The 114476-nt window shown below is 63.5% G+C and carries 97 protein-coding genes, 2 tRNA genes, 3 pseudogenes and 1 riboswitch (2 of these 103 cut by a window edge); of the genes and pseudogenes, 63 read left to right on the top strand and 39 right to left on the bottom strand.

Features of this window, described 5'->3' with window-relative positions; translation table 11 throughout:
• From NGM28_RS01260 to NGM28_RS01235, 6 genes are all read left to right on the top strand, one after another.
• Window positions 1–983 carry the 3' portion of a glycosyltransferase gene (locus NGM28_RS01260; RefSeq protein WP_252088451.1) on the top strand. The gene continues 148 nt to the left of window position 1, outside the view, so the window shows 983 of its 1131 coding nt (coding positions 149–1131); its start codon lies off the left edge, out of view; it ends in the stop codon at window positions 981–983.
• A complete protein-coding gene (locus tag NGM28_RS01255; protein WP_240066940.1) occupies window positions 983–1879 on the top strand; it encodes an antimicrobial resistance protein Mig-14 in 897 nt (298 codons plus the stop codon). Before NGM28_RS01260 ends, NGM28_RS01255 begins: the two co-directional genes overlap by 1 nt.
• Window positions 1876–3279 (top strand): PIG-L deacetylase family protein, encoded by a 1404-nt coding sequence (locus tag NGM28_RS01250; RefSeq protein WP_252088450.1) that lies wholly within the window; start codon window positions 1876–1878, stop codon window positions 3277–3279. Before NGM28_RS01255 ends, NGM28_RS01250 begins: the two co-directional genes overlap by 4 nt.
• A 16-nt stretch (window positions 3280–3295) precedes the next feature.
• Window positions 3296–4252: a glycosyltransferase family protein gene (locus NGM28_RS01245; RefSeq protein WP_011535991.1), complete on the top strand. Its 957-nt coding sequence runs from the start codon at window positions 3296–3298 to the stop codon at window positions 4250–4252.
• Window positions 4253–4315: 63 nt separating this feature from the next.
• A complete protein-coding gene (locus tag NGM28_RS01240; protein WP_240066943.1) occupies window positions 4316–5089 on the top strand; it encodes a glycosyltransferase family 2 protein in 774 nt (257 codons plus the stop codon).
• Between the two features lie 47 nt (window positions 5090–5136).
• Complete coding sequence (locus NGM28_RS01235; protein ID WP_240066969.1) at window positions 5137–6225, top strand: glycosyltransferase; 1089 nt, start codon at window positions 5137–5139, stop codon at window positions 6223–6225.
• 3 nt (window positions 6226–6228) lie between these two features.
• On the opposite strand, the gene NGM28_RS01230 is transcribed toward NGM28_RS01235, so the two are convergent.
• Window positions 6229–6834: a BUD32 family EKC/KEOPS complex subunit gene (locus tag NGM28_RS01230; RefSeq protein WP_240066944.1), complete on the bottom strand. Its 606-nt coding sequence runs from the start codon at window positions 6832–6834 to the stop codon at window positions 6229–6231.
• 104 nt (window positions 6835–6938) lie between these two features.
• On the opposite strand from NGM28_RS01230, the pseudogene NGM28_RS01225 reads away from it, so the two are divergent.
• The 3 genes and pseudogenes from NGM28_RS01225 to hldE form a co-directional block, all read left to right on the top strand.
• A pseudogene (locus tag NGM28_RS01225) lies at window positions 6939–8110 on the top strand (O-antigen ligase family protein); the annotation flags it as partial.
• A gap of 18 nt (window positions 8111–8128) precedes the next feature.
• The gene (gene msbA, locus NGM28_RS01220; protein WP_252088448.1) at window positions 8129–9937 is read left to right on the top strand and encodes a lipid A export permease/ATP-binding protein MsbA; all 1809 of its coding nucleotides are present in this window, start codon (window positions 8129–8131) and stop codon (window positions 9935–9937) included.
• A gap of 129 nt (window positions 9938–10066) precedes the next feature.
• Window positions 10067–11488: a bifunctional D-glycero-beta-D-manno-heptose-7-phosphate kinase/D-glycero-beta-D-manno-heptose 1-phosphate adenylyltransferase HldE gene (gene hldE / locus NGM28_RS01215; protein ID WP_240066947.1), complete on the top strand. Its 1422-nt coding sequence runs from the start codon at window positions 10067–10069 to the stop codon at window positions 11486–11488.
• A gap of 90 nt (window positions 11489–11578) precedes the next feature.
• On the opposite strand, the gene NGM28_RS01210 is transcribed toward hldE, so the two are convergent.
• From NGM28_RS01210 to NGM28_RS01195, 4 genes are all read right to left on the bottom strand, one after another.
• Window positions 11579–12547, bottom strand: coding sequence for a metal ABC transporter ATPase (locus tag NGM28_RS01210; RefSeq protein ID WP_240066948.1), 969 nt, complete (start codon window positions 12545–12547; stop codon window positions 11579–11581).
• A 37-nt stretch (window positions 12548–12584) separates the two neighbouring features.
• Entirely contained in the window at window positions 12585–13397 is an 813-nt protein-coding gene (locus NGM28_RS01205) for an aldo/keto reductase (RefSeq protein WP_240066949.1), read from the bottom strand.
• The gene (locus NGM28_RS01200) at window positions 13394–14569 is read right to left on the bottom strand and encodes an NAD(P)/FAD-dependent oxidoreductase (RefSeq protein ID WP_252088447.1); all 1176 of its coding nucleotides are present in this window, start codon (window positions 14567–14569) and stop codon (window positions 13394–13396) included. The genes NGM28_RS01205 and NGM28_RS01200 overlap by 4 nt, the downstream gene beginning before the upstream one ends.
• Window positions 14570–14722: 153 nt before the next feature.
• On the bottom strand, window positions 14723–15055 hold the full coding sequence (locus tag NGM28_RS01195; RefSeq protein WP_011535981.1) for a DMT family transporter: 333 nt from the start codon (window positions 15053–15055) through the stop codon (window positions 14723–14725).
• Between the two features lie 90 nt (window positions 15056–15145).
• On the opposite strand from NGM28_RS01195, the gene NGM28_RS01190 reads away from it, so the two are divergent.
• Both NGM28_RS01190 and waaA read left to right on the top strand, forming a co-directional pair.
• A complete protein-coding gene (locus tag NGM28_RS01190) occupies window positions 15146–16036 on the top strand; it encodes a LysR family transcriptional regulator (RefSeq protein ID WP_252088446.1) in 891 nt (296 codons plus the stop codon).
• Window positions 16037–16074: 38 nt separating this feature from the next.
• Complete coding sequence (waaA, locus tag NGM28_RS01185; protein ID WP_252088445.1) at window positions 16075–17343, top strand: lipid IV(A) 3-deoxy-D-manno-octulosonic acid transferase; 1269 nt, start codon at window positions 16075–16077, stop codon at window positions 17341–17343.
• A gap of 109 nt (window positions 17344–17452) precedes the next feature.
• Here the strand turns inward: waaA and NGM28_RS01180 are convergent, their stop codons facing one another.
• Window positions 17453–18889 (bottom strand): TolC family outer membrane protein, encoded by a 1437-nt coding sequence (locus tag NGM28_RS01180; RefSeq protein WP_011535978.1) that lies wholly within the window; start codon window positions 18887–18889, stop codon window positions 17453–17455.
• A 160-nt stretch (window positions 18890–19049) separates the two neighbouring features.
• Window positions 19050–19156: riboswitch (TPP riboswitch) on the top strand.
• A 158-nt stretch (window positions 19157–19314) separates the two neighbouring features.
• Between NGM28_RS01180 and thiC the strand changes: the two genes are divergently transcribed.
• Together thiC and cytX are read left to right on the top strand one after the other, a co-directional pair.
• Entirely contained in the window at window positions 19315–21195 is a 1881-nt protein-coding gene (gene thiC, locus NGM28_RS01175; protein ID WP_252088444.1) for a phosphomethylpyrimidine synthase ThiC, read from the top strand.
• A gap of 148 nt (window positions 21196–21343) precedes the next feature.
• Window positions 21344–22627 carry a putative hydroxymethylpyrimidine transporter CytX gene (cytX, locus tag NGM28_RS01170; protein ID WP_252088443.1) on the top strand — a complete coding sequence of 428 codons (1284 nt, stop codon included), beginning with the start codon at window positions 21344–21346 and terminating at the stop codon, window positions 22625–22627.
• Here the strand turns inward: cytX and NGM28_RS01165 are convergent.
• A complete protein-coding gene (locus NGM28_RS01165; RefSeq protein WP_213658555.1) occupies window positions 22596–23342 on the bottom strand; it encodes an RsiV family protein in 747 nt (248 codons plus the stop codon). The two genes, cytX and NGM28_RS01165, sit on opposite strands and share 32 nt — an antisense overlap.
• A 185-nt stretch (window positions 23343–23527) precedes the next feature.
• On the opposite strand from NGM28_RS01165, the gene NGM28_RS01160 reads away from it, so the two are divergent.
• The 9 genes from NGM28_RS01160 (at window position 23528) to NGM28_RS01120 (ending at window position 32873) form a co-directional block, all read left to right on the top strand.
• Window positions 23528–24145: an NUDIX domain-containing protein gene (locus NGM28_RS01160; protein ID WP_240066954.1), complete on the top strand. Its 618-nt coding sequence runs from the start codon at window positions 23528–23530 to the stop codon at window positions 24143–24145.
• A complete protein-coding gene (locus NGM28_RS01155; protein ID WP_011535973.1) occupies window positions 24136–24588 on the top strand; it encodes a DUF1249 domain-containing protein in 453 nt (150 codons plus the stop codon). Before NGM28_RS01160 ends, NGM28_RS01155 begins: the two co-directional genes overlap by 10 nt.
• 85 nt (window positions 24589–24673) lie before the next feature.
• A complete protein-coding gene (gene cpdA, locus NGM28_RS01150) occupies window positions 24674–25477 on the top strand; it encodes a 3',5'-cyclic-AMP phosphodiesterase (RefSeq protein ID WP_252088442.1) in 804 nt (267 codons plus the stop codon).
• A 197-nt stretch (window positions 25478–25674) separates the two neighbouring features.
• Window positions 25675–26283 carry a YqiA/YcfP family alpha/beta fold hydrolase gene (locus tag NGM28_RS01145; protein WP_252088441.1) on the top strand — a complete coding sequence of 203 codons (609 nt, stop codon included), beginning with the start codon at window positions 25675–25677 and terminating at the stop codon, window positions 26281–26283.
• Window positions 26284–26318: 35 nt separating this feature from the next.
• Window positions 26319–28223, top strand: coding sequence for a DNA topoisomerase IV subunit B (gene parE / locus NGM28_RS01140; RefSeq protein WP_240066957.1), 1905 nt, complete (start codon window positions 26319–26321; stop codon window positions 28221–28223).
• Window positions 28220–29206 (top strand): esterase-like activity of phytase family protein, encoded by a 987-nt coding sequence (locus NGM28_RS01135; RefSeq protein ID WP_252088440.1) that lies wholly within the window; start codon window positions 28220–28222, stop codon window positions 29204–29206. Before parE ends, NGM28_RS01135 begins: the two co-directional genes overlap by 4 nt.
• Window positions 29203–29721 (top strand): retropepsin-like aspartic protease family protein, encoded by a 519-nt coding sequence (locus NGM28_RS01130; protein WP_213658548.1) that lies wholly within the window; start codon window positions 29203–29205, stop codon window positions 29719–29721. The genes NGM28_RS01135 and NGM28_RS01130 overlap by 4 nt, the downstream gene beginning before the upstream one ends.
• Before the next feature lie 10 nt (window positions 29722–29731).
• Window positions 29732–31987: a DNA topoisomerase IV subunit A gene (gene parC, locus NGM28_RS01125; protein WP_252088439.1), complete on the top strand. Its 2256-nt coding sequence runs from the start codon at window positions 29732–29734 to the stop codon at window positions 31985–31987.
• A gap of 175 nt (window positions 31988–32162) precedes the next feature.
• Window positions 32163–32873: a PqiC family protein gene (locus NGM28_RS01120; protein WP_213658546.1), complete on the top strand. Its 711-nt coding sequence runs from the start codon at window positions 32163–32165 to the stop codon at window positions 32871–32873.
• Between the two features lie 162 nt (window positions 32874–33035).
• On the opposite strand, the gene NGM28_RS01115 is transcribed toward NGM28_RS01120, so the two are convergent.
• Entirely contained in the window at window positions 33036–34487 is a 1452-nt protein-coding gene (locus NGM28_RS01115) for a histidine kinase (RefSeq protein WP_252088438.1), read from the bottom strand.
• Window positions 34488–34623: 136 nt separating this feature from the next.
• Here NGM28_RS01115 and serB point away from each other — a divergent pair, with 136 nt between their 5' ends.
• On the top strand, window positions 34624–35838 hold the full coding sequence (gene serB, locus NGM28_RS01110) for a phosphoserine phosphatase SerB (RefSeq protein WP_240066962.1): 1215 nt from the start codon (window positions 34624–34626) through the stop codon (window positions 35836–35838).
• 133 nt (window positions 35839–35971) lie between these two features.
• Here serB and asd read toward each other — a convergent pair whose 3' ends face one another.
• The 3 genes from asd to NGM28_RS01095 are packed head-to-tail and all read right to left on the bottom strand — an operon-like array spanning window position 35972 to window position 39235.
• A complete protein-coding gene (gene asd / locus NGM28_RS01105) occupies window positions 35972–36835 on the bottom strand; it encodes an archaetidylserine decarboxylase (protein WP_240066963.1) in 864 nt (287 codons plus the stop codon).
• A 9-nt stretch (window positions 36836–36844) separates the two neighbouring features.
• Window positions 36845–37654, bottom strand: coding sequence for a rhodanese-like domain-containing protein (locus NGM28_RS01100; RefSeq protein WP_252088437.1), 810 nt, complete (start codon window positions 37652–37654; stop codon window positions 36845–36847).
• 45 nt (window positions 37655–37699) lie between these two features.
• Entirely contained in the window at window positions 37700–39235 is a 1536-nt protein-coding gene (locus NGM28_RS01095; protein ID WP_240066965.1) for an HDOD domain-containing protein, read from the bottom strand.
• Between the two features lie 130 nt (window positions 39236–39365).
• Between NGM28_RS01095 and motA the strand changes: the two genes are divergently transcribed.
• On the top strand, window positions 39366–40217 hold the full coding sequence (motA, locus tag NGM28_RS01090; protein ID WP_011535960.1) for a flagellar motor stator protein MotA: 852 nt from the start codon (window positions 39366–39368) through the stop codon (window positions 40215–40217).
• A gap of 3 nt (window positions 40218–40220) precedes the next feature.
• Window positions 40221–41255, top strand: coding sequence for a flagellar motor protein MotB (motB, locus tag NGM28_RS01085; protein ID WP_240066966.1), 1035 nt, complete (start codon window positions 40221–40223; stop codon window positions 41253–41255).
• A gap of 125 nt (window positions 41256–41380) precedes the next feature.
• Here motB and NGM28_RS01080 read toward each other — a convergent pair whose 3' ends face one another.
• Window positions 41381–41860, bottom strand: coding sequence for a molecular chaperone Tir (locus tag NGM28_RS01080; RefSeq protein ID WP_252088436.1), 480 nt, complete (start codon window positions 41858–41860; stop codon window positions 41381–41383).
• A 210-nt stretch (window positions 41861–42070) separates the two neighbouring features.
• Window positions 42071–43102, bottom strand: coding sequence for a small ribosomal subunit biogenesis GTPase RsgA (rsgA, locus tag NGM28_RS01075; protein WP_240066968.1), 1032 nt, complete (start codon window positions 43100–43102; stop codon window positions 42071–42073).
• Window positions 43103–43373: 271 nt separating this feature from the next.
• Between rsgA and orn the strand changes: the two genes are divergently transcribed.
• Window positions 43374–43916, top strand: coding sequence for an oligoribonuclease (gene orn / locus NGM28_RS01070; protein ID WP_213658537.1), 543 nt, complete (start codon window positions 43374–43376; stop codon window positions 43914–43916).
• A 92-nt stretch (window positions 43917–44008) separates the two neighbouring features.
• The gene (locus NGM28_RS01065; protein ID WP_011535955.1) at window positions 44009–44620 is read left to right on the top strand and encodes a trimeric intracellular cation channel family protein; all 612 of its coding nucleotides are present in this window, start codon (window positions 44009–44011) and stop codon (window positions 44618–44620) included.
• A gap of 880 nt (window positions 44621–45500) precedes the next feature.
• Here the strand turns inward: NGM28_RS01065 and queG are convergent.
• The gene (queG, locus tag NGM28_RS01060; RefSeq protein ID WP_252088556.1) at window positions 45501–46565 is read right to left on the bottom strand and encodes a tRNA epoxyqueuosine(34) reductase QueG; all 1065 of its coding nucleotides are present in this window, start codon (window positions 46563–46565) and stop codon (window positions 45501–45503) included.
• A 65-nt stretch (window positions 46566–46630) separates the two neighbouring features.
• Between queG and NGM28_RS01055 the strand changes: the two genes are divergently transcribed.
• The 8 genes and pseudogenes from NGM28_RS01055 to hflK form a co-directional block, all read left to right on the top strand.
• Window positions 46631–47482 (top strand): NAD(P)H-hydrate dehydratase, encoded by an 852-nt coding sequence (locus NGM28_RS01055; protein ID WP_252088435.1) that lies wholly within the window; start codon window positions 46631–46633, stop codon window positions 47480–47482.
• Window positions 47470–47943, top strand: a complete 474-nt coding sequence (tsaE, locus tag NGM28_RS01050) for a tRNA (adenosine(37)-N6)-threonylcarbamoyltransferase complex ATPase subunit type 1 TsaE (RefSeq protein ID WP_240066378.1) — start codon at window positions 47470–47472, stop codon at window positions 47941–47943. The genes NGM28_RS01055 and tsaE overlap by 13 nt, the downstream gene beginning before the upstream one ends.
• Before the next feature lie 12 nt (window positions 47944–47955).
• Entirely contained in the window at window positions 47956–49386 is a 1431-nt protein-coding gene (locus NGM28_RS01045; protein ID WP_240066377.1) for an N-acetylmuramoyl-L-alanine amidase, read from the top strand.
• Entirely contained in the window at window positions 49383–51281 is a 1899-nt protein-coding gene (gene mutL, locus NGM28_RS01040; RefSeq protein WP_240066376.1) for a DNA mismatch repair endonuclease MutL, read from the top strand. The genes NGM28_RS01045 and mutL overlap by 4 nt, the downstream gene beginning before the upstream one ends.
• A gap of 1 nt (window position 51282) precedes the next feature.
• Window positions 51283–52254, top strand: coding sequence for a tRNA (adenosine(37)-N6)-dimethylallyltransferase MiaA (gene miaA / locus NGM28_RS01035; protein WP_240066375.1), 972 nt, complete (start codon window positions 51283–51285; stop codon window positions 52252–52254).
• 93 nt (window positions 52255–52347) lie between these two features.
• A complete protein-coding gene (gene hfq / locus NGM28_RS01030) occupies window positions 52348–52608 on the top strand; it encodes an RNA chaperone Hfq (protein WP_011535948.1) in 261 nt (86 codons plus the stop codon).
• An 18-nt stretch (window positions 52609–52626) separates the two neighbouring features.
• A complete protein-coding gene (gene hflX, locus NGM28_RS01025) occupies window positions 52627–53928 on the top strand; it encodes a ribosome rescue GTPase HflX (protein WP_011535947.1) in 1302 nt (433 codons plus the stop codon).
• Window positions 53929–54024: 96 nt separating this feature from the next.
• Window positions 54025–55086: pseudogene (hflK, locus tag NGM28_RS01020) on the top strand (FtsH protease activity modulator HflK); the annotation flags it as partial.
• 43 nt (window positions 55087–55129) lie between these two features.
• Here the strand turns inward: hflK and NGM28_RS28770 are convergent.
• Complete coding sequence (locus NGM28_RS28770) at window positions 55130–55210, bottom strand: variant GlyGly-CTERM sorting domain-containing protein (protein WP_353620507.1); 81 nt, start codon at window positions 55208–55210, stop codon at window positions 55130–55132.
• On the opposite strand from NGM28_RS28770, the gene hflC reads away from it, so the two are divergent.
• The 5 genes and pseudogenes from hflC (at window position 55203) to NGM28_RS28860 (ending at window position 61111) form a co-directional block, all read left to right on the top strand.
• Window positions 55203–56072, top strand: a complete 870-nt coding sequence (gene hflC / locus NGM28_RS01015) for a protease modulator HflC (RefSeq protein WP_011535945.1) — start codon at window positions 55203–55205, stop codon at window positions 56070–56072. The two genes, NGM28_RS28770 and hflC, sit on opposite strands and share 8 nt — an antisense overlap.
• 270 nt (window positions 56073–56342) lie before the next feature.
• Window positions 56343–57530: an ATP phosphoribosyltransferase regulatory subunit gene (locus NGM28_RS01010; RefSeq protein WP_213658529.1), complete on the top strand. Its 1188-nt coding sequence runs from the start codon at window positions 56343–56345 to the stop codon at window positions 57528–57530.
• 56 nt (window positions 57531–57586) lie between these two features.
• Window positions 57587–58879 carry an adenylosuccinate synthase gene (locus NGM28_RS01005; RefSeq protein WP_011535943.1) on the top strand — a complete coding sequence of 431 codons (1293 nt, stop codon included), beginning with the start codon at window positions 57587–57589 and terminating at the stop codon, window positions 58877–58879.
• Between the two features lie 255 nt (window positions 58880–59134).
• Window positions 59135–60205: pseudogene (locus NGM28_RS28865) on the top strand (methyl-accepting chemotaxis protein); the annotation flags it as partial.
• Between the two features lie 21 nt (window positions 60206–60226).
• Window positions 60227–61111 (top strand): methyl-accepting chemotaxis protein, encoded by an 885-nt coding sequence (locus NGM28_RS28860; protein WP_502943816.1) that lies wholly within the window; start codon window positions 60227–60229, stop codon window positions 61109–61111.
• 64 nt (window positions 61112–61175) lie between these two features.
• Here the strand turns inward: NGM28_RS28860 and NGM28_RS00995 are convergent, their stop codons facing one another.
• From NGM28_RS00995 to NGM28_RS00980, 4 genes are all read right to left on the bottom strand, one after another.
• Window positions 61176–62741 carry an ABC transporter permease gene (locus NGM28_RS00995; RefSeq protein ID WP_252088433.1) on the bottom strand — a complete coding sequence of 522 codons (1566 nt, stop codon included), beginning with the start codon at window positions 62739–62741 and terminating at the stop codon, window positions 61176–61178.
• Window positions 62741–63754, bottom strand: a complete 1014-nt coding sequence (locus NGM28_RS00990; RefSeq protein ID WP_252088432.1) for an extracellular solute-binding protein — start codon at window positions 63752–63754, stop codon at window positions 62741–62743. Before NGM28_RS00990 ends, NGM28_RS00995 begins: the two co-directional genes overlap by 1 nt.
• Before the next feature lie 270 nt (window positions 63755–64024).
• A tRNA-Leu gene (locus tag NGM28_RS00985) sits at window positions 64025–64111 on the bottom strand.
• An 87-nt stretch (window positions 64112–64198) separates the two neighbouring features.
• Window positions 64199–64285: transfer RNA gene (locus NGM28_RS00980), tRNA-Leu, on the bottom strand.
• A gap of 271 nt (window positions 64286–64556) precedes the next feature.
• On the opposite strand from NGM28_RS00980, the gene rnr reads away from it, so the two are divergent.
• The 8 genes from rnr to NGM28_RS00940 all read left to right on the top strand — a co-directional run bounded on the left by rnr (window position 64557) and on the right by NGM28_RS00940 (window position 74308).
• The gene (rnr, locus tag NGM28_RS00975; RefSeq protein WP_240066371.1) at window positions 64557–67130 is read left to right on the top strand and encodes a ribonuclease R; all 2574 of its coding nucleotides are present in this window, start codon (window positions 64557–64559) and stop codon (window positions 67128–67130) included.
• Window positions 67127–67870: a 23S rRNA (guanosine(2251)-2'-O)-methyltransferase RlmB gene (rlmB, locus tag NGM28_RS00970; RefSeq protein WP_213658523.1), complete on the top strand. Its 744-nt coding sequence runs from the start codon at window positions 67127–67129 to the stop codon at window positions 67868–67870. The genes rnr and rlmB overlap by 4 nt, the downstream gene beginning before the upstream one ends.
• Window positions 67871–68163: 293 nt before the next feature.
• Window positions 68164–68589, top strand: coding sequence for a 30S ribosomal protein S6 (gene rpsF, locus NGM28_RS00965; RefSeq protein ID WP_011535936.1), 426 nt, complete (start codon window positions 68164–68166; stop codon window positions 68587–68589).
• A 28-nt stretch (window positions 68590–68617) separates the two neighbouring features.
• Window positions 68618–68848 carry a 30S ribosomal protein S18 gene (rpsR, locus tag NGM28_RS00960; RefSeq protein WP_003249563.1) on the top strand — a complete coding sequence of 77 codons (231 nt, stop codon included), beginning with the start codon at window positions 68618–68620 and terminating at the stop codon, window positions 68846–68848.
• A 35-nt stretch (window positions 68849–68883) separates the two neighbouring features.
• Window positions 68884–69750, top strand: coding sequence for a hypothetical protein (locus tag NGM28_RS00955; RefSeq protein ID WP_240066370.1), 867 nt, complete (start codon window positions 68884–68886; stop codon window positions 69748–69750).
• Between the two features lie 20 nt (window positions 69751–69770).
• Window positions 69771–70217, top strand: coding sequence for a 50S ribosomal protein L9 (gene rplI, locus NGM28_RS00950; RefSeq protein WP_011535934.1), 447 nt, complete (start codon window positions 69771–69773; stop codon window positions 70215–70217).
• A gap of 113 nt (window positions 70218–70330) precedes the next feature.
• Complete coding sequence (dnaB, locus tag NGM28_RS00945; protein WP_240066369.1) at window positions 70331–71728, top strand: replicative DNA helicase; 1398 nt, start codon at window positions 70331–70333, stop codon at window positions 71726–71728.
• 282 nt (window positions 71729–72010) lie between these two features.
• Window positions 72011–74308 carry a YgiQ family radical SAM protein gene (locus NGM28_RS00940; RefSeq protein WP_248917642.1) on the top strand — a complete coding sequence of 766 codons (2298 nt, stop codon included), beginning with the start codon at window positions 72011–72013 and terminating at the stop codon, window positions 74306–74308.
• A 129-nt stretch (window positions 74309–74437) separates the two neighbouring features.
• Here NGM28_RS00940 and NGM28_RS00935 read toward each other — a convergent pair whose 3' ends face one another.
• Window positions 74438–75025: a cytokinin riboside 5'-monophosphate phosphoribohydrolase gene (locus NGM28_RS00935; RefSeq protein WP_240066367.1), complete on the bottom strand. Its 588-nt coding sequence runs from the start codon at window positions 75023–75025 to the stop codon at window positions 74438–74440.
• A gap of 349 nt (window positions 75026–75374) precedes the next feature.
• Between NGM28_RS00935 and azu the strand changes: the two genes are divergently transcribed.
• On the top strand, window positions 75375–75824 hold the full coding sequence (gene azu, locus NGM28_RS00930; RefSeq protein ID WP_252088431.1) for an azurin: 450 nt from the start codon (window positions 75375–75377) through the stop codon (window positions 75822–75824).
• Between the two features lie 127 nt (window positions 75825–75951).
• Here the strand turns inward: azu and nadE are convergent, their stop codons facing one another.
• Both nadE and pncB read right to left on the bottom strand, forming a co-directional pair.
• Window positions 75952–76779 (bottom strand): NAD(+) synthase, encoded by an 828-nt coding sequence (gene nadE / locus NGM28_RS00925; RefSeq protein WP_252088430.1) that lies wholly within the window; start codon window positions 76777–76779, stop codon window positions 75952–75954.
• Window positions 76780–76782: 3 nt separating this feature from the next.
• Window positions 76783–77988 (bottom strand): nicotinate phosphoribosyltransferase, encoded by a 1206-nt coding sequence (gene pncB, locus NGM28_RS00920; RefSeq protein ID WP_252088429.1) that lies wholly within the window; start codon window positions 77986–77988, stop codon window positions 76783–76785.
• Between the two features lie 473 nt (window positions 77989–78461).
• On the opposite strand from pncB, the gene NGM28_RS00915 reads away from it, so the two are divergent.
• The 6 genes from NGM28_RS00915 (at window position 78462) to NGM28_RS00890 (ending at window position 84958) form a co-directional block, all read left to right on the top strand.
• Window positions 78462–79598, top strand: coding sequence for a branched-chain amino acid ABC transporter substrate-binding protein (locus NGM28_RS00915; RefSeq protein WP_240066364.1), 1137 nt, complete (start codon window positions 78462–78464; stop codon window positions 79596–79598).
• Between the two features lie 157 nt (window positions 79599–79755).
• The gene (locus tag NGM28_RS00910; protein ID WP_044488501.1) at window positions 79756–80670 is read left to right on the top strand and encodes an ABC transporter permease subunit; all 915 of its coding nucleotides are present in this window, start codon (window positions 79756–79758) and stop codon (window positions 80668–80670) included.
• A 2-nt stretch (window positions 80671–80672) separates the two neighbouring features.
• Window positions 80673–81974, top strand: coding sequence for a high-affinity branched-chain amino acid ABC transporter permease LivM (gene livM, locus NGM28_RS00905; protein ID WP_240066363.1), 1302 nt, complete (start codon window positions 80673–80675; stop codon window positions 81972–81974).
• Window positions 81971–82846 carry an ABC transporter ATP-binding protein gene (locus NGM28_RS00900; protein ID WP_213658512.1) on the top strand — a complete coding sequence of 292 codons (876 nt, stop codon included), beginning with the start codon at window positions 81971–81973 and terminating at the stop codon, window positions 82844–82846. The genes livM and NGM28_RS00900 overlap by 4 nt, the downstream gene beginning before the upstream one ends.
• A complete protein-coding gene (locus NGM28_RS00895) occupies window positions 82843–83559 on the top strand; it encodes an ABC transporter ATP-binding protein (RefSeq protein ID WP_011535923.1) in 717 nt (238 codons plus the stop codon). The genes NGM28_RS00900 and NGM28_RS00895 overlap by 4 nt, the downstream gene beginning before the upstream one ends.
• Window positions 83560–84190: 631 nt before the next feature.
• The gene (locus NGM28_RS00890; protein ID WP_240066361.1) at window positions 84191–84958 is read left to right on the top strand and encodes an SDR family oxidoreductase; all 768 of its coding nucleotides are present in this window, start codon (window positions 84191–84193) and stop codon (window positions 84956–84958) included.
• Window positions 84959–85075: 117 nt separating this feature from the next.
• Here NGM28_RS00890 and NGM28_RS00885 read toward each other — a convergent pair whose 3' ends face one another.
• The 3 genes from NGM28_RS00885 to NGM28_RS00875 all read right to left on the bottom strand — a co-directional run bounded on the left by NGM28_RS00885 (window position 85076) and on the right by NGM28_RS00875 (window position 87437).
• Window positions 85076–86164 carry an AGE family epimerase/isomerase gene (locus NGM28_RS00885; protein WP_252088428.1) on the bottom strand — a complete coding sequence of 363 codons (1089 nt, stop codon included), beginning with the start codon at window positions 86162–86164 and terminating at the stop codon, window positions 85076–85078.
• 107 nt (window positions 86165–86271) lie between these two features.
• Complete coding sequence (locus NGM28_RS00880) at window positions 86272–86904, bottom strand: TetR family transcriptional regulator (protein ID WP_213658507.1); 633 nt, start codon at window positions 86902–86904, stop codon at window positions 86272–86274.
• A gap of 122 nt (window positions 86905–87026) precedes the next feature.
• On the bottom strand, window positions 87027–87437 hold the full coding sequence (locus NGM28_RS00875; RefSeq protein WP_252088427.1) for a phage infection protein: 411 nt from the start codon (window positions 87435–87437) through the stop codon (window positions 87027–87029).
• 341 nt (window positions 87438–87778) lie between these two features.
• Here NGM28_RS00875 and NGM28_RS00870 point away from each other — a divergent pair, with 341 nt between their 5' ends.
• Window positions 87779–89839: an AsmA family protein gene (locus NGM28_RS00870; RefSeq protein WP_252088426.1), complete on the top strand. Its 2061-nt coding sequence runs from the start codon at window positions 87779–87781 to the stop codon at window positions 89837–89839.
• Window positions 89840–89950: 111 nt separating this feature from the next.
• Here NGM28_RS00870 and NGM28_RS00865 read toward each other — a convergent pair whose 3' ends face one another.
• Entirely contained in the window at window positions 89951–90478 is a 528-nt protein-coding gene (locus NGM28_RS00865) for a ferritin-like domain-containing protein (RefSeq protein WP_213658504.1), read from the bottom strand.
• Window positions 90479–90505: 27 nt separating this feature from the next.
• Window positions 90506–90847, bottom strand: coding sequence for an osmotically-inducible lipoprotein OsmE (osmE, locus tag NGM28_RS00860; protein WP_240066357.1), 342 nt, complete (start codon window positions 90845–90847; stop codon window positions 90506–90508).
• A 124-nt stretch (window positions 90848–90971) separates the two neighbouring features.
• Here osmE and NGM28_RS00855 point away from each other — a divergent pair, with 124 nt between their 5' ends.
• Window positions 90972–91862, top strand: coding sequence for a lipase family alpha/beta hydrolase (locus tag NGM28_RS00855; RefSeq protein WP_252088425.1), 891 nt, complete (start codon window positions 90972–90974; stop codon window positions 91860–91862).
• 114 nt (window positions 91863–91976) lie between these two features.
• On the opposite strand, the gene NGM28_RS00850 is transcribed toward NGM28_RS00855, so the two are convergent.
• Window positions 91977–92849, bottom strand: a complete 873-nt coding sequence (locus NGM28_RS00850) for a DMT family transporter (protein WP_252088424.1) — start codon at window positions 92847–92849, stop codon at window positions 91977–91979.
• A 204-nt stretch (window positions 92850–93053) separates the two neighbouring features.
• Here NGM28_RS00850 and NGM28_RS00845 point away from each other — a divergent pair, with 204 nt between their 5' ends.
• The 3 genes from NGM28_RS00845 to NGM28_RS00835 all read left to right on the top strand — a co-directional run bounded on the left by NGM28_RS00845 (window position 93054) and on the right by NGM28_RS00835 (window position 95277).
• Window positions 93054–93842 (top strand): AraC family transcriptional regulator, encoded by a 789-nt coding sequence (locus tag NGM28_RS00845; RefSeq protein WP_240066354.1) that lies wholly within the window; start codon window positions 93054–93056, stop codon window positions 93840–93842.
• Between the two features lie 63 nt (window positions 93843–93905).
• Window positions 93906–94199, top strand: a complete 294-nt coding sequence (locus NGM28_RS00840) for a PsiF family protein (protein ID WP_252088423.1) — start codon at window positions 93906–93908, stop codon at window positions 94197–94199.
• Window positions 94200–94269: 70 nt separating this feature from the next.
• Window positions 94270–95277, top strand: coding sequence for an AI-2E family transporter (locus NGM28_RS00835; protein ID WP_011535910.1), 1008 nt, complete (start codon window positions 94270–94272; stop codon window positions 95275–95277).
• A gap of 133 nt (window positions 95278–95410) precedes the next feature.
• Here the strand turns inward: NGM28_RS00835 and NGM28_RS00830 are convergent, their stop codons facing one another.
• Window positions 95411–96682 carry an Hsp70 family protein gene (locus NGM28_RS00830; protein ID WP_252088422.1) on the bottom strand — a complete coding sequence of 424 codons (1272 nt, stop codon included), beginning with the start codon at window positions 96680–96682 and terminating at the stop codon, window positions 95411–95413.
• Window positions 96683–96845: 163 nt separating this feature from the next.
• Between NGM28_RS00830 and cbpA the strand changes: the two genes are divergently transcribed.
• Both cbpA and NGM28_RS00820 read left to right on the top strand, forming a co-directional pair.
• The gene (gene cbpA / locus NGM28_RS00825; protein WP_252088421.1) at window positions 96846–97811 is read left to right on the top strand and encodes a curved DNA-binding protein; all 966 of its coding nucleotides are present in this window, start codon (window positions 96846–96848) and stop codon (window positions 97809–97811) included.
• Between the two features lie 2 nt (window positions 97812–97813).
• Window positions 97814–98119, top strand: coding sequence for a chaperone modulator CbpM (locus NGM28_RS00820; RefSeq protein ID WP_252088420.1), 306 nt, complete (start codon window positions 97814–97816; stop codon window positions 98117–98119).
• A gap of 92 nt (window positions 98120–98211) precedes the next feature.
• Here NGM28_RS00820 and NGM28_RS00815 read toward each other — a convergent pair whose 3' ends face one another.
• The 9 genes from NGM28_RS00815 to NGM28_RS00775 all read right to left on the bottom strand — a co-directional run bounded on the left by NGM28_RS00815 (window position 98212) and on the right by NGM28_RS00775 (window position 113479).
• Window positions 98212–98742, bottom strand: coding sequence for a GNAT family N-acetyltransferase (locus tag NGM28_RS00815; RefSeq protein ID WP_252088419.1), 531 nt, complete (start codon window positions 98740–98742; stop codon window positions 98212–98214).
• A gap of 5 nt (window positions 98743–98747) precedes the next feature.
• Window positions 98748–99272 carry a GNAT family N-acetyltransferase gene (locus NGM28_RS00810; RefSeq protein ID WP_252088418.1) on the bottom strand — a complete coding sequence of 175 codons (525 nt, stop codon included), beginning with the start codon at window positions 99270–99272 and terminating at the stop codon, window positions 98748–98750.
• Between the two features lie 31 nt (window positions 99273–99303).
• Window positions 99304–100002, bottom strand: a complete 699-nt coding sequence (urtE, locus tag NGM28_RS00805) for an urea ABC transporter ATP-binding subunit UrtE (protein ID WP_252088417.1) — start codon at window positions 100000–100002, stop codon at window positions 99304–99306.
• 143 nt (window positions 100003–100145) lie between these two features.
• On the bottom strand, window positions 100146–101003 hold the full coding sequence (urtD, locus tag NGM28_RS00800) for an urea ABC transporter ATP-binding protein UrtD (RefSeq protein WP_252088416.1): 858 nt from the start codon (window positions 101001–101003) through the stop codon (window positions 100146–100148).
• Window positions 101000–102079: an urea ABC transporter permease subunit UrtC gene (gene urtC / locus NGM28_RS00795; RefSeq protein WP_252088415.1), complete on the bottom strand. Its 1080-nt coding sequence runs from the start codon at window positions 102077–102079 to the stop codon at window positions 101000–101002. The genes urtD and urtC overlap by 4 nt, the downstream gene beginning before the upstream one ends.
• Window positions 102079–103566 (bottom strand): urea ABC transporter permease subunit UrtB, encoded by a 1488-nt coding sequence (gene urtB / locus NGM28_RS00790; RefSeq protein WP_252088414.1) that lies wholly within the window; start codon window positions 103564–103566, stop codon window positions 102079–102081. The genes urtC and urtB overlap by 1 nt, the downstream gene beginning before the upstream one ends.
• 115 nt (window positions 103567–103681) lie before the next feature.
• Window positions 103682–104947: an urea ABC transporter substrate-binding protein gene (urtA, locus tag NGM28_RS00785; RefSeq protein ID WP_240066343.1), complete on the bottom strand. Its 1266-nt coding sequence runs from the start codon at window positions 104945–104947 to the stop codon at window positions 103682–103684.
• A 374-nt stretch (window positions 104948–105321) separates the two neighbouring features.
• Window positions 105322–112236, bottom strand: a complete 6915-nt coding sequence (locus NGM28_RS00780; RefSeq protein WP_252088413.1) for a Tc toxin subunit A-related protein — start codon at window positions 112234–112236, stop codon at window positions 105322–105324.
• 922 nt (window positions 112237–113158) lie between these two features.
• Window positions 113159–113479, bottom strand: a complete 321-nt coding sequence (locus tag NGM28_RS00775; protein ID WP_252088412.1) for a Tc toxin subunit A — start codon at window positions 113477–113479, stop codon at window positions 113159–113161.
• A gap of 505 nt (window positions 113480–113984) precedes the next feature.
• Between NGM28_RS00775 and NGM28_RS00770 the strand changes: the two genes are divergently transcribed.
• Window positions 113985–114284, top strand: a complete 300-nt coding sequence (locus NGM28_RS00770; RefSeq protein ID WP_252088411.1) for a hypothetical protein — start codon at window positions 113985–113987, stop codon at window positions 114282–114284.
• Between the two features lie 123 nt (window positions 114285–114407).
• On the opposite strand, the gene cycA is transcribed toward NGM28_RS00770, so the two are convergent.
• Window positions 114408–114476, bottom strand: partial view of a D-serine/D-alanine/glycine transporter gene (gene cycA, locus NGM28_RS00765; RefSeq protein WP_252088410.1) — the 3' end only. Its footprint extends 1347 nt past the window's final position; only the last 69 of its 1416 coding nucleotides appear in the window; its start codon lies beyond the right edge, outside the window — the gene reads right to left on this strand; its stop codon occupies window positions 114408–114410.

The following is a 114476-nucleotide window of genomic DNA, read 5'->3' as shown; positions in this document are numbered from 1 at the left end:
AGGTCGCGGCAGGTTGTGCCTCGGACGAGGTGCTGTTTCTCGAGTTCAGCTCAAAGGCCGTGCGCGGCCTGAAGCTGGGCGCGATTCGTGCGCTGCGCAAGATCGCCGCGCAGCGCAATTTCAGTTTCTGCATCGCCCACCGTTTCAAGCCGATCTACGTGGCGCTGCTGGGCACAGGCTTGCCGGTGATCGGCGTGCATCACGCCTTCGGCGACTACCAGCGCAAGGGGCGGCGCCTGTTCGCCAACCTGTTCCGCAAGCGCCTGAGCCTGCTGGGGGTGTCGGATGCGGTGCGCGACGACATGCGCCGTTGCCTGGCGCAGTGGCCGGCCGAGCGTATCCAGACCCTGTACAACCGTATCGATGTCGCGGCGTTGCAGGCCACCCTCGTGCCGCGCGATGAGGCGCGGCGGGCCCTGGGGTTGGATGAGCAGGCCTGGGTCGTGGGCAATGTCGGGCGCTTGCACCCGGACAAGGATCAGGCCACCTTGCTGCGCGGCTTTGCCGAAGCGCTGCCGGGGCTGCCTGCCGGTGCGCGCCTGGCGATCCTGGGTAAAGGGCGCCTGGAGGCGAAGCTCAAGGCGCAGGCCGTCGAGCTGGGGATCGCCGACCAGGTCGATTTTCTCGGCCAGGTGCCGGATGCCCGCCGCTATTTCCAGGCGTTCGATGTATTTGCTCTCAGCTCGGACCACGAACCGTTCGGGATGGTCCTGCTCGAGGCGATGGTTGCTGGCGTGCCGGTGCTGGCCACTGCTTGCGGCGGCGCCCGCGAAGTTGTCGAAGGTGTGGGTGTGTTGTTCCCGTTGGGCGACGCCGCGCAGTTGGCCCAGGCCCTGAAGCATATGGCCGGGCTTGATGCGCAGCAGCGTGCGCTGTGCGCCCAGCATATGCTCCAGCGCCTGCACGAACGCTTCAGTGACCAGGCGGTACGCGATGCCTTCTGGCAGTTGCCGCACGTGCGCACGCTGGTGGCGGAGGCCTGATGCTCAAGCACATCCAAGCCTGGCGCGAACGCGGCTGGCAGGTCATCGACGCGGCCGCCTACAACGACGCCTGGCAGCGCTTCGGTGGCAGCGTGGCCACGCATCCACTGGTGATCGAACAGCTGGCCGACCTTGCGCAGATCCCGGTGCGTTACCTTGGCTGGGTGCAAGGAGGAGAACTGAAGGCCGCATTGCCCGCCTGGGGACGTCACCTGGCGCTGTCGAAAGACGTGCTCAAGCGTCACGGCAAGAAAGGCCTGTTCGACCTGGGCAACGCCGAGATCATCCTGCCGGCCGCCAGCGATGCGGCGGCGCCGCTGCGACAGACCGGGCGTTACCTGTCGGAACTGAACCAGGGGCGCTTCAGTGGCCTCAAGGCGCAATCCGAGCAGTTGGCCATGGCCCGCCCGCACGAAGACCTGTCGAAGAAGTTCCGCTACAACCAGCGGCGCGAGCTGCGCCTTCTGGAAGAGGCGGGCGGGCAGGTACGTCCGATCAGCGACTTCAGCGCCATCGAAATTGCCGCCATGTACTGCGACCTGTTCCAGCGCCGCTGGGGCTTCCCGGCCACTGGCGCGTCGCGCATGGCCGAAGTGGTCGAGCGCCTGCGCGGGCTGTTGATCGGCTCGGTGCTGTTTCTCGACGGCGCGCCTATCGCCATCCAGCTGGTGTATCGGGTCGAGGCACCGGAGTGGATCAGCGTGGAGTACGTCAATGGTGGTGTCGACCCTGAAACCAAGGCCTTCAGCCCGGGCAGCGTGCTGAGCTTCCTCAACACCCAGGCTGCCTGGGAGGATGCCAACGCTCGCGGCAAGGCGCTGCGGTTCTCCTTCGGTCGTGCTGATCGCGAGTACAAGGACCGTTGGTGCAACCCCGTGCCGGTGTTCCAGTCGTGAGTCGCAAGCAGCAGTTGCTAAAGCGCCATCGGCGTAACAAGCGCCTGGGGTTGCTGACGGGCCTGCTGATGCTGGTCGTCCTGGGTGTGCTCGTGGTCTGGTGGTTGCCGCTGTTGCTGCTGCCGTTGCTGTGGGTGGGGCACGAGGCGTGGTTCGCTGATCACCTGTTCTACTCGCCGGGTGAAGACTACGCCTACCGTTTCGGTAACGAGACGCGCGAAGCCGCAGCAAGCTTGCAGGGCGATCTGCTGCAAACCGATGTCGCACTGCAAGGTGACGAAACACTGATCCTTGAAGTCGCTATCCGTAGCCACTGGCTCGGACGCTTCCTTGATCCTCGCGTCGAGCTGCTGGCGGGGCCCGCCAGCGACGTGCAAACGTTCGAGCGTGGCGCCAGAGGGGCGCGATTCCTCAATCTGACCGGGTTGGCCGGACCGTTGGCAGCCGGCACGCTGCGCCTGCGTGGTCGGCATTGCCGATTGCAGGGGGGGCCGCGTCTGTGGATAACTCCGGCGGTCGAACTTCGTAAACGCCGAGTGATGGTCATTGCCCCCCACGCCGACGACGCCGAGCTGGCGGCCTATGGTCTCTACAGTCAGGCCGACGAAACCTGGGTGGTCACCTTGACTGCCGGTGAGATCGAAGCCGAACACTATCAGGCCATGGGCTTGGCCAAGGCCGAGGCCGCCAGGCTGAAGGGCCGCTTGCGTGCCTGGGACAGCATCGCCGTACCGCGTTGGGCCGGTGTGCCGGAGTCGCGCTGCGTGCAGTTGGGCTACTTCTGCCTGCAACTGCCGGCCATGCAGGCCGCGCCGGATCAGCCGATGGGCTCGCGCGAAGCCGACCTTGCCGACATTCGTCCCTTCCGCCGTTTCAATCCCTTCCTGCTGCCGGCCGATACCGATGGCGCGCCGACCTGGCACAACCTGCTGACTGATCTGCGTGCCCTGCTCGAGATGGCTCGGCCCCAGGTGCTGGTGATGCCGCATCCGGTGCTGGACCCGCACCCGGACCACATCTGTGCCCAGGCCGCTGTGCTCGAAGCGCTGCAAGGCTTGGCGTGGCAGCCTGAAACCTTGCTGTGCTACGCCAACCACCTGCATGACAACGACCGCTGGCCGATGGGCGACAGTGGCGATGGCGTGGCCCTGCCGCCGCAACTGGAAGCCGTCGAAGCCTGGGCGCCCTGCAGCCTGGTGCTGGACATCGATACCCAGCGCGACAAGGCCATGGCCCTGGGCATGATGCACGACCTGCAACCCGCGCCCCCTTTCAAGCGCCGCCTGCGCCGAGCGTTGCAACGCTGGCTGGCGGGGCGCCGCCCATCGCCGTATGGGGAGAACGAGTTCTTCCGCAAGGCGGTGCGCCGACATGAACTGTTCTGGCGTCGCGACCTGTGAGCGCCCAAGGAAAGCAATGAAAGTCCTATTTCTGGTGCAGAAGGAACAACGGGCGATTCTCGACCGCCTGTATGACGGCGTCGCGGCCAACTGCGACTGCGACCTGCGCTGGTTGTCCAGCGAGGACCAGCGCAACCTGCGCCGCTATTTCAAGCGCGAGGTGGATGTCACACGCTACGACCGCATCGTGTTTTTCCTGCGCTTCAAGCAGGAAATCCGCCAGGTGGCGTTCATTCGCAGCATCCCCAACCTGGTGATCCTCGAGCACGACGCCTACCAGAACTACATCCCTTGCAAGTACACCGGCAAGTTCAGCGCGCACTACCGCAAGCTGCCGTGGGCGCGGGTCATCAGTTCCGGCTACATGGTCAGCGAGCGCCTGCGCCAGGAAGGATTCGACGCGGTGTTCGTGCCCAAGGGCTATGACGAGCAATTGCTCACCGATCAGGGCCGCGAGCGCGACATCGAGTTGGCGTTCGTGGGCAGCACCAACAGCGTCGCCTACAGCGGTCGCAAGGCGCTGCTGGACGAGCTGGGGCGGGTGGAGAACCTCGTGGTTACCCGGACCAAGTCGGGCGAGGATTACTGCAACACACTCAATCGCATCCGCTTCTTCGTCAGTGCCGATGTGGGCATGGGCGAGTACATGATCAAGAACTTCGAGGCCATGGCCTGTGGTTGCGTGCTGCTGGCCTACGACCAGGGTGAGCAGGAAAACCGCGCCTTGGGCCTCGAAGACATGCACAACGTCGTGCTCTACGACAGCATCCCGGTATTGCAGGCCAAGTTGCGCCGGCTGCGCGATGAACCGGAACTGGCGGCGCGCATAGCTGTAAAAGGTTGTGAACTGGCGACTTCCCGCTTCAGTTTTGCCCAGGTCGGCCGTAGCATTGTCGAACATATGAGCCCCGCGCTGCGGCCCCATCCACCGCTGACCCCATGGCAGCGTCTGCGCCTGCAGCTCGGAATCTGAATTTTTGATTCGCCCATCGTCGATGGGCATGAAGTGTACCTGCCGCGAGGCGGAGGGAACCCCGTGCGTTTTTCCGATGTAAGTGATGTCACCCTGGTGGTGACGAGTTGCGGGCGTTTCGACCTGCTCAAGGAAACCCTGGAAAGCTTTGACCGGTACAACACCGCGACGGTCCGCGAGGTCTTCATCACCGAAGACTCGGGCAACGATGCGGTGCATGACGCTGTGCCGGAACACTGGAAAGGGCATTGCACGGTGTTCGTGAACCGTCCCAAGCTGGGCCAGCTGGCGTCGATCGACCTGGCCTATAGCCGTGTGCGGACACCCTATATCTTCCATTGCGAGGATGACTGGCGTTTCTATCGCCCTGGATTCGTCGAGGATTCCCGCGCGATACTCGAGGTCAGCCCGCACCTGCTTCAGGTCTGGCTGCGCAGTCACGCCCACGACCTGGCCATCCATAGCCCTTACATCCATCTGGGTGATCGCCTGGTGATTGCAGGCGTCCCTTGCTACCCGCTGATTTCGGAGAAAGCCGAGTGGCAGGCCTTCTCGCTCAACCCGGGGCTGCGGCGTTTGAGCGATTATCAAAGCTGCGCGCCGTACGCTGCCTATTCTGGTGAGAAGGCGCTGTCGCGTCGCTATGCCGAGTTGAACCTGACGGCCGTGACGCTCGAGGGCGATGCGGTGCTGCATACCGGCTTTGGCATGCATGTGACCGTGCCGGAAGAGGTTCAACGCAAGGTCCGCCGGCGGCAACGGGATCGGGTGAAGTTTGCGCTATCGTCGTTGCTCGGGCTGGTGGTTGGGCTGGGGATCGGTTTCCTGGCCCATTGATACGGCTCATACGAAGCCCACGGACTTCTGGAAGGGGCGCAATGCCGTTGAATATCGTCAATGTGATGTGGTCGGGCGGGTCGCCCTACATGTCCATACACAAGGTCCATCGGGATCTTCTGGTTCATGCGCAGTCGGACGCGCGGGTTTGCAACTGGTTGTTGCTCGGTGACGGTCTGTGCAGCAGTTTCGGGCAGGTGCGCAGCTGGCATTTGCCACAGCGTTTGCTCAAGCGGCGAATTCCGTATGTGCTGGCGATGCCATGGCTGCGCTGGCGCCTGCGCAAGGCGTTGGCCGAGGCCTCGGTAGACGTGCTGGTGCTCGATGGCCTGGGCGTGGCCCGGCTGTTCTTGCCGCTCGTCCGGCAAATGCCGGGGGTGCGGATGACCGTGCTGTTCCACGGCAAGACGCGTCTGAGCACGAACGACGTCAGGTTATTCCGTAGCCTGCCACCCGAGCGGCTGAGTATTGCCGCCGTTTCCGCGACATTGGCCCGTTCGCTCGAGCAGGGGCTTGGTTGCCCGGTGAGTACCTTGCGAATGGCCCTCGATCCGCAGGCGTTCGCCCAGCAATTGCTCGGTCGGGAAGACGCGCGCCAGGCGCTGGCTCTGCCGGTGCAGGGGCCGCTGCTGGGCGCTGTGGGGCGCCTGGTCGAGGGTAAGGGTTTCGAGATGCTGATCGAGGCGTTCGCCCAGGTACGGGAGCACCAGCCTGCGTTGCGTCTGGCCATTCTGGGCGATGGTCCGCTGCGCGGCCGGTTGGAGGCACAGGCCAAGGCCCTCGGTGTAGAGGGTAGCGTGCACTTCGGTGGGCATCGTGACGATCTGGTCCGGCTGTATCCGGCATTCGACTGGTTGTTGGTGCCTTCCCGCTCGGAAGGGCTTGGCTTGGTGGTGCAGGAGGCCGTGCTGTCAGGTGTGCCCGTGTTCTGCAGCGACTTGCCGGTGTTTCGTGAGCAGTTGGGTGAGGCAGGGTGCTACCTGCCCGTTGGCGACCTGGCCGCCTGGGCCGACGCGATCGGTCACTGTGGCCTGCGTGATGCCGCTGCCCAGGCCCGCGAGCAATGGCAGGCCATGGCGCCGGAAGAGCGCTGGGTTGCCTTCAAGGAGGGCTCGATCGGGCTGCTGGATCGCTGAGATTCAGCGTTGCGACAGCGCCGCCTCGAACCGCTCCAGGGGGAACTGGTTGGCGAGCCGCTCACGCTCGATGTAACGCACCATATGGTGAACGTTGCGCCGAACCATCCGCGAGGAAAGCGGGGCGCGCAGGAAGCGCATGTCAGCGACGTCGATCAGCCCCAGCACCCCTTCGGGGGTCTCCACCACGTTACCCAGGTGCAGCGAGCGGAAGTAGATGCCCGAGCGGTGCATTCGGCGAACCAGGTCCACCAGCCGCGGCAAGTGCTGTTCCCAATCGAAATCGTCCCCGCGCGAAAGCTGCAGCAGGGTCTGTCCCGGTAGTGGGCGGTACAGCACGGCCGTGCGACCCGGCAGCGCCAGCTTGTGATGGCTGATCACCTCCAGGGTTGGAAAGCCCAGTTGCGCGAGGTGCAGGGCGTTGTCGACGAAGCGTTGCGAATACGGCCGCAACAAGGCGGATGAAATCAGGCGTTTGCGACGAAAAACCTTGAGGATGTTTCCATCGCCAAGCAGGTAGACTTTGGCGCCGTGGCTGTCTGCTTCAAGAATCTTGGCGCCTTGTGTCAGCTGATCGAAGTCGACTTGGGTTAGCCGGGAGCATTGCATTGGGGTGGCCTTGTCTTCTGGGCAAGCAAAATGACCGGCAATAATGCCGAAAATTACCCGGAAGCACCATGCGGGTGTGAGTTCGAATCATCGGGGGGAGACTGATGTTCTACGAAAAGCGCTGGGTGCAAGCCTGGTTAGGGTTGGGGTTTGCCTGGTTCCTGGCGGCGATTGCGCTGGCTCCGAGCAACAAGCTTTACCAGCAGGGGCTGGTGCTGTTCCTGTGGTTGCCGACCTTGCTGCTGGCCTGGCCGGCCCGGCAGGTGTTCATCCAGGCGTGGCGCGGTCAGCGTGCGTTGTGGGCCAGTATTGCCTTGTTGCTGGCCTGGAGTGCCGTGACGCTGGCCTGGTCCTCCACCGAGGAAGACTCGCGCGAAATCAAGCGCCTGCTCTACATCCTGGTGTTCCTGATGGCCTTCCCGTTACTGGCGCAACTGGGGGTGGAGCGTTGCCGCGGCATTTTGCGCGTAGGCGGCGTGCTGCTGGCCATCGCGGCGCTGGTTGCAATCATCCGCTTCTACAGTGTGATTGGCTATCCGTTCTATGTCCGGCTTGAGGGCATAGGGGAAATTTCCCACCCCATTCTCGGTGCCTACGTGATCGGTACGGCGATCATCTGGTTGTTGTACGACTGCCCTCGGAATCGGGGGGCGCAACTGGGCTGGTTGGCGGCACTCGCATGCCTGGGGGCGTTCGTTGCCCTCAGTCAAAGCCGTGGCACGCTCGTATCCTTGGCGATGACCATCCTGCTCACGCCTCTCTGGTTCCGTAGTCGTTTCAGCAACCTGCTGGCCCTTGGGGTGCTGGTCGCAGGGAGTGCCGCGATCTATTTCGCCTATGACCTGCTCATGCAGCGTGGGGCATCCTACCGACCTGAGATCTTCCAGGCATCCCTGCAGATGATCGGTGAGCATCCCTGGACCGGGCTTGGCCTGGGAGCGATTTACCGGATCGAGGCGGCAGGCCTGCAGTTCGACCACACCCACAACATGTTCACCCATATTGCCGTCGAGCTTGGCTTGCCGGGCATGCTGCTGTGGATCGCGGTATGGCTGTTCACCCTGGGCGAGATCATACGAGCGCGCTCGACGCCGTTCGGCAAGGTGCTGTTGAGCCTGTGGGTGTTCGCCACCCTGGCGATGCAGTTCGACGCCGCAAGCCTGACAGGCACGCCGCGCGCCGAATGGTTCATCAGTTGGTTGCCGGTGGGGTTGGCGATGTTGCTGGCCGGAGCGCGGCCCGCTGACAAGCCTGTGGTAAAATCACCGGTTCAACCTGTACAGCGAGCTTGACGATGGCCGAAACACCGCGCCCTGCGGAAAACTCCTCCAGCCTGAAGATCTACTTCCGGCTGTTGAGCTATGTGAAACCCTACATCGGCATCTTCCTGCTGAGCATCGTGGGCTTCGTGATCTTCGCCTCCACCCAGCCCATGCTGGCCGGGATCCTCAAGTACTTCGTCGACGGCCTGAGCAACCCGGAGGCCGTGCTGTTCCCCAATGTGCCTTATCTACGTGACCTGCAACTGCTGCAGGCGGTACCGCTGCTGATCATCCTGATCGCAGCCTGGCAAGGCCTGGGCTCGTTCCTGGGCAACTTCTTCCTGGCCAAGGTATCGCTCTGCCTGGTGCATGACCTGCGCGTCGAGCTGTTCAACAAGCTGCTGGTGCTGCCCAACCGCTATTTCGACAACCACAACTCCGGTCACCTGATCTCGCGTATCACCTTCAACGTGACGATGGTCACCGGCGCGGCGACCGACGCGATCAAGGTCGTGATCCGCGAAGGCCTGACGGTGGTGTTCCTGTTCCTCTACCTGCTGTGGATGAACTGGCAGCTCACGTTGGTGATGCTCGCCATCCTGCCGGTCATCGCCGTGATGGTCAGCACGGCCAGCAAGAAATTCCGCAAGCAGAGCAAGAAGATCCAGGTGGCCATGGGCGACGTGACCCATGTCGCCTCCGAGACCATCCAGGGTTACCGGGTGGTGCGCAGCTTCGGTGGTGAGCGCTACGAGGAAAGCCGTTTCAACAAGGCCAGCCAGAGCAATACCGACAAACAGCTGCGCATGACCAAGACCGGCGCCCTGTACACGCCACTGCTGCAACTGGTGATCTACACCGCCATGGCCGTGTTGATGTTCCTGGTGCTGTTCCTGCGTGGCGAAGCCTCGGCCGGGGACCTGGTCGCCTACATCACCGCCGCCGGCCTGCTGCCCAAACCGATCCGCCAGCTCACCGAGGTCAGCTCGACCATCCAGAAGGGTCTGGCGGGTGCCGAGAGCATCTTCGAGCAGTTGGACGAGCAGCCCGAGGTCGACAGCGGTACCGTCGAGAAGGCGCGGGTCGAGGGTCGTCTGGAGGTGCGCAACCTCAGCTTCACCTACCCTGGTACCGAGCGTCAGGTACTCAGTGATATCAGCTTCACCGCCGAGCCGGGCCAGATGATCGCCCTGGTGGGGCGCTCCGGCAGCGGCAAGTCGACGCTCGCGGCGTTGATCCCGCGCTTCTACCACCACAGCGAAGGGCAGATCCTGCTCGATGGCGTGGAGATCGAGCAGTATCGCCTGCGCAACTTGCGCCAGCATGTGTCGCAGGTGACCCAGCATGTGACGCTGTTCAACGACACGGTAGCCAACAACATCGCCTACGGTGACCTCGCCGGTGCGCCACGTGAGGACATCGAGGCCGCGGCGGCGGATGCCTATGCCAAGGAGTTCGTCGACCAGTTGCCCAAAGGCTTCGACACCGAAGTGGGCGAGAACGGCGTGCTGCTGTCCGGTGGCCAGCGACAGCGCCTGGCGATTGCCCGGGCACTGTTGAAGAACGCGCCATTGCTGATTCTCGACGAGGCGACCTCGGCCCTCGACACCGAGTCCGAGCGCCATATCCAGGCAGCCTTGGACCATGTCATGCAGGGGCGCACCACGCTGGTGATCGCCCACCGCCTGTCGACCATCGAGAAGGCGGACATGATCCTGGTGATGGACCAGGGCCGCCTGGTAGAGCGTGGCACCCACCCTGAACTGCTTGCGGCCAATGGCTATTATGCCCGCCTGCACGCCATGGGGCTGGATGCGCCGGAAAACGCCGATATCACCTGACCCCTCGTGAATCGGGGCCTGCAGGGCCCCGATTGTCACCGCGATGTTCACAGATGCAGGTGGCCGTAAAGCCATCCTCGCCCCTGTGCTAATATCCTGCCCCTGTTCACTTTTTCATATGGGTTGCCCATGAAGTTGTCCATGCCGCGTTTCGATCAAGCCCCGGTATTGGTGGTCGGCGATGTCATGCTCGACCGCTACTGGCATGGCGGTACTTCACGTATTTCGCCCGAGGCGCCAGTGCCGGTGGTCAAGGTCGACCAGATCGAGGATCGCCCCGGTGGCGCGGCCAACGTGGCCTTGAACATCGCCGCCCTCGGCGCGCCTGCCTCGCTGGTCGGCGTCACCGGCCAGGACGAGGCTGCCGACAGCCTCGCCAACAGCCTGCAGGCCGCTGGCGTGCGTTCGATCTTCCAGCGCATCGCCCATCAGCCGACCATCGTCAAGCTGCGGGTCATGAGCCGGCATCAGCAGTTGCTGCGCATCGACTTCGAAGAGCCTTTCGCCACCGATCCCTTGTCGCTGGGGGAGGAGGTTGAAGCGCTGCTCGAAGGCGTCAAGGTCCTGGTCCTCTCTGACTATGGCAAGGGCGCGCTGCGCAATCACCAGGCGCTGATCCAGGCCGCTCGCCAGAAGCAGATCCCGGTCCTGGCCGACCCCAAGGGCAAGGATTTCTCGATCTACCGTGGCGCCAGCCTGATCACCCCGAACCTGAGCGAGTTCGAGACCATCGTCGGGCGCTGCGCCGACGAGGCCGAACTGGTCGCCAAAGGCCTGAAGCTGCTGGAAGAGCTGGACCTTGGCGCCTTGCTGGTGACCCGTGGCGAGCATGGCATGACCCTGCTGCGCGTGGGCCATCCGGCCCTGCACCTGCCGGCCCGTGCCCGTGAAGTATTCGATGTGACCGGTGCCGGTGATACCGTGATTTCGACCCTGGCCGCCGCCATTGCCGCCGGCGAGGACCTGCCCCATGCCGTCGCCCTGGCCAACCTGGCGGCCGGCATCGTGGTCGGCAAGCTCGGTACCGCCGCCATCAGCGCCCCTGAACTGCGCCGGGCCATCCAGCGCGAGGAGGGTTCGGAGCGTGGGGTGCTTAGCCTGGAACAGCTGTTGCTGGCCATCGACGATGCCCGTGCGCACAACGAAACGATCGTCTTCACCAACGGCTGCTTCGATATTCTTCATGCGGGCCACGTCACCTACCTGGAGCAGGCTCGCGCCCAAGGCGACCGGCTGATCGTTGCGATCAACGACGATGCCTCGGTCAGCCGCCTGAAAGGGCCTGGCCGGCCGATCAACAGTGTCGACCGGCGCATGGCCGTGCTGGCCGGCCTGGGTGCGGTGGACTGGGTGATCAGCTTCCCCGAGGCCACGCCGGAAAACCTGCTGCGCCAGGTCAAGCCGGACGTGCTGGTCAAGGGCGGTGACTATGGCATCGACCAGGTGGTTGGCGCCGATATCGTCAAGGCCTATGGCGGCACGGTGAAGGTGCTGGGGTTGGTGGAGAACAGCTCGACCACGGCTATCGTCGAGAAGATCCGCAAGCACTGACATCGACCTTCCTGTAGGAGCCAGCCTTGCTGGCGAAGCGGCTGCTGCGCAGCTTTCGCCAGCAAGGCTGGCTTCCTACAGAGGGTTGTCCTACTTGTGCAGCGAGGTACGTGCCCGCTCCAGCAGTGCCCGCGCCTTGTCACTGAAGCGCTCCAGGTGCGACGCCGGCGCCGTCCTGCTTTCGACCAGCCCTTGGTCTTTCAACCATTGCTTCCAGCGCACCCGCTCATCCCGAACGACCCAGCCTTCCTGGCGAGCGAAGCTCTCCGCCAGCCATAGCCCGCGCGTGCTGGCTGGCAACAGTTGGTCCTTTTTCAGGGTGTAGAGCTCTGCCAGTGGCCTGCCGTCCTGCAAGGGCATCAGGTACAGGTCGGGGCGCTTGCGGTCGAGGCGTGCCACCAACTGGTCGCCTTCGAGGCGTTCGTCGACATGGAACAGGCTCAGTGACTTGGCCTCTCTGGGGACCTCGAGGCGCAGGTCGTAGATCAATTGCAGCGAAGCGGTGGGCAGGTGCACATAGGCTTGTGGCCGCTCCAGCAACATCAGGTTGCCACAGTGCACGGGGCGCGCTGCTCCCGAGGCCGGTGTCAGGACGAAAGGCAGGGCCTCTCGATAATGCAGGGCGTCGGCGTAGGGCGCTGGCAACCAGGTGTCATTGAAGCGGCCGCCAAGCCAGCCTTCGGGGGTTTCCAGCAGGCACTCCTCGGCCACTTCCTGAATTGCCGTATGCAGGGGCAGGTTCAGCTCGTGGGCGGGCACATAGCCCGATATCAGTTTCAGCACCACATCGCCGCGATCCTGACGGCGTTGACGCACCAGCACCCAATAGTCGCGACCATGCCAATGCAGGGTCAGGCGTACCGACACGCCCAGGTTGGCCAGCTCGGCCACAAAATGGTCGCTGTTCTGCAACTGGATCGCTTTGCGCCGCTGCAGCGTCTGGGCGAAGTTCAGCGGCATGCCGATGCTCTGGTAGGTGAGGCCGTCGTGCGTGGCCTCGACATGCAGGGGCAGGGTCTTGAAGTTGCTCGGGTTCTTGCGGATCAGCGTACGCGGCACGAGGCTCCTCCTTGCGATGGGCCCCCGCCCGGGTGGCTCAGGGGCGACCCAGGATGCGGGCGACGGTGGCCACGTTGTGGGCCAGGTGAACCGGGTTGATGGTGCCGACAATGGCACTGTTGACGCCTGGGTGGGCAAACAGCAGTTCGAAGCTGGCCTGTACCGGGTCGACGCCAGGCGCCAGGCAGATGTGCCCGCTGGCCAGAGCCTTCTTCACCAGGATCGCCTTGCCGTGCTCGGCAGCGTAGTCCAGCACCGGTCGTTCCGCCTGCTCGTTGAGGTTGTAGGTAACCATGGCGCAGTCGCCCTGCTCCAAGGCTTTCAAGCCGCCGGCAACGGTCTTGCCGGAGAAACCATAGCCGAGGATCTTGCCCTCCTGCTTGAGGGTGGCGAGGGTTTCATACACCGCCTCGTGTTCGAGGATCGCCAGGTCGTTGCCGTCGGAGTGCACCAGCACCAGCTCGATGCGGTCGGTTTCCAGGCGTTTGAGGCTGCGCTCGACAGAGCGGCGTGTGTGGGCGGCGCTGAAGTCGAAATGCGACTGGCCGTCGTCGAATTCTTCACCGACCTTGCTGACGATCACCCATTCGTCACGCTGGCCGCGCAGCAACGGGCCCAGGCGCTCCTCGCTGCGGCCGTAGGCCGGGGCGGTGTCGAGCAGGTTGATCCCCAGTTCGCGTGCCTGCCCGAGCAGCAGACGGGCGGTTTCGTCATCGGGGATGGTGAAACCGTTGGGGTACTTCACCCCCTGGTCGCGGCCCAGCTTGACCGTGCCCAGGCCCAGGGGTGAAACGCGCAGGCCGGTGCTGCCCAAGGGGCGAAGATAGTCGTGCAGGGTTGGCAGGCTCATGGCAGCAGTTGCTCCCAGGCCGCTACACCCAGCGGTGGGCGCGGCAGGCCGGTCAAGTCCGGATGTGCCGAGGGGCGGATGCCATCGCGTTCGAAGCTGGCCAGCACGCGGTCGGCGAAGTCCGGCGCCAGGGCCAGTTTGGTCGGCCAGCCCACCAGCAGGCGCTGCTGTTCGGCAAGGAAGGCGTTGTCCGGGCGCACCAGGCCCGATTGCGCGGGCTCGGCGCGGTCGACCCGCAGGGTGGCCCAGCGTACCTGGCTCTGGTCGACCCAGGGCAACAGGCCGGCGACTTCCTTCTGTGCAGCGGCGATCTGCGCGGCAGGCTCGCGGGCCACGCCGTCGGCCTCGGCAATGTCGCCACCGAGGTACCAGACCCATTGGCCGTCGGCGGCCGGGTGGGTGGTCACGGTGATGCGTGGCTTGGGACCACCGCCCAGGCAGTGGGCGTACAGGGGTTTGAGGTTGGGCCCCTTGGCCAGGACCATGTGCAGTGGGCGGCGTTGCATGGCCGGCTGGTCGAGGCCAAGGGCGTGCAGCAGGTCCGCCGTGCCGCCTCCGGCGCTGAGGACAAGACGCTGGGCGCGGATCTCGCGGCCATCGACGATAAGGCCGCTCAGTTCGCCGTCTTCGCGCAGGGGCTCGATTTGTTCGCCCGCCAGCAGGCTGTCGCCGGCCAGTTGTGCGAGGTTGGCCAGCAGGCTGGGCACGTCGATGACCAGCTCGGCCAGGCGGTAGACCTTGCCTTTGAATGCCCGGTCCTGCAGCGCCGGGGGCAGTTGTTCGCCCTTGACCTGGTCGACCCGGCCGCGCACGGCCTTGCTGGCGAAGAAGCTGGTGAGGTTGCCGGCCAGGGTGCCGGGGGACCAGAGGTAGTGGGCGTCGGACAGCAGGCGGGTGCTTGTCAGGTCCAGCTCGCCGTTGCCGGCCAGCGCTTCGCGCCAGCGCCGCGGCATGTCGGCAATGGCCTCGGAGGCGCCGGTCAGGGCGCCGTGCAGGGCGTACTTGGTGCCACCGTGGATGATGCCCTGCGACTTGATGGTCTGCTCGCCGCCCAGGCTGGCGCGCTCCACCAGCACTGTCGAATAGCCCAGGCGACGCAGGCGGGCGTTGAGCCAGAGGCCTGCGACCCCGGCGCCGACGATCAGCACGTCAGTGGAAATGGCGGATGGCATGCGGGCACCTCGAAAGCTGGGACAGGTGCGCAGTATACAGGCTAAGCCCTCGACCAGCGTGTAGGAGCCTGCTTGCTGGCGATGCAAGGCGCAGCCTTGCCAGTCGGTTGCGAGAGTGTTCGCCAGCAAGCTGGCTCCTGCGGGGGCGGCACGTCAGTGCCCGGCGGTGTTGGAGAACACCTGGATCACCACCACGCCGCCGACGATCATGGCCATGCCCAGCATCGCCGGGACATCCAGCTTCTGCCCGTAGATCACCAGGGCCGCGACGCTGATCAGCACGATGCCCAACCCCGACCAGATCGCATAGGCGATACCCACCGGAATACTGCGCACCACCAGGGTCAGCATCCAGAACGCCACCCCATAGCCACAGATCATCAACAGCAGCGGCAACGGCGTGCTCAGCCCCTTGACCGCCTTCATGGAGGCGGTGGCGATGACTTCGGCGCAGATGGCGATGGCGAGATAGGTATAGGCGTTCATGGGGCGGGTCCTCCGTTGCTGGCTGTGCATTCTAGAGGATGCCCAGATGCGGTAAAGTCATTACCTATCTGGTTTGGAGATGGGTTGGTCATGGCCGAGCATTGGAACCTGGAACAACTGCGGCTTTTCGTGCGCACGGCGGAGCTGCGTTCGTTTTCCGCCGTGGCGCGTGAGCAACGCCGGGCACAGTCGGCGGTAAGCAACGCCATTGCCTTGTTGGAGGCGGACCTGGGCGTGGCGCTGTTCGAGCGCAGCAGCGGGCGTCAGCCCCGGCTGACTGAAAGCGGCGCGGCGCTGCTGGAGGATGCTCGCGAACTGCTGCGCCAGTGCGAACGCCTCGACGGTCGGGCCCTGGCGTTGATGCGTGGCCAGGAAGCCTTGCTGCGGGGGGCGCAGGACGAGGCCATGCCGTACCAGCCAGTAATCGACAGCCTCGACGAACTGGCAGCGCGCTACCCCTACCTGGAGGTCCAACTGGCCAGCGGTGCCCAGGGTGATGTGGCACGCAAGTTGGTGGAGCGGCGCGCCGACCTGGGGCTGTTCTTCCACCACGAAAGCATTCCGGCTTCGCTCGAGCGCCGCGCGCTGGGCAGCGTCGAGATGGTCACGGTATGTGCCGTCGACCACCCACTGGCGAGCCTGGCCAAGGTCAGCCGCCAGCAACTGGCCCGCCATCGTCAATTGCTCATCACTCCCCAGCAAAGCGGCTACCCCGGTGGCGAGGCAATCAGCCCGCAGGTCTGGCGCGCCGACAGTTTCTACGCCATGGCCGAGCTGCTGATGCGCGGCCTGGGGTGGGCCTGGCTGCCCCGACATGTGGTGCAGTACCCCACCTACCAGGCGCAGATGGTCGAACTGGACAGCGAGTGGCGCCCACCGGCCCTGGTCGCGGAGCTGGCCTGGCGCCGTGACGAACCTCTGGGCCCGGCCGCCCAATGGCTGGCCGAGCGCTTCGCCGTGCACTTGCGAGCGATTGGCTGACAGGCCTTTTCGTACGGTTCCTAGTAAACTCCGCCGCCATGAACAGAACTCTCTATACCCTGCTGTTTCACCTGGGCCTGCCGCTGGTCGCGCTGCGCCTGTTCCTGCGCGGGCGCAAGGCGCCGGCCTATCGTGCGCGCATCGCCGAGCGCTTCGCCTGGCAGTTGCCGCCGCTGCGCCAAGGGGGTATCTGGGTACATGCGGTCTCGGTGGGCGAGAGCATCGCCGCCGCGCCGATGGTGCGCGCCCTGCTCGCGCAGTACCCGGACCTGCCCATCACGCTCACCTGCATGACCCCGACCGGCTCGGAGCGGATCCACGCGATGTTCGCCAGCGAGCCGCGGGTGCAGCACTGCTACCTGCCCTATGACCTGCCGTGGGCGGCGGGGCGCTTCCTCGACCAGGTGCGGCCGAAGCTGGGCGTCATCATGGAAACCGAACTGTGGCCCAACCATATCCACCAGTGCGCGAAGCGCGGCATTCCGGTGGCGCTGGCCAATGCGCGGCTGTCCGAGCGTTCGGCGCGGGGCTATGCGCGTTTCGCCGGCCTGACCCGACCGATGCTCGAGGAGATGAGCCTGATCGCGGTGCAGACCGAGACCGAGGCCGAGCGTTTTCGCAGCCTTGGTGCCCGCGCCGAGTGCGTGCAAGTGACCGGTTCGATCAAGTTCGACCTGAAGGTCGACGAGCAGTTGTTGCCGCGTGCCCGTGAGCTGCGTGGGCAGTGGGGCGCGGCCCAGCGCCCGGTGTGGATCGCCGCCAGTACCCATGACGGCGAGGATGCGCTGATCCTCGCTGCCCACCAGCAATTGTTGCAGGTGCACAGTGATGCGCTGCTGATCCTGGTGCCGCGCCATCCCGAGCGATTCAACGCGGTGCATGCCCTGTGCGCCGAGCAGTTCGCCACGGTGCGCCGCTCGTTGGGCGAGCCGGTGGCGGCGCAGACCCAGGTGTTGCTGGGTGACACCATGGGCGAGTTGCTGTTCCTTTATGCCCTGGCCGACATCGCCTTCGTCGGCGGCAGCCTGGTGCCTACGGGCGGGCACAACCCGCTGGAGCCAGCGGCGTTGGCGTTGCCGGTGCTCATGGGGCCGCACGTGTTCAACTTCCTCGAGATCAGCGCGATGCTGCGCGAGGCGGGAGCGTTGCAGCAGGTGGATGACGCCGAAGGGCTGGCGGGGGCGGTGCGCCGAATGGTGGAGCTGCCCCAGGATGCCCGGCGTATGGGCGAGGCGGGCAGGGCGGTGATGCAGGCCAACCAGGGCGCGTTGCAGCGCCTGCTGGATGGGTTGGCAAGATTGCTGTAGGAGCCAGCCTTGCTGGCGATGCAAGGCGTAGCCTTGCCAATGAAAACGGCGTGGCGCCGTTCGCCAGCAACGCTGGCTCCTACAGGTATGACGTCGCCTGGGGCGGCATTCAGGGGCGGCGTTCGAAGTTCTTCGCCGCCGCCGCTGCCAGGTCCGGTGGCAGGAAGTCCTTGTCCGGGTTGTAGTCGGCTTTCAGGTAGCGCCCCAGATCCTGCAGGTCCTGCGGGCTCAACGTGCCCGCGGCCTGCTTCAGGCGCAGGTTGTCGAGAATGTAGTCATAGCGGCTGTTGTTGTAGTCGCGCACCGAGGTGTACAGCTGGCGCTGGGCGTCGAGCACGTCGACGATGTTGCGGGTACCCACCTGGTAGCCGATCTCGGTGGCTTCCAGCGCGCTCTGGTTGGAGATGATCGACTGCTTGCGCGCCTGCACCTGCTCGACGTCGGTGTTCACCGCGCGGTGCAGGTTGCGGGTGTTCTCCACCACCTGGCGGCGCAGGCTCTCGCGCTGCTGTTCGGTCTGCGTGAGGCGCGCATAGGCTTCGCGAACCTGCGAGCTGGTCAGGCCGCCACTGTAGATCGGAATGTTCAGTTGCAGGCCGATGCTGGTCTGCTCCACGTCACGACCGTAATGCACGTTCGGTTGCAGTTGCGAGTTGGTGAAACCGAGATTGTCGTTGTCGCCCTTCTGGTATTTCGCCACGGCATCGAGGGTCGGCGCGTGGCCGGCCTTGCGCTGGCGCACGGTCTCTTCAGCGGCCGTCACGGCGTGGTTGGTCGCCAGCAGGTTGAGGTTCTGCCGCCCGGCGGTCTCGACCCAGGCCTTGGCGTCGTTGGGGGTCGGCACCTGCACCGGCAGGGTGTGGACCACGCCCTGGATCGCGCTGTACTGGCGGTTGGTCAGGGTGATCAAGGCTTCGAAGGCATCCTGCACCTGGCGCTCGGCGATGATCCGGTTGGCCCGGGCGGTGTCGTAGCTGGCCTGCGATTGCAGCACGTCGGTCTTGTCCGAAAGGCCGACGTCGAAGCGTTCGTTGGATTGGTCCAGCTGGCGCTTGAAGGCGGCCTCTTCAGCTTTGGTCGAGGCCAGGTTGTCCTGGGCGCGGAGCACGGCGAAGTAGTTCTCGGCGGTCTGCAGGATCAGGTTCTGCTCGGTGGCCGACAGTTCCAGCGCGGCCTGCTCGTTGACGGACTCGGCGGCCTGCAGCTGGAACCAGCGGTCGGCGCGGAAGATCGGTTGCGCCAGGGTGGCGCTCCAGGCGTTGCCACTGCGGTTGGAGGTGATCGACGGTTCGTCGAGCTTGGTCCGGGTGTTCATCATCTCGGCGCCGGCCGAGAGGTTGGGCAGCAGGCCGGCGCGGGCCTGGGGCACCACCTCACGGCGGGCGCCATAGTCGGCGCGGGCGGCGGCCAGGTCGGCGTTGTTGTCGACCGCTTCCTGGTAGACGCTGACCAGGTCGGTCTTCACCGTCGTGGGCGTATCCACTGCCCAGGCCACTCCGTGGGACGCACAAGACACGGCAATTGCCAGTGAGAGTTTGCGCAGCATAGGGCAATCCTTGATCAAATTTTATTTACTGTACTGTCGGGTATCGAGCGATGCGCCAGTGTAGTGCCGCACGCCGTCCTCAACAATCCGCCGCTTGTGCCATTTATCACCCCCGGATTTACCCGCTTGGCTTTGCCGGCCACTCCAGTCTAGACTGCGCATGTTCTTGTCGGGGTGCCTTGAAGCAAAGGCTGAGATCGCAAAGTTGCGGATCCCGTTGAACCTGATCAGGTTAGCGCCTGCGTAGGGAACAAGATTGCTCTCATTATCCCGGGAGCCTCTTGTGCCAGGTCCGGGATCGTTACAGCTGCATGCAGCTCACGGCACCCCATATCCGGCACTGCACTCGTCGATACGGGTGCGTCCGCGCCTTTCAGGTTCACCCCGACATTCCGCCCGCAAGGGAGCTGTCTGGAGAGCCTGTGATGAGCAAACAAGAAAAAGCGATCAGTCTGAGCGAGTCGGTCCAAGTCGACCAACAGTCCGTGCAACCCCTGCCCAATTCGCGCAAGGTCTATGTCGAAGGTTCGCGCCCCGACATCCGCGTGCCCATGCGCGAGATCAGCCTGCACGACACCCCCACCGACTTCGGCGGCGAGAAGAACGCCCCGGTGCTGGTGTATGACACCTCCGGCCCGTACACCGACCCCAACGTCGTCATCGACGTGCGCAAGGGCCTGGGCGATGTACGCTCGGCCTGGATCGACGCCCGTGGCGACACCGAACGCCTGGAGGAGCTGAGCTCGAACTTCGGCCAGCAGCGCCTGAACGACGCCGAGCTTGCCAAGCTGCGCTTCGCCCACGTGCGCAACCCCCGTCGCGCCAAGGCCGGCGCCAACGTCTCGCAGATGCACTACGCGCGCCAGGGCATCATCACCGCCGAGATGGAATACGTCGCCATCCGCGAGAACATGAAGCTGCAGGAAGCCCGCGCCGCCGGCCTGCTGGACCAGCAGCACGCCGGCCACAGCTTCGGCGCCAGCATCCCGAAAGAGATCACCCCCGAGTTCGTTCGCCAGGAGATCGCCCGTGGCCGCGCGATCATCCCGGCCAACATCAACCACACGGAACTGGAGCCGATGATCATCGGCCGCAACTTCCTGGTGAAGATCAACGGCAACATCGGCAACAGCGCCCTGGGCTCCTCGATCGAGGAAGAAGTGGCCAAGCTGACCTGGGGCATCCGCTGGGGTTCGGACACGGTCATGGACCTGTCCACCGGCAAGCACATCCACGAAACCCGCGAATGGATCATCCGCAACTCGCCGGTACCGATCGGCACCGTGCCGATCTACCAGGCCCTGGAGAAGGTCAATGGCGTCGCCGAGGACCTGACCTGGGAGCTGTTCCGCGACACCCTGATCGAACAGGCCGAACAGGGCGTGGACTACTTCACCATCCACGCCGGCGTGCTGCTGCGCTATGTGCCGCTGACGGCCAAACGCGTCACCGGCATCGTCAGCCGCGGCGGTTCGATCATGGCCAAGTGGTGCCTGGCGCACCATAAAGAGAACTTCCTGTACACGCACTTCGACGAGATCTGCGAAATCATGAAGGCCTACGACGTCAGCTTCTCGCTGGGTGATGGCCTGCGCCCAGGCTCGATCGCCGACGCCAACGATGCCGCCCAGTTCGGTGAGCTGGAAACCCTTGGCGAGCTGACCAAGATCGCCTGGAAGCACGATGTGCAGTGCATGATCGAAGGCCCTGGCCATGTGCCGATGCAGCTGATCAAGGAGAACATGGACAAGCAGCTCGAGTGCTGCGACGAGGCGCCGTTCTACACCCTGGGTCCGCTGACTACCGACATCGCTCCGGGTTACGACCACATCACCTCGGGCATCGGCGCGGCGATGATCGGCTGGTTCGGTTGCGCCATGCTCTGCTACGTCACGCCCAAGGAGCACCTGGGCCTGCCGAACAAGGATGACGTGAAGACCGGCATCATTACCTACAAGATCGCCGCCCATGCCGCCGACCTTGCCAAGGGCCATCCGGGCGCGCAGATTCGTGACAACGCGTTGTCCAAGGCGCGCTTCGAATTCCGTTGGGAAGACCAGTTCAACCTGGGCCTGGACCCAGACACCGCGCGCGCGTTCCATGACGAAACCTTGCCCAAGGAGTCGGCCAAGGTCGCGCACTTCTGCTCGATGTGCGGGCCGAAGTTCTGTTCGATGAAGATCACCCAGGAAGTGCGCGAGTACGCCGCCAAGATCGAAACCGTTGACGTGACGGTCGAGCAGGGCATGCGCGAGCAGTCCGAGCGGTTCCGCCAGGAAGGCAGCCAGCTGTACCAAAAGGTGTAAGTAGACCTTGGGGGCCGCATCGCGGCCCTTTCGCGGCACAAGGCCGCTCCTACAGGGACGGTGCAGGTCTCTGTAGGAGCGGCCTTGTGCCGCGAATCGAGGACAAAGTCCTCGCCAGCAACAATTCCAATATTCCGGCGAGCCTTCCATGACAACACCCAGCCATTTCTCCCCCGACCACCCGGTCCCCTCCCACCACCGCCAATTCGGCGCCCGTGACCTGTTCTCGCTGTGGTTCTCCCTCGGCATCGGCCTGATGGTCCTGCAGGTCGGCGGCCTGCTGGCGCCAGGCCTGGGCCTGGCCGGCTCGATCCTGGCGATCACGCTTGGCACGGCGGTGGGTGTGCTGCTGCTCGCGGCGGCCGGTGTGATCGGCAGTGACACTGGCCTCTCGGCGATGGGCAGCCTGCGCCTGACCCTGGGTCGCCACGGCGCGCGCCTGCCGGCCTTGCTCAACCTGCTGCAACTGATCGGCTGGGGTTCGTTCGAAATCATCGTCATGCGCGACGCCGCCAGTTTGCTGGGCACGCGCGGGTTCGGAGAAGGCAGCCCCTGGAGTAGCCCGCTGTTGTGGACCTTGTGCTTCGGCGCCCTGGCCACGCTCCTGGCGGTCAGTGGGCCATTGGCGTTCGTGCGCAAGGTGCTGCGCAAATGGGGCATCTGGTTGCTCTTGGGCGCCTGCTTGTGGCTGACCTGGAACCTGTTCGCCAAGGCCGACCTGGCCGAGCTGTGGCAGCGCCCGGGGGATGGTTCGCTGTCCCAGGCCGTGGGCTTCGACATCGTCATCGCCATGCCGCTGTCGTGGTTGCCGCTGATCGCCGACTATTCGCGCTTCGGCCAGCGCGCCAGCCGGGTGTTCGGCGGCACGGCGCTGGGCTTTTTCATCGGCAATGCCTGGCTGATGAGCCTGGGCGTGGCCTACACCCTGGCGTTCGCGCCGAGCGGTGAGGTGAATGCACTGCTGCTGGCGCTGGCAGGCGCCGGGCTGGGTATTCCGCTGCTGCTGATTCTGCTGGACGAGTCGGAGAATGCTTTCGCCGACATTCATTCCGCAGCGGTTTCCACCGGGCTGTTGATCAAGCTGAAGGTCGAGCACCTGGCCTTGGCCATCGGCGTGCTGTGCACGCTGATCGCCCTGCTGGCGCCGCTGGCCCAGTATCAGAACTTCCTGCTGCTGATAGGCTCGGTGTTCGCGCCATTGTTCGGCGTGGTGCTGGTGGACCACTTCGTGGTCCGTCGCCGCCGCCTGCCGGCGGTGGTGGAGGGCTTACACTGGCAGGCGCTGCTGGCCTGGGCGGTGGGGGTGGCGGCCTATCACCTGATGGCGAACGCGGCGCCGGAGCTGGGGGCGACCCTGCCGGCACTGCTGCTGGCAGGGGGGCTGCACCTGGTGCTATCGCTCAGCCGCGGCCGGGAAACAGCTCGGGCTTGATCACGCCGTTGAGGCGCGGGTAGGGGATCTTCAGCTCGACGTGGCCCATGGAATATGGGGCGATGGCGTAGACCTCGTACTTGATCACCACCGCGCCGTAGGTCAGGGCGATGTGCGGCGACTGCTTGAACGGCCAGGTCTTGACGAACTCCGGGTCCTTGTCCATGCCGGTGCTGATCAGCCAGGCGCGGTGGGATTCCTCGGCAGTCTTCCAGAACGTCGCTTCCTGACCGGGCACCAGCATGTCCTGAAGCGTCAGCACCTTGTCCAGCTTGCGCGAGTAGTTGATGAAGCCGCGCCCGGGCATGCCGTGGGCGCCGCCGCTGTCGAGGTAGCTGGACAGCTCGATGATCACCAGGCCGTCATGCTGTTCGCGTACCTTGGCTTGCAGGTAGCTGCTGTTGCGCTTGTCGGCCTGGGCCAGGTACTGCTGTTCATACATCTGCAGCGAGGTCGGCGGGGTGCCGCGCTGGTTGTCCTCGGTCAACTGCAACAGACGTTTTTCGACGATGGCGTCGAGCTTGGGCAGGGCCGGGAAGTGCACCACGTCGATGTTGACCAGCGGGCAGTCGCTTTCGCTGCAGCCGGGCTTGAGGTGTTCCCAGGCTTCGCGCTTGACCTCCAGCGGCGCCCGGTAGTTGGGCGTGAAAAGGCTCTGGCAGGCGCCGAGCGCCAGGGCCAGGGCGGCCACGCAAGTCAGTTTGACTAGCCTCATGTTGATCCTTGCACAACGGTGATGATCGGCCTTGGACCGCCTGCGCGGCCTTCAGTTCGCCACTAAGCTAACAGAGAGTGGCGCGCCTGTCCCGGCTGCCCGAACGGTCGGCGGAAAGGGATGAAACCGGGCGGCGCGCAGAGTAGGATTGCGCGATGCGGTAAACGAGGTAATGAGGAGTTTGCATGACGGACACGTTGAATTCAGTGCCCACACAGGTTGAGATCGCCCGGCGCGAGCAGTTGTTCAAGGGCTTCTACAAGCTGGACAAGCTGCACCTGCGCCATGAACTGTTCGCAGGTGGCATGAGCCGTGAATTCACCCGCGAGCTGTTCGTGAGGCACGACGCCGTCTGCGTGCTGCCCTACGATCCGCAGCGCGACGAGGTGGTGCTGATCGAGCAGTTCCGTGTCGGTGCCCTGGGCAAGGTCGACAACCCTTGGCTGATCGAGATGGTGGCCGGGCTGATCGACAAGGACGAGCAACCCGAAGAGGTCGCCCACCGCGAGGCAGAGGAGGAGGCGGGCCTGGTCTTCAGCGCGCTGTGGCCGATGACCCGTTACTTCCCGTCCCCGGGTGGCAGCGATGAGTTCGTCCATCTGTTCCTCGGGCGTTGCAGCAGCGAGGGCGCGGGTGGCCTGCATGGGCTGGAAGAAGAAAGCGAAGATATCCGTGTTCGCGTCTGGTCTTTCGAGGACGCGCTGCAAGCCGTGCGCGATGGCAAGATCTGCAACGCCGCCGCGATCATCGGGTTGCAATGGCTGGCGCTGAACCGCGACGAAGTCCGAGGTATGTGGAAGTGAACCTGCTGCGTGAGCGCTACCGGGTCGACCTGGTCGGGCTGCAGACCGCCTGCGAGGCCAACTATGCCCGCCTGATGCGCCTGCTGCCGGACATGCGCACCACGCAGAGCTCGCGGCGCATCGGCATGACCCAGGGCGACCAGATGCTCGGTGTGCTGGTGCTCGATGTGGTGCTGGCCTGCCCCTACACCACCACGCTGCGTGTGCGTCAGGAACACAGCCTGCCGTGGCTGCCGGTGCCGGCACTGGAGGTGCAGGTGTATCACGACGCGCGCATGGCCGAGGTCGTCAGCGCCGAGCATACCCGCCGCCTGCGCAGCATCTACCCGTACCCCAACACGGCGATGCACCAGCCGGACGAAAAGGCCCAGCTCAACCTGTTCCTCGGTGAATGGCTGAGCCACTGCCTGGCCTGCGGCCATGAACTGGAAGCCGTGCGCTGAAATGTGATGCAGGTCGGTTCCGAGTATTTGCTCGCAACCGATCCCCCGCCATAATCCGTGCTGAATCCGTTCGAGGAGACGGCCGTTGCCGCAATCACTTTCGCCTCCGTCACCCGTTCACGTGGTGCAACTGACCGACGCCCACCTGTTCGCCGACCCGGCAGGCAGCCTGCTGGGCCTCAATACCCGCAACAGCCTGGGGCATGTGGTCAGCCAGGTCTTGCGCGAGCAGCCACGCATCGACTTGCTGCTGTGCACGGGCGACCTCTCCCAGGACGCCAGTGAAGCTTCCTACGCTGCTTTCCGTCAGATGACGGCGGTGTTCGGCGCCCCTTCGCGCTGGTTGCCAGGCAACCATGACGAAGCCCAGGTGATGCAGGCCGTGGCGCCAGAGTTGGTGCAGGCCGTGACCGACATAGGCCAATGGCGCATCGTCATGCTCGATTCGGCGGTGGTCGGCGCCACGTTCGGGTTGTTGGCGGACGATCAACTGGCCTTGCTGGACCAGGCGCTGGCCGATGCCGGCGAGCGCCATTGCCTGGTGTGCTGCCACCACCAGCCGGTGGATATCGGTTGCGCCTGGATCGCGCCGATCGGTTTGCGCAATGCCGACGAACTGCTGCAGCGGCTCAAGCGTTATCCACAGGTCAAGGCCGTGCTCTGGGGGCATATCCATCAGGAATGGGATGAGCTGCGTGACGGTGTTCGTTACCTCGCCACACCGTCGACCTGCATCCAGTTCGCGCCCGGCAGCGAGGATTTCAAGGTGAGCGAGGAGCAGCCCGGGTATCGCTGGCTGCGGCTGCATGACGACGGACGGTTGGAGACCGGGGTGGAGCGGGCGCTCGATTTCGAGGTGAAGCTGGATTTCGACAGCCCAGGGTATTGAACGGCTGCTTGTAGGAGCGGGTTTACCCGCGAAGAAGGCACCGCGGTGCTTGGCACCGGCTCCGCCGGTGTTCGCGGGTAAACCCGCTCCTACAGAAGCGTGATGCACCATTTGCGGTCTTTGTCGCGAAAATCCCCCCGCTGCGCCAATGCCCTTCGAACGCGCTACACTGCGCATCTTTGCGTCCGGGGGGCAGCATGTCGGGTTCCATCCTCTATATCCATGGCTTCAACAGCTCACCGCTGTCGAAGAAAGCCCGTCAGCTCGAGGCGGTGATGCAGCAGCTCGGCCTGTCCGACCAACTGCGCGTCCCGGCGCTGCACCATCACCCGCGCCAGGCGATCGCCCAGCTGGAGGCAGCTATCGGTGAGCTGGGTGCGCCGCTGCTGGTCGGCAGCTCCCTCGGCGGCTACTATGCCACCCATCTGGCCGAGCGCCACGGGCTCAAGGCCTTGCTGGTCAACCCGGCGGTCGCGCCGCATCGCCTGTTCGACGGCTACCTCGGCACCCAGCGCAACCTCTATACCGACGAGGCCTGGGAGCTGACCCACGATCACGTGGAGGCATTGGCCGAACTGGAAGTGCCGCCGCCACAGGACGCCAGCCGCTATCAAGTGTGGTTGCAGACCGCCGATGAAACACTGGACTATCGCCAGGCCGAGCGTTATTACCGCGCCTGCGCCCTGCGCATCCAGGCCGGCGGCGACCACAGCTACCAGGGCTTCGCCGAACAGCTGCCGGCCCTGCTGTCGTTCGCCGGGATTGCCCGCGGGCAGTATGCGGCGCTGGATTTTTCTGTATTTTGATTTTTTCGCATTCACCAGACTGACGACGAGACCCCATGGCCAATCCCAGCGCTAGCGCCTATAACGCAGACGCCATCGAAGTCCTCTCGGGCCTTGACCCGGTCCGCAAGCGGCCGGGCATGTACACCGACACCAGCCGGCCCAACCACCTGGCCCAGGAAGTCATCGACAACAGTGTCGACGAAGCCCTGGCCGGTCATGCCCGTTCGGTGCAGGTCATCCTCCACGCCGACCACTCGCTGGAAGTCAGCGACGATGGCCGCGGCATGCCGGTGGACATCCACCCCGAGGAGGGCGTTTCCGGTGTCGAACTGATCCTCACCAAGCTGCACGCCGGCGGCAAGTTCTCCAACAAGAACTACCAATTCTCCGGTGGTTTGCACGGTGTCGGCATCTCGGTGGTCAACGCCCTGTCGAGCCAGGTACGCGTGCGTGTGAAGCGCGACGGCAATGAATACCAGATGACCTTCGCCGATGGCTTCAAGGCCAGCGAACTTGAAGTGGTCGGCAGCGTCGGCAAGCGCAACACCGGCACCAGCGTGTACTTCAGCCCCGATCCGAAGTACTTCGATTCGCCGAAGTTCTCCATCAGCCGCCTCAAGCATGTGCTCAAGGCCAAGGCCGTGCTGTGCCCGGGGCTGTCCATCAGCTTCGAGGACAAGGGCACTGGCGAGAAGGTCGAGTGGCACTACGAGGACGGCCTGCGTTCGTATCTCGTCGACTCGGTCAGCGAGTTCCTGCGCCTGCCCGACGAGCCGTTCTGCGGCAGCCTGGCCGGTAACAAGGAGGCCGTCGACTGGGCCCTGCTGTGGCTGCCCGAAGGTGGCGACAGCATCCAGGAAAGCTACGTCAACCTGATCCCCACCGCGCAAGGTGGCACCCACGTCAATGGCTTGCGCCAGGGCCTGCTGGACGCCATGCGTGAGTTCTGCGAGTTCCGCAACCTGCTGCCGCGCGGGGTCAAGCTGGCGCCCGAGGACGTCTGGGAGCGCATCAGCTTCGTGTTGTCGATGAAGATGCAGGAGCCGCAGTTCTCCGGGCAGACCAAGGAACGCCTGTCGTCCCGCGAGGCGGCGGCATTCGTCTCCGGCGTGGTCAAGGACGCCTTCAGCCTGTGGCTCAACGCCCACCCCGAACTGGGCATGCAACTGGCGGAGCTGGCCATCAGCAACGCCGGCCGTCGCCTGAAGGCGAGCAAGAAGGTCGAACGCAAGCGCATCACCCAGGGCCCGGCGCTGCCCGGCAAGCTGGCAGACTGCGCCGGGCAGGACCCGATGCGCGCCGAACTGTTCCTGGTCGAGGGCGACTCGGCCGGTGGCTCCGCCAAGCAGGCGCGGGACAAGGAATTCCAGGCGATCCTGCCGCTGCGCGGCAAGATCCTCAACACCTGGGAAGTCGATGGCGGCGAAGTCCTGGCCAGCCAGGAAGTGCACAACATCGCCGTGGCCATCGGCGTCGACCCAGGTGCAACCGATCTCTCGCAACTGCGCTACGGCAAGGTCTGCATCCTCGCCGACGCCGACTCCGACGGCCTGCACATCGCCACGCTGCTGTGCGCGCTGTTCGTCCAGCATTTCCGCCCGCTGGTCGAGGCCGGCCATGTCTACGTGGCCATGCCGCCGCTGTACCGCATCGACCTGGGCAAGGAGATCTACTATGCCCTGGACGAAGCCGAGCGCGACGGCATCCTCGACCGTCTGGTTGCCGAGAAAAAGCGCGGCAAGCCCCAGGTCACCCGATTCAAGGGCCTGGGTGAGATGAACCCGCCGCAGCTGCGCGAGACCACCATGGACCCGAACACCCGACGCCTGGTCCAGCTCACGCTGGACGACGTGCAGGCCACCTGTGAGCTGATGGACAAGCTCCTGGCCAAGAAACGCGCAGGTGACCGCAAGAGCTGGCTGGAAACCAAGGGCAACCTGGCCGAGGTCATGGTTTGATTCGTCTGCTCCTGGCAACCTGCCTGGCGTTGTTCGCCCTGCAGGCCCAGGCGGGCAACTGGCCGGAGCTCAAGCTCACCAGCGAGCACGCCGTCGATGGCATGCGTGGCGGCAACCTCTCGGGGCTTGCCGGGTGCCGGGGTGCGTTGTGGGCGGTCTCCGACCGGGATGACGACCGCATCTATCGGCTGGACCAGGACAATGCGACCTGGAGTGCCCAGCCCCTGGTCTTCACCCCGCCGGACGTGCCGGACACCGGCCTGCCATGGGGGCTGAAGTCGCGCAACTGGGCGGCGTCGTATATCCGCGGTGGCTCTCTGGACCTTGAGGGCATCACCTGTGACCAGGTCGGCAACCTTTATGTGGTCAGCGAGGCCCATGCCGCCGTGCTGCAATTGCCGGTCGACGGCGAGCCGAACTGGCTCAGGATCGACCAGGCCATGGTCCGCCAGGCGCGAGGCAGCGGCATGCTGCTGCACTTCAACGCACTGTTCGAAGGGCTGGCGATCAACCCGGCGGGTGATCGCCTGTGGCTGGCCGCCGAGCGCGAGCGTCGCGGCCTGCTCGCCGTACAGCGCCAGCAATCGGTATGGACCTGCGGGCGCAGTTGCGTGCTGCTCAGTGAAGCCGGCGTCGAGATGCAACCGCCGCAATTTCCGGAAGCCCGTCCGGTATCGCGAGATTTTGCCGACCTGGCCTGGTTCGAGGGCAAGCTGTTCACCCTCGAACGCAATGCCTACCGGATTTGCCGCCGCGATACTGAAACGGGCGAGGTCGAACGCTGCTGGTCATTCGCCGCCGATGCCCTGGTCGAGTCGCGGCGCTACACGCAGCCCTACGGCCTGGCCGAGGCGCTGGTGATCGACAAGCGCGGTGCCTGGATCGGTGTCGACAACAATGACCGTCCGCGTGTGGATGGCGAAGCGCGGCCGATTGTCTGGCGCTTCGACGCGCCGGCCGGCGGCTGGAGCGCCAACCCATGAGCCAGCCACCAGGCAAGCGCGCGGGCAGGGTGCTGATGATCGTCGCCTGGGCGGCCGCGATGTTCCTCGCCACGCGCTTTTTCGGCCAATGGGAGGAGCGCCAGCAGAACCCCAACGCCGTGGTGCAAAGCGAGCAGGGCGACGGCTTCATCGAAGTGCGCCTGTTGAGCAATGGCCAGGGCCATTTCGTCGCCGACGGGGCGATCAACGGCCGGGTGGTGCATTTCATGCTCGACACTGGCGCCACCGACGTGGCAATCCCCGAGGCGTTGGCCCGCGACCTGGACCTGGACCGTGGCCCGCCGGTGCAGTTGAGCACGGCCAACGGTCGCACCGAAGGCTACCGCACCCGGCTCAACAGCTTGCAGCTGGGCGACATCCACCTGCGCGACGTGCGCGCGCTGGTGGTGCCCGGCCTGGACGGCCAGGCCGTGCTGCTGGGCATGAGTGCCCTGAAACAACTTGAATTCACCCAGCGCGGCGGCACCATGCTGCTGCGCCAGAACCTGAAATGACGAGGCTCGCATGAGCGACTTACTGGACAGTCTCGAAGGCGTCGAACGCCGTTCCCTGGCGGACTTCACCGAACAGGCCTACCTCAACTACTCCATGTACGTGATCATGGACCGCGCCCTGCCGCATATCGGCGACGGCCTCAAGCCGGTCCAGCGCCGCATCGTCTATGCCATGAGCGAGTTGGGCCTCGACGCCGATTCCAAGCACAAGAAGTCGGCGCGTACCGTCGGCGATGTGCTCGGCAAATTCCACCCCCACGGCGACTCGGCGTGCTACGAGGCCATGGTGCTGATGGCCCAGCCGTTCAGCTACCGCTATACCCTGGTCGACGGCCAGGGCAACTGGGGTGCGCCGGACGATCCCAAGTCGTTCGCCGCCATGCGTTACACCGAGGCGCGCCTGTCGCGCTATTCCGAAGTGCTGCTCAGTGAGGTAGGCCAGGGCACGGTCGACTGGGTACCCAACTTCGACGGCACCCTGCAGGAGCCTGCGGTACTACCGGCGCGGCTCCCCAACATCCTGCTCAACGGCACCACCGGTATCGCCGTGGGCATGGCCACCGACGTACCACCGCACAACTTGCGCGAAGTGGCCAGCGCCTGCGTGCGCCTGCTCGACGAGCCCAAGGCCACCATCGAGCAGCTGTGCGAGCACATCCAGGGCCCGGACTACCCGACTGAGGCCGAGATCGTCACCCCGCGCGCCGACATCCTCAAGCTCTACGAGACCGGCAAGGGCTCGATCCGCATGCGCGCCGTGTACCGCGTCGAGGATGGCGATATCATCGTCACCGCGCTGCCGCATCAGGTTTCCGGGGCCAAGGTGCTGGAGCAGATCGCCGCGCAGATGCAGGCCAAGAAGCTGCCGATGGTGGCTGACCTGCGCGACGAGTCGGACCACGAGAACCCTTGCCGCATCGTGATCATCCCGCGCTCCAACCGCGTGGATGCCGCCGAACTGATGCAGCACCTGTTCGCCACCACCGACCTGGAGAGCACCTACCGGGTCAACGTCAACATCATCGGCCTCGATGGCCGTCCGCAGTTGAAGAACCTGCGCGCGCTGCTGCTGGAGTGGCTGGAGTTCCGGATCGGCACTGTCCGCCGTCGCCTGCAGCACCGCCTGGACAAGGTCGAGAAGCGCCTGCACCTGTTGGACGGTTTGCTCACCGCGTTCCTCAACCTGGATGAAGTGATCCACATCATCCGCACCGAGGAACACCCCAAGCAGGCGCTGATCGCCCGCTTCGACCTCACCGAGATCCAGGCCGACTACATTCTCGAGACTCGCCTGCGTCAATTGGCGCGCCTGGAAGAGATGAAGATCCGTGGCGAGCAGGACGAATTGCTCAAGGAGCAGAAGCGCCTGACCACCCTGCTGGGCAGCGATGCCAAGCTGCGCAAGCTGGTGCGCAGCGAACTGCTCGAAGACGCCGAAACCTATGGCGATGACCGTCGCTCGCCAATCGTCGAGCGCGCCGAGGCCAAGGCCCTGTCGGAAAACGAGCTGATGCCGACCGAGCCGGTCACCGTGGTGCTTTCGGAGAAGGGCTGGGTGCGTTGCGCCAAGGGCCACGACATCGACGCCACCGGGCTTTCGTATAAAGCGGGCGACGGCTTCAAGGCCGCGGCTGCTGGCCGTTCGAACCAATTCGCCGTACTCATCGACTCCACCGGCCGCAGCTACTCGCTGGCTGCCCACAGCCTGCCGTCGGCCCGTGGCCAGGGCGAGCCGCTGACCGGTCGCCTGACCCCGCCGCCGGGCGCCACCTTCGAGTGCGTGCTGTTGCCCGAGGACGAGGCCCTGTATGTGGTGGCCTCCGACGCCGGGTACGGCTTCGTGGTCAAGGGCGAGGACCTGCAGGCCAAGAACAAGGCCGGCAAGGGCCTGCTCAGCCTGCCCAACGGCGCCAAGGTCATGAATCCGCGCCCGGTGGCCAGCCGCGAGCAGGATTGGCTGGCAGCCGTCACCACCGAAGGTCGCCTGCTGGTGTTCAAGGTTGCCGACCTGCCGCAGCTGGGCAAGGGCAAGGGCAACAAGATCATCGGCGTGCCGGGCGACCGAGTAGCCAGCCGTGAAGAATTCGTCACCGACCTGGCAGTGATCAGCGAGGGGTCGACCCTTGTATTGCAAGCTGGCAAGCGTACCCTTTCTCTGAAACCGGATGATCTGGAACACTACAAGGGGGAGCGTGGTCGTCGTGGTAGCAAATTGCCACGTGGTTTCCAGCGCGTGGATAGCTTGATGGTGGAGACACCCGCCTGAGTGCATGGGCTGTCTGCTGCGGCGCTTTCGGCGCCGCTTCAGGCGGAAATGCTGGAGTCTGGCGGCCATTTCGCGGATGATAGTGCGCTTGTGGCGCCGGCGTGGCCGAGTGCCCGTATGAATCTACATGAGTATCACTGCGGTCCGTCTGGTGACGACCGCCTGGATGGGATGAATGAAATTTCTGCGCCTTCCATTTGCGCTGCTGATGACTGGCCTGCTGGGCCTGAGCGGGTGCAGCATGCACCAGCCGGTCGCCCTGTACCAGCTCGACAGCGGTGATCCCGCCCAGCCTTCACAGGCGGCGGGCATGGCGGTGGTGCTTGGCCCCGTTTCGGTGGCCGACTACCTGCAACGCGAAACCTTCCTGCAGCGCCAGACCGATGGCAGCCTGACCGCAGCGACCGATGGCCGTTGGGCGGGCAGCCTTTCGTCGGATATCGATCAACTGTTGGTTCGCCAGTTGGCCTGGCGCCTGGACAGCCAGCGCGTGGTGCTGGCACCGGCGAGTACCGGTTTCACGCCGGACGTGCAGGTGCTGCTGTCGATCACCCGCCTGGATTCGGGGAAAAACCAGCCGGCCATTCTCGACGCCCAGTGGCGTTTGCTGGACCGTCGTGGCCAGGTGCGTGACAACCGCATCGTGCACCTCGAGCAGCCCCACGCGGGCAGCGAGTCGGCCCAGGTGCAGGCACAAGGGCAATTGCTGCAGAAACTGGCCGAACAGCTCAGTGTCGCGGTCAAGCCGTTGGCCAACCAGCCGGCTATCGTCGAGGAGGCACCGCGTAAGCAGGCAGCTCCGGTACAGGTGAAGAAGGAGCCGGAGAAGCCCAAGATTCCGATGGCTTCGCCGATCCGTACCGATATGGAAGTGTTCCGGTTCTGATGTAGCCGGCATGAAAAAGCCCGCAGCGATGCGGGCTTTTTTGTGAGCGTTGCACATGCCCTGTAGGAGCGGCTTCAGCCGCGAAGCAGGCGACGCGGTGCATGGGCACCGGCTGTGCCGGTGATCGCGGCTGAAGCCGCTCCTACAGGTCCCGACAAGGTGTCAGGCGCGGCGTTCGTGCATCCGCGCCAGCTGGCGCTCCAGCATCGATGGGTATGGCTCCATCAGCCGCTCCACGCAGCAGGCGCCCTCGGGGCTGGCGATCGGACGGATGCGCGCGCGCTGGCGGATCAGCGTGTCATCGCTGATCCGGCGCTCGACCAGCAGCAGGTTGCGGCTGTGCTGCGACAGGGCCAGGGCGTCCTGGGCCTGCTCGGTCATCAGCAGGTCGACCTGATCCATGCCTTGCAGGTCGTCGGCCAGCACCAGGCCCAGCTGCAGTTGCAAGGTGATGCCGCTGTCGGCCACCTCGATCTGCAGGGCGTGGCCCAGGGCGCGCAGCAGCTCGCCGCAGCAGATGGCGTTGGTCAGGTAGTCCTCGCCGCTGTCGCGGCTGTGGAACAGCAGCAGGGTGCTGCCGTCGTTCAAGGTGTGGACTTCCCCTTCGTACAGCGAGGCGGCCTGGTCCAGGCAGTCGCGGTAACGCTCCAGCAGCTCGGTCAGGCGCGTGCGTGGCAGGCGGCGCAGTTGCTCCTGGGAACCCAGTTGCACGGCCAGCACGGCGCTGTATTGCGGCTCGTCGGGCTCGACGGCAACAGGCTTGGCCGGTGCACTCTCTTCATCCATCAGGCCGGCGAAGGCGTCGTCGTCATCATCGTGCTCGGCCACCTGCGCAACTGCTTTCGCCCGTGGGGCAGGCTTGGGGGCGGGCACGTCGTCGAAGTCGTCTTCCTCGTCTTCCACCTCCGGCTCTGGAGGCGGCGGCGGGGCGAGGCGGGCGTGCAGCTGGCGGGCCAGGTCGCCGATCTCGTCGTGGCGGTCGGTACCCGGCGTGTAGGGGTGCGGGTCACGCAGCCAGACGCGCAGTTGCAACAGCGGGGTGGAAATGAAGCGGCCCAGGCGCAGGCTGAGGGTAAGCGCCAGCGCCAGCAGGATGGCGGCGAGGATGCCCATGCTCTGCAGGCTGATCAGCATGGGCTGTTGGAACTGGTTCATGTCCAGGCTGATGCGCAGCTGGCCGGCGGTCACGTCCTGGAAGGTGATCTTGGTTTGGTACAGGCCCTCGGCCTCGCCCAGCAAGCTGTTTTTCGGGCGCTGGCCGGCCTCGGCGAGGATGCGGTTGTCCACGCTGTAGATGGCCGCGTGCGCCACCAGCGGGTTCTTCACCAGGTTACCCAGCAGCACGTTGAGGCTGAGGATGTCGTTGGACACCAGCAGCTCGGTCGCCGACGTGGCGGTCTGGGTGGTCAGGCTCTGCCCCACGGCGTCGGCCTGCTCATGCATGGCCTGCTTGAACTGCAGGCCCATGACGCAGGCATAGATCACCAGGGCCAGGGCCACCAGGAAGATGTTGTGGCTGGCAATGCGCAGGGCCAGGGGAATTCGGCGCTGGCTCAGGGCTCGGTAGATCATCAGGAAGAAATTGTCGGGTTTGACGGGCGTGGGCCGGTTCACAGAGCGCGGCTCTTTATGGCGAGAAAGTTGCTGCGCAGTATAGCGATACGCGTTTTGTCGGCAAAGTATCGTTGGTGCCCGATGGTCATGGAAAATCGGTAGAATGCGCATTTTTCATCGAAGTCGGAGCCCGGTCTTGCGCGAAATCGTCCTGATCAACATCACTGGTGAAGACCGTCCGGGTCTTACCGCGGCCATCACCGGCGTCCTGCTCCAGGGCGGTGTGAACATCCTCGACATCGGCCTGGCGGTGATGCACGGCACCCTGTCGTTCGGCATCCTGGTCGACATTCCCGACAACGAAGTGGCCACCGCGCTGCTGCAGAGCGTGCAGTCCAAGGCCCATGAGCTGGACTTGCAGGCCCGCTACACGCCGATCTCCGAGGCCGACTACCAGCACTGGGCCGACAGCCAGGGCGAAGCGCGCCATATCGTCACCTTGCTCAGCCGTCGGGTCACTCCGCAGCAGTTGCAACGGGTCAGCGCGATCATCAGCCAGTACGGCCTGACCATCGAGCGTATCGAGCGGCTGTCCGCGCGAGTGGCGCTGGATGCCCAGACCGAGAAAGGCAAGTCCGCGCTGGAGATTTCCGTGCGGGGCGAGGCCAGTGATGCCCAGGCCCTGCGCGCCGACTTCTTCGCCCTGTCCGAGGAATTGAACATCGACATCGCCTTCCAGCGCGATGACCTGTTCCGCCGCAACCGCCGCCTGGCGGTGTTCGACATGGACTCCACGCTGATCGAAGCTGAAGTGATCGACGAACTGGCCAAGGCTGCGGGCGTTGGTGAGCAGGTGGCGGCGATCACCGAGCGCGCCATGCGTGGCGAGCTGGATTTCCGTGCCAGCTTCAAGGAGCGCATGGCGCTGCTCAAGGGCCTGGACGTGCGCGTGCTCGACCAGATCGGCGCCTCCCTGCGCCTGACCGAGGGTGCCGAGCACCTGTTCGCCGAGCTCAAGCGCCTGGGCTACAAGACCGCGATCCTCTCGGGCGGCTTCACCTACTTCGCCAAGCAGGTGCAGGCGCGCCTGGGCATCGACTATGTGTTCGCCAACGAGCTCGAAGTGGTCGACGGCAAGGTGACCGGCGTGGCCGTCGAGCCGATCGTCGACGCCCAGCGCAAGGCCGACCTGCTGCAGCAGTTGGCCCGCGAGGAGGGCCTGCAACTCGAGCAGACCATCGCCGTCGGTGATGGCGCCAATGACCTGCCGATGCTCTCCCAGGCCGGCTTGGGCGTGGCCTTCCGCGCCAAACCGCTGGTACGCCAGTCGGCCAAGCAGGCGATTTCCACCCTGGGGCTGGACGGCGTGCTGTACCTGCTCGGCGTGCGTGATCGCGAAGCGCGCGGTTGAAGACCGCATCGCCTGGTTCGCCGGCAAGCCGGCTCCTACGGGTTTCGTGAAACACCCGTAGGAGCCGGCTTGCCGGCGAACAGTACAAGCGAAAAGGCCCTGCATGTGCAGGGCCTTTTGCATGGTGCCAGGTTCAGGCCTGGGCAGGCACTGCCAGCAGCTCACCCATGCGTACCGGGGAACCGGCACCCAGGCTTTCGGCCCACTTCACCTGCTCGGGCCCGAACAGCACGATAGCGGTGGAGCCCAGCTTGAAGCGACCCAGTTCGGCGCCTTTCTCCAAGTGAATCGGCGCGCGGCTGGCTTCGTCGTAGCGGAAGGTCTTCAGTTCGCGCTTCGGTGGGGTGACCAGGCCAGCCCAGACGGTTTCGATCGAGGCGACGATCATCGCGCCCACCAGCACCACGGCCATCGGGCCGCGCTCGGTGTCGAACAGGCAGACCACGCGTTCGTTGCGGGCAAACAGCTCCGGGACGTTTTCCGCGGTGGTCTGGTTGACCGAGAACAGCCGGCCAGGCACGTACACCATCTCGCGCAGGGTGCCGGCCAGCGGCATGTGCACGCGGTGGTAATCCTTGGGCGACAGGTAGATGGTGGCGAACTCACCACCCATGAACGGCGCGGCCAGGGCCGGATCGCCGCCCAGCAGCTCCAGGGCGCTGTAGCCGTGGCCCTTGGCCTGGAAGATGCGGCCGTGTTCGATCGGGCCGAGCTGGCTGACGGCGCCATCGGCCGGGCAGAGGATCGCGCCAGGGGTTTCGTCGAGCGGGCGGGCCCCCGGCTTGAGGGCGCGGGTGAAGAATGCGTTGAAGTGCTCGTAGGCGCTGAGGTCTTCGACCAGCGCCTCGGACATGTTCACCTGGTAGCGTTTGGCGAACCAGGCGGTGAAGGCATTCTTGAACCAGCGTGCACGGCACTCGGCGACGCAGCCGGCCAGGCGCGACAGCAGGTGGTGCGGCAGCAGGTACTGGCTGATGATGAACAAGCGGGATTTCATTGAGCGTCCTTAAACTTCGACGGGCGTGTCGGGGTGGTTGCCCCATTCGCCCCAGGAACCGGCATAACCCTTGACCCGTGGATAGCCGAGGGCCTTGGCCACGAGGTAGGTGAAACCGGAGCGATGGTGGGTCTGGCAGTGGGTGATCACTTCCTTGTCCGGGGTGATGCCCAGGTTTTGCAGAACATCGGCGATGTCCTTGCGGATACGCAGGTGGTCGTTGAGGTCCATGCCGGCGGTCCATTCGAAGTTGATCGCGCCGGGGATGTGCCCGCCTTTGGCTGCCAGGACTTTCTCGCCGCTGTATTCCAGCGGCCCGCGGGCGTCCCAGATGACCAGGTCGGCGGCGCCCAGGCGGCTCTGCAGGTATTCGCGGGTGGCGGTGGGTTCGCCATGCAGCTGCAGTTTCACCGGACCGCCAGCGACTTCAGGCGTTTCGGTGGACAGCTTGTCCGCCGGCCAGGTCTGGATGCCGCCATTGAGGTAGTGGTAGCCCTTGTGGCCGATCACGTCGAGCAGCCAGATGAAGCGCCCGGCCCAGCCACCACCCTCGTCGTCGTAGACCACATAGACTGCGTCGTCGCGGTGGCCGAGTTCACCGAACAGTTTTTCCAGGTCGGCACGGGCTGGCAGCAGCCCAGGCGCTGGCGGTTGGCCCAGCTGGGTGCGTTTCGGGTCGACGAAGCGGGCCCCGGGGATATGCCCGCTGCCATAGCGGTTGACGCTGGTCAGGTCGACCAGGATCAGCTGTGGCGAATCCAGGCGCGGCAGCAGGTCCGCGGGCTCGATCACCAGGGGCAAGCCGGAAAAATCAGTCATCCACGATCTCCAGGGTGGAAAGAGGGCGATTGTAGCGCAAGGCGGCTATGAATGGCGGGCGCCAAAGGTGGCCAGGGCACGTTCCACGCACTGTGCGGTCTTGCCGAAGGCCTGTACGCCGACGTCGGCCAAGGGCTTGCCGCCCTGATCGGCGACCATCAGCATCAAGGGTTGGCCATTGACTGCCAGCGAGCGCAGCAGCAGGTGTTCGCCCTTGAAGAAGGCGCGCAGTGGCGCGGGCATCAGTGCTGCGAACTGCGCGTGGTTCTCGGGGGTCAGGCGCAGTTGCGTGGCTTGGCTCAGCAGGCGCTGAAGCAGTTTGCTCCCGGCCAGCGGAAGCACTTGGGCGCCAGCCTCCTTCGGCAGGCCGGCCAATTGCTGCACACGCAGGCATTCATTGGGCTTGTCCAGCATCAACAGCATCACCCGCTGCATGCCGCAGGCCAGCAGGGCTTCGCAGGCCTGGGTGGCGAGGTGCACGGCGTTGCTGAACGGGCTCGGTTGGGCCAGCAGTTCGGCGCACAGCTTGCGCCAGCGTTCGAGATCCTGGTGCGCGGGCGGCGGCGGGGTGAGCATGTCCGGGTGCGGGCGACGCTGGTGCCAGGGCCATATCAGTGCCTCGGCAGGATGGAACAGGGCATGCTGCGCGTGATGACGGGCACTGGCCGCGGCCTGCTGGTGGACCTGCTGCTGGACGTCGTCCAGCGTGGTTTGCAGATAGAGCGCAGTGAGCAACTGCCAGCGCAGCAAGTGCGGGTTGTCCCAACCCACCTGTGCGGCCAGGGCCAGGCCGTTGGCCAGCAGCACGGTGTTCGGTGGCTGGTTGAACCAGCGGCGCAAGGCCGGTTCCTCGTCCAGGCGTTGCTGCTGGACCAGCGGATCCTGTTCGCGGGCAATGCTCAGCACCTGCGCCAGTTGTTCGCGTTCGTCCATCAGCAGGCGGTACCCCTGGGTCACCCACTCGGGCAACCGCCAGTGCTGGGCCATGGCCTGGCACAGCTGCATGATGCGCACGCCGAACAGTTCCTGCTCGACCTCGCCAGCGTTCTCCCCCTTGTGGATAACACGCAGCTCCCAGGTATCGAGCAGCTTGGGGTAGGCCAGGGCCAACGGCCAAAGCGGCGAGAGGAACAGCAGGCTGCCCCAGTGGATTTCTTGCCACAGGCGTGCCAGGCGGCTGGCGAACAGGCCGTTGGCCTGCTGGGTGGCGTGCTGGCTGATCAGCAGGAACTGGCGCAGCACCGGCGGGATCTCGTCGTCGGGCACGGCGGGCAGGCGGGCCAGCAACTGGCTGGTGCGCGCCAGGCCCAGGCGGTTGAGGGCGATTTCCAGGCTTTCGGCGGGTTCCGCCTGGCTGGCGTTGGCCGGGTGGTTGGCTTCGCGCATCACGCAGAGCACCAGCGCGGGGCTGTCCTGCATCAGTTCGGCGATGTCGCGCAGGGAGCGGCGGTTGTCGTTGATGGCCTGCAGCACACGGTCGTGGCTGTCCTTCGGGATCGGCACGCGAATCCCGTCGAGCAGCTTTACCCAGGCCTCTAGACTCGACGGGACCCGACTTGGCACCTTGGTTTCAATTGGCATATTGACATCAGTCCGAACTGGCTTTTCGCATTGAGTGGCTATAGTCTGGCGCAGTTCTGCCGATAAGTAGAAGAAGAGTTTTCAAGCTCCCGCTCCCTACCCTGACCACGACAGCAAGTGCTTTCAACTTATGGCTAAAATTATCGGCATCATCGTCGTATTCGCGAGTGTGCTCGGCGGCTACGTGCTTTCCCACGGCAAGATCGCGGCACTGATCCAACCGTTCGAGGTGCTGATCATCGGCGGCGCGGCCTTCGGTGCGTTCCTCCAGGCCAACCCTGGTCACATGACCATGCATGTGATCAAGAAGTCGCTGAAGATGTTCGGCACCCGCTTCACCCATACCTTCTACCTCGAAGTGCTGGGCCTGGTGTACGAGATCCTCAACAAGAGCCGTCGTGAAGGCATGATGGCTATCGAGGGTGACATCGAGGACCCGGCGGCCAGCCCGATCTTCGCCAAATACCCCGCAGTCATGGGCGATGAGCGCATGACCGCGTTCATCTGCGACTACCTGCGCATCATGTCCACCGGCAACATGGCGCCCCATGAGCTCGAAGGCCTGTTCGACATGGAGCTGCTGAGCATGAAGGAAGAGCTGGAGCACCCGTCCCACGCGGTGACCGGTATCGCCGACGGCATGCCAGGCTTCGGTATCGTCGCGGCGGTACTGGGTATCGTGGTGACCATGGCCTCCCTGGGTGACGGCGACCAGAAGTCCATCGGCCTGCACGTGGGTGCGGCGCTGGTCGGTACCTTCTTCGGTATCCTCGCCGCCTATGGCTTCTTCGGCCCTCTGGCCAATGCCCTGCGTCACGACGCCAAGGAAGAATTGAACGTCTACGAGGCGATCAAGGCTTCGCTGGTGGCCTCCGCCTCTGGCATGCCGCCGTCGCTGGCGGTCGAGTTCGGTCGCAAGGTGCTGTACCCGGGCCACCGCCCGAGCTTCGCCGAGCTGGAACAAGCAGTACGCGGTCGCTAAGCCATGGAGAACAATCAGCCCATCATCGTCAAGCGCGTCAAGCGCTTTGGCGACGGCCACCATGGCGGTGCCTGGAAGATTGCCTTCGCCGACTTCGCCACGGCGATGATGGCGTTCTTCCTCGTGCTGTGGCTGCTGTCCACCGCCACGCCCGAGCAGAAGATCGCCATCGCCGGCTACTTCAAGGACCCGATCGGTTTCTCCGAGAGCGGCACGCCGTACATCATCGACCTGGGTGGTTCGCCGCAACTGGCGCCGGAAAAGACCATCAACCCGGAAACCAAGTCGGAACCGACGCCTGACACCAGCATCCAGCTGGACAAGGACCAGGTCGAGACCATGGCCGAGCAGGTTGAGCGCGAGCGCCTGGAGCTGCTGCTGCAGGAGTTGCAGAACAAGGTCGAGGAAAACCCGCAGCTGCAGAAGTTCAAGGACCAGATCCTGTTCGAGATCACCCAGGACGGCCTGCGCATCCAGATCATGGACGCCGAGAACCGGCCGATGTTCGACCTGGGCAGCGCGCGCCTGCAGCCGTACTTCGAGGACATCCTGCTGGCCATGGCCGACACCATCAAGGCGGTGCCGAACAAGATCAGCATCAGCGGCCACACCGACGCCAAGCCGTATGCCGGCACCGGTGACTTCGGCAACTGGGAGCTGTCGGCCAACCGCGCCAACGCCGCGCGCCGCGCGCTGGTTGCCGGTGGCTATCCGGACGGCCAGGTGGCCCGGGTGGTCGGCTATGCGTCGTCGTCGCTGTTCGACCGGGAGAATCCGTTCAACCCGGTCAACCGGCGGATCGACATCATCGTGTTGACCAAGAAGGCCCAGCGCAACATCGAGGGCGAGCAAGGTGCGCCGGACGCGCCGCCTGCGGCGACACCTCCCGCCAATGCTGCCCCCGGCGCCGCAGCCCCCGCTGCGCCAGGTGCGGCGGGTGAAGCGGCGCAGGAGCCGATGCAGCCGCGTGAGCTGCGCCAGAAGCTGAACATCTTCGAGGATGGTGTATTGAAGATGGACGAGGCCAAGGGCCAGTAACCGATAAAGGTCGCAATGCGGCCTCTGTAGGAGCGTCTTCAGCCGCGATCACCCGCGAAGCGGGTGCAGGCCCGCGTTGGCTGCATCGCGGCTGAAGCCGCTCCTATAGGATTCCCCCCTGCCGCTCAGAACCCCCGCCGGATCTTGGCCTTGAGATCGGCATGGAAGAAGTCGGCGTTGTCCCGATCGCTGAAGCCCCTTCGTCCCGTGGATGATGACATCCCCCGTCCGAACGTCTGTTCATCGTGATACGCCAATACAAACAGATCGATATGGCTGCGTTCGCGCATCACCGGCCATTTGCCCAAACGTTCCGGCGGGCTTCCCTCGCCCGTGTGGTAGAAGCTTATTCGCCGGTTGGTAATGGCCGCGGCCCCGAGCAGCCAGGCGGTCCACCAATCTTCAGCATTGCTGTCGGACACCAGCCCGATCCAGTGGGTGGCATCGCTCATCTGCTGGCAAAAATTGCCATGCAGGTCGTCGAAGGTCTGCCCGTTGCAATCGAACAGTACCAATTGGGTGGGAATGCCTTCGAGCAACATGCGCTCGTTGAGGATGAAGGCGTCCAGGCGGTCGCCGTGGGGGTAGCTGATGAAGACCGGCATCAGTCCTGTTCTCCTTGTGGGAGGTAGGCGCAGTGCAGGTTGCGTGCTGATTTTGTCATTGTGTGACCTTCCTTGAGCCGTGCAGGGGCGTCGCGGGTTGGCGACGGATCCTGGGCGGAACAATCGGTGAAAGGTCGAGCAATCAACAAGGGATGACGAAAAAACGAGAGCCGTCCTACGGCTCCCGGTAAAACTTCCTACAGAAAAGCCTTAATAGCTATCTTCTGGCAGACTGGCGATGATCGAACGATAGCTGTTCATGCGCTGCTCTGATACCTGGCCGCCTTCCAGTGCCTTGAGCAATGCACAGCCCGGTTCTCGGTCGTGCTTGCAGTCGCGGAAGCGGCAGTTGCCGATCAGCTCGCGGAACTCGATGAAGCCATCTTCCACATCGTCACGGCTGACGTGGCCCAGGCCGAATTCGCGGATACCCGGCGAGTCGATCAGGTCGCCGCCGTTGGGGAAGTGGTACAGCCGCGCGGTGGTGGTGGTGTGGGTGCCTTGGCCCGACCATTCCGACAGGTCGCCGACACGGGTGCCGGCGTCGGGCAGCAGGCTGTTGACCAGCGACGACTTGCCCACACCCGATTGGCCGACGAACACGCTGATATGGCCATCCAGCGTCTGTTGCAGGCGCTGCATGCCGTCGCCTTGGTGAGCGGAAACTTCCAGCAACGGATAGCCGAGGTTGCGGTACACCTCCAGCATGGCGTTGAGGGTCGGCGCATTCTCTTCGTTGATCAGGTCGGCCTTGTTCAGCAGCAGCAATGGGCGAATGCCGGCGTGCTCGGCGGCCACCAGGTAGCGGTCGATCAGGTTGGGGTGCGGCTCGGGGGCCGGGGCGAAGACGATGACGATCAAGTCGACGTTGGCCGCCACCGGCTTGAGCTGGCCATGGTTGTTCGGCCGGCACAGTTCGGTGGTGCGTGGCATCTGCGCGACGATCACGCCGATGCCCTGGTTGCCGGCGCGCCACACCACGCGGTCGCCGGTGACCAGCGCCGGCAGGTTGGCGCGCAGGTGGCAGCGGAAGACCTGGCCGGCCGCTTCGCCGTCCTGGGCCTCGACCTCGACCTGCACACCGAAGTGGGCGATCACCAGGCCCAGTTGCTCCGGCCCCAGGTCACCACCCTCCAGCTCTTGCAGCACATGCTGCTCGCGTTTGGCGGCGCGGGCGGCGCGCTCGCCCTGGATCTTTTCGATGCGCCAGTTCTGGCGGCGGTTGAGCTGGCGTTTGGCCATGAAGGTTCCGTGTCGGCGAGGCAGAAAGAAAACGGCAGGCAGTTTAGCACGGCCTGCCCACGACCAACTTCGCGAGTGTCCTGTCTCGGAAACAAGCTGTTCACTTTTGACGGCGTCTTGGGCGCGCGGCCGGCGTTGCCACTCCTTGCCATGGCCCTGCTATGAATCGTCGTGGCGCCTTGGCCGAACACCCAAGCCACTTGCCAAAAGAGAACGTATTTCCGAGACAGGACACTAGGCTAATATGACGGCCTATCAGAGGAGCCTTTTCATGCAGAACCCACAGAACCTGATCTGGATCGATCTGGAAATGACCGGCCTGGATCCGGACAGCGACGTCATCATCGAGATGGCCACCATCGTCACCGACAGCGACCTGAACACCCTGGCCGAAGGCCCGGTGATCGCCATTCACCATAGCGACGAAGTGCTGGCGCGCATGGACGAATGGAACACCCGCACCCATGGCAACTCGGGCCTCACCCAACGGGTGCGCGAGAGCAAGGTGAGCATGGCCGAGGCCGAGGCGCAGACCATCGCCTTCCTCGAGCAGTGGGTACCGAAGGGCAAGTCGCCGATCTGCGGCAACAGCATTTGCCAGGACCGCCGCTTCCTCTACCGTCACATGCGCGGGCTGGAAAACTACTTCCACTACCGCAATCTCGACGTCTCCACCCTCAAGGAGCTTGCGGCCCGCTGGGCGCCGGATGTACGTGACAGCTTCAAGAAAGGCAGCACTCACCTTGCGCTGGACGATATCCGTGAGTCCATTGCCGAGTTGCGCCACTACCGCGAGCACTTCATCAAGTTCTGAGCTTGCCGTGCGCCGATGATCGTCGGCGCGCCCCCTTTTGGTGCCCCGCCTGACTGGTTAGACTGCGCGCCTTTCCCGCACGGACCTGCACCATGTTGCTGATGCTCTACCTCATCGCCATCACCGCCGAAGCCATGACCGGCGCCCTGTCCGCCGGCCGTCGAGGCATGGACTGGTTCGGCGTGGTGCTGATCGCCTGTGTCACCGCGCTGGGTGGCGGCTCGGTGCGTGACGTGCTGCTTGGGCACTATCCGCTGACTTGGGTGAAACACCCGGAATATCTGGTGCTGACCAGTTTCGCGGCGTTGCTGACCATCTTCATCGCGCCGTTGATGCGCCACTTGCGCTCGCTGTTCCTGGTGCTCGATGCGCTGGGGTTGGTGGCTTTCACCTTGATCGGCTGCATGACTGCGCTGGAGATGGGGCAGGGGTTCCTGGTCGCGTCGATCAGTGGGGTGATCACCGGTGTGTTCGGCGGGATCCTGCGGGATATCTTCTGCAACGACATTCCGCTGGTGTTCCGGCGTGAGCTGTATGCCAGCGTGTCGTTCGCCGCGGCGTGGTTCTACCTGGGGTGCGTGTACTTCAAGGTGCCTGCGGAGCAGGCGATGCTGCTGACCTTGTTCGGTGGGTTCCTGGTGCGGCTACTGGCGATCAGGTTCCACTGGGAAATGCCCAAGTTCCACTACAACGATCAGCATTGATTCACGTTGGAGTCGTATGCTCTCGGCCTATTGCTCAATCTGTAGGAGCCGGCTTGCCGGCGAAGCTGTCACTACATAATTAGTTCATATCTCTTGATCTTGATCTTGATCTTGATCTTGATCTTGATCTTGCTTCTAAGTGCGCAATAGTTCAGGCACCGCCAAATGCGACTTCAGGAGGCCGAACGTAGGACTTGCGTAGCGGGGCGACGGGCATGGATGCCCGTCGAGCACTGATGGGCCATGGATGGCCCTTCAGTGCGTCCACGCGGGAGCAAGGCCGGCGTGAGGGAACCCCGGAGCGAAGCGTAGGGGCCGGATGAACGGAGCCAGCGGTTTTTGCCTTCTTTTGCCCGCGAGCAAAAGAAGGTCGCCGTAAGGGCGAAAAGGTGAGTCAGCGTCTCTATCGTCAATGGATATGCTCGCAGACTTCAGGCCAATACTCTGGAAGTCAAAGTCAAAGTCAAAGTCAAAGTCAAAGTCAAAGTCAAAGCTAAGTAGGTCTCTACAGCTATATGTATATCCATTTGCTACAGCGACTCGAAGTCACCTTTCCGCCCTTACGGCGGGTCACTTTTTGTCAAACGCCCGGGGCGCCGGCCGGACAAAAGTAACCAAAAAACGCTGCGCTCCATTCATACGGCCCTCCGCTACGCTCCGGGTCCCTTCGCTCCGGCGCCTTCCGGGCCCGCGCGGCCTACGACTTGCTGCGCAAGTCTACATCTCGCGCCTTCGGCTACGCCGAAGGGTGCTGCGCACCTGGCCCTCCAGACGCCTGCGCTCAGCCTCCTGAAGTCGCGAAGTTACGGGCAGCGCCTGGACAGGCGCAGCTGTCGCTAGCGGGTTTGGTGGTTAATCATTCGATCGCAGAAGCAGAAGGTCAAAGCGCGCCGTGTCGCGCCAGTGCCCACTCCACATGCTCACGCACCAGATCAGAAGGATCATGCCGCCGCGCATTCAGCGCCTCCAGCACCGGAATGGTTGATGGCGCATTGCCCAACCCCACCGCCAGGTTGCGCAGGAACCGCTCATACCCCGCCCGCCGCAACGGCGAACCTTCGGTGCGGGCGAGGAAGCGCGGCTCGTCCCACAGGAACAGCTCGGCCAGCTCGATGTTGTCCAGGCCACGCCGCGGCATGAAGTCGTCCTCGGTCGTGGTCTTGGCAAAGCGGTTCCACGGGCAGACGATCTGGCAGTCGTCGCAGCCGAACACCCGGTTGCCGATCAGCGGCCGCAGTTCGACCGGGATGGCATGGCGCAATTCGATGGTCAGGTACGAGATGCAGCGCCGCGCGTCGAGCTGGTAGGGCCCGACGAAGGCCTGGGTCGGGCAGATGTCCAGGCACGCCTGGCAGCGGCCGCAATGATCGCTCCCCTGTATGCCATCGATCGGCAACGGCAGGTCGACGAACAGTTCGGCAAGGAAGAAGTAGCTGCCGGCCTTGCGGTTGAGCAACAGGGTGTTCTTGCCAATCCAGCCCAGGCCGGCCTCTTGCGCCAGGGCCTTTTCCAGCACTGGTGCACTGTCGACGAAAGCGCGGTAGCCGAACGGGCCGATAGCCTCCTGGATACGGTCGGCGAAGTGCTGCACGCGCTTGCGCACCAGCTTGTGATAGTCGCGGCCCAGGGCATAGCGCGAGATATAGGCCTTTTCCGGCTCCGCCAGGCGCTTGGCCATCTGCGTGTCGCCGGGCAGGTAGTCCATGCGCAGCGAGATCACCCGCAAGGTGCCGGGGATCAGCTCGGCCGGGCGCGAGCGCTTGTGGCCATGGTCGCCCATGTACTCCATTTCACCGTTGTAGCCCGCGGCAAGCCAACGCTGCAGGTGCTGTTCGTGCTCGCCAAGGTCTACCCCGGCGATGCCGACATGGGCAAAACCGAGCTCGAGGCCCCAATCCTTGATCGATTGGGCCAGTGTGGCGATGTCTGGAGTAGTGGCGGGCATGGATGGATAAGGCATTACAGGCACAGGTGCGTATAATTCTGCCAGACATCGGAGCCTTTGACCCCATGCCTCAGACCAAACACCCCACAATGCCGCTCAGCAGCCTGACTCTGGCCAGGCTGCCGCCCCGCGCCGCCGACGCCCACAAGGGCGATTTCGGCCATGTGCTGGTGGTGGGCGGCGACCTGGGCACCGGTGGCGCGGTCATGCTCAGCAGTGAGGCGGCGCTGCGTTGTGGCGCAGGCCTGGTCAGCGTGGCTACCCGCCCCGAGCACCTCGGTGCCGGGCTGGCCCGCTTGCCGGAGGTCATGTGGCTGGGCGTGACCTCGGCCAACCAGCTGATGAACCCGCTTGCACGGGCTTCGGTGCTTGTGGTCGGCCCCGGCCTGGGGCAGGCGGCCTGGGGGCGCAGCCTGTTGTCGGCGGTGAGCCACGCCCATTTGCCGCAAGTCTGGGACGCCGATGCCCTCAACCTGCTGGCGGGTGCGCCACTGGCCTTGCCCAGCGGCAGCATCCTGACCCCGCATCCGGGCGAGGCGGCACGCTTGCTGGGCATTTCCACCGAGGCGGTGCAGGCCGACCGGGCGGGTGCGGCACGCAAGTTGGCGCGCCGCTATGCCAGCGTCTGCGTGCTCAAGGGCGCGGGCACACTGGTGGCCGACCCTGCCGGGCAGTTGGCGCTGTGTGGGCGGGGCCACCCGGCCATGGCCGGTGCTGGCTTGGGCGATGTGCTGACCGGTGTGCTGGCCGCGCTGCTGGCCCAAGGGTTGGAGGCGTGGCAGGCCGCATGCCTGGGGGTATGGCTGCACGCCTGTGCCGGCGAGCGCCTGGGTATCAAAGGTAGAGGGCTGGCGGCCAGCGATCTGGTCCCGGTCATTAGAGCGTTATTGGAGGAGCATTCAGCGTGTCAGGCTTAACCCTGTTTCTGGCCGACGAGCCGGCCACCGTCGCCTTTGGCGCGAAGCTGGCCGAAGTGACCGGCGGTCGTGGCGTGATCTTTCTCGAGGGCAACCTGGGCGCGGGCAAGACCACGCTTTCCCGTGGTCTGATTCGTGGCCTTGGTCACACCGGGCCGGTGAAAAGTCCGACCTTTACTGTCGTCGAACCCTATGAAATCGGCGACATTCGCGCCTTCCACTTCGACCTGTACCGCCTGGTCGACCCGGAAGAGCTCGAGTTCATGGGGATTCGTGACTATTTCGAGGGTGATCCGCTGTGCCTGTTCGAGTGGCCCGATAAAGGTGCGGGCGTTTTGCCAAAGCCCGACCTGACCATTACCATAAGCCCGCAGGCGGGCGGACGTTCGCTGAACCTGTCGCCGCAGGGGGCTCGCGGCGAATCCTGGTGTGCCGTTCTGGCCGAAGCATTCAAACAGTAAGTGGGGAAAGGTATGCGCATACGCGCACTGGTCGCCGTCGTTGGGCTGCTGCTGACCGCGGTGACCGTCGACGCTCTGGCCGTCACTCAAGTCAAGAGCATGCGCCTGTGGCGCGCTCCGGACAACACGCGGCTGGTCTTCGACCTGTCCGGGCCTGTGCAGCACAGCGTCTTCACCCTGACCGCACCCGATCGCCTGGTGATCGACATCAATGGCGCCACATTGGGTGCGCCGCTGAACGTTTCCACTTCGAATACGCCGATCACCAGCGTGCGTTCGGCCCAGCGCACGCCTACCGACCTGCGTGTGGTGGTCGACCTGAAGAAGGCCGTTTCACCGAAAAGCTTCGTCCTGGCACCCAACGCCCAGTACGGCAACCGCCTGGTGGTCGACCTGTACGACCAGGAAGCCGACGCCATTGCCGCCAGCAACCCGACGCCGCCGCCCACGCCGCAGCCGCCGGCTACCACGCCTGCGGTGCCGGTAACGCCGGCGCAGCCAGCCATCAAGCTGCCGCCAGCACCCGCTGGCAAGCGTGACATCGTCGTCGCCATCGACGCCGGCCATGGTGGTGAAGACCCAGGTGCTTCGGGTTCGCGCGGCCAGCACGAGAAAGACATCGTGCTGGAAATCGCCCGGGAGCTGCAGCGCCAGATCAATACCGAGAAGGGCTACCGCGCCGAGCTGACCCGCACCGGCGACTACTTCATCCCGTTGCGCAAGCGCACCGAGATCGCCCGCAAGAAGGGCGCCGATCTGTTCGTCTCCATTCACGCCGACGCCGCGCCGTCCACAGCGGCCTTCGGTGCCTCGGTGTTCGCCCTGTCGGACCGGGGTGCGACGTCCGAGACGGCACGTTGGCTGGCCGACACGGAAAACCGCTCCGACCTGATCGGTGGCGCCGGCAACGTCAGCCTCGACGACAAGGACCGCATGCTCGCCGGTGTGCTGCTCGACCTGTCGATGACCGCCACGCTCAGCTCCAGCCTCAATGTCGGGCAGAAGGTGCTGGGCAACATGGGCCGGGTGACGCCATTGCACAAGCAGCGGGTGGAGCAGGCTGGATTCATGGTGCTGAAGTCGCCTGACATTCCGTCGATCCTCGTTGAAACCGGGTTCATCTCCAACGCCAACGAAGCCTCCAAGCTGGCAACCAAGAGCCACCAGCAGGCGTTGGCGCGTTCGATTCACACCGGTGTGCGCCAGTTCTTCCAGCAGAACCCGCCACCAGGCACCTACATTGCCTGGCTGCGCGACAGCGGCAAGATTGCCCAGGGGCCGCGTGACCACACCGTGCGCCCAGGCGAGACACTGGCGATGATCGCCGTGCGCTACCAGGTCAGCGTCACGGCCCTGCGCAGCAGCAACAACCTGAAGACTGACGAGTTGAAGGTCGGCCAGCACCTCGATATCCCAGCCACCACCCTGGCGTCCCAGCAATGAGTGGCGGTTCGCGTATCCAGCTGCTCAGCCCGCGGCTGGCCAACCAGATTGCCGCCGGCGAGGTGGTCGAGCGCCCGGCTTCGGTGGCCAAGGAGCTGCTGGAAAACAGCTTGGACTCCGGCGCCCGGCGCATCGAGGTCGAAGTCGAGCAGGGCGGCGTGAAGTTGCTGCGCGTGCGCGACAATGGCGGCGGTATCGCGCCGGATGACCTGCCGCTGGCACTGGCGCGCCACGCCACCAGCAAGATCCGCGAGCTGGAAGACCTCGAAGGCGTGCTCAGCCTGGGCTTTCGCGGTGAGGCCCTGGCTTCGATCAGCTCGGTGGCGCGGCTCACCCTGACGTCACGCACCGCCGACGCCGGCGAAGCCTGGCAGGTGGAAACCGAAGGCCGTGACATGACCCCGCGCGTGCAGCCTGCCGCGCACCCGGTCGGCACGTCCGTCGAAGTGCGCGACCTGTTCTTCAACACGCCGGCCCGGCGCAAGTTCCTCAAGGCCGAGAAGACCGAATTCGACCACCTGCAGGAAGTGATCCGGCGCCTGGCGCTGGCGCGCTTCGATGTGGGCTTCCACTTGCGCCACAACGGCAAGACCATCTTCAGCCTGCACGAAGCCGCTGACGAGACGGCCCGGGCGCGGCGCGTCGGCACGATCTGTGGCCCGGGCTTCCTCGAGCAGGCGCTGCCGATCGATGTCGAACGCAATGGCTTGCGGCTGTGGGGCTGGGTTGGCCTGCCGACCTTCTCGCGCAGCCAGGCCGACCTGCAGTACTTCTTTGTCAACGGCCGCGCGGTACGCGACAAACTGGTGGCCCACGCGGTGCGCCAGGCTTACCGCGACGTGCTGTTCAATGGCCGGCACCCGACCTTCGTGCTGTTCCTCGAGTGCGACCCGACCGGTGTCGACGTCAACGTGCACCCGACCAAGCACGAAGTGCGCTTCCGCGAAGGGCGGATGGTCCATGACTTCCTCTATGGCACCTTGCACCGCGCCTTGGCCGATGTGCGCCCGGAAGACCAGCTGGCGGCGCCGGCCGCTGCCAGCGAAATCGTCCGCCCCAGCGGGCAGCAGGTTGGCGAGTTCGGCCCGCAAGGTGAAATGCGTCTGGCCTCGCCTGTGCTGGAGCAGCCTCAGGGCGAGTCGCGTCAGTCGTTTACCCCGGGCAGTGGTGCTGGTTCGGGCTACCAATATCAGTACACACCTCGCCCATCCCAGCCGCTGCCGGTCGCCGAGTCGCAGGCGGTGTACCGCGAGTTCTACGCGCCGCTGGAAGGCACCGCACCTGCTTCCTTGCCAGAAAGCCAAGGCGATATTCCGCCGCTGGGCTACGCCCTGGCCCAGCTCAAGGGCATCTACATCCTTGCCGAGAACGCCGTCGGCCTGGTGCTGGTGGACATGCACGCCGCCCACGAGCGGATCATGTACGAGCGCCTCAAGGTGGCCATGGCCAGCGAGGGCCTGAGCGGCCAACCGCTGCTGGTGCCCGAGTCGCTGGCGCTCAGCCAGCGCGAAGCGGACTGCGCCGAGGAGCACGCCCAGTGGTTCCAGCGCCTGGGCTTCGAGCTGCAACGCCTGGGCCCGGAAACCGTGGCGATCCGCCAGATTCCAGCACTGCTCAAGCAGGCCGAGGCCAACCGCCTGGTGCAGGACGTGCTGGCCGACCTCATGGAGTACGGCACCAGCGACCGCATCCAGGCGCACCTGAACGAACTGCTCGGGACCATGGCCTGCCACGGCGCCGTGCGCGCCAACCGGCGCTTGGCCATCCCGGAAATGAACGCGCTGCTGCGCGACATGGAAAACACCGAGCGTAGCGGGCAATGCAACCACGGCCGGCCGACCTGGACCCAGATGGGCCTGGACGACCTGGACAAGCTGTTCCTGCGGGGGCGATGAAATGAGTGGCAAACCCCCGGCGATATTCCTCATGGGGCCGACCGCGGCCGGCAAGACCGACCTGGCCATCGAATTGACCAAGGTGTTGCCGTGCGAACTGATCAGCGTCGATTCGGCGCTGGTCTATCGCGGCATGGACATCGGCACCGCCAAGCCCTCGAAAGAGATCCTGGCCGCCCACCCGCACCGGTTGATCGACATCCTCGATCCGGTCGAGAGCTATTCGGCCAAGCAGTTCTGCACCGACGCTCTCGAAGCCATGGCCGAGATCACCGCTCGCGGCAAGATCCCGCTGCTGGTGGGTGGCACCATGCTTTATTACAAGGCATTGGTCGATGGCCTGGCTGACATGCCGCCGGCCGACGCCGCAGTGCGCGCCGAGCTCGAGGCGCAGGCAAGCGCACTGGGCTTGGCCGAACTGCATCGGCAGTTGGCCGAGGTCGACCCTGAGTCGGCTGCGCGTATCCATCCGAATGACCCGCAGCGCCTGATTCGCGCGCTTGAGGTATTCCGGGTCAGTGGCGAGAGCATGACCGCCCACCGCCAGCGTCAATTCGCGGAAAGTCGCGGCGCAGACGCAGGCGCGAGCGGGCATTTGCCCTATACTGTCGCGAGTTTGGCGATTGCTCCTACAGATCGTCACATTTTGCATCAGCGAATTGCGCTACGATTTTCGCAGATGCTGGAACAGGGCTTCGTCGACGAGGTCCGATCGCTGCGAGCCAGAAGTGACTTGCACGCGGGGCTGCCGTCTATACGAGCAGTGGGTTACCGACAGGTCTGGGACTATCTCGATGGTCATCTGACTGAGAATGAGATGCAAGAACGCGGTATCATTGCCACTCGCCAGCTGGCCAAGCGGCAGTTCACCTGGTTGCGCGGCTGGGATGGCGTGCACTGGCTGGATAGCCTGGCCTGCGACAATCTGTCCCGCACCTTGAAATACCTTGGGGCCGTCTCCATATTGAGCTGAGTCCCTGCTTATAGCCGTCTATTCTTACGAAAGGCGGCATGAATCATCGAATTTCTTGTTTTTCTACTATTGATCCTTACAGGAGTGCGGCATATGTCAAAAGGGCATTCGCTACAAGACCCTTACTTGAACACCTTGAGAAAAGAAAAAGTCCCGGTTTCGATCTATCTGGTCAACGGGATCAAGCTGCAGGGTCAGATTGAATCCTTCGACCAGTTCGTCGTGCTGCTGAAGAACACCGTCAGCCAGATGGTCTACAAGCACGCCATTTCGACCGTCGTACCTGCCCGCCCGGTTCGTCTGCCAAGCCCGTCCGATGCCGAGCACGGCGACAGCGAGCCAGGCAACGCTTGAAAAAAGTAGGAGCCTGCATTGTTCTTTGAGCGCCACGGTGGTGGTGAGCGAGCGCTGCTCGTTCACTTGGAAGGTCAGAACCCTGAGGCGCGCGAAGACCCGCAGGAGTTTCAGGAGCTGGCGCTGTCGGCCGGCGCCGATATCGTTTCGCTGGTAACAGTGGCGCGGCATCAGCCCACCGCCAAGTTTCTGATCGGCAGCGGCAAGGTCGAGGAGTTGCGCGACCTGGTCAAATCCGCCGAAGCCGACCTGGTGATTTTCAATCACACCCTCACGCCCAGCCAGGAACGCAACCTCGAGCGCGTCTTCGAGTGTCGCGTGCTGGACCGTACCGGGCTGATCCTCGACATCTTCGCCCAGCGGGCGCGTACTCACGAAGGCAAGCTGCAGGTCGAACTGGCCCAGCTCGAGCACATGAGCACGCGGCTGGTGCGCGGCTGGACCCACCTTGAGCGCCAGAAGGGTGGTATCGGCCTGCGCGGCCCGGGTGAAACCCAGCTCGAAACCGACCGCCGCCTGCTGCGGGTACGCCTGCGCCAGATCAAGGCACGCCTTGAGAAGGTGCGCAGCCAGCGCGAACAGGCCCGTCGCGGGCGCAAGCGCGCGGACATCCCGTCGGTGTCGCTGGTGGGCTACACCAACGCCGGCAAATCGACCCTGTTCAATGCCCTGACCCAGTCCGAGGTCTATGCCGCGGACCAGTTGTTCGCCACCCTCGACCCCACGCTGCGCCGGCTCGAGCTGGCCGACCTGGGGCCGATCGTGCTGGCCGACACCGTGGGCTTCATCCGCCACCTGCCGCACAAGCTGGTCGAGGCATTTCGGGCTACGCTCGAAGAGTCGAGCAACTCCGACCTGTTGCTGCATGTGATCGATGCTCACGAACCTGATCGCATGGAGCAGATCGAGCAGGTGCTCGCGGTGCTCGGCGAGATCGGGGCCGAGAGCTTGCCGATCCTCGAGGTCTATAACAAACTCGACCTGCTTGAAGATGTCGAGCCGCAGATCCAGCGCGATGCCGATGGCAAGCCGCAGCGGGTCTGGGTATCGGCACGTGATGGACGTGGCCTGGAGTTGGTTGGCCAGGCGATTGCCGAGTTGCTGGGGGACGACCTGTATGTCGGAACCCTGTGCCTGGAGCAACGGTTTGCCCGCCTGCGCGCGCAATTCTTTGCCTTGGGCGCGGTGCAGAGTGAAGAGCATGATGAAGAAGGGCGCAGCCTGCTGAGCGTGCGACTGCCCAGGGTCGAGTTGAATCGCCTGGTCAGCCGCGAGGGCATGGAGCCGCAAGTGTTTGTCGAGCAACACACTTTGCAATAAATGCCCGTCGAGGTCGTCGGGCAGCGGTGACAGGCATTCTGTAGCATTGGACGGCGCGCCGTGGGCGCGTCTTTGCTTTATCAGATGGAGAGCGCTATGGCTTGGAACGAGCCGGGTGGCAACTCGAACAATCAGGATCCCTGGGGCGGTCGCCGTAACGGCGGCGGCGGTGGTGGCGACAAGAAAGGTCCACCGGATCTCGACGAGGCCTTCCGCAAGCTGCAGGACAGCCTGAACGGCATGTTCGGCAGTGGCAAGAAACGCAGCGGCGGTGACCGCAATATCGGCAAGGGTGGCGGCTTCGGCCTGCTGGGCGTAGGCCTGGCGGTGCTGGCGGCGATCTGGCTGTACAGCGCCGTGTACGTGGTGGACGAGCAGGAGCAGGCCGTGGTGCTGCGCTTCGGCAAGTACTACGAGACCGTCGGTCCTGGCCTGAATATCTATTTCCCGCCGATCGACCGCAAGTACATGGAAAACGTGACCCGCGAGCGGGCCTACACCAAGCAGGGGCAGATGCTCACCGAGGACGAGAACATCGTCGAGGTGCCGCTGACCGTGCAATACCGCATCAGCAACTTGCAGGACTTCGTGCTCAACGTCGACCAGCCGGAAGTCAGCCTGCAGCATGCCACCGACAGCGCCCTGCGCCACGTGGTGGGCTCCACGTCGATGGACCAGGTGCTGACCGAAGGCCGCGAGCAGATGGCCGTGGATATCCGCGAGCGTCTGCAGCGTTTCCTCGACACGTACCGCACCGGTATCACCGTCACCCAGGTCAACGTACAGAGCGCGGCAGCCCCGCGTGAAGTGCAGGAAGCCTTCGACGATGTGATTCGCGCCCGCGAAGACGAGCAGCGTGCCCGCAACCAGGCCGAATCCTACGCCAATGGCGTGGTGCCCGAGGCCCGTGGTCAGGCGCAACGCATCATCGAGGACGCCAACGGCTACCGCGACGAAGTGATTGCCCGCGCCAAGGGTGAGGCCGACCGCTTCACCAAGCTGGTCGCCGAATATCGCAAGGCACCGGAGGTCACTCGCCAGCGTCTTTACCTGGAAACCATGCAGGAGGTCTACAGCAACTCCAGCAAGGTCCTGGTAACCGCCAAGGACGGGCAGAACAACCTGCTCTACTTGCCACTGGACAAGATGGTCGAAGGCAGCCGCAGCAGTGCAGCGCCGGTCAGCAGCGTATCGCCGTCGGTCAACGACGCCGCCGCGCGTAGCGCGCAAGACCTGCAACAACAACCGCCGCTGCGTTCCAGGGAGAGCCGCTGATGAGCAATAAATCGCTGTTCGCCCTGATCGGCGCCGTGGTACTGGGGGTTGTCGCCTGGAACTGCTTCTACATCGTTTCGCAAACCGAGCGCGCGGTATTGCTGCAGTTCGGTCGCGTGGTCAAGGCCGATGTTCAGCCTGGCCTGCACGTGAAGGTTCCGTACGTGAACCAGGTGCGCAAGTTCGACGCCCGCCTGATGACCCTCGATGCCCCGACCCAGCGTTTCCTGACGCTGGAGAAGAAGGCCGTGATGGTCGACGCCTACGCCAAGTGGCGGGTCAAGGACGCCGAGCGCTTCTATACCGCCACCTCGGGCATGAAGCAGATCGCCGACGAGCGTCTGTCGCGCCGTCTTGAAAGCGGCCTGCGTGACCAGTTCGGTAAACGCACCTTGCACGAAGTGGTTTCCGGTGAGCGTGACGCCCTGATGAGCGACATCACCGCTTCGCTGAACCGCATGGCCAGCAAGGAGCTGGGTATCGAAGTGGTCGACGTTCGCGTCAAGGCCATCGACCTGCCCAAGGAAGTCAACCGCAGCGTGTTCGACCGCATGAGCACCGAGCGTGAGCGTGAAGCACGCGAGCACCGCGCCAAGGGTAACGAGCTGGCCGAAGGTATTCGCGCCGACGCTGACCGTCAGCGCCGCGTGCTGCTGGCCGAGGCATATCGTGAAGCGGAAGAGACCCGCGGTGACGGTGATGCCCAGTCGGCTGCCATCTACGCCAAAGCTTATACGCAGGACGCTGATTTCTACGCGTTCTACCGTAGCCTGCAGGCGTACCGCGAAAGCTTCTCCAGCAAGAGCGACGTGCTGGTCCTGGATGCGAAGAACGAGTTCTTCCGCTACCTGGACAAGAGCAAGCCCTGACGCGAGGAGCGCCCCGCCTGGCTGCTAAAATGCCAGGCGGGGTGCATCCCGAGCAAAAAGGGGTGTATGATGAGTCAGCCGGGAAATTCCCGGCTTTTTTGCGTCTGTAAGGTTCATTGGCCCAAGCGTGGCCCCCGGCGCAAGGTATTCGAGGATGTTGGTAACGGTGGCTGCGCTGGGCTCGGTCCTGCCCGCTGCTGTCCGCCAGGATCCGTTTCACTCAAGGCTCGCCGCCAGGCAGGCCGCCCGGACCAAAGGGGAAATGGCGTAATGGCAACGGTAGACCGCTGGCTTTTGCCAGATGGCATCGAGGAAGTACTGCCACCTGAGGCTGCGCGCATCGAGATCGCGCGTCGGCAGGTGTTGGACCTGTTCCAGAGCTGGGGATACGAGCTGGTTGTCACACCCCATATCGAGTACCTGGAGTCGCTGCTCACCGGCGCCGGCCAGGACCTGGACCAGCGCACCTTCAAGGTCGTCGACCCACAATCCGGGCGCCTGATGGGCTTCCGTGCCGACTTCACCCCGCAGGTGGCGCGCATCGACGCCCACACCCTGCGTCGTGAAGGCCCGAGCCGCCTGTGCTATGCCGGCAGCGTGCTGCATGCGCAACCGCGTGCCCTGTCCACCTCGCGCAGCCCGATCCAGTTGGGCGCCGAGCTGTACGGCGATGCCAGCCCCACCAGCGATGTCGAAGTCATCAGCCTGATGCTCGCCACGTTGCAGCTGACCGATGTGCCGGATGTGCACATGGACCTCGGCCATGTCGGTATCTACCGCGGCCTGGCCCGTGCCGCTGGCCTGTCCGGCGCGGTCGAGCAACAGTTGTTCGACGCCCTGCAGCGCAAGGCAGTCGACGAAGTACAGGCACTGACCGCCGACCTGCCGAAAGACCTGGGCAACATGCTGCGCGCGCTGTGCGAGCTGTGCGGTGGCCGTGAAGTGCTGGCCGAGGCCCGCGTGCGCCTGGGCCGTGCCCCGGCCAGCGTGCTGGCGGCGCTGGACGACCTGCTGGCGATCGCCGATCGCCTGGCGTCGCGCTACCCGGACCTACCGCTGTACTTCGACCTCGGCGAGTTGCGCGGCTACCACTATCACACCGGCGTGGTGTTCGCCGTGTTCGTGCCGGGCGAAGGTCAATCGATCGCCCAGGGCGGCCGCTACGACGACATCGGCGCTGATTTTGGCCGGGCACGCCCGGCCACTGGTTTCTCCACGGATTTGAAGACCCTGGTCACACTGGGGCGAGCGGAGGTCGTATTGCCTGCTGGCGGCATCTGGATGCCCGACAGCAGCGATGCGGCCCTCTGGCAGCAGGTCTGCCAGTTGCGCAACGAGGGCCAGCGTGTGGTCCAGGCCCTGCCTGGCCAACCGCTGAGTGCTGCTCTCGAGGCGGATTGTGATCGGCAATTGATTCAGCAAGACGGGCGCTGGCAGGTTCTGCCGCTGACCCATTGAGATTCTTCGCCGGCAGTGGGCCGGCAACCAAGTTTGCGTGAATGAGGACAAGTGTTATGGGTAAGAATGTCGTCGTCCTGGGCACCCAGTGGGGTGATGAGGGCAAAGGCAAGATCGTCGATCTGCTGACCGAACATGCTGCCGCCGTAGTGCGCTACCAGGGTGGCCACAACGCGGGCCACACCCTGGTGATCAACGGTGAGAAGACCGTTCTGCACCTGATTCCCTCGGGCATCCTGCGTGAAGGCGTGCAGTGCCTGATCGGCAACGGCGTGGTCGTTGCGCCGGACGCCTTGATGCGTGAAATCACCAAGCTGGAAGAGAAGGGCGTGCCGGTGCGCGAGCGCCTGCGCATCAGCCCGGCTGCCCCGCTGATCCTGTCGTACCACGTGGCCCTCGACCAGGCCCGTGAGAAAGCCCGTGGCGAAGCCAAGATCGGCACCACCGGCCGCGGCATCGGCCCAGCCTACGAAGACAAGGTCGCACGTCGCGGCCTGCGCGTCGGCGACCTGTTCCACCGCGAGCGTTTCGCCGCCAAGCTCGGTGAGCTGCTGGACTACCACAACTTCCAGCTGGTGAACTACTACAAAGAACCGGCCATCGACTTCCAGCAAACCCTGGACGAGTGCATGGCCTACGCCGAGCAGCTCAAGCCGATGATGCTTGACGTCACCGCCGAACTGCACAACCTGCGCCGCGCCGGCAAGGACATCATGTTCGAAGGTGCCCAGGGCTCGCTGCTGGACATCGACCACGGTACCTACCCGTACGTCACCAGCTCGAACACCACCGCTGGCGGCATCTCCACCGGTTCCGGCGTTGGCCCGATGTACCTGGACTACATCCTGGGCATCACCAAGGCCTACACCACTCGCGTCGGTTCCGGTCCGTTCCCGACCGAACTGTTCGATGAGACTGGCGCCACCCTGGCCAAGCGTGGCCACGAGTTCGGCTCGACCACCGGCCGTGCCCGTCGTTGCGGCTGGTTCGACGCCGTGATCCTGCGTCGCGCCATCGACGTCAACAGCATTTCGGGCATCTGCCTGACCAAGCTGGACGTGCTGGACGGCCTGGAAACCATCAACATCTGCGTGGGCTACAAGAACGAGAACGGTGCCGTCATCGACGCGCCTTCCGATGCCGACAGCTACATCGGCCTGGAGCCGGTATACGAGCAGATGCCAGGCTGGAGCGAGTCGACCCTGGGCGTGAAAACCCTGGAAGAGCTGCCTGAAGCCGCGCGCGCTTACATCAAGCGCATCGAGGAGCTGGTCGGCGCGCCGATCGACATCATCTCGACTGGCCCGGACCGCAACGAGACCATCGTGCTGCGTCATCCGTTCGCCTGATCGGCCACTTCGGTAGCTGATTGAACGCCGCGCTCCCGCAAGGGTGCGCGGCGTTTTCATTTGTATCCTGCCCAGGTAGGAGCCGGCCTTGCCGGCGAACACCGGCGTAGCCGGTGCCATCCACCGCGTCGCCTGGTTCGCCAGCAAGGCTGGCTCCTACAGGGGCGAAGTGCATAAATACCTCACCTTGTTAGCGGGATTGGCGTTTATACCTGCTGCCTCAGGCACAACCCTTGCTGTAAGAAGTTTCTGAAGATGCCATCAAAGCAATGGCGCCAGAAACACGAGGGTTACAACGTGTCTGCCATCCTTTCACTGTTACGAAGCCGCCTCTTGCGGCCTGTGTTTGTTGCGCTTGGTATCGCTCTTCTGGTGCAGGTGCTGGTTGCCGTTGCACTGACGCGGAGCACGGTCACGGCCCTGGAGGCCGATCTGGGCGAGCGGCTGGGTAATGACAGTCGCAAACTGGCCACCGAGCTTGAACAGGCCGGACAAGATGTACGCGCCGGGCTCGACAGCCTGTCGGCCAGCACCCGCCAGCGCATGAGCGCCGGTCTTTCCGAGCGGCTGCAGAGCGAGCAGCAGCAACTGCGCGCGACGTTGGAGAAGAACCTGAAGGATTCGGCCAACGACATGGCCGAACTGCTCGCCTCCGTGGCGCCGCGTGCCATCTGGGACAACGATGTGCCGACGCTCTCGGACTTCGCCCGGCGAGCCCAGCGCAACCCCAACGTGCTGTTCGTGATCTACGACGACGCCCAGGGCCAGCACCTGACCCGTTACCTGAACCGGCAGAACCCGATCAACCAGGCGCTGATGGACAAGGGTCAGGGTGAGCGGGCGCTGGACAAGGTGCTGGACGCGGCGCGCAAGGACACTTCGGTGTACTTCGTCGAAGCCTCGATCAGCCCTAACGGTGCCGAGATCGGCAAGGTGCTGATGGGCGTTTCCACGGCGGGTGTCGACCAGGAACTGAAGGCCCTCGACCAGCGTTTCGCGGCGCTGATCGCCAGTGGTGAGCAATTGGTCGGCGACAGCCTGGTGGCCGCTGCCGCCGACAGCGGCAAGGCGCTGCGGGCACGCCTGGAAACCGCGCAGAACAGCGCCACGGCAATGCAGGCCAATACCGCTGAGACTGTGCGTGACGCAGCCGGCGAGCTGCGCTGGCGCATCGGCCTGGGCCTGGTGCTGGTCGGGCTGGGTGTGCTGCTGGTGGTGGCTGTGGTGCTGGGCCACCGGGTGGTGAACAAGTTGCGCCTGCTGATCGCCGCGCTGAATGACCTGGCCGCCGGGGAGGGCGACCTGACCAAGCGCGTGAAGCTGGACAGCCGTGACGAGATTGGTGACATGGCGTCGGCGGTGAACCGCTTCGTCGACAAGCTGCAGCCTATTGTGCGTGAGGCCGGTGAAGTGGCGCAGCGCACCGGCGTGGAGATTGGCAGCATGGCCCAGCGCAATGCAGGCGCCGATGCTGCTGCGGCCTTGCAGCGTGATGAGGTGGCCGCCAGCTTGCGCGACCTGTCGAGCATGGCGGACGAAGCGCAGGCCGAGAGCCATGCGATGCAGGCCGCGCTGCAGCAGGTGGTGGATATCCGTCAGGCCACTGACGAGAACAGCCGCGCTTCTACTCAGCTGGCGCGCTTGATCGAGAACCTGGCGGGTGAGGTGGAAACCGGCTCGCAGGTGATCGAGCGGCTGGCCAAGCAGAGCGAGCAAATCGAAGTCGTGCTGACGGTGATCCACGGTATTGCCGAGCAGACCAACCTGTTGGCGCTCAACGCCGCCATCGAGGCGGCGCGGGCGGGTGAGACCGGGCGTGGGTTTGCCGTGGTGGCCGACGAGGTGCGGGCGCTGGCGAGCAAGACCCAGAGTTCGACCGGGGATATCCAGTCGCATATCGTCGCGTTGCAGCAGGGCGCCAAGGAGGCCGTGGCCACCATCAGCCAGGCCGGGCGTCAGGCCAGTGAAGGCTTGCTGGTGCTGCGCGACAACGAGCGGCGCCAGCAATCGGTGCAGGCGGCGGTGGAGCAGGTGCATGCGGCGATCGGCCTGGCCACTCGTGCGGCCGAACAGCAGGCCAGTGGCGCGCAGGCGGTGCGTGGACGGGTGGAAACCATCCATGCCCAGGCCGAGCGTTCAGCCGAAGTGGTGATGCAGACCACGGCCAGCAGCAAGGTGCTGGATGACCTGGCGGCGCAGTTGCGGGCCAGCCTGGGGCAGTTCAGGGCCTGAGGTTCGCCGGCAAGCCGGCTCCTACACGAACCCGTAGGAGCCGGCTTGCCGGCGAACAGGGATCTCACGCCTTGTTCAGGTACATCCGCGTGGTCAGCAGATAAACCGGCAACCCCGACACCACGATCAGCAGTGCCGCATAAGGCGCTGCCGCCGCGAACTCGACGTTCGCCGTGTGCGCCCACACCTCGGTGGCCAGGGTGGTCATGCCGGTCGGGCTGAGCAGCAGGGTGGCGGTCAGTTCCTTCATCGCATCCAGGAACACCAGGGCAAAGGCCGCCGCCATCGCCGGGAAGATGATGGGCAAGGTGACCCTGCAGAACGCTGCGAAGCTGCTGGCGCCCAGGGTGCGTGCAGCCTCCTCCAAGGTCGGCGAGGCCTTGTTCAGTGCGGTGCGTACCGGTGATTGCGCCAACGGCAGGAACAGCAGGGCATAGGCCAGGATCAGCAGCGCGGTGGTCTGGTACAGTGCCGGCACATAGTGCAATGCGAAGAACACCAGCGTCAGCGCGATCACCAGGCCGGGCAGGGCATGCAGCAGGTATGGCAGGCGTTCGGCCCAGATCGCCAGGCGACCTTTGTAGCGCACCACCAGGAAGCTGATCGGCAAGGCCAGCAGCACACAGAAGCCGGCGCCGCCCAGGGACACCGACAGCGAGGTCAGCAACGCTTTGCTGATCGCTGCCACCGGGAAGGCCGCCGACGAACCCACGCTCAGCCAGTAGCCCAGCATAGCCAGGGGGATGCCGCTGCCCAGCACTGCCAGTGCCAGGCAGAAGAGCTGCCCGAGTGGCATCCAGGCACGCAGGCGTACTGGCTGCGCGCGACGCGCCACGCCCTGGCCGATACGCACATGCCGCGCCTTGCCGCGAACTCGCAATTCCAGCCACAGCATCACTAGGCACAGCGCCAGCAGCACCGCCGAGAGCATGGCTGCGTTGGCGTTGCTGAACTCCAGCTCGAACTGCTGGTAGATCGCCGTGGTGAACGTCTGCAGCCCAAGGATCGACAAGGCGCCGAACTCCACCAGCATGTGCAGGGCGATCAACAGTGCACCGCCGAGCATCGACGGCCACAGCAGCGGCAGGGTGATCTTGTGGAACACGCCCCAGCGGCTGCAGCCCAAGGTGCGCGCCGACTCTTCGAGCGAAGTGTCGAGGTTGCGCAAAGTGGCGGCCACTGGCAGGAACACCAGCGGGTACTTCGACAGCGCCATGACCAGGATTGCCCCGCCCAGCCCTTCGAAGTCCGAGCTCAGCGACACCCAGGTGAAGCTGCTGATGAACGATGGCACGGCGAACGGCAGGCACAGCACCACGCCCCACAGCCGGCGCCCTGGCAGGTCGCTGCGCTCCAGCAGCCAGGCCAATGCCACGCCTGCCAGCAGGCACAGCACGGTGACGCCGACCATCAGCAGCAGGGTGTTGCGCAGCAGCCCCCAGACGAAGGGGCGCCAGAGTAGACGCAGGGCTTCGTGCCAGCCCGCTTCCCAGGCCTTGAGCCCGACGTACAGCAGCGGCAACAGGCTCATCGCCACCAGGAACAACACGGGCAGCACCACCCAGATGGACGGGCGCCTGCGTTTCGGGACGAAGTGCGACAAGGTGGGCGAGGGCAGGGCGGCGGTCATCAGAGCAGGCCAACCTCACGCTCGAGCTCGATGGCTTCCTCGGCATTGCCCAGGTCGGCCGGCGAGATCTTCGGCGGGCGCAAGTCCTCGAATGGCTTCAGGCCGCGCTCCGAGACCATGCCCTTGTGCAGCGGATACTCGGCGGTGGTCTGGGTGATCACGCGCTGGCCTTCTTCACTGGCCATCCAGTTGAGCAGTGCCTGGGCCTCTTTCGGGTGCTTGCTGGCCTTGACCACGGCGACGCCGGAGATGGTCACCAGGTTGCCGGCATCGCCGTCGGCCAGGTAGTACAGCTTGGAATCGAGCTTGCCGCGCTCGCGTTCCAGGGCATACCAGTAGTAGTTGTTGACCAGCACGGCGGCCACTTCGCCCTTTTCCACGGCCTTCAGCGCGACCATGTTGTTGGTGTAGGCCTTGCCGAACGCCTTGAGGCCCGTCAGCCATTCTTCGGTGGCTTCGCGGCCATGCATCTTCAGGATGGCCACAGCCTGTTCCTGGAAGGCGCCGCTGGTGGGGACATAGCCGACAAGCCCCTCCCATTCAGGATTGGCGAAGTCCATTACTGTTGTCGGCAGGTCTTTCTCTTCGACCTTCTTCGGGTTGAACACCACGATGCGGGTGCGGGCGGTGATGCCCATCCAGGTGCCGTTAGCGCCCACATACTCCTTGGGCATCATGTTCGCGGTGGCATCGTCGATCTTCGCCAGCAGGCCCAGCTCGCCCAGGTTGTTCAGGGGCGGGGATTCCTCGGTGTAAATGAGGTCGGCCGGCGAGCGCTCGCCTTCCTCGATGATCTGGCTGGCCAGCTGGTTGCTGCTGCCCTTGCGGATATTGAGATGGATACCGGTCTTGGCCTCGTAGGCCTTGGCGATGGCGTCGCCAATTTCCTTGTGCTGGCCGTTGTACATCGTCAACGTGACCGGTTCGTCTGCCAGGGCGGCCGGTGCGCCGATCACCAGGCTCAGAAGTGCAGCGGCCAGGGTGCGCATCAGCGGTTGCGGGCGGATCGTCATGCGGGTACTTCCTCGCTTACGGCTACATATTTGGAAACAATGGTAAACGAAATTGTTTCTCAAATGGGCGTGTGACGGGAAATTCATGGGCGGGGGCGCGCGCAGCGCAATTCGTAGGAGCCAGCCTTGCTGGCGAACCAGGCGCCGCGGAGCATGGCACCGGCTGTACCGGTGTTCGCCGGCAAGGCCGGCTCCTACAGGGATTGCGTCGGGTGGCTGCAAAAAACGCAGGCAAGAAAAAACCCACTAGCAAGCTAGTGGGTTTTTGTATGGTGCCCAGGAGAAGACTCGAACTTCCACGACCGTTAAGTCACTGATACCTGAAACCAGCGCGTCTACCAATTCCGCCACCTGGGCAAAGCTTTGAATCATCTGCTGAAGGCGATCAACGTTCGCTTTCACACAGTAGTAACAGATCCTTGGTCATCTATTACTTGAAAATCTTGGTGCCCAGGAGAAGACTCGAACTTCCACGACCGTTAAGTCACTGATACCTGAAACCAGCGCGTCTACCAATTCCGCCACCTGGGCACACATTCGAGATTACAAGATGCTTTACAGCGCCGTTCATCTCTACTACAACTTCGGGGTTGTCCGTCGTTGTGGTGCGCACTATACGGACGCTCCTGATGGCTGTAAAGCCCCCGAACGAAAAAAATTTCAAAAAATTCAACTTGTTGATTCCGTGGGCCTATTGCCGCGCGATGGACGTGCTGCCGGGGCTGTCCAAGGCTGACATTTCCGGTTTCAATACGCCTATGCCAGAATTCATATCTATATATCCCAAGGTGAACCCCTTCTGATGGCCGATTGGCAATCCCTCGATCCCGAGGCCGCTCGCGAAGCGGAAAAATACGACAACCCTATCCCCAGCCGTGAGCTGATCCTGCAGCGCCTCGCCGACCGTGGCGAACCGGCCGCGCGCGAACAGCTGGCTGAGGAGTTCGGTCTTTACGAAGAAGACCAGATCGAAGCCCTGCGCCGCCGCCTGCGTGCCATGGAGCGCGATGGCCAGCTTATCTATACCCGGCGCGGCACCTATGCCCCGGTAGACAAGCTCGACCTGATCTGCGGCCGTGTGTCCGGCCACCGCGACGGCTTCGGCTTCCTGATTCCCGACGACGGCAGCGAAGACCTGTTCCTCAGCCCGGCGCAGATGCGCCTGGTGTTCGACGGCGACCGCGGCCTGGCCCGGGTGTCCGGCGTCGACCGCCGTGGCCGCCGCGAAGGCGTGCTGGTCGAAGTCATCTCCCGTGCCCACGAAAGCGTGGTCGGCCGCTACTTCGAAGAGGGCGGCATCGGCTATGTGACCCCGGACAACCCGAAGATCCAGCAGGAAGTGCTGGTGACCGCCGGTCGTAATGGTGGTGCCAAGATCGGCCAGTTCGTATCGATCAAGATCACCCACTGGCCGACCCCACGCTTCCAGCCCCAGGGCGACGTGGTCGAGGTCATCGGCAACTACATGGCGCCGGGCATGGAAATCGACATCGCCCTGCGCAGCTATGACATCCCGCATGTCTGGCCGCAGGAGGTGATCAAGGAGGCGCGCAAGTTCCGCTCCGAAGTCGAGGAGAAGGATAAAGAGAAGCGCATCGACCTGCGCCACCTGCCCTTCGTCACCATCGACGGCGAGGACGCCCGCGACTTCGACGACGCGGTCTACTGCGAACCCCTGGGCAAGCTGCGCCTGTTCTCCGGCGGCTGGCGCCTGTACGTGGCGATCGCCGATGTGTCCAGCTACGTGCGCCTGGGCTCGGCCCTGGATGTCGAGGCCCAGCAGCGCGGCAACTCGGTGTACTTCCCCGAGCGCGTGGTACCCATGCTGCCCGAGGAGCTGTCCAACGGCCTGTGCTCGCTGAACCCGCACGTCGATCGCCTGGCCATGGTCTGCGAAATGACCATGAACAAGGCCGGCCAGATGGTCGACTACCAGTTCTACGAAGGGGTCATCCACTCCCATGCCCGCCTGACCTACAACAAGGTCAGCAGCATGCTCGAGCACGCCCGCACCCGTGAGGGCAAGGCGCTGCGCGAGGAGTACAAGGAAGTCCTGCCGGACCTGAAGAACCTGTACAACCTGTACAAGGTGCTGGTCGATGCCCGTCACACCCGTGGCGCCATCGATTTCGAGACTCAGGAAACCCGCATCATTTTCGGCGAAGACCGCAAGATCGACGAAATTCGCCCGACTGTGCGCAACGACGCCCACAAGCTGATCGAGGAATGCATGCTGGCGGCCAACGTCGCCACCGCCGAGTTCCTGCAGAAGCACAACGTGCCTTCGCTGTACCGCGTGCACGACGGCCCGCCGCCTGAGCGCCTGGAAAAGCTGCGCGCCTTCCTCGGCGAGCTCGGCCTGACCCTGCACAAGGGCAAGGATCCATCGCCCAAGGACTACCAGCAACTGCTGGCGAGCATCGCCGGGCGCCCGGACTTCCACCTGATCCAGACTGTCATGCTGCGCTCGCTGAGCCAGGCGGTGTACAGCGTCGAGAACAATGGCCACTTTGGTCTGAACTACGAAGCCTACACCCACTTCACCTCGCCGATCCGTCGTTACCCGGACCTGCTGGTGCACCGCGCCATCCGCAGCGTGATCCGCTCGAAGGTCGATACCCCGCACGTCAAGCGTGCCGGCGCCATGAGCATCCCCAAGGCGCGCATCTACCCGTACGACGAGAACACCCTCGAGCAGATGGGCGAGCAGTGCTCGATGACCGAGCGCCGCGCCGACGAGGCCACCCGCGACGTGGTCAACTGGCTCAAGTGCGAATACATGCGCGATCGCGTGGGCGAGACCTTCCCGGGTGTGATCACCGCGGTGACCGGTTTCGGCCTGTTCATCGAGCTGACCGACATCTATGTCGAAGGCCTTGTGCACGTCAGCGCCCTGCCGGGCGACTACTACCACTTCGACCCTGTGCACCACCGCCTGTCCGGCGAGCGCAGCGGGCGCAGCTTCCGCCTGGGGGATACGGTCGAGGTCAAGGTCATGCGCGTCGACCTCGAGCAGCGCAAGATCGATTTCGAGATGTCCGAAGCCGCCGTCAATGCGCCGGTCGGCCGCAAGCCGCGCGCGGCGTCCGCCGAGCCGGCGGCACAGGCCGCGCCCGCGACCGAAGCGAAGATCTCGCCCAAGCCGCGCAGCCGCAAGGGCGAAACCGCCGAGGCGTACTTCCCGAAAGACGCCGTTCAGCGTAACGCCGAGGTGCGCAAGAGCCGCGAGATGAAAAAGGCCTTGATGAGTGATGCCAAGCACAGTGCCCACGCTGGCGGCAAAGCGGAGAAGGGCGCCAAGGCTTCGGGCAAGACCAAGCATCGCAAGGGGCCGTCGAAGTCCGGCGCGCCACGTAAGGGCAAGAGCAAGTCATGAGTCAGCTGGAAAAGATCTACGGTGTGCATGCCGTGCAGGCACTGCTGCAGCACCACCCCAAGCGCGTGAAGCAGATCTGGCTGTCCGAAGGGCGCAGCGAGCCTCGCATCCAGGCGTTGCTGGCCTTGGCCGCGGAAAACCGCGTCCAGGTCGGCCAGGCCGAGCGCCGTGAGCTCGACGCCTGGGTCGAGGGCGTGCACCAGGGCGTGGTCGCCGAGGTGAGCCCGAGCCAGGTGTGGGGTGAATTGATGCTCGAGGAATTGCTTGAGCGCACCGAAACACCGCCACTGATCCTGGTGCTCGATGGTGTCACCGATCCGCACAATCTCGGCGCTTGCCTGCGCACTGCCGATGCTGCCGGTGCCACCGCCGTGGTGATCCCCAAGGACAAGTCCGCGAGCCTGACCGCCGTGGTGCGCAAGGTGGCCTGCGGCGCCGCGGAAGTGATTCCGCTGGTGGCCGTGACCAACCTGTCCCGCACCCTGGAAAAACTCCAGCAGCGTGGCCTTTGGGTGGTCGGCACCGCCGGCGAGGCCGAGCAGGAGATCTACCAGCAGGACCTGACCGGCCCGCTGGTGATGATCATGGGGGCCGAAGGCAAGGGCATGCGTCGCCTGACCCGCGAGCACTGCGACTTCCTGGTGAAGCTGCCGATGGCTGGCAGCGTCAGCAGCCTCAACGTCTCGGTGGCAACCGGGGTGTGCCTGTTCGAGGCCGTGCGCCAGCGCCAGAAAATCTGAGAGCTGTCGGAACCCTGTAGGAGCCAGCTTTGCTGGCGAACACCGGCGTAGCCGGTGCCATGCACTGCGGCGTCTGTTTCGCCAGCAAGGCTGGCTCCTACATGAGCGCCCGACGCCGGGCTGTTCAAATATTCGCCAATCTCCTTGCTTGTCCCTCCGGCCTTCTCTACAATTGCGCCCCTTGCCGAGCTGGCAGGCGCGCATGTGCCTTCTCGCTTGGGCAAGACAGACAGTGTCATTCACTCCTTGTCTGACCAGGTTACTGGCAGACTACTAACCCGTAAGGAGCATTCATGCGTCATTACGAAATCATCTTCCTGGTTCACCCGGACCAGAGCGAGCAAGTCGGCGGCATGGTTGAGCGTTACACCAAGCTGATCGAAGAAGACGGTGGCAAGATCCACCGCCTGGAAGACTGGGGCCGTCGTCAACTGGCCTACGCAATCAATAATGTTCACAAGGCTCACTACGTGATGCTGAACGTTGAGTGCACCGGCAAGGCCCTGGCCGAGCTGGAAGACAACTTCCGCTACAACGATGCCGTGATCCGTAACCTGGTCATCCGTCGCGACGAAGCCGTTACCGGCCCGTCCGAGATGCTCAAGGCCGAAGAGAACCGCAGCGAGCGCCGTGAGCGTCGCGAACGTCCTGAGCATGCTGATGGCGCCGAAGGCGACGACAGCAATGACAGCGACAACAGCGATAACGCTGACGAGTAATCCACGGACCTTTTGAGGAGCCAATCACATGGCACGTTTCTTCCGTCGTCGTAAATTCTGCCGCTTCACTGCTGAAGACGTGAAAGAGATCGACTTCAAAGATCTCAACACCCTGAAAGCTTACGTATCCGAAACCGGCAAGATCGTTCCAAGCCGCATCACCGGTACCAAAGCTCGTTATCAGCGTCAGCTGGCCACCGCTATCAAGCGCGCCCGCTTCCTGGCCCTGCTGCCCTACACCGACAGCCACGGCCGCTGAGACCGGGTCGTCGACTTAAGTAGCAAGGGATAAGCATGCGAGCGTTAGCGGGCTTCATCATGCGCGGTCGTGTGCAGGCCACCCTCGTGGTGGTCATCAGCGCGGTACTGCCGCTGCTGTTCTGGTTGAGTGCCGCCGCCGGGAGCCTGGTGTTCCTGCGGCGTGGGTTCAAGGACGCGTCATCGGTCATCGCCTGGGGCCTTTTGCCGGCGGTGGCCATGTGGTTCTTCGGCGAACCGAGCACCTTGCTGGTGCTGTTGGGGACGCTGGGGCTGGCCGCTTTGTTGCGTGCCGGGCATTCCTGGAACCGGGTGCTGCTGTCCAGCATCGTATTAGGCCTGGTCTATGGCCTGATCCTGGACGTGGCGCTGCGCGAGACTTTCGAGGTGCTGGCCAAGGCGCTTGAAAAAGCCCTGCCGCAGTTCGAAGGCAAGCCAGTGTTGCCTGGTGAGCTGATCGGCCCTTTGCTGGTCGCTTCCAGTGCGGTGATGCTGCAGTTGTTCAGCGTGGTGGCTTTGATGCTGGCGCGCTACTGGCAAGCCGAGTTGTACAACCCCGGCGGTTTCGGTCGCGAGTTCCGCGACGTGAGGCTGCCGCCAGTATCGATGCTGGCGCTGGTGTCGCTGATGGTGCTGGGCCCGTTCCTCGGGTCGCAGTTCATCGTGCTGGCATCGGCATCAAGCCTGGTACTGCTGCTCGCTGCCCTCGCCCTGGTTCATGGGCTGGTGGCACAAGGGCGACTGGCCGGTTTCTGGCTGGTGGGGCTGTACGTGACGCTGCCGCTGCTCATGCAGCTGATTTATCCGTTGCTCGTGGTTTTGGCCATTGTCGACAGCCTGTTTGATTTTCGCGGTCGCAAGTCCCCTTCACAGGGTGACGACTCCGCGAACGGTGAAGGTTAAAAGTTAAGAGGTTTTACCAAATGGAACTGATCCTGCTGGAAAAAGTCGCCAACCTGGGTAACCTGGGCGACAAAGTAAATGTTAAGGCCGGTTACGGCCGTAACTTCCTGCTGCCTTTCGGCAAGGCCACCGTTGCCAACGCCGCCAACCTGGCTGCGTTCGAAGAGCGCCGTGCCGAGCTGGAAAAAGCCGCAGCAGACAAGAAAGCTTCGGCTGAAAGCCGTGCTGCCCAACTGGCCGAGCTGGAAGTGACCATCACTGCCACCGCTGGCGACGAAGGCAAGCTGTTCGGTTCGATCGGCACCCACGACATCGCTGACGCCCTGACCGCCTCCGGCGTTGAAGTGGCCAAGGCTGAAGTTCGTCTGCCGAACGGCACCATCCGTCAGGTTGGCGAATACGACGTAGCCGTGCACCTGCACAGCGACGTTGAAGCCACCGTACGCGTGGTTGTCGTAGCTGCCTAAGCTGCGCTGATCGGCTGGCCCCTTGCGGGCCGGGCGGTTAACATCGGGCACGGTCCTGTTCTGAACAGGCCGTGCCCTTTGTCTTTTTCATCTTCCAGAATTCTTTCGTGGCCATGAACGAGATCACCCATCCCGAACAGCTCGACCTGCAAACCGCTGCCCTGAAGGTGCCGCCGCATTCCATCGAGGCCGAACAGGCCGTGCTCGGTGGCCTGATGCTGGACAACAACGCCTGGGAGCGGGTGCTGGACCAGGTGTCGGATGGCGATTTCTACCGGCATGACCACCGCCTGATCTTCCGCGCCATCCACAAGCTGGTGGATGCCAACCAGCCGTTCGACGTGGTGACCCTGCACGAGCAGTTGGACAAGGAAGGCGTGTCCACGCAAGTGGGCGGCCTGGCCTACCTCGCCGAGCTGGCCAAGAACACCCCGTCGGTGGCCAACATCAAGGCCTACGCTGCGATCATCCGCGAGCGGGCCACGCTGCGTCAGCTGATCAGCATCAGCACCGACATCGCCGACAACGCCTTCAACCCGCAAGGGCGTAATGCCGAGGAAATCCTCGACGACGCCGAGCGGCAGATCTTCCAGATCGCCGAGGCGCGGCCGAAGACCGGCGGCCCGGTGGGGGTCAACGAGCTGTTGACCATGGCCATCGACCGGATCGACACGCTGTTCAACTCCGACAGCGATATCACCGGGGTTTCCACCGGGTATACCGACCTGGATGAGAAGACCAGTGGCCTGCAGGCCGCCGACCTGATCATCGTCGCGGGCCGCCCCTCGATGGGCAAGACCACCTTCGCCATGAACCTGGTGGAAAATGCCGTGTTGCGCAGTGACAAGGTGGTGTTGGTGTTCTCCCTCGAGATGCCCGGTGAGTCGCTGATCATGCGTATGCTCTCGTCCCTCGGCCGCATCGACCAGACCAAGGTGCGTTCCGGCCAACTGGACGACGACGACTGGCCGCGGCTCACGTCGGCGGTCAACCTGCTCAACGACCGCAAGCTGTTCATCGACGATACCGCTGGCATCAGCCCTTCAGAGATGCGTGCGCGGACCCGCCGCCTGGCGCGTGAGCATGGCGAGATCGGCATGATCATGGTCGACTACTTGCAGCTGATGCAGATTCCGGGGTCCGCCGGCGACAACCGGACCAACGAGATTTCCGAGATCTCCCGCTCGCTCAAGGCGCTGGCCAAGGAGTTCAACTGCCCGGTGATCGCCCTGTCGCAGCTCAACCGCTCCCTGGAACAGCGCCCGAACAAGCGCCCGGTCAACTCCGACCTGCGTGAATCGGGTGCGATCGAGCAGGACGCCGACGTGATCATGTTCGTGTATCGCGACGAGGTGTATCACCCCGAGACCGAGCACAAGGGCGTGGCCGAGATCATCATTGGTAAGCAGCGTAACGGCCCCATCGGCTTCGTGCGCCTGGCGTTCATCGGCAAGTACACCCGCTTCGAGAACCTCGCGCCGGGCATGTACAACTTCGACGACGACGAATAAAGGCTTTCCGGGAACCTGTAGGAGCGGCCTTGCCGAGGCGTCGGACCGGCCGGAAAGGGCCGCATAGCGGCCCCTGCATTTTTCGCTACCATTGAATTGCTGGGGCCGCTGCGCAGCCCTTTCCGGCCGGTCCGACGCCTCGGCAAGGCCGCTCCTACAGAGACCGTGGCCACCACGTTATTCGTCTGCCCCATGAATCCGACCACTATCGTCGGATTTGGTCAAAATTTGTGCTATATTCCGCGCCCGCGATTTTCCTGCACATTAGAACCGGTCACTGACATGCAAGCAGCCAAACCACTCTACGACTATCCCAAGTACTGGGCCGAATGCTTCGGGCCAGCGCCGTTCCTGCCCATGAGCAGGGAGGAGATGGATCAGCTCGGCTGGGATTCCTGCGACATCATCATCGTGACCGGCGACGCTTACGTCGACCATGCCTCGTTCGGCATGGCGATCATCGGCCGTCTGCTGGAAGCCCAGGGCTTCCGCGTGGGCATCATCGCCCAGCCGAACTGGCAGTCGAAAGACGACTTCATGAAGCTCGGCGAGCCGAACCTGTTCTTCGGTGTCGCGGCCGGCAACATGGACTCGATGATCAACCGCTACACCGCGGACAAGAAAATCCGCTCCGACGACGCCTATACGCCCGGCGGCATGGCCGGCAAGCGCCCGGACCGCGCCAGCCTGGTGTACAGCCAGCGCTGCAAGGAAGCCTACAAGCACGTACCGATCGTGCTCGGCGGCATCGAGGCCTCGCTGCGCCGCATTGCCCACTACGACTACTGGCAGGACAAGGTCCGCCACTCGATCCTGGTCGATGCCAGTGCCGACATCCTGCTGTACGGCAACGCCGAGCGAGCGATCGTCGAGGTCGCCCAGCGCCTGTCCCAGGGCGAAAGCATCGAGCACATCACCGACGTGCGCGGCACCGCGTTCATTCGCCGCGACACGCCACAGGGCTGGTTCGAGATCGACTCCACCCGCATCGACCGCCCGGGGCGGGTCGACAAGATCATCAACCCGTACGTGAACACCCAGGACACCCAGGCCTGTGCCATCGAGCAGGCCAAGGGCGACCAGGAAGACCCGAACGAAGCCAAGGTCGTGCAGATTCTCGACAGCCCGAGCGTCACCCGCGAGAAGTCGGTGATTCGCCTGCCATCGTTCGAGAAGGTACGCAACGACCCGGTGCTCTACGCCCACGCCAACCGCGTGTTGCACCTGGAAACCAACCCGGGCAACGCCCGCGCCCTGGTGCAGAAACATGGCGAAGTGGATGTGTGGTTCAACCCGCCACCCATCCCCATGACCACCGAAGAGATGGACTACGTGTTCGGCATGCCCTACGCGCGCGTCCCGCACCCGGCCTACGGCAAGGAGCGCATCCCGGCCTACGAGATGATCCGCTTCTCGGTGAACATCATGCGTGGCTGCTTCGGTGGCTGCACCTTCTGTTCGATCACCGAGCACGAAGGCCGGATCATCCAGAACCGCTCCCACGACTCGATCATCCGCGAGATCGAGGAGATGCGCGACAAGGTGCCGGGCTTCACCGGCGTGGTCTCCGACCTCGGCGGCCCGACCGCCAACATGTACCGCATCGCCTGCAAGAGCCACGACATCGAGAAGCACTGCCGCAAGCCGTCATGCGTGTTCCCGGGGATCTGCGAGAACCTCAACACCGACCACAGCTCGCTGATCGAACTGTACCGTAAGGCCCGCGCCCTGCCGGGGGTGAAGAAGATCCTGATCGCCTCGGGCCTGCGTTACGACCTGGCGGTGGAATCGCCGGAGTATGTACGCGAACTGGTGACCCACCACGTTGGCGGTTACTTGAAGATCGCCCCGGAGCACACCGAGCGTGGCCCGCTGGACAAGATGATGAAGCCGGGCATCGGCACCTACGACCGCTTCAAGCGCATGTTCGAGAAGTTCTCGAAGGAAGCGGGCAAGGAGCAGTACCTGATCCCGTACTTCATCGCCGCCCACCCGGGCACCACCGACGAAGACATGATGAACCTGGCGCTGTGGCTCAAGGGTAACGGTTTCCGTGCCGACCAGGTGCAGGCGTTCTACCCCTCGCCGATGGCCTCGGCCACCGCGATGTACCACTCCGGCAAGAACCCGCTGCGCAAGGTTACCTACAAGAGCGAAGGGGTGGAGATCGTCAAGAGCGAGGAGCAGCGCCGGTTGCACAAGGCGTTCCTGCGCTACCACGACCCGAAGGGCTGGCCGATGCTGCGTGAAGCGCTGCAGCGCATGGGCCGCGCCGACCTGATCGGGCCGGGCAAGCACCAGCTGATCCCGCTGCACCAGCCGCAGACCGACAGCTACCAGAGTGCGCGGCGCAAGAACTCGACCCCGGCCGGCAGCCACAAGGTGGGCAAGGACCAGAAGATCCTCACCCAGCACACCGGCCTGCCGCCGCGTGCCAGCGACGGCAGCAAACCGTGGGACAAGCGCGAGAAGGCCAAGGCCGAGGCGTTCGCCCGCAACCAGCAGGCGGCCAAGGAGCGCAAGGAAGCGGCCAAGGGTGGCAAGGGCAAGAAGCCGCGCCAGCCAGTCATTCCGCGTTGATTGATCGTTCTTGGGGCTGCTTTGCAGCCCTTTCGCGGCACAAGGCCGCTCCTACAGGCGATTGCGGTCTTCTGTAGGAGCGGCCTTGTGCCGCGAAAGGACCGCAAAGCGGTCCCGGGATTTCAGCTTTCAATCCGGCCGCTTGTCGACCCACTTCGGCAACACCGGCGACTCGAACCGATCCATCCCCTCCAGCAGCGCCTCCGGCTGCTGGCCGAGCAACAGCATCGCCCGGTGCTGCGGCCGCACGAAACCTTCCTCGACGATATGGTCGAGGAAGCCGCCCAATTTTTCATAGAACCCGTTCACATCCAGCAGCCCCAGCGGCTTGGCGTGATAGCCCAGTTGGCCCCAGGTCCACACTTCGAACAGCTCTTCAAGCGTGCCCAGGCCGCCCGGCAGGGCGATAAAGGCATCGCTGAGCTCGGCCATGCGCGCTTTGCGCGCGTGCATGCCATCCACCACTTCAAGGCGGGTCAGGCCCTTGTGGCCGATCTCGGCGTTCATCAGGCTTTCGGGAATGATGCCGATGACCTCGCCACCGGCGGCCAGGGCGGCGTCGGCGACAGTGCCCATCAGCCCCACCGCGCCACCGCCGTACACCAGCGTCAGGCCACGGCGGGCGATGGCCTGGCCCAGGGCGATGGCGGCTTCGCGGTAGGCGGGGTTGGCGCCGATGCTGGCGCCACAGAAGACACAAACGGAACGTACAGGCATTGCTTATCTCCCTTTACATGCGCGCACAGGGTAAGGCGCATGCCTGTCGCTTCCAAGGGGGGGTTACTCGGGGCGGGCGAACTCGCAGACCGCCGCGCCACTGGCACCACTGGCATAGGCAGCCAGCAGGCTGCGCATCAGGCTGTTCAAGGTCATGGCAATTACTCCTAAATGAGAGGTTGTCCCATCGTCTAGTAAGAGGGCATGATGTGCACTTTGATTGGTTGTATACAATCCATTGAACAAATCTACTGCCTGGCCACTTGACACCCCTTGACCCACATCAGGGACGGGCGTTCCGGTTTCAGGCAGACTCGCAATTGATAAACCCCTGCCAAGGAGATTCATGATGTTTGCGAAAGCTGTAGCGGTATCCCTGCTGACCCTCGCCAGCGCTTCTGTCTTCGCAGCCGAGTGTTCGGTGACTGTCGACTCGACCGACCAGATGTCGTTCAACACCAAGGAAATCACGGTCGACAAGAGCTGCAAGGAGTTCACCGTCAAACTGACCCACTCCGGCAACCTGCCGAAGAACGTCATGGGTCACAACCTGGTGATCAGCAAGACCGCCGATATGCAGGGCATCGCCACCGAAGGCATGTCCCAGGGTCTGGAGAAGGACTACATCAAGGCCGACAACGCCGCGATCATCGCCCACACCAAGATGATCGGCGCGCCTGAGAAAGAAACCGAAGTGAAATTCGATGCGACCAAGCTGGAAGCCGGTGGCGACTACAGCTTCTTCTGCACCTTCCCGGGCCACATCTCGATGATGAAGGGCAAGGTCATCGTCAAGTAAAGATTGGCTGAGCAAGGGAGGGCATTGCCCTCCGTTCGCGGCACAAGGCCGCTCCTACAGGGGATTGCATACCTTCTGTAGGAGCGGCCTTGTGCCGCGATGGGCCGCAAAGCGGCCCCTTCAGGCCTCAAGGCGCGAACGGCAACTCGCGCTTGTGCTGGGTCTTGCGGTAGGTGGCGACGATGATGTCGAACGCTTCCTGGCTCACCGGCTGCCCATGCAGGAACGCATCGATCTGCTGGTAGGTCACCCCGTGTGACGCCTCGTCAGGCTTGCCTGGCTCCAAGTCTTCCAGGTCCGCGGTCGGCACCTTCTCCACCAGCGACTCCGGCGCGCCAAAGCTGCGCGCGATCGCCCGTACCTGGTTCTTCACCAGCCCGCTCAACGGTGCCAGGTCGCAGGCCCCATCACCGAACTTGGTAAAGAAGCCCATCACCGCCTCGGCGGCATGGTCGGTGCCGATCACCAGGCCCGCGCGGGCGCCGGCGACCGTGTATTGGGCGACCATGCGGGTGCGCGCCTTGATGTTGCCGACGACGAAGTCCACCAGGGTCGGCGAGCCGTTCTTCAGTTCCTTGACTTCCGCAGCCAGGGCCTTCACGGCCGGGGCGATGTCGATGGTGTGCACTTCATCGGCCTTGATCACCTCCAGGCAGGCCTGGGCGTCGTGCTCGTCGTGCTGTACATGGTACGGCAGGCGCACGGCGATGAAGCTGTAGGCCTTGTCGCCGGTCTCGCTACGCAGCTCGTTGATGGCACGCTGGGCGAGCAGGGCGGCAGTCAGCGAGTCAACGCCGCCGCTGATGCCCAGCACCAGGGTCTTGAGCCGGGCGTTATTCAGGCAGTCCTTGATGAAGGCCACGCGCCGGGCGACTTCCTGCTCGAGCGCGGCGGCGCCTTCGAACGGTGGCTGCACCTTGAGCGCCTGGGCAATCTCTTGCTGAACGGCTTGCATGGGTTACTCCTTGCTGGGGACTTTGAAGACATGACGCAGGTAGGTGACGAAATTCTCGTCGCGGCACTGGGTCTTGGCGGCTTCGTCGGAGATCTTCGCCACCGGCGAGCCGTTGCAGTCGGTCATTTTAAGCACGATGTTCATGGGCGCCACACCGGGGATGTCGCAGGTCAGGTTGGTACCGATACCGAAACTGACGTTGATGCGCCCGCGCAGGGCACGGAAGATTTCCAGTGAACGGGTGAGGTTCAGGCCATCGGAGAACACCAGGGTCTTGGTCATCGGGTCGATGCCCAGCTTCTGGTAGTGGGCGATGGCCTTCTCGGCCCAGGCCACCGGCTCGCCCGAGTCGTGGCGCAAACCATCGAAGAGCTTGGCGAAGTACAGGTCGAAATCCTTCAGGAACGCATCCATGGTGATGCAGTCGGTCAGGGCGATGCCCAGCAGGCCGCGGTATTCACGCACCCAGCAGTCGAGCGCGGCGATCTGGCTGTCGATCAGCCGCGGGCCGAGCTGCTGGTGGGCCATGATCCACTCATGGGCCATGGTGCCCAGGGGCTTGATATCCAGTTTCCATGCCAGGTCGACGTTGCTGGTACCAACGAAACGGGCCGGGAAGTCGTCGCGCAGCACGCGCACCACTTCCTCCTGGACGCGGCTGGAGAAGCGCCGCCGGGTGCCGAAGTCGGCCACCTGCAGGTGGGCCAGCTCGTCGTCGCTGGCATGGGCGCTCAACCAGTCGAACTTGCGATGCAGCTGGTCGCGCGCTTCAGAAAGGCGCATGCGTGGGTGCAGGTGGCGGTTGCGCACTTCGCTGATGATCGCCAGCAGCGGCACCTCGAACAGGATCACGTGCAGCCAGGGGCCGCGGATACGCAAGTACAGCTGGTCGTGCTCGATGCCGACGCGCACGTAGCGCAGGTTGAAGCGGAACAGGCGCAGGAAACGCAGGAAGTCGGGCTTGAGGAAGCTGATGCGTTCGAGGAAGGCCAGTTGCTCGTCTTCCAGGGTCAGTTCGCTGAGCAGCTCGAGCTGGTGGCGGATCTCGCCCAGGTAGGGGCGCAGGTCCTCGCCGTTGCGGCAGCGGAATTCCCATTCGACGTCGGCGTCCGGGTAGTTGTGCAGCACCGCCTGCATCATCGTCAGCTTGTAGAAGTCGGTGTCGAGCAGGTTGTGCACGATGCGCTCGGCGAATGCGCTCTCGCTCATCAGGTGGGGCTCCAGGGCGTCGAATGGTGGCTATTGTGCCAGCCTTTGCGGGGTTGATGTGCCTGGTTCGCCGGCAAGCCGGCTCCTACAGGTTTGGCGACTTGCCGGCGAACCCGCCAAAACAGGTGTTTTTCCGTGCACCGACTAGCCTTTAAACGGTGCCCCCTGTAGCAGTCACGCACCAGCGGTGTGCACTTCGGTGACGTCCGCTGTTACAGGTCGGTTGCACGTTAACACTCGCAAGGGTTGCAATGATGGCGCTCGCAGGTTGCTCCTTGTCTAGGCGTGTCGGTAGCGCTCGCTCCGAGGTAGACGGTTGCACGCTCAATAAAGAAAAGGCCGTCGGTCGCCTGTCACAACACCCCGTCGTGTGTTTTCCCGGAAGACAAAACCACTGGCACGGCCCTTGCTCGGAGCACAGGGCTGAGAAGTTGTAGTGCCAACCAAAAAAAATACTCTAGGAGCACCACCTCATGTCGCAGACGTTTTACAAGAAAGGTTTCCTGGCACTGGCCGTGGCCACGGCACTGGGTGTTTCTTCGTATGTTCAGGCCGACGTCAAGTTTGGCGTCGCAGGCCCCATGACCGGGGCCAACGCAGCGTTTGGCGAGCAGTACATGAAAGGTGCCCAGGCGGCAGCCGACAAGATCAACGCCGCTGGCGGGGTGAACGGCGAGAAGATCATTCTCGTCAAGGGCGATGACGCCTGCGAACCCAAGCAGGCCGTGGCCGTTGCCAACCGGCTGGTTGACCAGGACAAAGTCATCGGCGTGGTCGGTCACTTCTGTTCCTCCAACACCATTCCCGCCTCCGAGGTGTACGACGAAGCCGGCGTGATCGCCATCACCCCGGGCTCGACCAACCCGCAGGTCACCGAGCGCGGTCTGTCGGCCATGTTCCGCATGTGCGGTCGTGACGACCAGCAGGGCATCGTCGCCGGCGACTACATCGTCGACGTGCTCAAGGGCAAGAAAGTGGCGGTGCTGCACGACAAGGATACCTACGGCCAGGGCCTGGCCGATGCGACCAAGGCACAGCTGACCAAGCGTGGCGTCACGCCGGTGCTGTACGAAGGCCTGACCCGTGGCGAGAAGGACTTCAGCGCCGTGGTCACCAAGATCCGCGCCGCCGGTGCCGACGTCGTCTACTTCGGCGGCCTGCACCCGGAAGCCGGCCCGCTGGTGCGCCAACTGCGCGAGCAGGGCCTGAAGGACGTCAAGTTCATGTCCGACGACGGCATTGTCACCGACGAACTGGTGGCCACCGCGGGCGGCGCCCAGTACGTCGACGGCGTGTACATGACCTTCGGCGCCGACCCACGCCTGCTGCCCGACAGCAAGGCGGTGGTGGAAGAGTTCCGCAAGGCCGGCACCGAACCCGAAGGCTACACCCTGTACGCGTACGCCTCGGTCCAGGCCCTGGCCGCCGCGTTCAACGGCGCCAAGTCGAACAAGGGCGAGGACGCCGCCAAGTGGCTCAAGGCCAACCCGGTCAAGACCGTCATGGGTGAGAAGAAGTGGGACAGCAAGGGTGACCTGACTGTATCGGACTACGTGGTCTACCAGTGGGACAAGGACGGCAAGTACCACCAGCTGGAAAAACAAAAATAACAACGGCATCCGGCCTGGGCGCCTGTGCGCCCGGGCCGCTGCCCCGCGGTACCCGTCTTTATCCGTAGATCTGCACAGTTCTGCGCTGCGAGGGCCGCTTCATCCGTGGCCTGCCGTGGTCGGCGCTCGTGCAATCTCAATCAGGTGAGATTGCGTTATGGATGGTATTTTCCTGCAGCAACTGGTCAACGGCCTGACCCTCGGGTCGGTCTATGGCCTGATCGCCATCGGCTACACAATGGTCTATGGCATCATCGGCATGATCAACTTCGCGCACGGCGAGGTGTACATGATCTCCGCGTACCTCGCGGCGATCAGCCTGGCATTGCTGGCCTACTTCGGCGTCGAGTCCTTCCCCCTGCTGATGCTGGGCACGCTGTTGTTCACCGTCGTCGTTACCGGCGTCTATGGCTTCACCATCGAGCGCATCGCCTACAAACCCCTGCGCAACTCCACCCGCCTGGCACCGCTGATCAGCGCCATTGGTATCTCGCTGATCCTGCAGAACTACGCGCAGATCAGCCAGGGCGCGCGCCAGCAAGGCGTACCCACCCTGCTCGAAGGCGCCTGGCGCGTCGAGGTGGGCAGCGGTTTCGTGCAACTGACCTACACCAAGATCTTCATCCTGGTGGCCGCGTTCGTCGGCATGGGCCTGCTCACCTACGTGATCAAGTACACCAAGCTCGGCCGCATGTGCCGGGCCACGCAACAGGACCGCAAGATGGCTTCGATCCTGGGGATCAACACCGACCGGGTGATCTCCTACGTGTTCGTCATCGGCGCGGTGATGGCGGCGCTGGCCGGCGTGCTGATCACCATGAACTACGGCACCTTCGACTTCTACGCCGGCTTCATCATCGGCATCAAGGCGTTCACCGCCGCGGTGCTCGGGGGGATCGGCTCGCTGCCGGGCGCGATGCTCGGCGGGATCATCCTGGGTATCTCCGAATCGCTGTTCTCCGGTTTGATCAACTCCGACTACAAGGATGTGTTCAGCTTCTCGCTGCTGGTGATGATCCTTATCTTCCGTCCGCAAGGCCTGCTGGGTCGCCCGCTCGTGGCTAAGGTGTGAACATGTCCTCTGCCAAAACTGCCTCTGTATCCGAAACCAAGGGTTTCGACCTCAAACGCAGCCTGCTGGAGACCATCGTCGCCGGCCTGCTGGCCCTCATCGTGTTTGGTCCGGTCGTCGGCGTGGTGCTCGACGGCTACAGCTTCAACGCCGAGCCCACCCGCGTCGCCTGGCTGGTCGGCGGGGTGATGGTCGGGCGCTTCCTGCTCAGCCTGTTCCTGCAAACCGGTACCGGCCTGCGCATGTTGCAGGGCTTCGACAGCGGTGGCTCGGGCGTGCATGTGCTGGCGCCGGACTACAAATCACGGCTGCGCTACATCATCCCGGCGCTGATCGTGATCGCCATTGTGTTCCCGGTGTTTGCCAACAAGTACCTGCTGACGGTGGTCATCCTCGGGTTGATCTACGTGTTGCTGGGCCTTGGCCTGAACATCGTGGTGGGTCTGGCCGGCCTGCTCGACCTGGGCTATGTGGCCTTCTACGCCATCGGCGCCTACGGCCTGGCGCTGGGCTACCAGTATCTCGGCCTGGGCTTCTGGAGCGTGCTGCCGCTGGCGGCGATCGCCGCTGCGTTGGCGGGGTGCATCCTCGGCTTCCCGGTATTGCGAATGCACGGTGACTACCTGGCTATCGTCACCCTCGGTTTCGGCGAGATCATTCGCCTGGTGCTGAACAACTGGTTGTCGTTCACCGGTGGCCCGAACGGCATGCCGGTGCCGTCGCCGACTTTCATGGGCCTGGAGTTCGGGCGCCGGGCGAAAGACGGTGGCGTGCCAATCCACGAGTTCTTCGGCTTCGAGTACAACGCCAACCTCAAGTTCGTGTTCATCTATGCCGTGCTGTTCCTGGTGGTGCTGGCGGTGCTGTACATCAAGCACCGGCTGACCCGCATGCCAGTGGGCCGCGCCTGGGAAGCACTGCGTGAAGACGAGATCGCCTGCCGATCCATGGGCCTGAACCATGTGCTGGTCAAGCTCTCGGCGTTCACCCTCGGTGCATCCACCGCAGGCCTGGCGGGTGTGTTCTTCGCGTCTTACCAGGGCTTCGTCAACCCGTCTTCGTTCACCTTCTTCGAGTCGGCGCTGATCCTGGCCATCGTCGTGCTCGGTGGCATGGGTTCGACCGTGGGCGTGGTGATCGCGGCCTTCGTGCTGACCGTGGCGCCGGAGCTGCTGCGCAGCTTCTCCGAGTACCGGGTGCTGCTGTTCGGCGTGCTGATGGTGCTGATGATGATCTGGCGACCGCGGGGGCTGATCCGCATCAGCCGTACCGGTGTGGTTCCGCGTAAAGGAGTGGCGCCATGAGCGACGATATCATTCTGTCGGTCGACAACCTGATGATGCAGTTCGGTGGGATCAAGGCGCTCAGCGATGTCAGCCTGAAAGTGAAGCGCAACCAGATCTTCGCCCTGATCGGCCCCAACGGCGCAGGCAAGACCACCGTATTCAACTGCCTGACCGGCTTCTACAAGGCCAGCGGCGGGCGTATCGAACTGAATGTGCGCGGCAGCAGCACCAACGTCATCCAACTGCTGGGCGAGCGCTTCCAGCCGGCGGATTTCGTCTCGCCCGCGCGCTTTGCCAACCGCATGTACTACAAGATGTTCGGCGGCACCCACCTGGTCAACCGCGCCGGGCTGGCGCGGACCTTCCAGAACATTCGCCTGTTCAGGGAAATGTCTGTGGTGGAGAACCTGCTGGTAGCCCAGCACATGTGGGTCAATCGCAACCTGCTGGCCGGGGTGCTCAACACCAAGGCCTATCGCCAGGCCGAGAGCGACGCGCTGGACCATGCTTTCTACTGGCTGGAGGTGGTCGACCTGGTCGACTGCGCCAACCGCCTGGCCGGCGAGCTCTCGTACGGCCAGCAGCGTCGCCTGGAGATTGCCCGGGCCATGTGCACGCGGCCGAAGATCATTTGCCTGGACGAGCCGGCCGCCGGCCTCAACCCGCAGGAAACCGAGGCCCTGAGCCGCATGATTCGCGTGCTGCGCGACGAGCATGACATCACCGTGGTGCTGATCGAGCACGACATGGGCATGGTCATGAGCATTTCCGACCATATCGTCGTGCTCGACCACGGCAACGTGATCGCCGAAGGCGCGCCGCAGGACATCCGCCACAACCCGACGGTGATCGCCGCCTACCTGGGTGCCGACGAAGAGGAGCTGGTATGAGTGCACCCATTCTCGAACTGAAGGACCTGGACGTGTTCTACGGGCCGATCCAGGCCCTGAAGAAAGTCTCGATGCACATCAACGAAGGCGAGACGGTGAGCCTGATTGGCGCCAACGGCGCGGGCAAGTCCACGCTGCTGATGTCGATCTTCGGCCAGCCGCGGGCGGCGTCGGGGCATATCGTCTATCGTGGCACCGACATCACCCGCAAGTCGTCGCACTACATTGCCTCCAACGGCATCGCCCAGTCGCCGGAAGGGCGCCGGGTGTTCCCCGACATGACCGTCGAGGAGAACCTGATGATGGGCACTATCCCCATTGGCGACCAGCATGCCGCCGAAGACATGCAGCGCATGTACGAGCTGTTCCCGCGCCTGAAGGAGCGGCGCAACCAGCGCGCCATGACCATGTCCGGGGGAGAGCAGCAGATGCTCGCCATCGCCCGGGCGCTGATGAGCCGGCCCAAGCTGTTGCTGCTTGATGAGCCATCGCTGGGGCTGGCGCCGATCGTGGTCAAGCAGATCTTCGCCACGCTGCGCGAGCTGGCGCAGACGGGGATGACCATCTTCCTGGTGGAGCAGAACGCCAACCATGCGCTGAAGCTGTCGGACCGGGCCTATGTAATGGTCAACGGGCAGATTCGCATGACCGGGACGGGGCAGGAGTTGTTGGTGAACGAGGAGGTGCGTAACGCCTACCTGGGCGGGCACTGATCGAGCGGTTGTTCGCCGGCAAGCCGGCTCCTACGAAACCAGGTAGGAGCCGGCTTGCCGGCGAACGCAGGCGACGCATGTGGACAACTTGTCGCATATCTTTCTTGAAACACTCCACAATCCCATCGCAAACCCTTGTTTCCACAGGCTGAAAACTTTCCACGGATTGTGTGGAACCGCCTGTGGAAAACATGGTGGCACCTCGCTCAAACCCTTTGTTTTCAAGGCCTGCAAAGGGTTGTATATTTTTCGATCAAACCAGGGTTGTGTATGATTTCACTGCACTTTTCTGCTCGCCTGAAGCGGAAGGAAAGCAGTATGCATTTCTGTGGATAACTCTGTGAAGAAACTTTGGACAGACCGCTGCAAGCGGCATGATTGAAAGCGTTGCGCCATCATTGGGAGATGTCCACAGGACCTTTTCCATCCAATTGGTTCCCTTCGTCCGACGAGTTGCCCCCAATCCGTGGGGAAAGGCTTGTGGATAAGATGCGTATAGCCTCGCGAGAGCCCGCTATTACGGGGCTTTCCCGGTGTTGCTTGTTTTTTGATCAACTGCTGAAACGGTTGTCGACAACGCTTGCGCCGGGCATGCTGCAAAACCTGCCGATCACACCCCAAGGAGAAGAGCATGACGTCCACCGTATTCATCACTGGCGCGACTTCCGGTTTCGGCGAGGCCACCGCCCGCCGTTTCGCCGATGCCGGCTGGAAGCTGGTGCTGACCGGCCGTCGCAAGGAGCGCCTGGACGCGCTGTGCGCCGAGTTGTCGGCCAAGACCGAGGTGCATGGCCTGGTAGTCGATGTGCGTGATCGCCAGGCGATGGAGGCGGCCATCGCCAGCCTGCCGCCGAGCTTCGACAAGCTCCAGGGCCTGGTCAACAACGCCGGCCTGGCGCTGGGTGTGGATGCCGCGCAGAACTGCAGCCTGGACGACTGGGAAACCATGGTCGACACCAACATCAAGGGGCTGATGTACACCACCCGCCTGCTGCTGCCACGGCTGATCGCCCACGGGCGTGGGGCGTCGATTCTCAACGTCGGTTCGGTGGCGGGCAACTATCCGTACCCGGGCGCCAATGTGTACGGCGGCACCAAGGCCTTCGTCGGGCAGTTCTCGTTGAGCCTGCGCTGCGACCTGCGCGGTACCGGCGTGCGGGTGAGCAACATCGAGCCGGGGTTGTGCGAGAGCGAGTTCTCGCTGGTGCGCTTCGGTGGTGACCAGGCGAAGTACGATGCCACTTATGCGGGCGCCGAGCCGATTCAGCCGCAGGACATCGCCGAGACCATCTTCTGGATTCTCAACCAGCCGGCGCATATCAATATCAACAGCCTTGAGCTGATGCCGGTTAGCCAGGATTGGGCGGGGTTCTCGATCGACCGGTCGGCCAAGGGCTGAATCTTGTGATGGGGCCCGCTTTGCGGGCCATTCGCCGGCAAAGCCGGCTCCTACAGGTATGGCGCCGACCTTGAACGTGACGCGGTCCCTGTAGGAGCGGGTTTACCCGCGAAAGCGTCAGCTCAGGCGCTGCAAGCCTTCCAGGCAGGTCGCCAGGTGATACGGCGTGGTCGAAGGCATGTCATGGCGGCTGACCGCGCCATGACCATCGCGGCACTCATGCCAGCCACCGTCATGCAGGAATCGCGACTCCAGGGCCTGCAACTGTGCCAACAACCTCACCTCGCTTCCTGGGCGCAAGGCCAGCGCCCGCAGGTACTCGGCCTGGGCCCAGATCCGTTGGGTCGCATCGATGACCTTGCCGTTCACATCCAGCATCGCCAGCACCGCCGTATCCTTCACACCGCACTGCTCGGCGTAGTCGAAGGCGCGGGTGATGGAGGCGTGCAGAGCTGTCCCGCGCAGCAACGGCGAGGTGTCCAGCAAGTAGAACCATTCGAACTGGTGGCCTGGCTCGAACCAGTTATCCACAGCCCCGCGTGGCTTCTCCAGCATCAGGCCGTGGGCCGATTCGATGAACTGCGCCTGCAATCCCTCGCACAGGTCCAGCAATGCATCGCGAACGTGCGCGTCTTCGCGCACGGCCAGTACCTGGAGAAACGCCTCGGCCAAGTGCATCTGCGGGTTCTGCAACGGTCCGCTGCCCAGGTCCGACCAGTCTTCGCCGAGGCTGGCCTCGTACAGGCCATCATCGCGGGCGAACTGTTCGGCAACGATCTCCAGCGCTGCATTCAAGGCCGATTCCACCAGGCCCTCACGCACCTTGCCCCAGTAATGGGCGCAGGCGAAGACGATGAAGGCGTGGGTGTAGAGGTCCTTGCGCCGATCCAGCGGCTTGCCTTCGGCGTCGATGCTGTAGAACCAGCCGCCGTGCTCGGCGTCGTGGAAGTGCCGTTGCAGCGAGCGGAACAGCGCCGCTGCGCGCTCGGCCGCGCCGGGCTGCTCGATGCGGCTGCTGAAGAGGTAGAGCTGGCGGGCGCAGGCCATGGCCCGGTAGCGCTGAACGGGCAGTGGCCGGTGCTGGGCGTCGAGGGCTTCGTAGGGCAGGGCCATGTCGGCGTTCCAGCCAGGGCCCTGCCACAGCGGCACGATGCGTTCGGCGAAGTGCAGGTGGAAACGGGTCAGTGCGGGGCGGGGGTCGGACATGGTGGCGCTCGTGACGGTCGGGCAGGGCGCCATGGTAGCAGCTAGCTGCAAGCTTCGAGCTGCAAGCTTCAAGAAAAAGCCATGTTCGCGCGCTCTTGCAGCTACATTCAGCCGGGATTGCCCAACCCCTGCCAGTGCCGCGCACCCACGAAGATGAAGCGCAGCTGCTGGGTGATCTTCTCTTGCGGCGACAAGGCCTGTGGATAACCCGGTTCGGGGCTGTCGATCAGCTCGGGCAGGGTGGCGAACACGGTCTTGACCACCAGGTCGGCCATCACCGCCAGCGCGGCGCCATCGAGGTGTTGCCAGCGCGGCATGCGCGCAAGGTCTGTGGCCAAGTCGCTGCTGATGTCCTGGCGCAGGCGGGCGATGGCCTGGCGCACTGGCTGCGAGCCACCGTACTGCTCGCGGGCAAGGAACAGGAACTGCGCGCGGTGGGCGATCACCACGTCGAGGAAGATACGCACCGAAGCGTCGGTGATGCCACCGAGCTCGAACTCGTTGTGCCGCACCAGGCGAATGGTCTGGCGGAAGGTGGTGTCCACCTCGGCGACCAGGGCCAGGCCCAGGGCGTCCATGTCGGGGAAGTGGCGGTAGAAACCGGTGGGCACGATGCCGGCGGCCTTGGCCACCTCGCGCAGGCTGATGCTGCCGAAGCCACGGCCGCTCTCCATGAGCAGGCAGGCGGCATCCAGCAGGGCCTGGCGGGTCTGTAGCTTCTGTTCGGCGCGCGGCAGCATGGGGCAGGATTCTTTGACGGTACGGCTGGGCATTCTGGATAAAAAAACAAAGCCCGGTCAATGGACCGGGCTTGGAGGGGAGCAGGCGCAGTGGGGCGGGTTGTTGTTCTCGGCCATGGCGATCAGCTCACACGGCTGAGTTCGACCAGACGATCCGAGCCACCTTCGGCGACGCGGCCAGTGCGTTCGATCAGGCGATCCGAGCCACCTTCGGCGACGCGGCCAGTGCGTTCGATCAGGCGATCCGAGCCACCTTCGGCGACGCGGCCAGTGCGTTCGATCAGGCGATCCGAGCCACCTTCGGCGACGCGGCCAGTACGTTCGATCAGGCGGTCAGAACCCCCTTCGGCCAAGCGCCCGGCACGCTCTTGCAGGCGTTCGGCACCGCCTTCGGCCAGGGTGTTCAGCGGTTGGGCGACGGTCGCGGCACTGGAACGCGATTCGGCGCTCAGGTGCTGGTCCTCGGCTGGCAGGGCGAAGGCGTTGGCGGCAAGGACGGACAGGGTCAGGCTTAGCAGCAGATGGCGTTTCATGATCTTGGTGCTCCTCTGGGGGGCTGGGAAAGTGGGTTCGGAGCCAATGCTACGCCCGGTAACGCCAGAGAGAAGTTCATCGGGATAATGGTGACAATCGACGGGATTGATACTGAATTGCAACGGCTCTAGGGCGGTGTTTGTGAAGGATCGAGCAACGTGTGTACGAGCATTCGGCCTGGTAACACTGCGGCCGTTCGTCGACCAAAAGCAGAGAAAAGTGTCAGAAAAAACTTCGCTATCATGGCCGTCCGGATTAAACCCGCCGGTTTTTCATCAGTCCGACATACTAAGTGCCATTGCGACACCCGCTTCGAGCCCTGCAGTCAGGAGAACCCTGCATGACGCGCCCCGCCAGAATCCTCCTCTGGACCTTCGCCACCCTTGCCACCCTGCTGGCGATCCTGGTGGTGGTGATCGCCACCTTCGACTGGAACCGGGTCAAGCCGCTGCTCAACGAGAAAGTTTCCGAAGCCCTGCATCGCCCCTTCGCGATCAATGGCAACCTCGCCGTGAACTGGCGTACCGAGCCTGAGGAGGGCGGCTGGCGGGCCTTCGTGCCCTGGCCGCACTTCACCGCCGAAGACCTGACGCTCGGCAACCCCGACTGGCTCAAGGAGCCACGGATGGTTGGGCTGGAACGCGTGGAGTTCCGCTTGTCGCCGCTGCCGCTGATCGTCCAGCGCATCAGCATCCCGCGCATCGACCTGGTCAAGCCCAGCGCCAGCCTTGTGCGCCTGGCTGATGGCCGCGCCAACTGGATCTTCGACTTCGGGCCCAAGGACGAGAACGCTCCGCCCTCGCAATGGGCGCTGGACATCGGCGCCATCGGCTTCGACCAGGGCAATGTCAGTTTCGATGACCAGACCCTGAAGACCAGCATGAAGGTGCAGGTCGACCCGCTGGGCAAGCCGATCCCGTTCAGCGATATCGTCGGCAAGGAGCGCGCCGAGAAGGCCGGCAAGGCCCAGGACTATGCCTTTGGCTTCAAGGCCCAGGGCCGCTACAAGGGCCAGGCAGTGGCCGCAACCGGCAAGATCGGCGGGTTGCTGGCGCTGCAGGACGCCAGCCAGCCCTTCCCGCTGCAGGCCGACGCACGCATCGGCGATACCCGCGTGGTCCTGGCGGGCACGCTGACCGATCCCCGTAACCTGGGCGCCCTGGACCTGCGCCTGGCGCTCTCCGGCAGCAGCCTGGGCAACCTTTACCCGCTGACCGGTGTGACCCTGCCGGACACTCCGGCTTATTCCACTGATGGCCACCTGACCGCCAACCTGCACGATCCCGCAGGCGCGCAGTTCCGCTACGAGGGTTTCAACGGCAAGATCGGCGACAGCGACATCCATGGCGACCTGGCCTTCGTCGCCAGCCAGCCGCGGCCGAAGCTGTCGGGCAAGCTGGTCTCGAACCAGCTGTTGTTCAAGGACCTGGCGCCGCTGATCGGCGCCGACTCCAACAGCGCGCAGAAGGCGCGCGGTGGCGCCAGCAAACAGCCGACAGGCAAGGTGCTGCCGGTGGAAGCGTTCCGCACCGAGCGTTGGCGGGCCATGGATGCCGACGTCAGCTTTGCCGGCAAGCGCATCGTCCACAGCGAGAAGCTGCCGTTCAACGACCTCTCTGCCCACGTGATTCTCGATGACGGCCTGCTGCGCCTGGAGCCGCTGCGCTTCGGCGTGGCCGGTGGCAACCTTGATTCCAACATCCGCCTGGACGGGCGCAACGCGCCGTTGCAGGGCCGTGCCCGGTTGACCGCGCGCGGCTTCAAGCTCAAGCAACTGTTCCCCGGCTTCGCGCCGATGCAGACCAGCCTCGGTGAGCTCAATGGCGATGCCGACATCAGTGGCCGCGGCAACTCGGTGGCGGCCTTGCTGGGCACCGCCAATGGCGATTTGCGCCTGTTGATGAACGATGGCGCCATCAGCCGTGGCCTGATGGAGATCGCCGGGCTCAACGTGGGTAACTACGTGGTCGGCAAGCTGTTCGGTGACGAGGACGTGAAGATCAACTGCGCAGCCGCCGACGTCGGAATCAAGGATGGCCTGGCCACCACTCGGTTGTTCGTCTTCGACACCGAGAACGCGATCATCTACATCAACGGCACGGCCAACTTCGCCAGTGAGCAGCTGGACCTGAAGATCACCCCCGAATCCAAGGGCCTGCGCCTGTTCTCGCTACGCTCGCCGTTGTACGTGCGTGGGCCGTTCGCCAAGCCTAGCGCCGGCGTGCAGGCGGTGCCGCTGGCGTTGCGTGGGGCGGGGATGGTGGCGTTGGGAGTGGTGGTCGGGCCAGCGGCCGGATTGCTGGCATTGATTGCGCCGAGCAGTGGCGATGCGCCGAACCAGTGCACACCGTTGTTGCAGCAGATGAAGACCGGCAAGGCACCGGCGGCGGTGAAGAGGTAACTGTAGGAGCGGCTTCAGCCGCGAAGCAGGCGGCGCGGTGATTGGCACCGGCTATGCCGGTGTTCGCGGCTAAAGCCGCTCCTACAGGGATCGTAAGGATCGTGCCGGCATTCACAACCCTTTCAACAGATCGGACATATCGTCCGCGTGCTCCTCTTCCTGGGCCAGGATGTCTTCGAAGATGCGCCGGGTGGTCGGGTCCTTGTCGCCGATGTACTGGATGATCTCGCGGTAGCTGTCGATGGCGATACGCTCGGCCACCAGGTCCTCCAGCACCATCTCCTTCAGCGAGTCTCCCGCCACGTACTGGGCATGGGAATGCTTGCTCAGGTTGTCCGGGTTGAAGTCCGGCTCGCCACCCAGTTGCACGATGCGCTCGGCCAACCGGTCGGCATGCTCGCTTTCCTGGTTGGCATGCTCGAGGAACTCCTCGGCGGCAACGCTGGCCTTGATGCCGCTGGCCATGAAGTAGTGGCGCTTGTAGCGCAGGGTGCAGACCAGCTCGGTGGCCAGCGACTCGTTGAGCAGGCGCAGGATCTTCTCGCGGTCGGCGTGGTAACCCTCGGTCACCGCTCCTTGCTCGACATGCTTGCGGGCGCGGGCGCGCAGGGTCTTCACATCGGTCAGTTCAACGCTCATGTTCATCTCCGTAGACATCGGGTGGGGTCAGGCGCCGGGCACGGCGTCACTGTCTTTCTGGCGTTGCTTGCAGGTCTTGAAGCCCTTGGCGTCGACATGGCCGGTGGCGTCGAAGCGCACGTAGTAGGGCTGTTGGTGGCCATCGCGGTTGAGGATGTAATCGTTGCAGGTGCCGCCATGGGGCAGGTCGATAGCGTTCGAAGGGCTGCCGCCGATGGCGATGACCTTCTGCATGGTCATGCCGTGCTCGACCTGCTTGACCAGCGGCTCGTCGCGGTAGGTGACGTAGTCCACCGGGTTTTCCGGGCGGCTGCCGCAGGCGGCGAGGGTCGCGCTTGCCAGAAGAATGGCCAGGGTTCGCTTGTGCATGGTCCCGCTCCTTGCTCAGGGTCTGTTCTGCTTGGAACCGCGCGGCGCGCCGGGAGTTCGATTGCGCTTGTCTTCGCTCGCGCTGTAGGGTGGGCCGGTCTGTTCACGGATGAGGGCAAGGGTGATGAGTCGGGAACTGGCCACGCGTTATCCACTGGTGCTGGTGCCGGGCATGCTCGGCTTTGTACGGGCGTTGTTGTACCCCTACTGGTTCGGCATCGTTCCGGCGTTGCGCCGGGGCGGTGCCCAGGTGATTCCGGTGCAGGTGTCGCCGCTGCATTCCAGCGAAGTGCGGGGCGAGCAACTGCTGGGCATCATCGAGGAGATCTGCCAGCGCACCGGGGCCGAGAAGGTCAACCTGATCGGTCATAGCCAAGGGGCGCTGAGCGCGCGCTATGCGGCCGCGAAGCGGCCCGACCGGGTGGCTTCGGTGACCTCGGTGGCCGGCCCCAATCATGGTTCGGAACTGGCCGACCACCTCGAACGCACGGCGCCGGGCGACTCACCCCTTGGGCGTATCCTCAAGGCGCTGCTGCATGGCGTCGCCGTGCTGCTGGGCTGGCTGGAGACCGGCTGGCGCCGCGAGCCGCTGCCGATCGACGTGCATGCCTCGCACCAGTCGCTGACCAGTGCCGGGGTGGCGCTGTTCAACCAGGCTTATCCACAGGGGCTGCCCGAGGTTTGGGGTGGCGAGGGGCCGGGTGAAGTGAACGGGGTGCGCTACTACTCCTGGTCCGGCACCCTGCAGCCAGGGCGTACCGACCAGGGGTTGAACCGCCTCGACGGTAGCAACTACTTCTGCCGCCTGTTCGCCCGCAGCTTTGTCAGGGAGAAGGGGCAGTGCGATGGCATGGTCGGGCGCTTCAGTTCCCATTTAGGCCAGGTGATTGGTGATGACTATCCGCTCGATCACCTGGATATCGTCAACCAGTCGTTGGGCGCGGTCGGCAAGGGCGCCGAGCCGGTGCGGCTGTTCACCGAGCATGCGGCCCGCCTCAAGGCTGCTGGGGTGTGACGAACCTGGGGCTGCTTTGCAGCCCTTTCGCGGCTAAAGCCGCTCCTACAGGGGATTGCGTTCGCCTGTAGGAGCGGCTTTAGCCGCGAAAGGAGCGCGCAGCGCTCCCATCGATCAACGCCGTACCGGCGTGGTCCAGCGCTCGGCCAGCAGCACACCGACCAACGTCAGCAAGCCGCCGACCAGGTGATAACTGGCCAGCTGCTCATCCAGCACCACCGCCGCGATCACCGCCGTGACCACTGGCAACAGGTTGAAGAACAGCGTGGTACGGCTCGGCCCGAGGCGGTGCACCGCCTGCATCCACACCCGTGGCGCAACCATCGAGGCCAGCAGGCCGGCATACAGCACCAGGCCAATGTTGTGGCCGTTCAGCCCGGTCTTCGGCGACAGCAGGAACAGCGGCAGCAGCACCAGGATCGCCACCAGCACCTGCAGGTACAGCAGTTGCAGTGGCGGCAGGCGCAACTGCCATTTCTTCAGCAGGAAGCTGTACAGCGCATAGGCGAGGGTGGCTACCAGCATCATCAGGTCGCCGGCGTTCAGCCCCTGGTGCAGCAGAACACCGGGTTGTCCGGCCGAGACCACCTCCAGCACGCCGAAAAACGACACCACAGCGCCCAGCAGTGCTCCATAGCTCAGGCGCTGGCCGAGCCAGGCGATGGACAGGGCCAGCGACATCAGCGGCATCAGCGACAGGATGATGCCCATGTTGGTGGCGCTGGTGATGCTGGCGGCGAAGTACGCCAGGCTCTGGTAGATGGCCATGCCCAGCACGCCCAGCACGAAGATCTTGCCCAGGTGCGGGCGGATGGCCGCGCGGTTGCGCCAGACCTGGGGCAGCAGGAACGGGGTGAACAGCAGGCCGGCGAGCAGCCAGCGGTAGAAGCCGATCTCGGCGGGGAAGATGGCCCCGGCGGACATCTTGGTGACCACGGTGTTGCCGGCCCAGATGAGGATGGCGATGAGGGGGAAGAGGTAGTTCATGCAACGGGTACTCGCAGTGACAGAGCGGGGCCGCTGTGCGGCCCTTCGCGGGTAAACCCGCTCCTACAGGATTTGCACAGTCTCTGTAGGAGCGGGTTTACCCGCGAAGGGTTGCGCAGCAGCCCCTGATGGCTCGGTATTATCGACTGTCTGTCTAAAACTCTATACTTCCATCCAGACAACCCGTCCCGCGAAGCAGACAGCATGGCCCGCAAATACCTCGACATTCCTCAATTCGACCAGCTCCCCGCGCCGGTCTACTTCCGCTACGACGAGTTCGGCGCCGATACCCACAGCCCGCCACACCGCCACCCCTGGGGCCAACTCAACTACGCCTCCCATGGCCTGATGCACCTGGATGTCGAAGGCCAGCGCTTCATCTCGCCGCCGCACTACGCCGTTTGGGTGCCGCCAGGCACCGAGCACGGTTGCTACAACCCCCAGGCCATCATCTACCGCTCGGTCTATCTGGAGCGCAGCTTGTGCGCCGAGCTGCCGGCGCAGCCCTGCAGCCTGGTGATCAGCGACATCCTCAAGGCGATCCTCGGCGACTTTGCCCGCCGCGACCTCCATGTGGCTCAAGACGCGCGCGACCAGCGTCTGGTGCAGGTCCTGATCGACCAGCTGCACCTGGCCCCGACCCAGACCTGCTATCTGCCGTTCGCCCGCAGCGAGGGGCTGCGCCAGGTGCTCGAAGCGCTGCACGCCGACCCTGGGGACAACCGCCCGCTGGCCGACTGGGCAGCCCAGGTGCATGTCAGCGAGCGCACTCTGGCACGGCACTTCCTGCACGAGCTGGGGATCAGTTTTGGCGAGTGGCGCCTGCGCCTGCGCTTCCTGCGCGCCATCGAGGCGCTGGAAGCGGGGCTGTCGATCCAGGCCATCGCCTTCGACCTCGGCTACAGCAGCGCCTCGGCGTTCATCGCCATGTTCCAGCGCCAGGCCAACTGCACGCCGGAGCAGTACCGGCGCCGCGCCCGCACGGAGATGTAAGAAAACTTGTCTACACTCTGCTCGACGAGCGCGCATCGGGCGCGCAGACAAGGAGACCACTCCATGAAGCTGCTGTACGTACCCCTGTTGGTGTTGGGCATGTTGATCGCCGGGCAAGGATTCGCCGCCACCGCGCAACAGGAAAAGATGAAGACCTGCAACGCCGACGCCACCACCAAGGCGCTCAAGGGTGATGAGCGCAAGGCGTTCATGAGCACCTGCCTGAAAAAGGCCGAGCCGGCCAAGGCCGCCACCCAGCAGGAGAAGATGAAGACCTGCAACGCCGACGCCACCACCAAGGCGCTGAAGGGCGACGAGCGCAAGACCTTCATGAGCGACTGCCTGAAGAAGAAATGACCTGCGCCTATGCCTGTGCCCTGAAGGCTGGCAGACTGCGGGTCCTTCCGCTGTCTGCCGCCGAGGCTGTATGACCTTCACCCCCCGTCAGATCACCCTCGCCAGCTGGGTCATCGTCATGGCCGGCCTGTTGCTGGCGCTGCCCCTGAAGCTGTTGCCCAGCCTGCTGGCCGGCCTGCTGGTCTTCGAGCTGGTCAACATGCTCACGCCGCGGCTGCAACCGCTGATCGCCGGGCAGCGCGCACGCTGGCTGGCGGTGGCGCTGCTTGGCACCCTGGTGGTGAGCACGCTCACACTGCTGATCGCCGGCGCCTTCAGCTTCCTGCTGCACGAGGCCGAGAACCCTGGCGCTTCGCTGGACAAGTTCATGGCCCTGGTGGAGCGCGCTCGTGGCCAACTGCCACCGTTCATCGAAGCCTACCTGCCGGCCAGCGCCGCCGAGTTCAAGGTGGCCATCGGCGACTGGATCAAGAGCCACCTGAGCGACCTGCAGCTGGTGGGCAAGGGCATGGCGCACATGTTCGTCACCCTGCTGATCGGCATGATCCTCGGGGCCATCGTCGCCCTGCAGCGCATTCCCGACATTTCCCGGCGCAAGCCATTGGCGGCGGCGCTGTTCGAGCGCCTGAGCCTGCTGGTGCAGGCGTTTCGCAATATCGTCTTCGCGCAGATCAAGATCTCGCTGCTGAACACGGTGTTCACCGGCATCTTCCTGGCGGTGGTGCTGCCACTGTTCGGCGTGCACCTGCCGCTGACCAAGACGCTGATCGTGCTGACCTTCCTGCTGGGGCTGCTGCCGGTGATCGGCAACCTGATGTCCAACACCCTGATCACCATCGTCGGGATGTCGCTGTCGATCTGGGTGGCGGCGGCGGCGTTGGGGTACCTGATCGTGATCCACAAGGTCGAGTACTTCCTCAACGCGCGGATCGTCGGCGGGCAGATCAGTGCCAAGGCGTGGGAGCTGTTGCTGGCGATGCTGGTGTTCGAGGCGGCGTTCGGCTTGCCGGGGGTGGTGGCGGGGCCGATTTATTACGCCTACCTGAAGAGTGAGCTGAAGCGGGCGGAGTTGGTTTGATCCTGTTCGCCGGCAAGCCGGCTCCTACGGGATACGTGTAGGAGCCGGCTTGCCGGCGAACACCGGCATAGCCGGTGCCAGGCACCGTGGTGTTTTCTTCGCCAGCAAGGCTGGCTCCTACAGGACGAAGGCTTCAGGCCGTGCCGTAACGCTTGCGCGCCTCGATCGCCAGGCCACTACCGATACTGCCGAAGATATTGCCTTCCACATGCCGCGCATTGGGCAGCATTGCCGCCACGCTGTTGCGCAGCGCCGGGATGCCGCTGGAACCGCCGGTGAAGAACACCGTGTCCACCTGCCCCTCGCTCACGCCGGCCTTGGCCAGCAGTTCGGTCACGCTGCCGCGCACCCGCTCCAGCAGCCCGCCGATGGCGTCTTCGAACAGCGCCCGGGTCAACTCGGCCGACAGCTCCGGCTCGATGCGGCCAAAGTCGATGCAGCGGCTGTCACGGTCGGTCAGCTCGATCTTGCTGGCCTCCACTTCCATCGCCAGCCAGTGCCCGGCGCGCTGCTCGATCAGGTTGAACAGGCGGTCGATACCCAGTGTGTCCTCGATGTCGTAGCGCATGTTGCCCAGGGCCAGCTGCGACTTCTGCGCGTACAGGGCGTTGATGGTGTGCCAGGTGGCCAGGTTGAGGTGGTAGCTGGTGGGCATCAGCGCGCCGCTTTTCATTCGGCTGCCGTAGCCGAACAGCGGCATCACGCCCTGCAGGCTCAGCTGCTTGTCGAAGTCGGTCCCGCCGATGTGCACGCCGCCAGTGGCAAGGATGTCGCTCTGGCGCTCGGCCACCAGGTGGCGCTCCGGCGACAGGCGGATCAAGGTAAAGTCCGAGGTACCACCGCCGATATCGACAATCAGTACCAGCTCTTCACGGCTGATGCCCGACTCGTAGTCGAACGCCGCGGCGATCGGTTCGTACTGGAACGACACGTCCTTGAAGCCGATCTTGCGCGCCACATCGGCCAGGGTGTCCTCGGCCTCCTGGTCGGCGGCGGGGTCTTCGTCGACGAAGAACACCGGGCGGCCCAGCACCACCTGGTCGAATTCACGGCCGGCATCGGCTTCGGCGCGTTTTTTCAGTTCGCCGATGAACATGCCCAGCAGGTCCTTGAACGGCAGGGCGCTGCCCAGCACGCTGGTGTCGTGCTTGATCAGCTTGGAGCCCAGCAGGCTCTTGAGCGAGCGCATCAGGCGGCCTTCGTAGCCTTCCAGGTACTCGTGCAGGGCCAGGCGGCCGTACACCGGGCGACGCTCCTCGATGTTGAAGAAGACCACCGACGGCAGGGTGATCTTGCCGTCTTCCAGGGCGATCAGCGATTCGACGCCCGGGCGGTGCCAGCCGACCGTGGAGTTGGAGGTGCCGAAGTCGATGCCGAGGGCACGGGCCGGGGATACGTCAGACATGGGGGAGAGCTTCCGGAGGCAAAACGGCCGCGCAGTTTATGCCAGTCTGCGGCTAAATCAAGACCGGCCGTCTGCGATAGCGCAACCCCGGATGAACCTTGAAAGGCTATGCTTGACCCCAATCTTCAGCAGCAATACGCACATTCACACTGGTGATCCATAGATGGACTTCAAAGACTATTACAAGATACTCGGCGTCGAGGCGAGCGCGGACGAGAAGGCGATCAAGGCCGCGTACCGCAAGCTAGCGCGCAAGTATCACCCCGACGTCAGCAAGGAGCGTGACGCCGAGGACAAGTTCAAGGAGGCCAACGAGGCCTACGAAGTGCTTGGCGACAAGGACAAACGCGCCGAGTACGACGAGATCCGCAAGTACGGCGGCCAGCATGGCCGACCGTTCCAGGCGCCGCCTGGCTGGCAGTCCCGTGGCGGCAATGGCGGCGGCGGTGGCTTCGAGGGGGGTGATTTCTCCGACTTCTTCAGCTCGATCTTCGGCGCCCGGGGCGGCAACCCCTTCGGTGGCGGCGGTGGCCGGCAGCAACGCAGTGCCGGCAGGCGAGGGCAGGACGTGGAACTGGAACTGGCGGTCTTCCTCGAAGAGACCCTGAACAAGGAATCCAAGCAGATCAGCTTCCAGGTGCCGCAGACCAATGCCGCCGGGCAGCGCACCGGGTTCACCACGAAAACGCTGAACGTGAAGATCCCTGCCGGGGTGACCGACGGCGAGCGCATCCGCCTCAAAGGCCAGGGCGCGCCCGGCGTGGGCGGTGGCGCCAATGGCGACCTGTTCCTGACCATCCGCATGGCACCGCACCCGCTGTTCGATGTCGAAGGCCATGACCTGATCATCACCGTGCCCCTGGCACCGTGGGAGGCGGCGCTCGGCGCCAAGGTGGCGGTGCCGACCCTGACCGGCAAGATCAACCTGACCATCCGCCCCGACAGCCAGAGCGGCCAGCGCCTGCGGGTCAAGGGCATGGGCCTGCTGAACAAGCAGGGCGAGCGCGGCGACCTGTACGCCCAGCTCAAGGTCGTGATGCCCGCCCAGTCCGACGCCGCCGCGCGTGAACTGTGGACCCAGCTCTCCGAGAAAGCCGCGTTCAACCCGAGGACTCAATGGAGTAAGTGATCATGAGCAGCACCCTGATCGTTCAACTGGACATGCGTACCCTGTGCCAGGAAGCCGATGTGTCGGCCGACTGGGTGATCGAGATCGTCGAGCACGGCATTGTCGAACCGTCGGGGCGAACGCCCGAAGAATGGGTGTTCGATGACCGCGCGCCGGTGACCTTGAAGCGCGCGGTGAAGCTGCATCAGGAGCTGGAGCTGGAGTGGGAAGGGGTGGCGCTGGCGTTGGAGCTGTTGGAAGAGGTGCAGCATTTGCGTAGCGAGAACAGCATGTTGCGCCAGCGGTTGGGCAGGTTTACCCAGATGTAAGCCGAGGCCGCCATGGCGGCCCGTTCGCCGGCAAGCCGGCTCCTACCTGGTCCTGTAGGAGCCGGCTTGCCGGCGAAGATGGCGACTCCGTTTCAAGCCGGCTTCAGTACTTTGAAGTACAGCGCTGTCGGCCGATAAACCCCTTCCGGTCCGCAGGCATAGTCCGGAATCTCCCCCGCCTTGTTGTACCCCTGCGCCCGATAAAACGCCTCGGCTTCGGACCCCGCCTCGGTATCGAGAAACAGCATCCCCCGCCCGATCCGCCGCGCCTCGGCCTCCAGCGCCCCCATCAACTGCTGCCCCAGCCCACGCCGCCGAGCATCGCTGTGCACCAGCAGCTTCTGCACCTCGCCCCGGTTCAGCCCGTTGGGCTTCAGGCACAACCCCAGCTGCACGCTACCCAGCACCTCCTGCCCATGGGCAATGACCCAGAGCAGTTGCTCGCCACCGGCCAGCTTCACCTTCACCTCATCGAAGTAGGCCTTGGCCTGGAGCTCATCGATATCGGCCAGAAAACCCACCGACGCGCCCTGGCGCACCGCATCGAGCAAAAGGGCCACCAGGCTGTCGCGGTAGTACGCCAGGCCTTCGTGGGTCACGCGGTGCAGCTGAGCGGTGTTCATCGGCTTCAGGTCCTTGAAGGGGGAAGGGTGTTGTCATCCAGGTACAGCTGCATGAAGGTCAGGTCCAGCCAGCGCCCGAACTTCACCCCCACCTGCGGCATCTGCCCGGTGATGCTGAAGCCCAGGCGTTCGTGCAGGCGGATCGACGCGGTGTTGCCGCTCTCGATGGCGGCGACCATCACATGCTTGTCGCAAAGGCGTGCCCGTTCGATCAGCGCTTCCATCAGGACGGGACCCAGGCCCTTGCCGCGCTGGTCGCCACGTACGTACACCGAGTGTTCGACGGTATGCCGGAAACCCTCGAACGGCCGCCAGTCGCCAAATGAGGCATAGCCCAGCACGCCGCTGTCGTCCACCGCCACCAAAATAGGGTAGCCCTGCTGCGCGCGGGCCTCTAACCAGGCCAGGCGGTTGCCCAGGTCCACCGGGGTTTCGTTCCAGATCGCCGTGGTGTTGGCCACGGCGTCGTTGTAGATGTCGAGGATGCCCGGCACGTCGTCGATCAGGGCGTCGCGGATCTGGTAACTCATGACAGCGTCTCGCAAGGGAAGTGGTTGCAGATTAAATGGTAACCAGGCCGCGTACACCTTCGGCCTGCATGTTTTCGCCCCGGCCGCGCTGGACGATCTCGCCGCGGGCCATGACCAGGTACTGGTCGGCCAGTTCCTCGGCGAAGTCGTAGAACTGCTCTACCAGCAGGATCGCCATGTCGCCCCGGTCGGCGAGCTTGCGGATCACCGCGCCGATCTCCTTGATCACCGAGGGCTGGATGCCTTCGGTCGGTTCGTCGAGGATCAGCAAGCGTGGGCGGCTGGCCAGGGCGCGGCCGATGGCCAGCTGTTGCTGCTGGCCACCGGAGAGGTCGCCGCCCCGGCGTTGTTTCATCTGCTCCAGCACCGGGAACAGTTCGTAGATGAAGGCCGGTACTTCCCTCGCCCCGCGGGCGGGGAAGCGCGACAGGCCCATCAGCAGGTTTTCCTCGACGGTCAGGCGCGGGAAGATTTCGCGGCCCTGGGGCACGTAGGCGATGCCGGCCTGGACCCGTTGCTGGGGCTTGAGCGCGGTGATGGGCTTGCCTTCCCATTCCACGCGGCCCTCGCGGGCCGGCAGCAGGCCCATCAGGCAGCGCAGCAGGGTGGTCTTGCCCACGCCGTTGCGGCCCAGCAGGCAGGTGACCTCGCCGACCTTGGCCTCGAAGGACAGGCCGCGCAGGATGTGGCTGCCGCCGTAGTATTGGTGCAGGGTGTCGATCTTGAGCATGTACAGCTCCTGGAATCTTTGCATTGTGGCCATTGGGGCCGCTTTGCGGCCCTTTCGCGGCGCAAGGCCGCTCCTACAGGACTGCGCCGCCCCTGTAGGAGCGGCCTTGTGCCGCGAAAGGGCTGCGCAGCAGCCCCAGGGATTCAGCGCCCGAGATACACCTCGACCACCCGCTCATCCTCTTGCACCTGCGCCAGTGACCCTTCTGCCAGCACGCTGCCCTGGTGCAGCACCGTCACATGGTCGGCAATGCTGCCGACGAAGCCCATGTCGTGCTCCACCACCATCAGCGAGTGCTTGCCCGCCAATGAGCGGAACAATTCGGCGGTGAACTCGGTCTCGGCATCGGTCATCCCCGCCACCGGCTCGTCGAGCAGCAGCAACCTCGGTTCCTGCACCAGCAGCATGCCGATCTCCAGGAACTGCTTCTGCCCATGGGACAACAGCCCCGCCTGGCGCTGGGCCAGGGGCAGCAGGCGCAGGGTGGCCAGCACCTCCTCGATGCGCTGGCGCTGCTCGCCGGACAACCGCGCCACCAAACTGGCCCACACCGACTTGTCGGCCTTGAGCGCCAGCTCCAGGTTCTCGAACACCGTCAGCGCCTCGAACACCGTGGGCTTCTGGAACTTGCGGCCGATGCCGGCCTGGGCGATCTGGCATTCGCTCATGCGCGTCAGGTCGAGGGTGTCGCCGAAAAACGCGGTACCTGTGTCAGGGCGGGTCTTGCCGGTGATCACGTCCATCATCGTGGTCTTGCCGGCGCCGTTGGGGCCGATGATGCAGCGCAGCTCGCCGACGCCGATGTACAGGTTCAGGTCGTTCAACGCCTTGAAGCCATCGAAGCTGACGCTGATGCCTTCAAGGCTCAGCACCGTGCCATGGCGGGTGTCGAGCCCGGCCTCGCGGCGCCGACCGAGGCCGATGGCCTCGCGACCGCTGCCGATCTGGTCGAAGATCGGTTCCAGCATGAATTCCGGATGCACCGGGGGCACGCTTCTCATGGCTGGCTCCTTTTCTTCACAAGGCCGACCACGCCCTTGGGCAGGTACAGGGTGACGAGGATGAACAGCGCGCCGAGGAAGAACAGCCAGAACTCGGGGAACGCCACGGTGAACCAGCTCTTCATGCCATTGACCAGGCCGGCGCCGAGCAGCGGCCCGATCAGCGTGCCGCGTCCGCCCAGGGCCACCCACACGGCGGCCTCGATGGAGTTGGTCGGTGACATCTCGCTGGGGTTGATGATGCCCACCTGCGGTACGTACAGCGCCCCAGCCAGGCCGCACAGTACGGCGCTGAGCACCCACACCAGCAGCTTGAAGCCGCGCGGGTCGTAGCCGCAGAACATCAGGCGGTTTTCCGCGTCGCGCACGGCGGTGAGCAGGCGCCCGAACTTGCTCTGGGTCAGGCGCCAGCACAGGTACAGGCTGCCCAGCAGCAGGCTCACCGTGAGCAGGAACAGCACGGCCCGGGTGCCCTGGGCGGTGATGTCGAAACCGAGGATGGTGCGGAAATTGGTGAAGCCGTTGTTGCCGCCAAAACCGGTCTCGTTGCGGAAGAACAGCAGCATCCCGGCGAAGGTCAGTGCCTGGGTCATGATCGAGAAGTACACGCCCTTGATCCGCGAGCGGAAGGCGAAGAAGCCGAATACCAGTGCCAGCAGGCCGGGCGCCAGCACCACCAGGCACAGCGCCCAGGCGAAGTGCTGGGTGCCGGCCCAGTACCAGGGCAGCTCGCTCCACGACAGGAAGGTCATGAACCCCGGCAAGCCATCGCCAGCCGCCTGGCGCATCAGGTACATACCCATGGCGTAGCCGCCCAGGGCGAAGAACAGGCCATGGCCCAGCGACAGCAACCCGGCATAGCCCCAGACCAGGTCCAGGGCCAGGGCGACGATGGCGTAGCAGAGGATCTTGCCGACCAGGGTCAGGGTGTAGGCCGAGACCTGAAGCCTGTGCCCGTCGGGCAGCAGCGACAGCAGAGGCAGGGCCAGCAGCACCAGGACGACAACGGCGCCGACGGCCAGCGACACCCGTGTGCCGACCTTGCGCGTGGCAGTGACAATCAATGGCTGGTTCATCAGTCGATTACTCGTCCCTTGAGGGCGAACAGGCCTTGCGGGCGCTTCTGGATGAACAGAATGATCAGCGCAAGGATGAGGATCTTGCCCAGCACCGCACCGATCTGCGGCTCCAGCAGTTTGTTGGCGATACCCAGCCCGAACGCAGCCCACAGGCTGCCGGCCAGCTGCCCGACGCCGCCGAGCACCACCACCAGGAACGAGTCGATGATGTAGCTCTGGCCCAGGTCCGGGCCAACGTTGCCGACCTGGCTCAGGGCCACGCCACCAAGCCCGGCGATGCCCGAGCCTAGGCCGAAGGCGAGCATGTCGACGCGCCCGGTGGACACCCCGCAGCAGGCCGCCATGTTGCGGTTCTGGGTGACGGCGCGCACGTTCAGGCCCAGCCGCGTGCGGTTGAGCAGCAACCAGGTGAGCAGCACCACCGCCAGGGCGAAGCCGATGATCACCAGGCGGTTGTACGGCAGCACCAGGTTGGGCAGCACCTGGATGCCGCCGGACAACCAGGCCGGGTTGCTCACCTCGACGTTCTGCGCGCCGAAGATCAGCCGCACGCCCTGGATCAGGATCAGGCTGATGCCCCAGGTAGCCAGCAGGGTTTCCAGCGGGCGGCCGTACAGGTGGCGGATCACCGTGCGCTCCAGGGCCATGCCGACGCCCGCGCTGACGGCGAAGGCCACCGGCAGGGCGATCAACGGGTAGAACTCGATGGCGCCGGGGGCATAACGCTGCAGCAGCACCTGGACCATGTAGGTGCTGTAGGCGCCGAGCATCAGCATTTCGCCGTGGGCCATGTTGATCACCCCCAACAGGCCGAAGGTGATCGCCAGGCCCAACGCCGCCAGCAGCAGGATCGAGCCCAGCGACAGGCCGCTGAAGGCCTGGCCGAGCAGTTCACCGACCAGCAGCTTGCGCTGCACCTGGGCCAGGCTGGTTTCGGCGGCGGTGCGCACGGCAGCGTCAGTTTCCGCGTCGGGGTGCAGCAGGGCTTCGAGGCGGGTGCGGGCCAGCGGGTCGCCGGTTTCGCCTAGCAGGCGCACGGCGGCCAGGCGAACCGCCGGCTCGCTGGCGCCCAGTTGCAGGTTGGCCAGGGCCAGGCCGAGGGCGGCGTGCACGGCGGCGTCGGGCTCCCTGGCGAAGCGGCGGTCGAGGAAGGCCACCTGCGCGGGTTGCGCGGTTTTCTGCAGTTGCTGGGCGGCGGCCAGGCGCATGTTGGCTCGGTCGCTGAGCAGTTGATGGCTGGCCAGTGCGTTGTCGATCAGGCCGCGCAGGCGGTTGTTCAGGCGTAGCTTGCGGGTGTCGTTTTCGGCGATGCGGCCCCGGCGCAGGTTTTCCAGCAGCGGCAGGCGTGCGGCATCGGGTTGCGCGGCCCAGGTTTCGAGCAGGTTGGCCTGTTCGGCGGGTTTGGCGGTGAGGAAGAACTCGCCTTCGCTGGCTTGGGTGGCCAGGGGCAGCAGCAACAAGAGGGTGAGCAGGAGTCTGAGCATGCGGGCAGTCCTGGAAATCGGCGGTGGATTCATCGCGGATAAATCCGCTCCTACACACTCGGGCCTGTAGGAGCGGATTTATCCGCGATAGGGCCGCACAGCGGCCCCAATGCACTCAATTACCCTTCACCGCATAATCCGGCCGCTTGTCATTCCCCGGAATGAACGGGCTCCAAGGCTGCGCCCGCAATGGCTGCTCGGTCTGCCACACCACACTGAACTGCCCGTCATCCTGAATCTCGCCGATCATCACCGGCTTGTGCAGGTGGTGGTTGCTCTTGTCCATGGTCAGGGTGAAGCCCGACGGCGCCTTGAAGCTCTGCCCGGCCAGCGCCTCGCGCACCTTGTCCACATCGGTGCTGCCGGCCTTCTGCGCCGCTTGCGCCCACATGTGGATACCGACGTAGGTAGCCTCCATTGGATCGTTGGTCACCGCCTTGTCGGCCCCCGGCAGGTTCTTGGCCTTGGCGTAGGCCTTCCAGTCGGCGACGAACTTCTGGTTCACCGGGTTATCCACCGACTCGAAGTAGTTCCACGCCGCCAGGTGCCCCACCAACGGCTTGGTGTCGATGCCGCGCAGCTCCTCTTCACCCACCGAGAACGCCACCACCGGCACATCGGTGGCCTTCAGCCCCTGGTTGGCCAGCTCCTTGTAGAACGGCACGTTGGAGTCGCCGTTGACCGTGGAGATGACCGCTGTCTTGCCGCCGGCGGAGAACTTCTTGATGTTGGCGACGATGGTCTGGTAATCGGCGTGGCCGAACGGCGTGTACACCTCTTCTATGTCCTTGTCGGCCACGCCCTTGCTGTGCAGGAAGGCGCGCAGGATCTTGTTGGTGGTGCGCGGGTAGACGTAGTCGGTGCCCAGCAGGAAGAAGCGCTTGGCGCCGCCGCCGTCCTCGCTCATCAGGTATTCCACCGCCGGGATCGCCTGCTGGTTGGGCGCGGCACCGGTGTAGAACACGTTCGGCGACATCTCCTCACCTTCGTACTGCACCGGGTAGAACAGCAGGCCGTTGAGCTCCTCGAACACCGGCAGCACCGACTTGCGCGACACCGAGGTCCAGCAGCCGAACACCACCGCCACCTTGTCCTGGGTCAGCAGCTGGCGGCTCTTCTCGGCGAACAGCGGCCAGTTGGACGCCGGGTCCACCACCACTGCCTCGAGCTGCTTGCCGTTGACCCCGCCCTTGGCGTTGATCTCGTCGATGGTCATCAGCGCCATGTCCTTGAGCGAAGTCTCGGAAATCGCCATGGTCCCCGACAGCGAATGCAGGATGCCGACCTTGATGGTCTCGGCGGCCTGGATGCTCCAGCTCAGGCCCATCGCGGCGATCGATGCGCCGAGGGTGAAGGCCTTGATCAGACTGCGTCGCTTCATGTGCTCACTCCGATGTGATGGTGGGTGTTGGCCAGGTCGGAGATTGCAAGGGGTGTGCCGAGGGGCTGGAATGAGCGTAATAGAGGGGGTGTGCGACGGATCGGGGCGTTGGGTGGGACCAGGTTGGTGCCTGGATCATTCAGATGCACAGGATTGGGGCCGCTGTGCGGCCCATCGCGGATGAATCCGCTCCTACAGGCACGGCGCTACCACTGTAGGAGCGGATTCATCCGCGATGGGCTGCAAGGCAGCCCCACTGCGAAGGTCAGTCACACACAGGTGACCGATCCTGCGCGTTGCTCATTGTTGTTGACCGAGGCGGATGGGTAACCCGCCCCAGAGTGCTTTACCAAATCAACTCGCGATGTGCAGTTCTATGTGAGCTTGTCCATCCCGTGCAGGTCACCCAGTGGAGCAGCTCCATCTTTATTCGTTTTGGATGCGGTAAGTGGCTCTGTTCTGAGGGTTCTAATTGCCTGGGTGAAAGCGGGATCCCCTGCCTTGGCCGTGTACACCATGTTGAACTTGATGTCCTCGATGATTGAAAGGTCCTTGAGTAGTTTATCGTCACCCAGAATCTCCAGCGTCCACTCCGAGATGGCGCCAGTCCCTTCGAACGGCAGGTAGCGGCCATCATGGAACATCAACTCATAGACCCAGGTGCCAGGCTCATAGCCAAGGCCATCTTCAGCGACCGTTGAAGACAATGCGATCTGCTGGTTCTGGCGGGGGTTGTGCAGAACCAGTTCGGTATTTTTATGAGCCTCAATGACCTCCCTCTTCGTCTCGTTACCAGGGTAGAACGAGCGGGCCGCATTTTCGTCGGGCATGAGCAGCGTGGTACTACGTGTCTGCGTGAGAATTGCGCACAACTCGTCCACCTGCTTGTCCTTATTGATCATGAGTGTCACGGATACATGCTTAAGCTGGCGGTGGTAGTGCCCCGGATAACTCTGGTCAAAGTCATCGGCCTTGAACTTGAGGGCCTGGACCAATGACGTGGTACGGTCTGGTTCTGTCTTGAAGGTCTTCGCCCATTGCTTGCCCAGGTGCTTCTTGAGGCTGAAAGACTTCTTGATGGTCAGCCGTCGTTCATTGGCGAGCATGTACTGGTTTTCCAGGCGCTGCAGGTCATTCACCAACGATTCGCCTGCCAAGAGGCCCTTGTAGTTATCACGCCAGGCAGCGGGATTGACGAACCTGTCGCTGGTGTAATCACCCATTTCAAAGCGCCAGGCATTCTCTGCGTCAAGACATAGCGAGAGCACGGCATCGTACGCTGCACGATAGAGCACACCCTGTCTAGCTGTAAGCCAGTGATAGCACGTAGGCGCGAGGAACCCAGTGGTCATGCCCTCTTTGATGGTTTCCAGGTCGGCTTTGATCTGCTTGGCTTGTTCCAGGCTATAGCTGGCTGCTTTCAACTCAATATCGGTAATGGCCATATCTTGATTGATAAGCTTCAGGTCCCAGTCCACTTGTTGCCGCTCGAACGCCCACTCGTCTGCTCGGCGGTTGTACTCCCCTTGGAGCATTAGCTCCTCCGAAAGCATTCTTGTGCCCTCGGCACCGACACGCAATGCCAAGGCGGCCTTGTTACCGATTGAAGACGGTTTGTTGCCGCCGAAGGCAACCCCGTAGATGGTGGGTACAGCGGCTTCCGTAAGACCGGCGGCGAAATCGAATGGGATACTGAGCAGGGTCATGCTATTGGCCGCGAACCTTAACAAGGTTGCCCCTTCTTCTTCGGCCGATCTCCCTACATCGATGAGCCTGCTGAGGTAGGCATGTTCAGCGGTTGCTGCACTACGACTGATGTCCAGGCTCTTTTTACTGGCCTCCAGACTTTTGATGGCCTCCTCTCGTATACGTATCTCAAAGTCGGCGATGTTGATCTCCTGCTCCTTCAGTTGCAGATCCTCGTCCGCAGCATCTTCAGTTTGCAGCAGGTGTAGGTAGTGCCGGCCAAAGTCCAACAGCTGTTGTGCGGCCGCCCGGGCGACGGGCAGCAACTGCCGGAACCGATAGTGAGGGAAGGCGGGCGGGGCACTCTGATAGGCAATCGGTAGGTCGCTGACCCCTCCAGAATTCGGGGTAAATGCGGGCGTGCTCTCGCTGTTCCAGTCCATTGGGGGCAATCGCTTGCCATCGAGCGTCAGCCCATGGCGCAAGTTGTACAGGCGGCTTTCCAACGTGTTGCGCAACTGGATGACCCGTGGGTTGAGCGGTTTTCGGAAGGCGCTGTCTTCGACTTTACCCAGTGGTATGGGCTTCCACCGGGAGGCCTTACTGAGTTCGGGCAGCGGCCCGAGTACCTTGAGTACTTTCTGATAACACGACCAAGCGTGATTAAGTGTGCTCGGCTTGAGCTGGCGGTACAGGTGGTCGCCCTGCAAGAGCCAGTTCTCCAGCAGTGAAAGGTAAACAGCCTGCTGGTAATAACGTGAGCGCACGAAGACATGGCTATGAAGGTCCACATCCTTTTGCAGGGTCGAACACAGTGTACCGACCTCCGAGAGTGGGCGGGTTCTCCACGGAACGGGGCGGCCGTCTTCGTCTGCGGTGGGCTGGAAGGGTGAGAACAAGTAGCGCCGGTACCAGTCCTCGGCCTCGTCGAACTGCTGTTGTTCGGTCAGGCGGGTGGCAATCAGGGCAGGCAGGTGCAGAAACAGTTCACGCAGGTGGAGGCCGTTGGCGCCGTGCAGTTCAAGCTTGGCGTCCTCGAGTGCCGACGGGAGCTTGGGCTCGGTAAGGCACTGGGTCTCCCAGGTCAGGACGTGCTCGATGCCCTTGGTCGCATAGGCGACCAAGCGTTTGCCGAATAGCGTGTTGAGGCGGATATTTTGAGGTGTGTATGCTAAAGACGAAATGCGAGTTACGTCAAATTCGAGATATTGGCTAAGGTTTTCTGAGCGTTTGATTGATACATTCCAGGGGGCGTCGAGCTCAGGGAAGTCTATCAATATTGTAATGGGGGCTGATAAATTACTGTGGCGGATGGTTATGGCTTGGTTTCCAGGATTGTTTTCTGGGTAACAGATGATGTACTTTGCTTCTGATTCAGATATATCCCCTGCTGAGATGCTTGAGGGGGCGAGTATGGTTGTTGTTGCTTGCTTTAGGTTGAGGTTGGTGTTCGTTGTTTTTATTGTAAGTTCTATTTTTTCGTCGGCTATTGATAGTGCTTTTGCGGTGATGGTGAGTTCTTCAGTTTCAAGTGCATTGCCTTTTGTCGCTTCTTTTCCCGTGTTTTGCAGTCTTAGGTACGTAGAATGTCCTGTGTAAACATGTTGAATTTTTTCAGGGGAGTTAAAGGTGCTTATCAACGTTTTGCAGATACCTTTCGCGTGTAAGCTGCTGATGGGCTTGCTGTCCAGCAGCAACAGGTCCCGAGCTTCGATGAAGTATCTATTATTATGTTTTTCGGATTCCAGAGCGCCATCGGCTTGATTGGTTCTTTCTACTGTGTCACCTTGGAGGTCATGTAGAACAGCGATCAACCACGGGTCTTCATTGCGAATGCCTTCCTTGTCCACCACAATGATAAGTTCCGGTTTGTAGTTGAGTGATTTTAGGCAGGGGTTGTTTGTATCTCCCAGCCACACCGCATCTTTATAACCATCCAGGCATATGAGTTCGTTTGCAGTGCTCCACGTGTCATCGCTCTGTTGATACGCATAGTTCACGGCAATCTTCCGTGTCTTCGGTAGGGTCTTGTTAGGCGTTTCGCCGCTGGTCAGGTCCGTGGCACCTCGTTCAACCCAGAACACATAACGGCGATCGCCGATCACGACAGGGCGTATTACATCGCGGGTCAGGGTTGCCCCCCCCGATTTATACTCGCTCTGTACCACTTCACTACTGACCGCCAGCCCGATCTTCTCCCATTGGCTCCAGGCGAGGGGGCTCAAGCGCTGCTGGTCGTCGCGCAGGCCCATGTCCAGCGTGCGCCAGTAGTATTCCGGCGGCGAGGTGTTGGTCTTGCCGATCAGGTGGTAAGTGTCTTTCAGTGGATCGCGGCCATCGAGATAGCCACTGATCACCTGCAGGTTGCTGACCCGCTCGAACTTGGTCAGGTAAGTGCGAATGGCCGTGTCCAGTACGGCAGTGTCCAGTTTGCCCTGGTTGAGTTCCACCTCCAGTTCTCGGAAGGCATCGCTCTTGTTCGGGCGTTTGCTGTAATGGATGAGGTTTTCCGGATGGTTCAGCTGGTCCTGGCGTTGTTTCCAGGTGGCGTACTGCCCAAGATAATTGCGCCAGTCGGCCTCGGCCTGTTGCGACTCCGGGGTTTCGTCCAGGCCAGGCTCCAAGCGCGCGTACAGCCGGAACAGGTAGTGCTGCAGGCTACCGATGGCCTGGTCCAGCAGCGTGGTATCGACCTGGCTGCTGACACCGATGTCGGTGAGGAAATAGTTCGACAAGTCATCGAATGACGTGATGCTGTTCTGCAGGCCGGGCTGCGAGGGTGCCCAGTGCGCGAGTAGGTAGCCAGCCAGGGCGTCGCGCCAACGCTCTTGCATGTGTTTTTCGATGCTGTCGCGCACGGCGTCGTCGCAACTGGCCAACAACAGCTGGCTGGTAGCCTCGAACTTGGTGTACGCATGGTGATTATCTAGTGAGACCAGGTCTAGCAGGGACTGGCAGGGCAGGCCAGTGCGTTTGCAGAGTGCTCTCAGGCGAAGGATACGATCGATGTCGGTGATCGTGGTGGGGACGCGGGGCTTCCACTCGAAAAAAACTTTAGTGCCGTAATTGTCCGGTAAGGCTTCAAGCGCAATGGGCAGGTATGCTGTATATGGATCTGACTCTTCCTTTATTCTGGCTTTCTCCCAGAGATCAGGCCTGTAAGCCTCCTTGTATTGGTCTTGTGTGAGGAGTAATGGCTCAGGGTTGTTTCGGATGAAGTCATCTAGCTTATCTATAATGTCCTGTGTGAGATCAGAGTAGATTTGATACCCAATATATCTGTTTGTAGCCATTCTTACGATGAATTGGATCTTTGTAGTTTTAGTGTCGTAGTAAGCTGTTTCGTCAGGCGTTAGCGTAGTTAGGAAGTCATTGAATGTAGGAAGTGCGATGCCTGTAGAGGTGGTTTCCTTTTTACGTGGGGTGGCGAGCTTGACTGCTTCAGCCTCCCATCCAAGTAACTTGGCCAATTGCGCTGATGCGCTATCGACCTCGGCGCTTTCGGTGCCATGAAGGTGGCTTGACAGATAGTCCAGGGCTGCCTTTTCATCGCCGTCATTGTGCTTGCACACGTCGATCCAGGCTCGGAAGCGACTCAATTGGTAACAGAGATCCAGATTGATAAAAGAGCGGGCCACCAGGACTTTGGCACCTGGTAGCCAGTCAGTGAGTGCCTCAACGTCGGACGGGACCAACACCTCTTCGAGGTCGAACCACGCCTTGTGGTCCAAAAATGCTTCAAGTACACCTGGGCTCAGGCGCAAGCATTCGACCAGTTTGCAGCGCTGCTCAAGCTTGCGCCAGAGTGAGTTGTCGGCCTCGCTGGGCGTTTCCTGCGCGGACACCTTGCGTATGGCCGCCAGCAGTTCGTTTTCGGATATATCGCACCAACGCAACAAGTGGGGAATATGTTGTGGTGTCAATGAGAGGCTATTGTTTCCTGCACCGAAAACGCTCAACAGCACTGAGGCCATCAGTTCCTTCATGCTGTCGCTCAAGGGTGTGTCTGCGGCCGGTGCGACTTCGCCAGGTTTGTCGCTGATCGTTGCCTGCCGATCCGTGATCGCACTCGACAGCCTTTTAGTGAGGGACAGTGACTGGCCCGAAGCGGGTGTCAGGGCATCAAGCAGGGTGGAGGGTAGAATACGTTCCTCGCGCAGCCACTGATCGAGGTTGACCAAGGCCACCAGCATATCGAGCACATCGGGCGCGTGAACATTACTGATCACAGGTTTGCCCGCCAGCTGAGTCAACAGCGTTTCACCTGACGCGCCCAGCAAAGCAACCAGCGCGATCCCCTCGTGGAGGGGGCGCTTGAGCAGGCGGTGCAGGCGGCTGAGGCGGTAGAGCGAGGACAGCAGCTCCAGCGACAGGGTCAGGCTGCTCAAGCCCAGTGCCTTCTTGGCTTGCCCTATGTATGCGAGGGTAGTCGGTTCATCCAGCCCCACGGCGTTGCAGAGACCAGGCAATATCTTGTATTGGCCATCTGCGCCATCGGTCGGATCGAACGTGCGGTCGTCCAGCACCAGCCGGTTCTCCACCTTGTCAATCGTATTGGCACCAGGGCCGTCCAGCACCCGATCCAGCATTGAGGGGCGGTCACCCACGCTGTAGGGGGACACCTCGAGCACCAGCGCGCTGAACTGCTCGGCGCTGACCCCATAGACTTCGTTGAGGTAGCGGAACACGCCCAAGGCGCGCAGGGTGCAAGGGGTCATGTTCCAGTTGGTGGTCAGCCCCTGGGCACGCAGGATCGAGATCAGCAGCAGGTCGACTTCGGCAAAGGGCAGGGCCAGTTCGCGCTGCAGGTGGATCATCTGGTACATGCGTGGCAGGCAGTTGTAATCGAGCCGGTCGAACGACAGCGTGATGCCCGGCTTGTCCAACACATCCTTCACCGTCAGCGGCGTCTCGCGACGAGTGTTGATGTAGGCGGCGCCGGGGTGATACTGCTCCAGGGCCAGAGCGGTCGCCGGTTGATAGGCATTGGAGCGTTGCACGGCGCTGAAGCCGGTGCTGGCATTGTCATCAATACCGGAGATCGCCAGCATTTCCAGTACCTGTTCGGTGGTCAGGCCGGTTCTGCGGCAATAGTTTTCGACATCGAGCAGCTCATCGATGGCCGCCTTGGCGGGTGAAGTAAACCCGTACCAGGCTCTCCACCCATCTGCCGTTCTCCTCAGTGGTTTCTGCGCAAGCAGCAATGCTTGTAGTGCAGGGCTGAAGCCGCTTGCCTTGCGCATGGCCTCGCGCAGTTCAGGTGTGCGCAGGCGATCGTTGCAGAAGTTCGGGTAGCTGGGGTCGGATTTTTGCAACAGGTCGAAGAGCGGAATCTTCCGGTGCTTGAGTACGGTTTTGATCTGTTCTTGGGCGTGGTGGAAGGGGAGGTAGGCGTGTTGGCCAGTGGAGGCCAAAGCTTCGGGGAGGTGGGCGTCAGGTACGATGTGCTTCTGTGCCAGGCGAGTGAGTACGCGAATGGCTATGGTTAATGCTGAAATAGGTTGTTCAAGGAGTGTTGGATCAAGCAGTAGTTCCCCGATGTCTGGGCGTCGTTGTTCTAGGAGTGTGCTGCCTGCCTCAAGAGCTTTCTCTTGAGTTAGCAAGGCTTTGGCTTTAAGTACTAAGTCGTGGGCTATTTTGTTTATAGGTCTTAGTATTTGGGGGTTAATGGGGTTTGGAGTTGAGTGTGAAGTGCTGGAGGCGTTTGTGATGGTTGTAGGGTAGGGAGTATAAAGCTCCAGCAAAGTTTCTAGTAGCTGAATTCTTTCGGTGGTATTTTTGGAAGAGTTTGGTGAAAGTGATTTGCAAATTTCTTGTTTGAGATTTTCCTTGAAAGTAGAAAGCCTATTCAATTCCAGGTTTTTAGGGTGGATATTTTGAATTTTCCAACCAGGCTGAGTCTCAGGGTCGATCTGTATGTCACGTGAGTGGTCTGATGTGTAGTCGTATATGTATGAGGTGGATGTCTCATATGTGCTGCTATCTGTGTAGTTGTAGTTGTCGTCAAGGTGGAAACGGTCTATAGATCGGATTACACAAGTTAGAATGCTGGAGGTGATTGGTATATAGCTTTCTGGTATGGAGAGGAGGATGAGGGATTTATATATGTGTAGCTGGGAGCTTTTGTATTTATCAAGATTGTCGGTGAATTCTTTTTTTGCCGCGCTTGAGGTTTTTCCGCCTTGATAAAATGTATATTTGTCAGGGTTAAGATTATTTATATACTCCTGATAAATTTTTGGGGTGTGGCTGGGTTGGGTGGCACTATGGTTTTCAGGTTGCAGGTAATACTTTTCCTCTTCGTGTGGCTGGCGGTGCCCAATCAGTGGAAATAAATCCGACTTTAGTATGAGCTTGTTGGCTGTGTCTATTAATGTGTTTGTTTTGATGTCTATGTGAATTTTGTATGTTTTGGTTTCTGATTTATTTGTCGTTTTTTATCGTTATTAGATGTTGTGTTTTCTTGTTGGGTTTCTTTTGTTTGCTTGATGATTACGATTATTGTATCTTTGGATTCATAGACTTCTACTGTTGTATTGTTGGTGGACATGCATTCGATTTTTTGTGGGATTCTATGTCTAGATTCAAAAGGTTTTTTGTGGTCGTCTCAAGTTTTTTTATTTTTTCTGTTGTGTCTTGTAGCGCTTCTTCTATGATTTTGTCAAATTCTCTTCTCTCGGCTAAGTTTTGTCTGTATTTGTTTGGTGTCGCTTTGTAGAGTTCATAAAGATAAAAGTTTGGCCCGTTTTTCGATTCCGGGGCGTTGGGGGCGCAGGTATTGACTAGCTGTTCAATGAACAGTTTGGCGTAGGTGTTTGAATTACCGTCGATCATTTTGTTGGGCATGTCAATTCGCTTCCTTGTTATACACGTGAGAGGTGTTAACGGCCGCTGCCGAACACGAGGTGCTCTGAACGGATTGGAAGGCATACGGCAGAGGGGGGCAACTGGCAGAAATGCTAGGTCGTGACATTGCGTCGGGACCTGTTGAGGGCATTTGCAGCCCAACATTTTGACACACAAGCAGTACTTGAGTACCGTGCCGCACCGCAGTAGTTTCTGCGGTTCGGGATTGGCGTCCCGCTGTCAGAACCGGACACATCGCACCTGCGATAGCGTGTCCTGCATGGTTGCACCCGTTATGGGCGGAGCCGTGTGTGGGAGCCTTCGGGCTCACCGGACCTTCTGACCGGCAACGCCAACCCGCACGGCTCCGTCCACCCATATTGGCGTATGGGCACGGAGAGACACTTCAGAAGGCTGCAAGGAGTAGCACCATGCTCAAGAAGATCGTTCCAGATCCACCGTTCGCATTTGTCGAGATCGCCACCTTTCATCGAGAGGTGCAGCCATGAACCAGGAATCGCTGGTCAACCACAGTCCCCGCCAATCACGTCCCGTCACCGCTTGTTCCCACTTTGGCACCTGCAATCACGCCCATGATCCGATTCTCTCGGTACGTGCTGGCGTTGATAGCGAGGATGCGCTGGTGTGCGCCGTGGCGGCGTTGAAGGCGGCGTATGAGACCAATGCTGCCGCGTTGGAGAAGGCGGGGGAGCCGTTGCGCAGTTTGCTGACGGCTACGGAGAACTCGTTGGAGAAAGGGTTGGCGTTGGCCGAGGCGGTGCTTGAGGGGTTGGAGCAAGGCTGACAATCGCCGGGGCTGCTTTGCAGCCCTTTCGCGGCACAAGGCCGCTCCTACAGGGGGAGCGCGATCATCTGTAGGAGCGGCCTTGTGCCGCGAAAGGGCCGCGCAGCGGCCCCACTGGCCGGATCAGTTGTTGGACGCTTCATGCACCGCCGCACGCGGCTGACGCCTGCTGCGCACAAACTGATAGGTCAC

Source organism: Pseudomonas sp. MWU13-3659 (genome assembly GCF_023757525.1).
Classification (GTDB): Bacteria; Pseudomonadota; Gammaproteobacteria; order Pseudomonadales; family Pseudomonadaceae; genus Aquipseudomonas; species Aquipseudomonas entomophila_E.
The sequence above is the reverse complement of the archived record's forward strand: the minus strand, read 5'-3'. Positions and strand labels throughout refer to the sequence as shown.

Excerpts from the sequence above, each read along its gene's own strand:
- NGM28_RS00810 (WP_252088418.1), bottom strand. The coding sequence starts at position 99,272 with ATGAGTTACCAGATCCGCGACGCCCTGATCGACGACGTGCCGGGCATC.
- queG (WP_252088556.1), bottom strand. The coding sequence starts at position 46,565 with ATGCCCGCCACTACTCCAGACATCGCCACACTGGCCCAATCGATCAAG.
- NGM28_RS00855 (WP_252088425.1), top strand. The coding sequence starts at position 90,972 with ATGAGTCGGGAACTGGCCACGCGTTATCCACTGGTGCTGGTGCCGGGC.
- NGM28_RS00840 (WP_252088423.1), top strand. The coding sequence starts at position 93,906 with ATGAAGCTGCTGTACGTACCCCTGTTGGTGTTGGGCATGTTGATCGCC.
- NGM28_RS00775 (WP_252088412.1), bottom strand. The coding sequence starts at position 113,479 with ATGCCCAACAAAATGATCGACGGTAATTCAAACACCTACGCCAAACTG.
- NGM28_RS01120 (WP_213658546.1), top strand. The coding sequence starts at position 32,163 with ATGAAATTTCTGCGCCTTCCATTTGCGCTGCTGATGACTGGCCTGCTG.
- NGM28_RS01080 (WP_252088436.1), bottom strand. The coding sequence starts at position 41,860 with ATGCCGGTCTTCATCAGCTACCCCCACGGCGACCGCCTGGACGCCTTC.
- NGM28_RS00815 (WP_252088419.1), bottom strand. The coding sequence starts at position 98,742 with ATGAACACCGCTCAGCTGCACCGCGTGACCCACGAAGGCCTGGCGTAC.
- asd (WP_240066963.1), bottom strand. The coding sequence starts at position 36,835 with ATGAAATCCCGCTTGTTCATCATCAGCCAGTACCTGCTGCCGCACCAC.
- NGM28_RS00875 (WP_252088427.1), bottom strand. The coding sequence starts at position 87,437 with ATGAAACGCCATCTGCTGCTAAGCCTGACCCTGTCCGTCCTTGCCGCC.
- NGM28_RS01095 (WP_240066965.1), bottom strand. The coding sequence starts at position 39,235 with ATGCCAATTGAAACCAAGGTGCCAAGTCGGGTCCCGTCGAGTCTAGAG.
- NGM28_RS28860 (WP_502943816.1), top strand. The coding sequence starts at position 60,227 with ATGGCGTCGGCGGTGAACCGCTTCGTCGACAAGCTGCAGCCTATTGTG.
- NGM28_RS01165 (WP_213658555.1), bottom strand. The coding sequence starts at position 23,342 with ATGAGGCTAGTCAAACTGACTTGCGTGGCCGCCCTGGCCCTGGCGCTC.
- NGM28_RS00880 (WP_213658507.1), bottom strand. The coding sequence starts at position 86,904 with ATGCTGCCGCGCGCCGAACAGAAGCTACAGACCCGCCAGGCCCTGCTG.
- rplI (WP_011535934.1), top strand. The coding sequence starts at position 69,771 with ATGGAACTGATCCTGCTGGAAAAAGTCGCCAACCTGGGTAACCTGGGC.
- rnr (WP_240066371.1), top strand. The coding sequence starts at position 64,557 with ATGGCCGATTGGCAATCCCTCGATCCCGAGGCCGCTCGCGAAGCGGAA.
- NGM28_RS00940 (WP_248917642.1), top strand. The coding sequence starts at position 72,011 with ATGCAAGCAGCCAAACCACTCTACGACTATCCCAAGTACTGGGCCGAA.
- livM (WP_240066363.1), top strand. The coding sequence starts at position 80,673 with ATGTCCTCTGCCAAAACTGCCTCTGTATCCGAAACCAAGGGTTTCGAC.
- NGM28_RS00865 (WP_213658504.1), bottom strand. The coding sequence starts at position 90,478 with ATGAGCGTTGAACTGACCGATGTGAAGACCCTGCGCGCCCGCGCCCGC.
- NGM28_RS01145 (WP_252088441.1), top strand. The coding sequence starts at position 25,675 with ATGTCGGGTTCCATCCTCTATATCCATGGCTTCAACAGCTCACCGCTG.
- msbA (WP_252088448.1), top strand. The coding sequence starts at position 8,129 with ATGGCCGAAACACCGCGCCCTGCGGAAAACTCCTCCAGCCTGAAGATC.
- NGM28_RS01065 (WP_011535955.1), top strand. The coding sequence starts at position 44,009 with ATGTTGCTGATGCTCTACCTCATCGCCATCACCGCCGAAGCCATGACC.
- NGM28_RS00990 (WP_252088432.1), bottom strand. The coding sequence starts at position 63,754 with ATGACGATCCGCCCGCAACCGCTGATGCGCACCCTGGCCGCTGCACTT.
- NGM28_RS01005 (WP_011535943.1), top strand. The coding sequence starts at position 57,587 with ATGGGTAAGAATGTCGTCGTCCTGGGCACCCAGTGGGGTGATGAGGGC.
- hflC (WP_011535945.1), top strand. The coding sequence starts at position 55,203 with ATGAGCAATAAATCGCTGTTCGCCCTGATCGGCGCCGTGGTACTGGGG.
- mutL (WP_240066376.1), top strand. The coding sequence starts at position 49,383 with ATGAGTGGCGGTTCGCGTATCCAGCTGCTCAGCCCGCGGCTGGCCAAC.
- rpsF (WP_011535936.1), top strand. The coding sequence starts at position 68,164 with ATGCGTCATTACGAAATCATCTTCCTGGTTCACCCGGACCAGAGCGAG.
- rlmB (WP_213658523.1), top strand. The coding sequence starts at position 67,127 with ATGAGTCAGCTGGAAAAGATCTACGGTGTGCATGCCGTGCAGGCACTG.
- NGM28_RS00820 (WP_252088420.1), top strand. The coding sequence starts at position 97,814 with ATGAGCAGCACCCTGATCGTTCAACTGGACATGCGTACCCTGTGCCAG.
- urtE (WP_252088417.1), bottom strand. The coding sequence starts at position 100,002 with ATGCTCAAGATCGACACCCTGCACCAATACTACGGCGGCAGCCACATC.
- NGM28_RS00900 (WP_213658512.1), top strand. The coding sequence starts at position 81,971 with ATGAGCGACGATATCATTCTGTCGGTCGACAACCTGATGATGCAGTTC.
- NGM28_RS00870 (WP_252088426.1), top strand. The coding sequence starts at position 87,779 with ATGACGCGCCCCGCCAGAATCCTCCTCTGGACCTTCGCCACCCTTGCC.
- urtB (WP_252088414.1), bottom strand. The coding sequence starts at position 103,566 with ATGCTCAGACTCCTGCTCACCCTCTTGTTGCTGCTGCCCCTGGCCACC.
- osmE (WP_240066357.1), bottom strand. The coding sequence starts at position 90,847 with ATGCACAAGCGAACCCTGGCCATTCTTCTGGCAAGCGCGACCCTCGCC.
- NGM28_RS00955 (WP_240066370.1), top strand. The coding sequence starts at position 68,884 with ATGCGAGCGTTAGCGGGCTTCATCATGCGCGGTCGTGTGCAGGCCACC.
- NGM28_RS01045 (WP_240066377.1), top strand. The coding sequence starts at position 47,956 with ATGCGCATACGCGCACTGGTCGCCGTCGTTGGGCTGCTGCTGACCGCG.
- urtD (WP_252088416.1), bottom strand. The coding sequence starts at position 101,003 with ATGAGAAGCGTGCCCCCGGTGCATCCGGAATTCATGCTGGAACCGATC.
- pncB (WP_252088429.1), bottom strand. The coding sequence starts at position 77,988 with ATGAGCGAGAGCGCATTCGCCGAGCGCATCGTGCACAACCTGCTCGAC.
- NGM28_RS01200 (WP_252088447.1), bottom strand. The coding sequence starts at position 14,569 with ATGCCATCCGCCATTTCCACTGACGTGCTGATCGTCGGCGCCGGGGTC.
- NGM28_RS01195 (WP_011535981.1), bottom strand. The coding sequence starts at position 15,055 with ATGAACGCCTATACCTATCTCGCCATCGCCATCTGCGCCGAAGTCATC.
- waaA (WP_252088445.1), top strand. The coding sequence starts at position 16,075 with ATGAACAGAACTCTCTATACCCTGCTGTTTCACCTGGGCCTGCCGCTG.
- cytX (WP_252088443.1), top strand. The coding sequence starts at position 21,344 with ATGACAACACCCAGCCATTTCTCCCCCGACCACCCGGTCCCCTCCCAC.
- NGM28_RS01130 (WP_213658548.1), top strand. The coding sequence starts at position 29,203 with ATGAGCCAGCCACCAGGCAAGCGCGCGGGCAGGGTGCTGATGATCGTC.
- NGM28_RS01100 (WP_252088437.1), bottom strand. The coding sequence starts at position 37,654 with ATGACTGATTTTTCCGGCTTGCCCCTGGTGATCGAGCCCGCGGACCTG.
- azu (WP_252088431.1), top strand. The coding sequence starts at position 75,375 with ATGTTTGCGAAAGCTGTAGCGGTATCCCTGCTGACCCTCGCCAGCGCT.
- NGM28_RS00895 (WP_011535923.1), top strand. The coding sequence starts at position 82,843 with ATGAGTGCACCCATTCTCGAACTGAAGGACCTGGACGTGTTCTACGGG.
- thiC (WP_252088444.1), top strand. The coding sequence starts at position 19,315 with ATGAGCAAACAAGAAAAAGCGATCAGTCTGAGCGAGTCGGTCCAAGTC.
- NGM28_RS01190 (WP_252088446.1), top strand. The coding sequence starts at position 15,146 with ATGGCCGAGCATTGGAACCTGGAACAACTGCGGCTTTTCGTGCGCACG.
- NGM28_RS00995 (WP_252088433.1), bottom strand. The coding sequence starts at position 62,741 with ATGACCGCCGCCCTGCCCTCGCCCACCTTGTCGCACTTCGTCCCGAAA.
- NGM28_RS01180 (WP_011535978.1), bottom strand. The coding sequence starts at position 18,889 with ATGCTGCGCAAACTCTCACTGGCAATTGCCGTGTCTTGTGCGTCCCAC.
- miaA (WP_240066375.1), top strand. The coding sequence starts at position 51,283 with ATGAGTGGCAAACCCCCGGCGATATTCCTCATGGGGCCGACCGCGGCC.
- NGM28_RS00910 (WP_044488501.1), top strand. The coding sequence starts at position 79,756 with ATGGATGGTATTTTCCTGCAGCAACTGGTCAACGGCCTGACCCTCGGG.
- NGM28_RS00890 (WP_240066361.1), top strand. The coding sequence starts at position 84,191 with ATGACGTCCACCGTATTCATCACTGGCGCGACTTCCGGTTTCGGCGAG.
- rsgA (WP_240066968.1), bottom strand. The coding sequence starts at position 43,102 with ATGGCCAAACGCCAGCTCAACCGCCGCCAGAACTGGCGCATCGAAAAG.
- NGM28_RS01205 (WP_240066949.1), bottom strand. The coding sequence starts at position 13,397 with ATGAGCCTGCCAACCCTGCACGACTATCTTCGCCCCTTGGGCAGCACC.
- NGM28_RS00935 (WP_240066367.1), bottom strand. The coding sequence starts at position 75,025 with ATGCCTGTACGTTCCGTTTGTGTCTTCTGTGGCGCCAGCATCGGCGCC.
- hldE (WP_240066947.1), top strand. The coding sequence starts at position 10,067 with ATGAAGTTGTCCATGCCGCGTTTCGATCAAGCCCCGGTATTGGTGGTC.
- NGM28_RS01010 (WP_213658529.1), top strand. The coding sequence starts at position 56,343 with ATGGCAACGGTAGACCGCTGGCTTTTGCCAGATGGCATCGAGGAAGTA.
- NGM28_RS00850 (WP_252088424.1), bottom strand. The coding sequence starts at position 92,849 with ATGAACTACCTCTTCCCCCTCATCGCCATCCTCATCTGGGCCGGCAAC.
- parC (WP_252088439.1), top strand. The coding sequence starts at position 29,732 with ATGAGCGACTTACTGGACAGTCTCGAAGGCGTCGAACGCCGTTCCCTG.
- NGM28_RS01160 (WP_240066954.1), top strand. The coding sequence starts at position 23,528 with ATGACGGACACGTTGAATTCAGTGCCCACACAGGTTGAGATCGCCCGG.
- NGM28_RS00885 (WP_252088428.1), bottom strand. The coding sequence starts at position 86,164 with ATGTCCGACCCCCGCCCCGCACTGACCCGTTTCCACCTGCACTTCGCC.
- orn (WP_213658537.1), top strand. The coding sequence starts at position 43,374 with ATGCAGAACCCACAGAACCTGATCTGGATCGATCTGGAAATGACCGGC.
- dnaB (WP_240066369.1), top strand. The coding sequence starts at position 70,331 with ATGAACGAGATCACCCATCCCGAACAGCTCGACCTGCAAACCGCTGCC.
- nadE (WP_252088430.1), bottom strand. The coding sequence starts at position 76,779 with ATGCAAGCCGTTCAGCAAGAGATTGCCCAGGCGCTCAAGGTGCAGCCA.
- NGM28_RS01055 (WP_252088435.1), top strand. The coding sequence starts at position 46,631 with ATGCCTCAGACCAAACACCCCACAATGCCGCTCAGCAGCCTGACTCTG.
- NGM28_RS00845 (WP_240066354.1), top strand. The coding sequence starts at position 93,054 with ATGGCCCGCAAATACCTCGACATTCCTCAATTCGACCAGCTCCCCGCG.
- rpsR (WP_003249563.1), top strand. The coding sequence starts at position 68,618 with ATGGCACGTTTCTTCCGTCGTCGTAAATTCTGCCGCTTCACTGCTGAA.
- parE (WP_240066957.1), top strand. The coding sequence starts at position 26,319 with ATGGCCAATCCCAGCGCTAGCGCCTATAACGCAGACGCCATCGAAGTC.
- urtA (WP_240066343.1), bottom strand. The coding sequence starts at position 104,947 with ATGAAGCGACGCAGTCTGATCAAGGCCTTCACCCTCGGCGCATCGATC.
- NGM28_RS01230 (WP_240066944.1), bottom strand. The coding sequence starts at position 6,834 with ATGCAATGCTCCCGGCTAACCCAAGTCGACTTCGATCAGCTGACACAA.
- NGM28_RS00770 (WP_252088411.1), top strand. The coding sequence starts at position 113,985 with ATGAACCAGGAATCGCTGGTCAACCACAGTCCCCGCCAATCACGTCCC.
- motB (WP_240066966.1), top strand. The coding sequence starts at position 40,221 with ATGGAGAACAATCAGCCCATCATCGTCAAGCGCGTCAAGCGCTTTGGC.
- NGM28_RS00835 (WP_011535910.1), top strand. The coding sequence starts at position 94,270 with ATGACCTTCACCCCCCGTCAGATCACCCTCGCCAGCTGGGTCATCGTC.
- NGM28_RS00915 (WP_240066364.1), top strand. The coding sequence starts at position 78,462 with ATGTCGCAGACGTTTTACAAGAAAGGTTTCCTGGCACTGGCCGTGGCC.
- urtC (WP_252088415.1), bottom strand. The coding sequence starts at position 102,079 with ATGAACCAGCCATTGATTGTCACTGCCACGCGCAAGGTCGGCACACGG.
- NGM28_RS01255 (WP_240066940.1), top strand. The coding sequence starts at position 983 with ATGCTCAAGCACATCCAAGCCTGGCGCGAACGCGGCTGGCAGGTCATC.
- NGM28_RS01245 (WP_011535991.1), top strand. The coding sequence starts at position 3,296 with ATGAAAGTCCTATTTCTGGTGCAGAAGGAACAACGGGCGATTCTCGAC.
- motA (WP_011535960.1), top strand. The coding sequence starts at position 39,366 with ATGGCTAAAATTATCGGCATCATCGTCGTATTCGCGAGTGTGCTCGGC.
- NGM28_RS00830 (WP_252088422.1), bottom strand. The coding sequence starts at position 96,682 with ATGTCTGACGTATCCCCGGCCCGTGCCCTCGGCATCGACTTCGGCACC.
- hfq (WP_011535948.1), top strand. The coding sequence starts at position 52,348 with ATGTCAAAAGGGCATTCGCTACAAGACCCTTACTTGAACACCTTGAGA.
- cbpA (WP_252088421.1), top strand. The coding sequence starts at position 96,846 with ATGGACTTCAAAGACTATTACAAGATACTCGGCGTCGAGGCGAGCGCG.